The organism is Streptomyces sp. NPDC031418 (assembly GCF_055581605.1).
Map to the genome: position 1 here is coordinate 282,667 of NZ_JBVIJC010000001.1, position 91,618 is coordinate 374,284.

The following is a 91,618-nucleotide window of genomic DNA, read 5'->3' on the forward strand; positions in this document are numbered from 1 at the left end:
CCGCGCACCGGATCGCGACCCTCGCCGAACTGCCCGCGCTGGTCCGCGCGCATACCCGTTTTGGAGCCCCGTCCACCTTCGGGTAATGTTCTTCCTGCGCCGAGGGGAACGGGCCGAAAGGCCGGAACCCCGAGGAGCAAGCTAGAACGAGATCCCCGGTACAGGGGCTTGAGTTCCAGTGGCCTATGGTGTAATTGGCAGCACGACTGATTCTGGTTCAGTTAGTCTTGGTTCGAGTCCAGGTAGGCCAGCTCGCAGAGCTCATCTGCAAAGCCCCCGTTGTGTAGCGGCCTAGCACGCTGCCCTCTCAAGGCAGTAGCGCCGGTTCGAATCCGGTCGGGGGTACTGATCCTGATCCAGATCGGGATCGCTAGGGCCCCCGTTGTGTAGCGGCCTAGCACGCCGCCCTCTCAAGGCGGTAGCGCCGGTTCGAATCCGGTCGGGGGTACTGACTGGTCTAAACCATCATTGGTCTATGGTGTAATTGGCAGCACGACTGATTCTGGTTCAGTTAGTCTTGGTTCGAGTCCAGGTAGACCAGCTCGGACCTGCGGAAACGCAGAGTCCACGCCCCCGTTGTGTAGCGGCCTAGCACGCCGCCCTCTCAAGGCGGTAGCGCCGGTTCGAATCCGGTCGGGGGTACACACAGGCAAGGCCCTCCACTTCGGTGGGGGGCCTTCGCCGTGTCCGGGGCTCACTCGAAGCCGTACCTGCGCGCAGACTCCTCCTCCTGGGCCAGCCGGCGCAGCGCCTGGAGCATCGGCTCGGTCAGCACCGAACCGAGCACCGCCGTCTCCACCTTCTCCGCCTCCGACGGCTGCGTCTCCACGAAGTCCAGGTCGAGCCTGGCCATCTCGTGCATCAACTTGGCGTACGCCACCAGCAGTTCGCTCCCCCAGTCGTAACCGAGCCGGCGGAACGCGGCCACCGCCACCACCAGGGAGCGGTACGAGGGGGAGATCGTCGTCAGCAGTTTCGCGTTCGACCAGCCCAGCCGGTCCAGCAGCTCGTCCGCCTCCCGGTGCGCCGCCTGGACGAACACGTCGTCCTCGTCCGGCTCCGGCACCTGCGGAAGCGCCCACAGGGCCGCGCCCAGCCGGACCGTGCGGCCCAGGGCGTAGTCGTCGACGTGCCCCAGCACCTCCCGGACCGTGGCCACCGGGACCTTGCCGACCTGGATCATCGCGCGCACCAGCCGCAGCCGGCGCAGATGCTCGTCGCCGTACTCCGCCGTCGTCGTGTTGATCTGGCGGCCGGGCGGCAACAGGCCTTCGCGCAGGTAGTACTTGATCGTCGCGGTGGACACACCGCTGCGCCTGCTCAGTTCGGCGAGTCGCATCTCTTGCGCTCCTTCTTGGATAACGGCACTATCCAAACACGCGCTCTTGGATAGCGCCGCTCACCTATGAGGGGGAAATCATGGTGTCCCGTACGACCGCCGATGCGAAGGGCGAGATCGTCGTCCTGCTCATCGGCATGCGCATCAACCGCTTCTGGGCCGTACACCTGTGGCTCCCCGTGTTCTTCGGCATGCTCCGCATGCTGCGCGAGCTGGAGAAGGACCCGGCGCGGGGGCTGCTCACCCGGGTCCTGCTCACCGCGTCCCCGCGGACCTACTACGTGGTGCAGTACTGGGAGTCCAAGGAGAAGCTGTACGCCTACGCCACCGCGCCGGACGCCTTCCACCACAGGGCGTGGGCGACGCTCAACCGCAAGGAGCGCAAGGGGAAGCTGCGGGGGCAGGTCGGGATCTGGCACGAGACCTACGTCGTGCCGGAGGGGTCGTACGAGGCGATCTACGCGGACATGCCGGCCTTCGGGCTCGCCGCCGCGCACGGGCAGGTGCCGCTCGCCGCGCGGGGGCGGTACGCCAAGGACCGGCTCGCCTACCGGTCGGGCGCCGAGCAGGCCGCACGCCCCTGAGGGTGCGGCCCCGCGCCGGGGGAGAGGCTGCCGCGGCGTTGGGGCGGCCTCTCCCGCGGGGCGGGGCTTTCGTGCGTCAGCCGGAGCGGCGCAGGGCCTCCGAGAGGCGGCCTCGTGCGTCAGCCGGAGCGGCGCAGGGCCTCCGAGAGGCGGCCGGCCGCGTCGATGACCGCCTGGGCGTGCATACGGCCCGGGTGGCGGGTGAGGCGCTCGATCGGGCCGGAGACCGACACCGCGGCCACGACACGGTTGGAGGGGCCGCGCACGGGCGCCGAGACGGACGCCACGCCCGGCTCGCGCTCGCCGATGGACTGGGCCCAGCCGCGCCGCCGTACGCCCGACAGGGCCGTCGCCGTGAAGCGGGCGCCCTGAAGGCCCCGGTGCAGGCGCTCGGGCTCCTCCCAGGCCAGCAGGATCTGCGCGGAGGAGCCCGCCTTCATCGTGAGCGTCGAGCCGACCGGGACCGTGTCCCGCAGACCGGACAGCCGCTCCGCGGCGGCCACGCAGATGCGCATGTCACCCTGGCGCCGGTACAGCTGTGCACTCTCGCCGGTGACGTCGCGGAGGTGGGTGAGCACCGGGCCGGCCGTCGCCAGCAGGCGGTCCTCGCCCGCGGCCGCGGCCAGCTCGGACAGGCGCGGTCCGAGGATGAACCGGCCCTGCATGTCGCGTGCCACCATGCGGTGGTGTTCCAAAGCCACGGCCAGGCGGTGAGCCGTGGGTCGTGCCAGTCCGGTGGCCCCGACCAGACCCGCGAGGGTGGCCGGACCGGACTCCAGAGCGCTCAGGACGAGGGCCGCCTTGTCCAGAACGCCGACGCCGCTACTGTTGTCCATGCAACGATACTCACGTCTCACTCTGTGAAACGCAAGTTCAATTTTCCGTGGAACGCGCCACCCTGGAATCACACAGCGGCCCGCAGACCAACGGGCCTGGCGGTGGACGCCCGGAATCACGACTTCATGGGGCCCGCACACGGGCAGTCGCCGTCTCCTCACGATCTAGTTGGGCCGGTGGACGTGTGCCGGCCGGAGGGAAAGCGATGGGTAGGACACTCGCGGAGAAGGTCTGGGACGACCACGTCGTCCGGCGCGCCGAGGGCGAGCCCGACCTCCTCTACATCGATCTGCACCTGCTGCACGAGGTGACCAGCCCCCAGGCCTTCGACGGGCTGCGCAAGAGCGGCCGGCAGGTCCGCCGCCTCGACCTCACCATCGCGACCGAGGACCACAACACCCCGACCCTCGACATCGACAAGCCCATCGCCGACCCGGTCTCCCGCGCCCAGCTGGAGACGCTGCGCAAGAACTGCGCCGAGTTCGGGGTACGGCTGCACCCGCTCGGCGACATCGAGCAGGGCGTCGTCCACGTCGTCGGCCCGCAGCTGGGCCTGACCCAGCCGGGCACCACGGTGGTCTGCGGTGACTCCCACACCTCCACGCACGGTGCCTTCGGCGCGCTGGCGTTCGGCATCGGCACCTCGCAGGTCGAGCATGTGCTGGCCACCCAGACGCTGCCGATGGCCCGCCCGAAGACCATGGCGATCACCGTCGACGGCGAGCTGCCCGAGGGCGTCACCGCCAAGGACCTGATCCTGGCGATCATCGCGAAGATCGGCACGGGCGGCGGCCAGGGCTACATCCTGGAGTACCGCGGCTCCGCCATCGAGAAGCTCTCGATGGAGGCCCGGATGACCATCTGCAACATGTCGATCGAGGCCGGTGCCCGCGCGGGCATGATCGCCCCCGACGAGACCACCTTCGCCTACCTCAAGGGCCGCCCGCACGCCCCCGAGGGCGCCGACTGGGACGCCGCGGTGGAGTACTGGAAGACCCTGCGCACGGACGAGGACGCGGTCTTCGACGCCGAGGTGGTCATCGACGCCGCCGCGCTGTCCCCGTTCGTCACCTGGGGCACCAACCCCGGCCAGGGTGCGCCGCTTTCGGCGTCCGTCCCCGACCCGGCTTCGTACGAAGACGCTTCGGAGCGCCTCGCCGCCGAAAAGGCCCTGGAGTACATGGGGTTGGAGGCCGGCCAGCCGCTGCGCTCCATCAAGGTGGACACCGTCTTCGTAGGTTCCTGCACCAACGGCCGGATCGAGGACCTGCGCGCCGCGGCGGAGCTGCTGCGCGGCCGCAAAGTCGCCGACGGTGTACGGATGCTGGTCGTCCCGGGCTCCGCGCGGGTGGGTCTCCAGGCCGTCTCCGAGGGTCTGGACGTGGTCTTCAAGGAGGCCGGCGCCGAATGGCGGCACGCGGGCTGCTCGATGTGTCTCGGCATGAACCCCGACCAGCTGGCCCCGGGTGAGCGCTCCGCCTCCACCTCCAACCGCAACTTCGAGGGCCGGCAGGGCAAGGGCGGCCGTACCCACCTGGTGTCGCCGCAGGTCGCGGCCGCCACGGCGGTCCTGGGCCACCTGGCCTCGCCCGCCGACCTGTCCGACGCCGAGACCCGTACGCCCGCTGGAGTCTGATCAGTCATGGAAGCATTCACCACGCACACCGGCCGGGCCGTCCCGCTGCGCCGCAGCAACGTCGACACCGACCAGATCATCCCTGCTCACTGGCTCAAGAAGGTCACCCGGGACGGCTTCGAGGACGGGCTGTTCGAGGCCTGGCGCAAGGACCCGGAGTTCGTGCTCAACCGGTCCGAGCGGCAGGGTGCGACCGTGCTGGTCGCCGGCCCCGACTTCGGCACCGGTTCCTCCCGCGAGCACGCCGTGTGGGCGCTCCAGAACTACGGCTTCAAGGCCGTGATCTCCTCCCGTTTCGCCGACATCTTCCGCGGCAACTCGCTGAAGAACGGCCTGCTCACGGTCGTCCTGGACCAGAAGATCGTGGACGCGCTGTGGGAGCTGACCGAGCAGGACCCCACGGCTGAGGTCACTGTGGACCTTGAGGCGCGTGAGGTGCGGGCCGCGGGCATCACCGCCTCCTTCGAGCTGGACGAGAACTCCCGCTGGCGGCTGCTGAACGGCCTGGACGACATCTCCATCACCCTCCGGAACGAGGACGACATCGCCGCGTACGAGACCCGGCGGCCCTCCTACAAGCCGCGGACGCTCCAGGGCTGATCCCGCGCACGGGTGGTCGGGATCCGGCCACCCCAACACCCCCTCTGTACCCCCGATCGCCACGATTGGGGGTACAGCCATGTCTGCACCCGAACGGACCTGCGATCTTCTGACGCGTCCCACAACGTCCCACGTTAGGAAGGGAGTTGCGCGGGTACGTGAGTGCTGTGCGCGCGGTCTGCGCAAGTGCCTGGAAGGCCATTTGAGGCGGCAGTTGCCCCCTGGGCGGGCGACAACTCGCCCCAGATGGCACAATCTGTGCATGGAACACGACGGCCAACTCCAGCTCTATACGGCGGTCGCGAACCAGCTCAAGGAAGCGCACTCACGGGTGCGCGCACTGCAAGTCCCGGAGGGCGTACGGATGGCGCTGACCCGGAAGCTGCTGGTCATTACGGCCGCGGCCAAGCACGATCTCGCCGGTGCGGCAAGGCGGCTCGAGCAGTTCACCGCGGACCTCGACGAGGGTCGGATCCCCGAAGAGGACCGCTGAACAGCCCGGGGCGACCGAGTCCGTTGCGGCACAAGGGTGATAAGCCCGTTTCGTGTTTGATTTGCGGTATATATCTGCCTAACGTGCGAAAAAGCTTGAACACTTTCGTTCTGGCGAGGTCTCCGAAGGGGAAGACGTGAACAAGGCGCAGCTCGTAGAAGCGATTGCCGACAAGGTGGGTGGCCGCCAGCAGGCCGCCGACGCTGTCGATCATGTCCTGGACGCCATCGTCCGCGCGGTCGTCGCGGGCGAGCGGGTCTCGGTCACCGGCTTCGGCTCCTTCGAGAAGGTGGACCGTCCCGCTCGCTACGCCCGCAACCCTCAGACGGGCGAGCGGGTTCGGGTCAAGAAGACCTCCGTGCCGCGCTTCCGCGCCGGTCAGGGCTTCAAGGACCTGGTCAGCGGCTCGAAGAAGCTGCCGCGCGGTGGCGAGGTCTCGGTCAAGAAGGCCCCCAAGGGCAGCCTGACCGGCGGTGCCGCGGCGACGGTGAAGAAGGCCGCCGCGAAGAAGACGGCCAAGGCGGCCGCGAAGAAGACCACCACGGCCAAGAAGGCGACCCCGGCGAAGAAGACGACGACGGCCGCCGCGAAGAAGACCACGGCGAAGAAGGCGCCCGCGAAGAAGGCGACCACGGCCGCCGCGAAGACCACCGCGACGAAGGCCACCGCCAAGAAGACCACGGCGAAGAAGGCGCCCGCGAAGAAGGTCACCGCGAAGAAGGCGCCGGCCAAGAAGTCGACGGCGCGCAAGACGACCGCGAAGAAGACGACCGCCCGCAAGGCCACGTCGTAAGGTCACACGGTAGACCGCCAGGGCACTCACGCGCCGGGCCGGACTCCCCTGGGGAGTCCGGCCCGCGGCGTGTACGGGGCCAGTTGCCCGGTTACAGGGTCTGGAGGGTGACCAGGGTGATCCGCAGGGTCTCACCCGTCCCTTCCGTCTCCAGCCGCACCCGCTGCCCCGGCCGCAACAGCCTGAGGCCGCCCGCGTCGAACGCGGCCGTGTCGAAGGGGACCGGGGTGCCGTCGTCCAGAAGCACCTGCCCGCTGCGGGTCTCGGGGTCGTAGGTGTAGGCGGTGGCGTGCATGACGGTCAGCCTAGTGTCCGCCGCCGCGGAAGGCGCGAGGGGCCCGCGAGCCCGGGATCGGCAGGCCCGCCGACACCGCCGCCGTGTGCCGGCCCACCCCCAGGGCCAGTGCCGCCCGGAGATCCTCCCCGGTGTCCACGTCCTGCCGTACCGAATCGACGCCCGGCAGCACGAGTTCCGCCGCCCCCGAGATCCGGTGCCGGGCACGGGAATCCGGCCCGAACTCCGGCCGCAGTTCCCGCCCGGGCCCCGCGGCCAGCAAGGTCGTGCCCAGTTCGGCCGCATCCGGAAGAAAGGCCCGCGGGAATTCCGCCGCCGCGCCCAGGACGAGGGCCAGCTCCGCCGCCCGCAGCGCCGGCAGATCCGCGTTCAGGGCCGCGACCGGCACCCCCGGGCGGGACTCCCGCACCGCCGCCGCGCCGTGCGCCAGAGCGGCGTTCAGGCCCCGCCCGGGGCGGTCCGGGACGATCCGCGCGCCCAGCGCCGCCAGCTCCCGCGCGGCCAATTCGTCGTCCGTGACGACCGCCACATCCGCCACCGCCGGGCAGGACACCGCCGCGGCCACCGTGTCCTGCGCGAACGCAAGGGCCAGCCCGGGCCGCACCCCGTCGGCGGCGGTGTCCGAGAGCCTGCTCTTGGCCCGGGCGAGGGGCTTCAGAGGAATCACCAAGGTCCACTGCACCGCGTACCGTCCCTCTCTCGTCACGATCATTGTCCCCCGGGTCCTCGGGCAGCCCGACCGTCGGGGCGTACGGTGTTCTCGACAGACCGGCGGCCCGGCGCGACACTTGTGCGGCCCCCGCCGGGGTGGCAGCCCTAGAGGAAGGTGTCCTTGTGCCCCGCCGCAGAATCGGCTTCTGGTACCGCTTCGCCGCGGTGATCTGCAAACCGCCGCTGGTGGTTCTGATCAAGCGGGACTGGCGTGGAATGGAGCACATTCCGGCCGAGGGCGGATTTATCACCGCGGTGAACCACAATTCCCATGTGGACCCCTTCGCGTACGCCCATTATCAGTACAACACCGGACGGGTTCCGCGATTCCTGGCGAAGAGCGGACTTTTCAAGAAGGGATTCGTCGGCGCCGCGATGCGCGGCACCGGACAGATCCCCGTCTACCGTGAGTCCACGGACGCGCTGAGCGCCTTCCGGGCCGCGATCGACGCCGTGGAACGCGGTGAGTGCGTCGCCTTCTACCCCGAGGGAACCCTCACCCGCGACCCGGACGGCTGGCCCATGACCGGCAAGACCGGTGCCGCCCGCGTCGCCCTCCAGACCAGGTGCCCGGTCGTGCCCGTCGCCCAGTGGGGCGCCAACGAACTGCTGCCGCCGTACGCCAAGAAGCCGAACCTCTTCCCGCGCAAGACCCACCATGTGCTGGCGGGCCCGCCGGTGGACCTGTCGCGCTTCTACGGCAAGGAGATGACCCCGGAGGTCCTCAAGGAGGCCACCGAGGTCATCATGGCGGCCATCACCCGCCTGCTGGAGGAGATCCGCGGCGAGAAGGCGCCCGAGAGGCCCTACGACCCGCGCCGCGAACGGATCGAGCAGCGGCGCCGCACCCAGGCGCAGACGCGAGGCAAGGAACCGGAGGGCCAGGGCACGTGAGCAAGGCGGTAAAGGCGGCGGTCATGGGCACCGGCTCATGGGGCACCGCTTTCGGCATGGTCCTCGCCGACGCGGGCTGCGAGGTGACGGTGTGGGCCCGCCGCCCGGAGCTGGCCGAGGCGGTCAACTCCACCCGGACCAACCCCGACTACCTGCCCGGGGTCGAGCTCCCGGAGCGGCTGCGCGCCACCTCGGACGCGGCCGAGGCGCTGCGGGACGCGGACTTCACCGTCCTCGCCATCCCCTCCCAGACCCTGCGCGCCAACCTCGCCGAGTGGACCCCGATGCTCGCGCCGGACACCGTGCTCGTCTCCCTGATGAAGGGCGTCGAACTCGGCTCCACCATGCGGATGAGCGAGGTCGTCGAGGACGTCGCCAAGGTCGGCGCCGACCGCATCGCCGTGGTCACCGGGCCCAACCTGGCCCGCGAGATCGCCGCGCGGATGCCCGCCGCGGCCGTCGTCGCCTGCACCGACGAGCGGGTCGCGCAGCGCCTCCAGGCCGCCTGCCACACGCCGTACTTCCGGCCGTACACCAACACCGACGTCGTCGGCTGCGAACTCGGCGGCGCGGTCAAGAACGTCATCGGGCTCGCGGTCGGCATCGCCGACGGCATGGGCCTCGGCGACAACGCCAAGGGCTCCCTCATCACGCGCGGCCTCGCCGAGACCACCCGGCTCGGCAGCGCGCTCGGCGCCGACCCGATGACCTTCTCCGGCCTCGCGGGCCTCGGCGACCTGGTCGCCACCTGCTCCTCGCCGCTGTCCCGCAACCACACCTTCGGCGCCAACCTGGGCAAGGGCATGACCCTGGAGGAGACCATCGCGGTCACCCGGCAGACCGCCGAGGGCGTCAAGTCCTGCGAGTCCGTGCTGGATCTGGCCCGCCGGCACGACGTCGACATGCCCATCACCGAGACGGTCGTCGCGATCGTCCACGAGGGCAAGTCGCCGGTGGCCGCGGTGAAGGAGCTGATGTCGCGCAGCGCGAAGCCGGAACGACGCTGAGCGACCACCCGGGGGACGTGGCGCCACGGCGGCCGAGCGGGCGCTGACTCGGGGGATACCAACGGGTACTCTCAACGCGATATGAGCACCGAGAACCTCCCCCAGACCCCCGAGCAGCCGTCGCGCAAGCCGCGCGTGGCCGTCGTGTTCGGCGGCCGCAGCTCCGAACACGGCATCTCCGCGGTCACGGCCGGCGCCGTCCTCAAGGCCATCGACCGGAGCAAGTACGACGTCCTGCCGATCGGCATCACGCGGGAGGGCCGCTGGGTGCTCACCGCCGACGAGCCGGAGCGGATGGCCATCACCGACCGCCGCACCCCCGAGGTCGCGGACCTCGCCGAGTCGCACGAGGGCGGCGTGGTGCTCCCCGTCGACCCCGCGAACCGCGAGGTCGTCTACAGCGAGCCCGGTTCCGTGCCCAAGGCGCTCGGCGAGGTCGACGTGGTCTTCCCGGTGCTGCACGGCCCGTACGGCGAGGACGGCACCCTCCAGGGCCTCCTGGAGCTGTCCGGAGTGCCGTACGTCGGCTCCGGCGTGCTCGCCTCGGCCGTCGGCCAGGACAAGGAGTACATGAAGCGGGTCTTCACCTCCTTCGGGCTCAAGGTCGGCCCCTACGTGGTGATCCGCCCCCGGGAGTGGCAGCAGGACGAGTCCGCCGCCCGCAAGAAGATCGTCGACTTCGCCGGCGAGCACGGCTGGCCGCTGTTCGTGAAGCCCGCGCGCGCGGGCTCGTCCATCGGCATCACCAAGGTCGACGACCTGTCCGGCCTGGACGAGGCGATCGCCGAGGCGCAGGCGCACGATCCGAAGATCCTGGTCGAGGCCGCCGTACGGGGCCGTGAGATCGAGTGCGGCGTGCTGGAGTTCGAGGACGGGCCGCGCGCCTCCGTCCCGGCCGAGATCCCGCCGCCGGACGCGCACGCGTACTACGACTTCGAGGCCAAGTACATCGACTCCACCCCCGGTCTCGTGCCGGCGCCGCTCACCGAGGCGCAGACCGCCGAGGTGCAGGAACTCGCCGTGCAGGCCTTCGAGGCGGCCTCCTGCGAGGGTCTGGTCCGCGCGGACTTCTTCCTCACCGAGGACGGCGAGTTCGTCATCAACGAGATCAACACCCTGCCGGGCTTCACGCCGATCTCGATGTACCCGCAGATGTGGCAGGCCAGCGGGGTCTCCTACCCCGAGCTGATCGACCGCCTGGTGCAGGCGGCGCTGCGCCGCCCGACCGGTCTGCGCTGACCCTCAGCCGCGCATGGAGGCGATCCCCTCGGGGATCGCCTTCTTCACGGCCGGCGCCAGGTCCGTGAGGACGCCGGTGCCCTCCTGCTGCGCGGACATGCCCTGGGGCAGGCTCACCTGCACATAGGCCACGCGGCCCGCCGTGGTGAACCGCCAGGTGCCGTCGCTCTGCTTCTCCATCAGCCAGTCGACGCCGTCGACCCCGCCCGCGATCGCGTCCGGGTCGCCGCCTTCGGCCACCTTGGGGTCGATCATCTTCGGCGGCCGTACGACACCGCAGCGCAGTATGATCGCCGGGTTTCCCCAGCCCGCCGTGTAGGCGGACCGGGGTCCGGGGTCGTTCCGGCTTCTGCCGTCGAGCTGCTGCGGCAGCACCCGGTGCAGTTCCCGGCACACCGGCGCCGTCTTCGCGTCGGGGCGGGGAACCGTCACCGTCGTGCCGTCGTCTGCCGAGGAGCAGCCCGCGACCGCGACGAGCAGCGCGGGCGCGAGCACGCCGAGAGGCCGGTGACGGAAAATGTTCACCGGCCAAGCGTAGACGGGGGCTAGATATGCACGACCGGACAGGTCAGGGTGCGCGTGATGCCGTCCACTTGCTGGACCTTCGCGACCACCATGCGACCGAGGTCGTCGACGGTGTCGGCTTGTGCGCGCACGATGACGTCATACGGTCCCGTCACGTCCTCGGCCTGGATCACTCCAGGAATCTTGGTGATCGTGTCGGCGACGGTCGACGCTTTGCCGACCTCCGTCTGGATCAGGATGTACGCCTGTACCACGGAACCTCCAGGGCGGCCACGAGGATCATGTGGGGGAAAGGAACGCCACGGTATCGCGTCGCCGCGCCCCTCGGGGAGACCCGCGGGAACCGGGCTTGCGCGCCAGAGTGCAGGCACGACGGAAGTTGACGGTCGGATCGGCCTTCATCCACGGTCATTCCGACCGTATCGACGGTCATCTCGACCGTATCGGGGACACTGATGACGCGCGACTGGGCACGGCTAGGGAAGAAGGGGAGCCAAGGGACATGAAGGGCACTGTTGGTGAGCTCGGGGAGTTCGGGCTCATCAGGGAGCTCACCTCCCGTCTCACCACCACCCCGGCGGTCCGGATCGGGCCCGGCGACGACGCCGCGGTGGTCGCCGCACCCGACCGGCGGGTGGTGGCGAGCACGGACATCCTGCTGGAGGGCCGGCACTTCCGCCGTGACTGGTCCACGGCCTACGACGTCGGCCGCAAGGCCGCCGCACAGAACCTCGCGGACATCGCCGCCATGGGCGCCGTACCGACCGCGCTGCTGCTCGGCCTGGTGGTGCCGGCCGAACTCCCGGTGACCTGGCCGAGCGAGCTGATGGACGGCCTGCGCGACGAGTGCCAGGTCGCGGGCGCCTCGGTGGTCGGCGGAGACGTCGTACGCGGCGACACGATCATGGTGTCGATCACCGCGCTCGGCGATCTGCGCAACCAGGAGCCCGTCACCCGCGGCGGAGCCCAGCCCGGCGACCTGGTCGCCGTCACGGGCTGGCTGGGCTGGTCCGCGGCCGGCTACGCGGTGCTGTCCCGCGGCTTCCGCTCGCCGCGCGCCTTCGTGGAGGCCCACCGGCGCCCCGAGCCGCCGTACCACGCGGGTCCGGCCGCGGCGGCGCTCGGCGCGACCGCGATGTGCGACGTGAGCGACGGGCTGATCGCCGACCTCGGGCACATCGCCGAGGCCAGCAAGGTCCGGATCGACATCCGCTCCGGCGCGATCGACATCCCGACCCAGATGAACGACATCGGACAGGCCGTCGGCGTCGACCCGCTCCAGTGGGTGCTCACCGGCGGAGAGGACCACGCGATCGTGGCGACCTTCCCGCCGGACGCCAAGCTGCCGGCCCGCTGGAAGGTGATCGGTGAGGTCCTCAACCCCTCCGCGCTGCCCCAGGTGACCGTGGACGGGGCGCCCTGGACCAGCAAGGGCGGCTGGGACCACTTCGGGGACATCGAGTCATGAGCCTGCCCCGGGTGCTCACGGTGGCCGGCTCCGACTCCGGCGGCGGCGCCGGGGTCCAGGCCGACCTGAAGACGATGCTGGCGCTCGGCGTGCACGGGATGAGCGTGATCACGGCCGTGACCGCGCAGAACTCGCTAGGCGTCCAGGGCGCCTGGGAGCTGCCCGCCGAGGCCGTGCGGACCCAGTACCGCAGTGTCGTGGACGACATCGGCGTACAGGCCGTGAAGACCGGCATGCTGGCCTCGGCCGAACTGGTCGAGACGGTCGCCGAGTTGATCTCCGGCACGGACGCCCCGGCGGTGGTCGACCCGGTCGGCGTCTCCAAGCACGGCGACCCGCTGCTGGCCGCCGGCGCGCTGGACTCGGTGCGCGCCCGGCTGCTTCCGGCGGCGACGGTGGCCACCCCCAACCTCGACGAGGTGGCCCAACTCACCGGTGTGCGGGTGGAGTCCGAGGGCGACCTGCGGCGGGCGGCGGATGCCGTCCTGGCGTACGGTCCGCGCTGGGTGCTGATCAAGGGCGGCCATCTCGCCGGGGACGCCGTCGACCTGCTGACCGACGGCTCGGCCGAGCACTGGCTGCGCGCCCCGCGCCTCGACAACCGGCACACCCACGGCACGGGCTGCACCCTGGCGTCCGCGATCGCCTGCGGACTCGCGAAGGGCCTGAGCGTCCCGGACGCGGTCCAGGCCGCCAAGAGCTACGTCACGGGCGCCATCGCCGCCGGTTTCCCGCTGGGCACGGGCATCGGCCCGGTGCACCACGGCTGGGCCCTCGGCACGCCCCGCCCTCAGGCCGGGTAGTCCCCCAGCTCGATCGCGGTCGCCGCCTTCTCCGTCATCCGCTTGAAGAACCCGCCCAGCGGCCGCGAGCTCAGCAGCCGGTACATCCGGTCCCGGCTGCGGATCCGCCGCTCGGTGGGCGGCGCGAAGAACGGTCCCGCGTTGCCGGAGATCTTCTGGCAGCCCTTCGCGAAGTCCGTGATCCGGCGCTCGTACGCGGCGAACGCGGTGCGGTGGTCGCCGCCCGCCAGGGCGAGTTCACCGGCCAGCACATACGCGCCGACCATCGCCACCCCGGTGCCCATCCCGCCCATCGTCGCGCCGTACCCGGCGTCGCCCAGCAGCGCCACCCGCCCCCGGGTGAGCCGGTCGACATGGATCTGGGCGATCGCGTCGAAGTACAGGTCGTCGGCGTCCCGAAGCGCCCCGAGGACGTACGGCGCCTCCCAGCCCATTCCCGCGAACCGCTCGGTGAGGATCCGGCGCTGCGCGTCCAGGTCCCGGCGGTCGTACGCCAGCTGCTCGGACCGGAACACCAGCAGGGCTCCCGCGCGGTCCGGGTCGCCGTCGTAGTTGCTGATGCCGACGCAGCGGCCCGGCTCGCTGTACAGGCGGGCGGTGCGGTCCAGACCGAGGTGGTTGGGAAGGCTGAAGGCGGCCACGTAGTGATCGAAGAAGCGCAGATAGCGGGACTCGTCGCCGAAGACCAGACGGCGGGTGTTCGAGTGCAGGCCGTCGGCGCCGACGACCAGGTCGAAGCGGCGGGGCGCGCCCCGCTCGAAGGCCGCCTCGACGCCCTGTCCGGTGTCCGTCAGCGCGGTGACGGAGTCGTCGAAGACGTACTCCACCGTGTCCTTCGTACGCTCGTACATGATCCGCGCCAGATCGCCGCGGAAGATCTCCACATCGCCGCTCATCATCTCCGCGGGCAGGTCCACGCGCGGGCTGCCGTCGGCGGACACCACGGTCTGGCGGCCCATGTGGGTCTGGCGGGCGTGGATCTCGTCCCACAGGCCCATCGCGGTGAGGACCCTGCGGTGCACGCGTCCCCGGAAGTCCACGGCGAAGCCGCCGCCGCGCAGCTCGGGCGCCTTCTCCACGACGGTGACCCGGGCGCCGTGGCGGGCCAGGTTCAGGGCGAGGGCGGGGCCGGCGACGCTCGCGCCGGAGATCAGGACGGTCAGGTGGCTCAGATCGGCTGTCTTCGTCATGTGCCCTACGGTCCAGGGCCCCGCTGACCGTGCGCCTACCGTTCGCTGACCGCCGCTGACCGAAGCTTCCGGCCCTGCTCAAAGGCCTGCTCGAACTCCTTTGGGGACAGGCACGCACGCGTGTGCTCCGTCGTCGTCACGACATCGGGGTCGCCGAGCTGCGGCGTGCCCCTCAGGCCCGCGGCGGCGCCGAGGAGTTCGGCCGCCCGCTCCGGCCGCGGGGCCACGGCCGCGAGCGCGTCGGCGACATCGGCCAGCAGCAGCACCTCCGGCGACTCCAGGGCCTGGGCGTGGGCCTGGGCGAGCCACTCGCGGGCGGTGCCCAGGTCCCCCTCGGCGGCGGCCGTGCGCGCCAGCCCGATCATGATCCGCGCCGTCTCGCCGACGCTGAACCAGGTGGCCGCACAGGTGTGGAGGGCGTTCTCGTAGTGCACGCGCGCGCGTGCCGGGTCCCCGGTCAGCCGGGCCACATCGCCCAGGCCGCGCAGCGCCCCGGCCGCCTTGTCGGTCGCCCCGGCGGCGCGGGCCAGGTCGTACGAGCGCGTGAAGTGCGCGGCGGCCTCCTGCGCGGATCCCCGGCCCAGCAGGGTGATCGCACGGGTGCGCAGCAGATCGGCGGTCTCCTCGGGCGCGTCCAGCTCCCGGACGTGCACCAGGCCCTCGTCCAGCAGGGCCAGCGCCCGCGCGTACTCGCCGCGGCCGTACGCGAACCCGGCCAGCGGATCGAGGCAGTTGGCCAGTCCCCAGCGGTCCCCGGTCGCCCGGAAGCCCTCCCACGCGCGCGTGAAGGCCGCCTCCGCCGCCGCGGCCCGCCCCGCGAACAGCGCCTGGTAGGCGAGGCCGACGTCCAGCAGGGCCAGACTCCACGGCTCCTGCCCGATCTGCGCCCGCACCCGCGCGTCCGTGCTCAGCAGGGGGCCGCCGGTGAGGGACCACAGCACCACCGTGAACGGCAGCCGCAGCGGTCTGTCCAGCGTGGCCATGACGGCGGCCGCGCGCGCGACGAGAGCGGCGTCCTCGGGATCGTCGCCCTGCCCGGACACGGCGTTCATCACGCACAGGGCGTACTCCTCCGCCAGCCCGGGCGGCGGCTCGGCGCCGACCGCCGCGAGCAGCGCCCGGGCCCGCGGCACCCGGTCGCCGTGCAGGCCGCGCAGCCGCCGGAACCAGGTCAGGGCGGCCATCAGCCGCAGCGCGTCCCCGGGCGCGGTCGCGGTCAGATGGCGCAGCGCCGCGTCCAGGTTGTCCTGCTCGGCGGTCAGCCGGGCCAGCCAGGGCAGCTGCCCGCCGCCGCGCAGGGCCGGCTCCGCCCGCTCGGCCAGCCGCAGGAAGTACCCGGCGTGCGCCGCCCGCAGCGCCGCCGGCTCGGCCAGCGACTCGGCGGCGAAGGCGCGGATCGTCTCCAGCATCCGGTAGCGCCCGTCGGCCACCTCGACGAAGGACTTCTCCACCAGGGACGCCAGCGCGTCCTCCGGGTACGGCACCCCGCACACGGCCGCCACGGCGTCCAGCGTGGCGCCCCCGGCGAAGACGGTCAGCCGGCTCGCCAGCTCCCGCTCCGCCGTGTCCAGCAGCTCCCAGCTCCACTCCACCACCGCGCGCAGCGTGCGGTGCCGGGGCGCTTTGGCCCGGTCTCCTCGGGTGAGCAGCCGGAACCGGTCGTGCAGCCGGTCGGACAGCTCCTCGGCCGACAGCGTGCGCAGCCGTGCCGCCGCCAGCTCGATCGCCAGCGGCAGTCCGTCCAGCGCCCGGCAGATCTCCGCCGCGCGCGCGTGCCCGTCGAAGCCGGGGCGCACACTTCGCGCCCGGTCCAGCAGCAGCCGTACGGCGGACTCCTCCGGCAGCGGCGGCACGGGCACCAGGACCTCGCCCGTGATGGCCAGCGACTCCCGGCTGGTCGCCAGCACCCGGACGTCCGGGCAGGCGGCCAGCACCCGGGCGACCGTCCGTGCGGCGGCCTCGACCAGATGCTCGCAGTTGTCCAGCACCAGCAGAACGGCCCGGTCGGCCAGCGCGGCCAGCAGCCGGGCCGCCGCGTCCGTGGCCGGGTTGCGGAAGCCGTCCCGCACCCCGAGCGCCGCCAGCACCGCGTACGGGATCCGGGAGCCGTCGGCGAGCGGGGCCAGCTCCACCAGGCACACCTCGGTGCCGGTGCGGGACCGGGCCGCCTCCAGCGCCAGCCGGGTCTTGCCGACGCCCCCGGGGCCGGTGAGCGTCACCAGCCGGGAGCCGGCCAGCGCCTCCTCGACCCGGGCCAGCTCCGCCTCCCGGCCGACGAAACGGGTCAGCTGGGCCGGCAGCGTGGGCCGGACGGGGGCCTCGGGGCCGCCCCGGAGCAGCTCCCGGTGGAGCGCGGAAAGTTCGGCCGACGGATCCGTGCCCAGCTGGTCGGCGAGCGTGCGCCGCGCCTCCTCGTACACCGTGAGCGCCTCGGCGGGCCGCCCGGCGGCGTGCAGCGCCCGCATCAGCTGTCCGTACGGCCGCTCGGCCAGCGGATGCTCCGCGAGCAGCGCCCGCAGCTCCGGCACCAGCTCCGCCCCGCCGCCGAGCCCCAGCTCCGCCTCGATCCGGTCCTGTACGGCGGCCAGCCGCAGCTCCGCGAGCCGGGTCCGGTCGGCGTGCGCGTCCGGCAGGTCGGGCAGCGCCGGGCCGCGCCACAGCGCGAGCGCGTCCCGCAGCAGCGCCGCCGCGCGCGGGTGGTCGGCGGCGGCGAGCGCGGTACGGCCCTCGGCGGCGAGCCGGGCGAACCGGTGGGCGTCGACGGTGTCCGGATCCACGGTCCGGGGGCCGACGGCGAGGGTGTAACCGGCGGGGACCGCGTCGATGCGGGCGTGCGGGGCGAGCCGCCCGCGCAGCCGGGATATCTGCGACTGGAGCGCGTTCGCGGCACCGGCGGGCGGCTCGGCGCCGTACAGGCCGTCCAGCAGACGCTCCACGGAGACCGCGCGGCCGGCGTCCAGGAGCAGCAGGGTGAGCAGCGCGCGGGGGCGGGGGCCGCCGGGGGACAGAAGGGTGCCGTCGCCGGTGCGGATCTCCAGGGGGCCCAGAATGCCGAAGCGCATTCTGCGCATTGTTCCATCCACCGCGCGCGGGTACGGCAAAAAGCCGGCCCACCCGAAGGTGGACCGGCTCAGTGCAGCGGACCAGGCAGTGGCCGCGCGCTCAGCTGGTGCGTCAGCGCGAGACCTTGCCGGCCTTGATGCACGAGGTGCAGGCGTTCACGCGCTTCGGCGTCCCGCCGACCACGGTACGCACACGCTGGATGTTCGGGTTCCAGCGGCGGGACGTACGGCGGTGCGAGTGCGAGATGTTGTTGCCGAAGCCCGGCCCCTTGCCGCAGACGTCGCAGTTGGCAGCCACGGGTCACTCCAAAGACTTCAGATGCACTTACGGTTAATCCCGGCATGCCGGGATCGAGATCGTACGACCTGAGATCTGAGTGGCGGTGCCAGGGGAACAGCCCGATTGGATCGGGCAACCGGAGCAGCATACAACGGCCGCGCCAGCAGAACGAAACTACCATGGCGGATCGGTGCCCCGCTCCCGGCCCGCCTCGGCCGGACACCGGCCCGGGGTCTACGCTGCGTGCCACGTCCAGCCAGCTCAGGGAGGCGCAGGTGGCGCAGGTGCCGCAGACATTCCTCGATGCTCTCGCGGTGCGCACCTGGTGCGGTCTGGCGCTCCGGGCGCTCGGCCGGGCACGGGAGGAGATCGACGCGATCAACGTCTACCCCGTGGCCGACGGCGACACCGGGACCAACCTCTATCTGACGGTGGAGTCCGCCGCGACGGCCGTGGAGGCCGTGTTCGCCGGGTACGGGACCGGCTCCGCCGAGCCGTCCCTCGCGGACGCGGTACGGGCCATGGCGCACGGAGCGCTCATCGGCGCCCGGGGCAACTCCGGGACGATCCTCGCCCAGCTGCTGCGCGGCATGGCCCAGGTCCTCGCGGACGGCGGGGACCGTGACGTACCCCACATCGACGGTGCGGAGCTGCGGCTGGCCCTGCGCCGGGCCGCCGACTCCGCCCGGCAGGCCGTGGCCCATCCGGTCGAGGGCACCGTCCTCACCGTCGCCTCGGCCGCCGCGGACGCCGCCGACGGAGCCGAGGGCGACTGCGCGGCCGTCGCCCGGGCCGCCTACGCCGGGGCGCGGGCCGCCCTGGCGGCGACCCCCGGCCAGCTGGCCGTGCTGGAGCGGGCCCACGTGGTGGACGCGGGCGGCAGCGGACTGGTGACGGTGCTGGGGGCGCTGGTGGAGGCGGTCACCGGGGAGCCGGTCGCGCCGGAGACGGTGCGCGGGCACGCCGTGGCCCGGGGCGACACGGCGGACGCCGTCCACGCGCGCGCGTGCGCTCCCGGCCCCGGCGGGTGCCCCGAGGGCGCCGGAACCGGCGGCCCCGCCTTCGAGGTGATCTATCTCCTGGAGGCCGACGACGCGGCCGTGGCCCGGCTGCGCACGCGGCTCGACGCCCTCGGCGACTCCCTCGTGGTGGTCGGCGGCGACGGGCTGTGGAACGTGCATGTCCATGTGGACGACGCCGGTGCCGCCGTCGAGGCGGGTGTGGAGGCGGGCCGGCCGTACCGGATCCGGATCACCCACTTCGGGCTGGGCGACGTGCACACCGCAGGCCGGCCGCACCCGCGCGAGCGCGCCCAGCGGGCCGTCGTCGCCGTCGTCCCCGGCGAGGGCCTGGCCGGGCTGTACACCGAGGCCGGCGCGACCACCGTCCTGGCGCGCCCCGGGGAGCCGCCGGCCAGCGGGGAGCTGGTGGAGGCGGTACGGCGGGCCCACGCGCGCGAGGTGGTCCTGCTGCCCAACGACTCCGAACTGCGCCACACCGCCGCCGCAGCCGCCGAGCAGGCCCGCACCGAGGGCATCCGGGTGGCGCTGATCCCGACCCGCTCGGCGGTGCAGGGCATCGCCGCGCTCGCCGTGCACGAGCCGGAACGCCGCTTCGACGAGGACGTCGTCCAGATGACCTCGGCGGCGGGCGCCACCCGCTACGCCGAGATCACCGTGGCCGAACGCCAGTCCTGGACGACGGCCGGCATCTGCCAGGCCGGGGACGTCCTGGGCCTGATCGACGGCGATGTGGCGGTGATCGGCCCGGAGGTCGCCGCCACCGCCGAGACGGTCCTGGACCGCATGCTCCAGGCCGGCGGCGAGCTGGTCACCCTCGTCGTCGGCGACGGCGCCCCCGAGGCCGTCGCCGAGCGCCTCCAGACCCGGGTCCGGGAGTCCTACCTGGCCGTGGACACGGTGGTGTACCAGGGTGGCCGGCAGGGCGCGCTGCTGCTCATCGGGGTGGAGTGAGCAGGGGAGCGGCCCTCCGCTGAGCGGGGGCCCGGCTCAGCCCTCCGTCTCGGTCCGCGCCGCCTGGAGCAGCTGGGCGGCCTCCGCGCACCGGGCGCGGACCGTCTCGTCGGCCTGGTCCGGCCCGTCCGCCGCACCGGCGTCCGCGTAGGCCGCGAGCACGGCACGCGCGCGTGCCGCCGCTGCCGCCGGACGGCCCAGATCCGCTTCCAGCCAGCCCGCGCCCAGCTCCGCGCCGGTACGGCTGTGCAGGCCGGCCGCGCCGAGCGCGTCGAACACCGCCACGGCCCGCTCCATCTGCTCCAGCGCCGCCTCGAACACCTCCTGGATCACCGCGTCCTCGGCCTCCTCGCCCTCGCCGTCCGCCTCGGACGCCGAGCGGGCCAGCAGCTCCGCGAACTGCCGGTGGGTATCGCCCAGTTCGGCGCCGAGCTGGGCCCGGACGGCGGGGTCCGCCGTGGCCGCGAGCGCCGTCTCGCACTCCCGTACCGCGTCCGCCATCAGCGCCCGCGCACCCGCCGCACCCACGGCGCCGCGCAGCGCCAGCCAGGCGCGGGCCCGCAGCGAGCGGACCAGGAACTGGGGGTTGCCGAGCGCGCGCCACAGCTCGCCCGCGCGCCTGTAGGCCCGGTCCGCCTCCTCGGCGAGCCCGGCGTGGGCCAGCGAACCGGCGGCCAGATGGGCGAGCGTGGCGTGGTCCTGCTGCTCGGGCCAGTGCCGGGCGGTCTCGGCGGCCCGCAGCCACTGCCCGGCGGCCTCCCGGTGCTCGCCCAGCTCGGCCAGGCAGTCCCCGAGCCACCAGCGGGCCTGGACGACCGCGCCGTCGCCGTGCGTCTCGGCGCTCAGGTCGGCGAGCGCCGACTCCAGCACCTCGGCGGCCTCCGCGCACCGGCCCTGGCGCAGCAGGAAGCCGCCCAGCTGCTGCCGCGCCCAGGCACCCACCGTGCCGCTCGCACCGGCCTCGTCGGCCCAGTGCGCGGCCTCGAGGGCATGGTCCGCCGCCTCCTCGGCCGCGCCCCGGGAGCCGATCACCTCGGCGAGCTGGAGATGCAGCTGAGCCCGGCCGACCGGCTCCACATGCGCCCCGCCGTGCGCCAGGGCCGCCCGCAGCGCCCGCTCGGCCCCGGCGATGTCACCGGCCTGGTGGGCCAGCGCGGCGATCTGCACCTCGTACTCGACGGCGAACCAGGGCAGCCCGGCGCCCACATACACGTCGGCCGCCTCCCGGAACAGCCGTGCCGCCCGCCCGGCGTCGCCGGTCAGCCCGGCCAGCTCGGCGAGCATCGCCCGCGCCTCGCCGTCCCGGGCGACCAGCCGCACATCGTCCCCGGCCCGCCCGCCGACCAGCGCGAGCACCTCCCGCGCCGCGGCCTCGGCGGCGCCGGCGGCGGCCTCGACGGCACCGTTCGCGCCTCGCTCGGCGGCCTGGTGCACCCGGCGCATCAGCGTCCGGGCCCGGCTCATCAGCACCGCCGCGGTCTGGCGCACCCCGGTGGCCCCGTCGGCGTAGAGCGCCAGGACCTCGTCGTACAGACCGGAGACCGTTGTCAGGGCCGCGTCGACCTCGCCCTCCAGGGCCCGTACGTACGCGCCACGCGCGCGTGCCGCCAGCGCCTCACCGGGGTCGCCCGCCTCCGCGTACTCCGCGGCGGCCCGCTCGAACAGCCCGACGCCCTCGGGACCGCGGGCCATCGCCTCGTGGTCGGTCAGCTCCGCGCGGTCCCGCGCGGCCAGCTGCACACCCTCGGCGGCCCGCGCCACCGCCGCCCACGCCTCGAGCGCGTTCGGCTGCAAGGTGTCCGACATCCGCCGCGCCTCGGCCAGCAGGGCGGCCAGGTCGGCAGCCTCGGCGGGCGCCGGCCCGGCGGCCGGCGGCGCGACCACCGGCGCCGCGGCCGCCCGTGCCGTCCGCACGCCCAGCGGGAGCCGCTCCACCAGCGGACGCTGCGCCATACGCGCGCGTACCCGGTCGCCGACGGACGAGGTGCCGTTGCGGCGGTCGAACCGCTCCGCCAGCTCCAGCGCCTCCGCACGCGCGTGCGTGGCGAGTTCACCGGCGGTCCAGGTCCGCCCGGCCGGGCCCGGCACCCGCCGCGCGCCGAGCCCCAGCCCGGTCAGCCGCTCCATCAGCAGCGCCACCACGGCCAGGAACTCCATCCGGCTGCGCGGATGCCCGGTGTCCGTGAAGTACGCGGGCCGCTCGGCGAGCAGTTCCAGACCGCGCGCCTCGTTGCCGGTCAGCGCGCAGAACTCCACATGGTCCGCGTACGCGCCCCGCATGCTCTCCATCGCCCGGACCAGCCGGAAACCCCGCAGATGGTGCGCGCGGGCCTCGTCCAGGCGGCCCAGGCGCAGCAGCGGCGCCAGCGAGGAGGCGAGCACGGTGTGCGGCTCGTGCGCACAGGCGAACTCGCCGTCCAGCACCGGCTGCCACAGCCGCAGCGCCTCCTCGTCCCGGCCCCGCTCGGCCTGCCAGAAGCCCTGCCCGTGCAGCTCGCAGGCGTGACAGTCGGCCATCTGGTCCCGGTCGGCGGCCAGCCAGGCGGCGTACGCCCGCTCGGCCCGCGGCACATCCCCGAGATGCGCGGCCACACTGAACTCCGCGCTGCGCACGGCCCGTTCGGAGTACCCGGCGAGCCGGTAGCGGTGCTCCATCTCGCCGAGCCACTTCTCGACCGAGGCGAGCGGGATGTGCGGCTGGTCCAGCATGCCCGCCGACATCCACTTGAAGACCCAGTGCAGCGAATGCGTCTCGTACTCGTCGAAGTCCTCCGGCCGTTCGTCCCACATGCGCAGCAGCCGCGCGAACGGGACGAACATCTTCGCCTTCTCGGAGCTGTAGTTGTAGACCTTCAGCTGATGCCCGAGCGCCTCGATCACGGCGAGCGGCACATCCAGCCGCTCGGCCTCGGCGAGCAGCTCCTCCGCGCGCGCGTTGCGGGCCGGGCCCTCCGGCTGCTCGGAGTTCTCCGCCATCGCCCGGCGCAGCGCGTCGAAGTCCGCGATCTCACCCATCAGCTGCCGTTCTCCCCATGCGTGGCCCACTCCAGAAGGCCGATGAACGCCCGGTTGAGCAGCGCCGAGTCGGCCGACCGCAACGGCCGCTGCGCCCTCAGCAGCGCCTGCCCGTACAGCGACTCGGTCGCCGTGCCGATCAGCTCCGGGTCGCCGAGCGAACCGATCCTGCGCACCAGCGGGTTGAGGTGGTTGAGCACCAGCCGCGCGCGCGGTGCGCTGTCGCGCAGCGAGCCCAGGATGCCCGCCCACAGGTCGTCGGCCTGCTCCTCGGCCGCCGCGCGGGCCTGCTCGTGCCGGGCGGCCCGGTCGTCCAGATGCAGCGCGGGCACCGACAGCGGATGGAAGGCCCGCAGTACGACGTCACAGCCCAGCGGGTCGAGCCTGGCCCGCGCGGCCGCCAGGAACCCGGACAGCGCCAGCTCCTCGGCCGTGTCCACCAGGTCCAGATGCGCGGTCACGGTGTCCGCGTCCAGCTCGGCGACCACCGTCCCGGGCCGCACCCGGGGCAGCGCCTCGACCAGCTCGCTGTCGTACGTGTAGCCGCCGTTGACCACCCCGACCCCCTGCGCGGAGGCGATCGGCGCGACCTGCCGGAACTCCTCGACGGTCCGGGTGAAGTGCACCACCCGGTGCCGCTGGGCGAACTCCTCCAGGGACAGCTGGCCGTCCGTCGTCTCGAACGGCAGCCACGGGAGCATCGTGCGCAGCATGTCGCCGTCGTGCCGGGCGAGCGACTTCACGCCCAGGTGGTGCACGGAGAGGAACGCGGCCAGCCGCTCCGGGTCCCCGGCGGCGAGGCCGGTCAACCAGGACCGGATCCGCTCCCCGAGCGCCTCCCGCACGGCGGCCAGCGTCTCGTCCTCGTACAGCGCCTCGCGCGAGGCGGTCGGCCGCAGGCTGTCGGTGTCCAGCACACAGCGCACGAAGAACGCCCAGTCGGGCAGCAGCTGTTCGGCGCGCTCGGTGAGCAGCATGCCCTTCAGATGCACCCGGTGGGTCGCCCGCTGGGCCGGGCTCACGGCCGACGGCAGGACATACGCCACCCCGCGGACACCGGCCAGCGGCACGTCCAGGGAGACCGAGTCCAGCGGGGTGAACCCGAACAGCTCCTGGCAGTGCCGGGCGAGCGCCACCCGGCGTGCGGCGGGGCTGGGATAGGGCCGGTCCCAGGGCGCGGGCAGCTCGGTGACCGGCTGCCCGTCCACCTGGACGTCGTACGGCAGCAGCGAGCCGAAGTCCCGGGCCAGCCGGCGCACCCGCTCCGGGGCCAGCCACTCCGCGGCGCCGGCCCGCGCGGTCAGATACACCGTCGTGCCCGGCTCGGGCCGCTCGGCGTCCGGCAGGGTGTGCACGGTGTACGACCCGTCGTCCCGCGCCGTCCACTCCACCGGCGCTGCCCCGGGCGTCCGGGCGCTGCGGCTGACCACCCGGATCCGCTCGGCGACCAGGAAGCAGGCGAGCAGGCCGATGCCGAACTGGCCGAGGAAGCCCGAGCGGGCCTCCTGGAGCCCCTCGGCCCGCTTGGAGCTGCGGCCGATGGTGGCCAGCAGGCTGTGCACATCGGCCTCGGTGAGCCCGACACCGCTGTCCTCCACCCGCAGCGCGCCCTGCGCCGTGTGCAGCCGGACCAGCGCCGGCGCGTCCGGCTGCCCGTCCCGCCGGGCGGTGATCGCGTCCACGGCGTTCTGGAGCAGCTCGCGCAGGTAGACCTTGGGACTGGAGTACAGGTGATGGGAGAGCAGGTCCACCAGACCACGCAGGTCGACCTGGAACGTGTGGGGTGGGTGGGGTGACTGGGATGCCTGGGCTGGCTGTGGGGTCTGGGAGTCCATCGTCACTGCGCCGGGGGAGGAGCGCGTGCGGCGCGGGGTCGGGCGGTCCCGGCTGGGGCGGTGACCGCGAAGGATGGCCGGAGCGCGCCATCCTAGGCCTGGAGCACTCCACCTGACCAGGGGTTTCCTCAGGTTTCCGGCGGTGCGGGCGGAAAGCCGCGGGGCAGCGTGTACGGCATTGTCAGTGGCGTGGTGTGCAATGGATCTCGTGCCCGCACTGGAAGAACCACTGAAGAAGGTGCTCGGCCCCGCCACCGCCAAGGTGATGGCCGAGCATCTCGGCCTGCACACCGTCGGCGACCTCCTGCATCACTACCCGCGCAGATACGAGGAGCGCGGTCAGCTCACCCACCTCGCCGACCTCCCCATGGACGAGCACGTCACGGTGGTCGCCATGGTCGCCGACGCCCGCCTGCACTCCTTCGCCTCCGCCAAGGCGCCCCGCGGCAAGGGCCAGCGCCTGGAGGTGACCATCACCGACGGCAGCGGCCGGCTCCAGCTGGTCTTCTTCGGCAACGGCGTGCACAAGCCGCACAAGGAGCTGCTCCCGGGCACCCGCGCGATGTTCGCCGGCAAGGTCTCCGTCTTCAACCGCCGGCTCCAACTCGCCCATCCCGCCTATGAGTTGCTGCGCGGGGACGGCGAGGAAGCGGTCGAGACCTGGGCCGGCGCGCTGATCCCCATCTACCCGGCCACCGCCAAACTGGAGTCCTGGAAGATCGGCAAGGCGGTGCAGACGGTCCTGCCCAGCGCCCAGGAGGCACTCGACCCGCTGCCGCCCGCGCTGCGCGAGGGCCGCGGGCTGCTCCCGCTCCCCGAGGCCCTGCTCAAGATCCACCGCCCGCACACCAAGGCCGACATCGCCGACGCCCGCGCCCGCCTGAAGTGGGACGAGGCCTTCGTGCTCCAGGTCGCCCTGGCCCGCCGCCGGCACGCCGACACCCTGCTCCCGGCCGTCCCCCGCCGCCCCGGACCGGACGGCCTGCTCGCGGCCTTCGACGACCGCCTCCCCTTCACCCTCACCGAGGGCCAGCAGAAGGTCTCCCGCGAGATCTTCGCCGACCTCGCCACCGAACACCCCATGCACCGGCTCCTCCAGGGAGAGGTGGGTTCCGGCAAGGCCCAGCCGCTGGACTCGCTCGTGCTCACCCCGCGCGGGTTCCGGCGCATGGGCGAGCTGGAGGTGGGCGACGAGGTCGTCGTGCCGTCGGGCGAGACCGCGCCGGTCGACGGAATCTTCCCGCAGGGGGAGCGGGACGTGTGGCGCCTCGTGCTGTCCGACGGAAGCGCGGTGGAGTGCGACGACGAACACCTCTGGATCGTCGGCACGCGGCGCGGCCGGGACAGCGGCGAGCCTCCCGAGGTGCTGACCACCCGCGCCCTCAGGGACGACCTGCTGGAGGCGGACGGATCGCCGAAGTGGCACATCCCGCCGGCCACCCCCGTGGACCTCGGCGACGGCTCCCCGCTCCCCGCGGACCCCTACCGCTTCGGACTCGGCCTCGGCGACGGCTCCGTCCCGCCCGGCCCGCGGCCCGTTCCCGACGCCTTCCGGAACACCTCGGTCAAGAACCGCCTCGCCCTCCTCCAGGGGCTCATGGACAGCCAGGGCACCGTCGACCGGGACGGGACCGGCGCCTTTCTCGCCACCGACTCCCAGCCCCTGGCCGACGACGTGGCCTGGCTCGTGCGCTCCCTGGGCGGCCGGGCCCGGGTACTGGCGCGGCGGTCCGCGTTCCACGTCTCGGTGGAACTGCCCGAGGACCACCCCCCGTTCCGGCTCAGCCCCCACGCCGCCCGGCTGCGCCCGCACCCCCGGGGTGACGCCCTGAGCCGCGGCATCCGGGCCGTCGAGCACGTGGGGCGCAAACCGGTCCAGTGCATCAGCGTCCGCCATCCCAGCCACGCCTACGTCACCGACCACTTCACGGTGACCCACAACACGATGGTGGCCCTCCGAGCCATGCTCGCCGTGGTCGACGCCGGCGGCCAGGCGGCCATGCTCGCGCCCACCGAGGTCCTCGCCCAGCAGCACCACCGCTCCATCACCGAGATGATGGGCGACCTTGCCGAAGGGGGGATGCTGGGCGGCGCCGAGCGGGCCACCAAGGTCGTGCTGCTCACCGGATCGATGGGGACCGCCGCACGCCGGCGGGCAATGCTGGACCTGGCCACCGGCGAGGCCGGGATCGTCGTCGGCACCCACGCCCTGATCGAGGACAAGGTCCAGTTCCACGACCTCGGCCTGGTCGTCGTGGACGAACAGCACCGCTTCGGCGTCGAGCAGCGCGACGCCCTGCGCGGCAAGGGCAAACAGCCCCCGCACCTCCTCGTCATGACCGCCACCCCCATCCCGCGCACGGTCGCCATGACCGTCTTCGGCGACCTGGAGACCTCCGTCCTCGACCAGCTCCCGGCCGGCCGCTCCCCGATCGCCACCCATGTCGTACCGGCCGCCGACAAGCCCCACTTCCTCGCCCGCGCCTGGGAGCGCATCCGCGAGGAGGCCGCGGCCGGCCACCAGGCCTACGTGGTCTGCCCGCGCATCGGCGACGAGGAGGAGGACCCGAAGAAGGCCAAGCAGAAGTCCCCCGAGGACGAGGCCGAGAAGCGCCCGCCGCTCGCCGTCCTGGACGTCGCCGACCAGCTGCGCCGCGGTCCCCTCCAGGGCCTGACGGTGGAGGTCCTGCACGGCCGGATGCACCCCGACGACAAGGACGCCGTGATGCGCCGCTTCGCCGCCGGCGAGACGGACGTCCTGGTCGCCACCACCGTCATCGAGGTCGGTGTGAACGTCCCCAACGCCACCGCCATGGTGATCATGGACGCCGACCGCTTCGGCGTCTCCCAGCTCCACCAGCTGCGCGGCCGGGTGGGCCGTGGCTCGGCCCCCGGGCTGTGCCTCCTGGTCACCGAGATGCCCGAGGCCAGCCCCGCCCGCCAGCGCCTGGGCGCGGTCGCCGCCACCCTCGACGGCTTCGAACTCTCCCGGATCGACCTCGAACAGCGCCGCGAGGGCGACGTCCTCGGCCAGGCCCAGTCCGGCGCCCGCTCCAGCCTCCGCGTCCTCGCGGTCATCGAGGACGAGGAGGTCATCGCGGAGGCCAGGGAGGAGGCGACGGCCCTGGTGGCGAGCGACCCGGACCTGGAGCAGCTGCCGGGTCTGCGGACGGCGCTGGACGCCCTGCTGGACGAGGAGCGGGAGCAGTACCTGGAAAAGGGCTGAAGGAGACCTACCCAGGGGCGCGCCGAACCGCGCGACCAGCCACAATGAACGCAAAGCCGCTCACGAAGAAGGACCCCACATGACCCGCGTGATCGCCGGCCGGGCCGGCGGACGGCGCCTCTCGGTACCCCCCGGCACCGGGACCCGCCCCACCTCCGACCGGGCCCGTGAAGGTCTCTTCTCCACCTGGCAGTCCCTGCTGGGCGGCCCCCTGGACGGCGAACGGGTCCTCGACCTCTACGCCGGCTCGGGCGCCGTGGGCCTGGAAGCCCTCTCCCGGGGCGCGAGCCACACCCTCCTCGTCGAAGCCGACGCCCGCGCGGCGCGAGTCGTCCGGGAGAACGTGAAGAACCTGGGCCTTCCCGGCGCCGAGGTCAGAGCGGGCAAAGCGGAACAGGTCATCAGGGCGCCGGCCCCCGAAGACCCGTACGACCTGGTCTTTCTCGACCCGCCGTACGCCGTCACGGACGACGATCTTCGGGAGATTCTGCTCACACTCCACTCGGAGGGCTGGCTCGCTGAGCAAGCGCTCGTCACCGTGGAGCGCAGCACCAGAGGCGGTGAATTCCGGTGGCCGGACGGGTTCGAACCGATCCGGTCCCGCCGCTACGGCGAGGGAACGTTTTGGTACGGTCGCGCCGCCTCTACGTGCGAAGACGCACGATGACCGGACCGGAGAGCGAGGGATCACAAGTGCGCCGCGCCGTATGCCCCGGGTCGTTCGACCCGATCACCAACGGACACCTCGACATCATCGCCCGGGCCTCTCGGCTCTACGACGAGGTCTACGTCGCGGTGATGATCAACCAGTCCAAGAAGGGCCTCTTCGAGATCGAGGAGCGGATCGAGCTGATCCGCGAGGTCGCCGCCGACTACGCCAACGTCCGGGTCGAGTCCTTCCACGGCCTGCTGGTCGACTTCTGCAAGCAGCGCGACATCCCCGCCATCGTCAAGGGCCTGCGCGCCGTCAGCGACTTCGACTACGAACTCCAGATGGCCCAGATGAACAACGGCCTGACCGGCGTCGAAACGCTGTTCGTGCCCACCAACCCCACCTACAGCTTCCTGTCCTCCTCGCTCGTCAAGGAGGTCGCGGCCTGGGGCGGCGACGTCTCCCACCTGGTGCCGGCCCCGGTCCTCGAGGCCCTGAACACGCGCCTGCGCCGGGACTGATGGGGCTACAGTCGTCCCGTCCGTCTCCAACCCGGCTGTAGAGAGTGGCGAGCACAGGTGGACGTGCAGAAGAAGCTCGACGAGATCGTCTCCGCGGTCTCCGGCGCCCGGTCCATGCCCATGTCGGCGTCGTGCGTGATCAACCGCGCCGAGCTGCTCGCGATGCTGGAAGAGCTGCGCCAGGCGCTGCCCGGCTCCCTCGCGCAGGCGCAGGAGCTGATCGGCGACCGTGAACAGATGGTCGAGCAGGCCCGGCTGGAGGCCGAGCGGATCATCGAGAACGCGCACGCCGAGCGCGGCTCGCTGATCTCCGACACCGAGATCGCCCGCCGCTCCCAGGCCGAGGCCGACCGGATCCTCGCCGAGGCCCGCAAGGAGGCAGAGGAGGTCCGCGCGGAGGCCGACGACTATGTCGACTCCAAGCTCGCCAACTTCGAGGTCGTCCTCACCAAGACCCTCGGCTCGGTCGGCCGCGGCCGCGAGAAGCTGCTCGGCACCGGCCCCGGCGTGGACGAGAACGGCTACGAGGACGAGGACGCCCCCGAGCGCAGCCACGACCCGGAGACCCTGCGGCACAACGCCGACCAGTACGTCGACGCCAAGCTCGGCGCCTTCGAGGCGGTCCTCGCCAAGACCCTGGAGGCCGTCGGCCGCGGCCGGCAGAAGCTGCACGGCCGGATCGCCACGGACGACCTCGGCGCGCTCGCCGACGACACCACGACCTTCCAGCACTCCAGCGACGCCGACTACCTCGCCGACCTCGCGGCCCTCGCCGAGCAGGACACCCCGGCCGAGCGCCCCGAACGGCAACAGCAGCCGCAGCAGCCGTCGTACGACCCGCAGCCCGCCTACGCGTCGTACGAGCAGCAGCAGCCGGACCCCTACGGCGGCTTCCCGCAGCAGCCCGCCTACGGCCAGCAGGACCCCTACGGCTACCAGCAGGCCGACCCCTACGCCTACCAGGGCGGCTACGACCCCCAGCAGGCCGCCTACGCGCCCCAGCAGGCCCATGAGCCCCACCAGGCCCCGCAGCAGCCCCAAGCGGGCTACGCGGCCCTGGACGAGACCAGCCTCTTCGACACGAGCATGATCAGCGCGGAGCAGCTGCGCGCCTACGAGCAGGGGCGGGGTCTCTAGCCGGAGGGCGGCCGGCACCCGATTGGGCCCAGAGCGAAAGGTCCAGTATCCTGGCTGTTCGGTCGCGTGTACGTCCGCGATCAGCGCTGCCCGCAGACACCGGCGGGTGGCGTCCCTTCGAGTTCGAAGATCGAAAGCAGGAATGGCTCCCAACGCCCGCCTTGACCACCGCAACCCCCTCGTGATCGACACGCACGAGCTGGGCCGGCGTCCTGGCGCGCTGCAGCGCCTGACCCGCGAGATCGACGCTCCCCGGGACCTCGGGATCCAGGGAGTCGTCGGAGTGCCGGAAGGTGCCCCGATGGAGCTCGAACTCCGACTCGAGTCGGTCATGGAAGGGGTGCTTGTCACAGGCACCGCCCGTGCAGCGGCCGAGGGGGAGTGCGTAAGGTGTCTGGAGCCGGTCGAGCTGGAGCTCGATGCGGACTTCCAGGAGATGTTCTCGTACCCTGACGCCGACGACCGGGGCCGCGTGATCGCGGAACCGGGCGACGACGCCGAGGACGACGAGGACAGGCTCTTCATCGAGGACGGTCTGATCGACCTCGAACCTGTGCTGCGTGATGCGGTGGTGCTCGCACTGCCGATGCAGCCGGTGTGCCAGGAAGACTGCCCGGGTCTGTGCTCCGAGTGCGGAGCCCGGCTCGCGGACGACCCGGACCACCACCATGATGCCGTCGACATCCGTTGGGCGGCTTTGCAGGGACTCGCCGGTTCGAAGACGGACGGCGAGAAGGACGAGATGAGCGGCGCCGAAGCGGGCGTCGACGAGAAGCAGGAGAAGTAGCCGTGGCTGTTCCGAAGCGGAAGATGTCGCGCAGCAACACGCGCCACCGCCGGTCGCAGTGGAAGGCTGCGGTCCCCACCCTGGTTGCGTGCGAGCGCTGCCACGAGCCGAAGCAGCAGCACATCGCGTGCCCGTCTTGCGGCACCTACAACAAGCGCCAGGTCCTCGAAGTCTGAGCGGGCTGGTGAGAGGCACTGTGTCCACGGCGAAGAAGAACGCTCCCCGCGTCAGCGGGGATGGCCCGGTGGACAACCAGGCCTCGTCCCACACGCTTCTGGAAGGGCGGCTCGGCTACCAGGTCGAGTCCGCCCTTCTGGTGCGTGCGCTGACCCACCGTTCCTACGCGTACGAGAACGGCGGTCTGCCGACGAACGAGCGGCTGGAGTTCCTCGGTGACTCCGTCCTCGGTCTCGTCGTCACGGACACGCTGTACCGCACCCACCCCGACCTGCCCGAGGGCCAGCTGGCCAAGCTGCGGGCCGCGGTGGTCAACTCGCGTGCGCTGGCGGAGGTCGGCCGTGGCCTCGACCTGGGCTCCTTCATCCGGCTCGGCCGGGGCGAAGAGGGCACGGGCGGCCGGGACAAGGCATCCATTCTCGCCGACACCCTGGAAGCGGTGATCGGCGCGGTCTATCTCGACCAGGGCCTCGACGCGGCCTCCGAACTGGTGCACCGCCTGTTCGACCCGCTGATCGAGAAGTCCTCCAACCTCGGCGCAGGCCTGGACTGGAAGACATCCCTTCAGGAGCTGACCGCGACCGAGGGACTCGGCGTGCCCGAGTACCTGGTCACGGAGACCGGCCCCGACCACGAGAAGACCTTCACTGCTGCTGCCCGCGTCGGGGGCGTCTCGTACGGCACCGGCACCGGCCGCAGCAAGAAGGAGGCGGAGCAGCAGGCCGCCGAGTCCGCCTGGCGGTCCATCCGGGCCGCGGCGGACGAGCGAGCCAAGGCAGCGAAGGCGGCCGAGGAGGCCGCCCGGGACGACGCCTCGTCGTCCGCCACCGCCTGACCTGTTCCGAGCAGGTCCTGAGCAGTACCGAGCGCCCGCTCCGAGCCCCTGGCGGCACCGGAGCGGGCGCTCGGCTCATCCACCGGTTCGTCACGGGGGTTCACCGATGCCCGAGTTGCCCGAGGTCGAGGTCGTACGACGCGGACTGGAGCGGTGGGCCGCCCATCGCACGGTCGCCGAGGTCGAGGTGCTGCACCCGCGCGCCGTACGCCGCCACCTGGCCGGCCCGGACGACTTCGCGCACCGGCTCAAGGGACAGCACATCGGCGCTCCGCGCCGGCGCGGCAAGTACCTGTGGCTGCCGCTGGAGGAGACGAACCAGTCCGTTCTCGCCCATCTCGGCATGAGCGGCCAGCTGCTGGTGCAGCCGCACGACGCGCCGGACGAGAAGCACCTGCGGATCCGCATCCGGTTCGCCGACTCCCTCGGCACCGAGCTGCGCTTCGTGGACCAGCGCACCTTCGGCGGCCTCTCGCTGCACGACAACACCGAAGAAGGCCTGCCCGACGTCATCGCGCACATCGCCCGCGACCCCCTCGATCCGCTGTTCGACGACGACGCCTTCCACCAGGCGCTGCGCCGCAAGCGGACCACGGTCAAACGGGCCCTGCTGGACCAGTCGCTGATCAGCGGGGTCGGCAACATCTACGCGGACGAGGCGCTGTGGCGCGCCCGCATCCACTACGAGCGGCCCACCGCCCACTTCACCCGGCCGGTCACCGCCGAACTCCTCGGCCACATCAGGGACGTGATGAACGCGGCCCTCGCCGAGGGCGGCACCAGCTTCGACAGCCTGTACGTCAACGTCAACGGCGAGTCGGGCTACTTCGACCGCTCCCTGGACGCCTACGGCCGTGAGGGCCTGCCCTGCCGCCGCTGCGGTACGCCGATGCGCCGCCGCCCCTGGATGAACCGCTCCAGCTACTTCTGCCCCACCTGCCAGCGGCCCCCGCGCCCCCGCCCGGCCGCCCGGGGCTGAGGGGGACACACGGTATGGCACTGCCCGGGCACGAGGAGTTCTCGCTCGTTCTGCGCACGGACTTCCGCGACGACGCGGACTGGGCCGCGGTGTGCGCCGAGATCGAGGCGGCCGAGGAGTTCTCGACCTCCGTCCTGGTCGACGACCCGCGTTTCGCCGGGGTGAGCGTGCAGGCGCTGCTCGCCGAGGAGGCGGCCGCCGACGAGGGCGACAAGGTCTTCGAGGTGTTCCTCGCGGACTCGGTCACCATGGCCGACCCGGAGCACCGCCTGCTGGCCGTCGACCTCGCGGACGAGCCCGGCCGGACCTTCCGGGTCCCGGCGCGCTGGTTCCCCGACATCTCCGCCAACCTGATGATCGCCAACGTGGACTTCGCCGAGTTCGCGGACTCGGTCGACGGCTCGGGCACCTACCGCGGTTCCGGCGGCGAGTGATCTCCCGCTGCGGCTGCCGGCCGGCGTGGGACTACGCCTGCCGGCCGTCGTAGGCCTCGCGGGAGGCCAGTACCTCGTCCATGGCGCCCTCCACGCAGTGGATGAGCGCGAGCAGCCGCTCGGCGACCTGGCGGCCGAGGGGGGTGAGTTCGTAGTCCACCCGGGGCGGGTTGGTCGGCTGGGCCTCGCGGTGCACCAGGCCGTCGCGCTCCAGCGCGTGCAGCGTCTGGGACAGCATCTTCTCGCTCACCCCGTCAACGCGGCGGCGCAGTTCGTTGAAGCGCAGCGAACCCTCGTACAGCGCGCCGAGCGTCAGTGCGCCCCAGCGCCCCGTGACGTGCTCCAGCGTGCCGCGCGACGGGCAGGCCTTCGCGAAGACGTTGTAGGCGAGGTCCTCGTGATCCTCGGCGGTGGCCTCGGTGAGGGGTTCTTCGGTGCGGGCGCTCATATCACAAGCCTACGCGAGCGCAGCGCTAACCGCCAGGTTGCACTAACTAGAAGTTAGTGCTTTCCTTTGGTCATCGCTTGGAGCTGTCCACCCGAGGAGTTGGAATTCCCATGACCACCCCTGTCGTTGCCATCGCGTACCACTCCGGCTTCGGCCACACCACCGTCCTCGCCGAGGCCGTCCGGGCCGGCGCCGCCGAGGCGGGCGCCGAGGTGCACCTGGTCAAGGTGGACGAGATCACCGACGAGCAGTGGGCGGTCCTGGACCGCGCCGACGCGATCGTCTTCGGCTCGCCCACCTACATGGGCACCGCGTCCGGCGCCTTCCACGCCTTCGCCGAGACCACCTCCGGCCGCTGGTTCACCCGGGCCTGGCAGGACAAGCTGGCCGCCGGCTTCACCAACTCGGCCTCGAAGAGCGGCGACAAGCTGCACACCCTCCAGTTCTTCCAGACCCTGGCCGCCCAGCACGGCATGCACTGGGTCAACCTCGGCCTGCTCCCCGGCTGGAACAGCAGCGAAGCCTCCGAGAACGACCTCAACCGTCTCGGCTTCTTCAGCGGTGCCGCCGCGCAGAGCAACAACGACCAGGGTCCCGAGGGCGTCCACAAGGCCGACATAGCCACGGCCGAGCACCTGGGCCGCCGGGTCACCGAGACGGCCGCGGTCTTCGCGCGGGGCCGCGCGGCCGCGTAACGGGCGGGGCGGGATCAGTACCCGAAGTCCTGCGTCCACCACGGCCCGCCCGGGCCGAAGTGCACGCCGACACCGAGGGTCTTGAACTCGCAGTTCAGGATGTTGGCGCGGTGGCCGGAGCTGTTCATCCAGGCATCCATCACGGCCGCCGCGTCGGCCTGCCCGCGGGCGATGTTCTCGCCGCCCAGACCCGTGATGCCGGCCGCCGCGGCCCGGTCCCACGGCGTCCTGCCGTCCGGGTCGGTGTGGTCGAAGAAGTTCCGCGCGGCCATGTCGGCGCTGAACGCCTCCGCCAGCTTGGTCAGCGAGGAGTTCACCGCCAGCGCGCTGCACCCGGCCTTGGTCCGCTCCTCGTTGACCAGCTTGAACACCTCCGCCTCGGCGGCGGTCTGCGCCGAGACGGTCACCGGCACGGAGGTCACCGTGGGGGCCGAGGGAGCCGGGGTCGCCGTACGCGAGGGGGTGCTCCGCGGCCGGGTGGGAGCGGCCGTCGGCTTCGCGGAGGCCGTCGGCTTCTTCGAGGCCGTCGGCTTCTTCGAGGGCGTCGGCGAGGCCGGCCCGGACGCCGTCTTCGAGGGCGAGGCAGAGGGGGAAGCGGAGGGCGAAGCCGAAGGTGACGCCGAGGGGGAGGACGACGGAGAGGACGACGGGGAAGCGGACGGGCCGGTGGCCGAGGGGGAGGACGACGGGGACGCCTTGGCGCCGCCGCCCGACGCCGGGGCCGGGCCGGTCCCGCCGGCCGCGCTGCCCGAGGTGCCGCCCTGCTGGGTGGCCGTGTTGCCGGGCGAGGCGGCGGTTGGTATTCGGTCGCCGCCGGTGGCGTGGGTGCCACCGCCGAGCCGGTAGTTCTCCAGGCCGGGCATGAAGCCCGTGGCCGCCGCGGCCGTGCCGATGGCGAGGGCCGCCGTCGCGCCGAGCAGGCCCGCGCGCACCGGCCGCCCGGGACGCCGCGGGCGCCGGCCGTCGGCCGGGCCGCCGGGCGCTCCGGAGGCCGCCGCGGGCTCGTCGTCCGTCGCGAACAGATAGGCCGTGCTCCTGGCGGTGACCTCCGCGTAGCCCTCCGGGAGCAGGTACGGGGTGCTGTCCGCGGCCGGCTGCTCGGCCCCGGCCGACTGCTCAGCCCCGGCCGTGTGCTGCGGGTCGGCCGGGTGCTGCGGGTCGTCGCCTGCCGTGGTGGAGCGGTCCGGGTGCGTGGCCCCCGTGGCGGCGCGGCCGGCGGCGGAGCGTCGGTGGCGTCCCATGTCCTTGCCCTCTTCCTCGTGCTCGCGGGCGACCCGGTACCTGCGCGGCGAGTGGCTCCCCGGGACCCCCTCCGGACTCCCTCCGGTCCACCCGGCTCACTCGACCGAGTGAGTTTGCGTGTGCGACTCAATGGGTCCGGACGGTACCCCATGGCGCCGGGGGACGACGTGTCCCGGACGACACCGGGCGGTTAGGTTGCACCCATGAGCGAGGATGTACGACTGGTCGCCTGGGTGCGTGGACACGTGCAGGGCGTGGGATTTCGCTGGTTCACCCGGGCCAAGGCGCTGGAGATCGGCGGCCTGAGTGGTTTTGCTCTCAATTTGGCCGACGGCCGGGTCCAGGTGGTCGCCGAGGGCTCCCGGAAGGGCTGTGAGGGGCTGCTCGACTGGCTCCAGAGTGACGACACGCCCGGCCGCGTGGACGGCGTCACCGAGATCTGGGACACACCCCGCGGCGGCTACGACGGCTTCGCCGTGCGCTGATCCGGTACCGCGCGGCGGCGCCGCCCGGCGCGCGGCGGACCACCGGGGGCGCTCGCCGTCCGGGGAAACGACCTGGTGGTTGCCAAGAACGACGTGTCGTGGCAGGCTCCGCTGGTACAGCTGATCGTCACGCCCTCAGGGCCCCGGATGAGTCTCAGCGCCGCCGTTCTGAAGGCCGCGCCCCGGGTTTGCCCGTCAATACAGGGCGTGATCGTGTTGACCGTCAAACTTTTTGGTGAGACGCTGAAAGCCCCGCGCACCTTAGCTGTTTGGCATGGAGCAACAGCAGAGCAACACCCGGATGTGCCAAGCACCGCGGGTGCAAATCCCTCACGACCCACACCGCATCGGTCGGTCACTCAGTGTGGAGGACCATCCATCATGGCAAAGGCGCTTCTCGGTTACGTCGGCGGCTCCGACCCTCGACTCCTCGCCGAGATGCGACGGTTGCAGCAGCGCGTACAGGACCTGGAGTCCGAGCTGGTCCGGATCCAGGCGGAGAACGAAGCGCTGGCGGCTGCCGCCTCTCAGGAGAGGATCATGGAGAGCATCGACGCACACCAGGCGGAGCCTGCGCTCACCTGATCACTGCATCGCTCCACAACAGCAGTCGCTGTGGTCGGGCTGCCCGTATCAACCGCTCAGTTGATCGGACGACCGCAACCCGGTCGTCAGAGTTGACAAGGGACGCTTCGGCGTCCCTTCCTTCTTTCTTTCCCCCGCGCATCCTTTCACCCTCTTTAACGTACGGTGTGCCCTTCCTGTTCACTGGCGAAACCGCGCGGTTGCGAGGGTTCATGGAGTGAGATAGCGGCGGCGGGTAGAGTGCCCCGGCGTGCACCTCAAGGCCCTGACCCTCCGTGGCTTCAAGTCGTTCGCCTCGGCGACCACGCTCCGGTTCGAGCCCGGCATCACCTGCGTGGTCGGCCCGAACGGCTCGGGCAAGTCCAACGTCGTGGACGCGCTCAGCTGGGTCATGGGAGAGCAGGGCGCCAAGTCGCTGCGCGGCGGCAAGATGGAGGACGTCATCTTCGCCGGCACCACCGGCCGCCCCCCGCTGGGCCGGGCCGAGGTGTCGCTGACCATCGACAACTCCGACGGCGCGCTGCCCATCGAGTACGCCGAGGTCACCATCACGCGGATCATGTTCCGCAACGGCGGCAGCGAGTACCAGATCAACGGCGACACCTGCCGCCTGCTGGACATCCAGGAACTCCTCTCCGACTCCGGCATCGGCCGCGAGATGCATGTCATCGTCGGCCAGGGCCAGCTCGACTCCGTTCTGCACGCCGACCCGATGGGCCGCCGCGCCTTCATCGAGGAGGCCGCCGGCGTCCTCAAGCACCGCAAGCGCAAGGAGAAGGCGCTGCGCAAGCTGGACGCGATGCAGGCCAACCTCGCGCGCGTGCAGGACCTCACCGAGGAGCTGCGCCGCCAGCTCAAGCCGCTCGGCCGGCAGGCGGCGGTGGCCCGCCGGGCCGCCGTCATCCAGGCGGACCTGCGGGACGCCCGGCTCCGGCTGCTCGCCGACGACCTGGTACGACTGCGCGAGGCCCTGCAAGCCGAGATCGCCGACGAGGCGGCCCTGAAGGAGCGCAAGGAGACGGCCGAGCAGGAGCTGCGGAAGGCCGCGCAGCGCGAGGCCCGGCTGGAGGACGAGGTACGGCGGCTCACGCCCCGGCTGCAACGCGCCCAGCAGACCTGGTACGAGCTGTCCCGGCTGGCCGAACGCGTCCGGGGCACCGTCTCGCTGGCCGACGCCCGGGTGAAGAGCGCCACCTCCGCGCCCCTCGAGGAGCGGCGCGGCCGGGACCCCGAGGACCTGGAGCGCGAGGCCGCCCGGATCCGGGAACAGGAGGCGGAGCTGGCGGCGGCCCTGGAAGCGGCCCAGCGCGCGCTCGACGACACCGTCGCCCACCGCGCCGAACTGGAGCGCGAGCTGACCGTGGAGGAACGCCGCCTGAAGGACGTCGCCCGCGCCATCGCCGACCGCCGCGAGGGCTTGGCCCGGCTGTCCGGGCAGGTGAACGCGGCCCGCTCGCGTGCCGCCTCCGCCCAGGCCGAGATCGACCGGCTGGCCACCGCCCGCGACGAGGCACGGGAACGCGCGGTGCGCGCCCAGGAGGAGTACGAGGCCTTGCAGGCCGAGGTCGACGGTCTGGACGCCGACGACGCGGACCTGGCCGAGCGGCACGAGACGGCCAAGCGGCAGCTGACGGAGGCGGAAGCGGCGCTGAGCGCGGCCCGGGAGGCGGCCACCGCGGCCGAGCGCACCCGCGCCGCCACCCAGGCCCGCCACGAGGCCCTGGCGCTCGGCCTGCGCCGCAAGGACGGCACCGGCATACTGCTCGGCGCCCGCGACCGCCTCACCGGGATCCTCGGCCCGGCGGCGGAACTGCTGTCGGTCACCCCGGGCTACGAGGTCCCGCTGGCGGCGGCCTTCGGCGCGGCGGCGGACGCGATCGCGGTGGCGAACCCCGCAGCGGCGGCCGAGGCGATCCGTCTGCTGCGCAAGCAGGACGGGGGACGGGCGGCACTGCTGCTGGCGAACGCGGCTCCGCCGCGGGGCGCGACCAGCGACGACGAACCCGCGGCCGACCGACGGCCCGGCACCCCCCTCCTCGCGGCAGACCTGGTCCGCGGCCCCGCCGAACTGATGCCCGCCGTCCGCCGCCTCCTGCACGGCATCGTGGTCGTTGGCACCCTGGAAGACGCCGAGGACCTCGTCTACGCGCACCCCGAACTCACCGCCGTCACCGCCGAGGGCGACCTCCTCGGCGCCCACTTCGCACACGGCGGTTCCGCCGGGGCACCGAGCCTGCTGGAGGTGCAGGCTTCCGTGGACCAGGCCGCGGCCGAGCTGGCCGAGCTGGCGGTGCGGTGCGAGGAGCTGGCCCAGGAGCAGCGCACGGCGGCCGAACGGCGCGCCGAGGCCGCGGCCCTGGTGGAGGAGCTCGGCGAGCGGCGCCGTACCGCCGACCGGGAGAAGTCGGCCGTCGCCCAGCAGCTCGGCCGGCTCGCCGGACAGGCGCGCGCGGCCGCCGGGGAGGCCGAGCGGTCCACGGCCGCCGCCGCACGCGCGCAGGAGGCGCTGGAGGCGGCCGTCATGGAGGCCGAGGAACTGGCCGAACGGCTGGCCGTGGCCGAGGAGATGCCCGTCGAGGAGGAGCCGGACACCTCCGTGCGGGACCGGCTGGCCGCCGACGGGGCGAACGCGCGGCAGACCGAGATGGAGGCCCGGCTCCAGGTCCGTACCCACGAGGAGCGGGTCAAGGGGCTGGCCGGGCGGGCCGACTCGCTGGACCGGGCCGCCCGTGCGGAACGCGAGGCACGCGCGCGTGCGGAGCAGCGCCGGGCCCGGCTGCGGCACGAGGCGGCCGTCGGGGAGGCCGTCGCCTCCGGCGCCCGGCAGCTGCTCGCCCATGTCGAGGTGTCCCTCACCCGTGCCGAGCAGGAGCGCGCCGTCGCCGAGGCGGCCAAGGCCCGGCGCGAGCAGGAGCTGGCCGCCGCGCGCGCCGCCGGGCGCGAACTCAAGGCGGAACTCGACAAGTTGACGGATTCGGTGCACCGCGGTGAGGTACTCGGCGCCGAGAAGCGGCTGCGGATCGAGCAGCTGGAGACCAAGGCGCTGGAGGAGCTGGGTGTCGAGCCGGCGGGACTGGTGGCCGAGTACGGCCCGCACCAGCCTGTGCCGCCCTCGCCCCCCGCCGACGGCGAGCAGCTGCCCGACGACCCCGAGGACCCTCGCAACCAGCCGCGCCCCTTCGTCCGCGCCGAGCAGGAGAAACGGCTGCGGGCCGCCGAGCGGGCGTACCAGCAGCTGGGCAAGGTCAACCCGCTGGCGCTGGAGGAGTTCGCGGCGCTGGAGGAGCGGCACAAGTTCCTCAGCGAGCAGCTGGCCGACCTGAAGAAGACCCGCGCGGACCTGCTCCAGGTGGTGAAGGAGGTCGACGAGCGGGTCGAGCAGGTCTTCACGGAGGCCTACCGGGACACGGCCCGCGAGTTCGAGGGTGTCTTCAGCCGGCTCTTCCCGGGCGGCGAGGGCCGGCTCGTGCTCACCGACCCGGACAACATGCTCACCACGGGCGTGGATGTCGAGGCCCGGCCGCCGGGCAAGAAGGTCAAGCGGCTGTCGCTGCTGTCCGGTGGGGAGCGCTCGCTGACGGCCGTCGCGCTGCTGGTGTCGATCTTCAAGGCCCGGCCGAGCCCGTTCTATGTGATGGACGAGGTCGAGGCGGCGCTGGACGACACCAATCTCCAGCGGCTGATCCGGATCATGCAGGAGCTCCAGGAGGCCTCGCAGCTGATCGTGATCACCCACCAGAAGCGCACGATGGAGGTCGCCGACGCGCTCTACGGCGTGTCGATGCAGGGTGACGGTGTGTCAAAGGTCATCTCCCAGCGGCTCCGCTAGCCGCTTTTCAAGATCAATCCAAAGATCAGCTCACTCTGTGTTCACTTCTTGAACACAGAGCTACCGGACATATCTGAAAACTCACAGCCGTTGAACTATTGACTTCGAAACTTGAAGGCATAGTCTCTGCAACGTTGCTTTTACCTTCAGGTGTGAGCGGCGTGAACATATGCGCCACTGGAACCCAGAGATCCACACACCTGGAAGGGCTCGCCCCCACCCGCGGCAGCGTTGCCGTGGCCCGAGGAGATACACGTGACCAGCACAGCGCAGGCACCTCAGTCAGGAGCCAGGACGGCCCATCCCGAGCATCTCGGGCACGTCATCTTCATCGCGGCGGCGGCCGCCATGGGCGGTTTCCTCTTCGGCTACGACAGCTCCGTGATCAACGGCGCCGTCGAGGCCATCCGCGGGAAGTACGACATCGGCTCCGCGGCCCTCGCCCAGGTCATCGCCGTCGCCCTGATCGGCTGCGCCATCGGCGCCGCGACCGCCGGCCGCATCGCCGACCGCATCGGCCGCATCCGCTGTATGCAGATCGCCGCCGTCCTGTTCACGATCAGCGCCGTCGGCTCCGCACTGCCGTTCGCGCTGTGGGACCTCGCCCTCTGGCGGATCGTCGGCGGCTTCGCCATCGGCATGGCCTCCGTCATCGGCCCCGCCTACATCGCCGAGGTCGCCCCGCCCGCCTACCGCGGCCGTCTCGGCTCCTTCCAGCAGGCCGCGATCGTCGTCGGCATCGCCATCTCGCAGCTGGTCAACTGGGGCCTGCTCAACGCCGCCGGCGGTGACCAGCGCGGCCACCTGATGGGCCTGGAGGCCTGGCAGGTCATGCTCGGCGTGATGGTCGTCCCCGCCGTCCTCTACGGCATGCTGTCCTTCGCGATCCCCGAGTCCCCGCGCTTCCTGCTCTCCGTCGGCAAGCGCGAGCGCGCCAAGGAGATCCTCGCCGAGGTCGAGGGCAACGGCATCGACCTCGACGCCCGCGTCGCCGAGATCGAGCACGCGATGAAGAGCGAGCACAAGTCGACCTTCAAGGACCTGCTCGGCGGCGGCTTCTTCTTCAAGCCGATCGTCTGGATCGGTATCGGCCTGTCGGTCTTCCAGCAGTTCGTCGGCATCAACGTCGCGTTCTACTACTCCTCGACGCTGTGGCAGTCGGTCGGTGTCGACCCGACGGACTCGTTCTTCTACTCCTTCACGACGTCGATCATCAACATCGTCGGCACCGTGATCGCGATGATCTTCGTGGACCGCGTCGGCCGCAAGCCGCTCGCGCTCATCGGCTCGATCGGCATGGCCGTCGGCCTCGCGCTGGAGGCCTGGGCCTTCAGCTACGACCTGGTCGACGGCAAGCTGCCGAGCACCCAGGGCTGGACCGCGCTGATCGCCGCCCACGTGTTCGTCCTCTTCTTCGCCCTGTCCTGGGGTGTGGTCGTCTGGGTCATGCTCGGCGAGATGTTCCCGAACAGGATCCGCGCCGCCGCCCTGGGCGTGGCCGCCGCCGCGCAGTGGATCGCCAACTGGGCCATCACCGCGAGCTTCCCGTCGCTGGCCGACTGGAACCTCTCCGCGACCTACGTGATCTACACGGTCTTCGCCGCCCTCTCCATCCCGTTCGTCCTGAAGTTCGTCAAGGAGACGAAGGGCAAGTCGCTGGAGGAGATGGGCTGATCCGGCCCCCTCGAACTCGGGGAGAAGGGCCAAGTCCCCGCTGCCCCTCTCCTCGTACCCTCCGCCGCCCCCGCTCCGGCCACTGCCCGGACCGGGGGCGGCGGCATCGTACGGCAGCCTCCCGGCCTCGGCCACGCGGGCCTCCGGCGGTCCTGACCTCGCTTCGGGCCCGGCCCCCAGCCGCCCCGGCCCCCTGCCCCCGGGCCCGCCCGCTTGGCGCCAGGGGCCCTGCTCCCGCCCCGGCCCCCGCTTGGGCCCGACCCGAACCCGCCGCCATCTGGACCGCGACGTGGGCTCCCGCCCCTGCGATGGGAACAGCCCGAACCCTGCACCAGCACGCCTGCCGGCGCTGGGCACCACGGGGAGCGCCCGCCGCTAGGCCGCGCCCTCACCGAGCCGTCGGCTACGCATCCCGCCCGCCAGCCGGAGGGTGTCCAGCACTGCCATCCTCCCGGCGGCAGAGCCAAGGCGCCGGTGGTTGTGGACACCTCGGTCCCGGACCGGGCACCGAACCCGATCGCAGCCGGGCGGGCACGCCGCCAGGACCACGGCCACCCGGCCGCACCGCCCGGGCCCCCGCCACCCGGCCGCGCCGCCAAGACCACCCCCACCCGGCCGCGCCGTCAGGGCCCCCGCCATCCGGCCGCGTCGCCAGGACCACGGCCACCCGGCCGCACCGCCCGGCCCCCCGGCATCCGGCCGCGCCGCCTGGACCCCGCCATCCGGCCGCGTCGCCAGGACCACGGCCACCCGGCCGCACCGCCCGGGCCCCCGCCACCCGGCCGCGCCGTCAGGGCCCCCGCCATCCGGCCGCACCGCCCGGGCCCCCGCCATCCGGCCGCGCCGTCAGGGCCCCCGCCATCCGGCCGCGCCGTCAGGGCCCCCGCCATCCGGCCGCGCCGTCAGGGCCCCCGCCATCCGGCCGCGTCGCCTGGACCCCCGTCATCCGGCCGCGCCGCCAGGACCACGGCCACCCAGCCGCGCCGCCAGGACCGCCGCCAGGACCACGCCCACCCAGCCGCGCCCTCAGACCACGGCCACCCGGTCGCGCCACCGGGGACCACCGCCCCCCCGGCCCCGTCCTCACCGACCCCCCTGCCGTTCCAGCTCCGGCAGTACCCGTTCCGTGAACAGCGTGAGGCTGCGCCAGCCCTCGGCCAGGGGGATGCCGCCCGCCAGGGGGTGCAGGACCAGGGTGTCCAGGCCCGCTGCCAGGCACTGTTGTGGGGTGAGGATGCGGTACACGCCCTCCGCGCGCAGCTCCGGCACCGTCGTGGCGGTCGACCGGACCGCCGAGCGGATCCCGTCCGACTGCCAGGAGGCGTACGTCAGCGCCTCGTGCAGGAAGTGTTCGCCGTACTCGGCCCAGGCCCGGTCGGGATCCTCGGCGAGGTGCAGCAGCGGGGTCGCGGCGGCCGGCATCATCACCCAGCCCTCGGTGCCGTACTCGGCGAGCCGCTCCTTGTAGTACGCCTCCAGCTCCGGCAGATGCGCGCTGGGGAAGAACGGCAGCCCCAGCCGGGCCGCCCGCCGGGCCGCCGCCCGGGAGGACCCGCCGACCAGCAGCAGGGGGTGCGGATCGGTGCACGGGCGCGGGGTGAGCCGTACCGTACGGCCCCGATAGCCGAACTCCTCGCCGGACCACGCCTTCAGCAGCGTCTCCAGCAGCTCGTCCTGGAGCCGGCCGCGGCGCCGCCAGTCGACGCCGAACAGGGCGTACTCCTCGGGCCGGTAGCCGATCCCGGCCACCGTCACCAGCCGGCCGCCGCTCAGCAGGTCCAGTACGGCGATCTCCTCGGCCAGCCGCAGCGGATCGTGCAGCGGGCCGATCACCGCCGACACCGTCACCGCGATCCGGCGCGTCGCCCCGAACACCGCGCCCGCGAAGGCGAACGGCGACGGCAGCCAGTTGTCCTCCGCGCCATGGTGCTCCTCGGTCTGCACCATGCCGATCCCGTGCGCGTCGGCGTACGCGGCCATCTCCACGGCGGCCCGGTAGCGGGCGGAGAGAGCGGCAGGGGCGGCGCCGGGTGCGACGAGGTTGAAACGGACGACCGTGACGGGCATGGCAAATCCCCCTCCGGTGCGCTGCGGCAGGAGGGGGACGTTAGCTGACGAGGTGTCAGATAGCCAGGGGCGCGGAAGGTTCCGTCACGCGTCGGCGGTCACGGGCTCCGCGGCCGGCTCGGCGGCCTGCTCCGCGGCACCGTCCTCGACCGGGCGGACCGCCGGCTTCGGCAGGGCCAGGTACAGCAGGCCGGAGACGACGATCGTGGCGACCCAGCCCAGGCCGTACTCGCCGATCACGTTGTTGCCCGCGAGCGGGCCGGTGAACCAGTCCGAGGTGGTGAACATCAGACCGGCCAGCAGACCGATCGCCCAGGCGGCCACGGCCGCGGGGGAGAAGCCGCCCTTGTACCAGTAGGCGCTGGCACGCGTGGTGTCGGCCATGGCCCGGCCGTCGTACTCGGTGCGGCGCAGCATGTCCGCGCCGAACACGCCGACCCACGCGGAGAACGCGACCGCCAGCAGCGACAGGAAGGCGATGAACGACCCCATGAAGCTCGTCGCCACCAGCATCAGCACCCCGCCGAACAGCAGCGAGATCACGGCGTTCACCGAGACCGCCCAGTGCCGCGGCACCCTGAAGCCGAGGGTCTGCGCGGTGAAGCCCGCCGAGTACATGGACATCGAGTTGATCAGCAGCATGCCGATCAGCGCGATGAAGAGGTACGGCACCGCGATCCACGTCGGCAGGATCTCGCCGAGGAAGGAGACCGGGTCGGTCGCCGAGGCCAGGTCCGGCGTGGACACCGCCATCACCGCACCCATCAGCACCATGGGCAGGACGACGATGCCGGCGCCGCCCACCGCCGTACCGACGATCGCCTTCGAGGAGGCCGTACGCGGCAGGTAGCGGGTGAAGTCGGGGGCCGTCGGGATCCAGCTGACACCGCCCGCCGCGATCATGCCGATGCCCGTGATCACCGCCGCGGTGGAGCCCCCGCCCTGGTGCGTCACCTTCGACCAGTCCGTGTTCGCCGCCAGGTAGACCAGCACGAGCACCGAGAAGACGCCGAAGAGGTAGGTGGCGTACTTGTTGCACTTCTGCACGGCGTTGATGCCGAGACCCGAGATCGCGAAGGTCGCCACGACGAACGCCAGCAGCATCACCATGTCCAGCACGCTGTTCGCCTTGAGACCGAACAGGATGTCCAGGATGGTGAGCATCGCGTAGGCGCCGGTGACCGCGTTGATCGTCTCCCAGCCCCAGCGCGCGACCCAGATCAGCGAACCGGGCAGCAGATTGCCGCGCTGGCCGAACACCGCGCGCGACAGCGCCATACCGGGCGCGCCGCCCCGCTTGCCCGCGATGCCGATCAGCCCGACCAGGCCGTACGACACCACCGGCGCGGCCACGGCCACCACGAGCGCCTGCCAGATGTCCAGGTGGTACGCGACGACCAGGCTCGCGCCCATGGTCAGCAGCAGCACGCTGATGTTGGCGCCGACCCAGGTGGGGAACAGCTCACGGGTCCTGCCGGTGCGCTCGTGATCCGGGACCTGCTCGATGCCTCGGGTTTCGAGAGCGCCTTCGGTCTCGACGGTTTTGCTCATGAAAAAGGGGCCAGACGTGGGGGAACAGGGGACGACCCGGACTCTACGCGCGTCAACCGAGTCGCCACCATCGTACTTTGCTCCCACTCCTCGCCATACGTGGCCTTTGTCTCTCGGAGGAAGCCACAAACCCGGTCCCTCGGCACCCCATAGCCGATACTGGTCGGGTTATGGAAACCGTCATCCTTGCTGTAGTCATCGCCGTGGTCGTGCTCGGCGCGCTCGGCGGGCTGATCGTGGGCAGCCGGCGCCGGAAGCCGCTGCCCCCGCCGCCCCCGAAGACGCCCGACATCACCGCGCCCCCGGCCGAGCCGCACGTCGGCGACGAGGCCGAGACGCCGCGCGACGAACCGCGCCGGACGATCGAGGAGGTTGATCTCCCGGGCGGCCCCGCGCCGGTCGCCGTCGAGGAGCCGCCCGCCGGCCCCGCCGCCGTCGAGGTTCCCGAACTCGAGATCCCGGAGCCCACCGCGGGCCGGCTGGTCCGGCTCCGCGCCCGCCTGTCCCGCTCCCAGAACGCCCTCGGCAAGGGCCTGCTCACGCTGTTGTCGCGCGAGCACCTGGACGAGGACACCTGGGAGGAGATCGAGGACACGCTGCTCACCGCCGACGTCGGTGTGCAGCCCACCCAGGAGCTGGTCGAGCGGCTGCGTGAGCGCGTCAAGGTGCTCGGCACCCGCACCCCGCAGGAACTGCGCGGCCTGCTGCGCGAGGAACTGCTCAAGCTGGTCGGCACCGATGTCGACCGCACGGTGAAGACCGAGCCCGAGGATCGCAAGCCCGGCATCGTGATGGTCGTCGGCGTCAACGGCACCGGCAAGACCACCACCACCGGCAAGCTCGCCCGGGTGCTCGTCGCCGACGGCCGCACGGTCGTCCTCGGCGCCGCCGACACCTTCCGGGCCGCCGCCGCCGACCAGCTCCAGACCTGGGGCGAGCGCGTCGGCGCCCACACCGTGCGCGGCCCCGAGGCGGGCGACCCCGCCTCCGTCGCCTTCGACGCGGTCAAGGAAGGCAAGGAGATGGGGGTCGACGTCGTCCTCATCGACACCGCCGGCCGGCTGCACACCAAGACCGGCCTCATGGACGAGCTGGGCAAGGTCAAGCGGGTCGTGGAGAAGCACGCGCCGCTGGACGAGGTGCTGCTCGTCCTCGACGCCACCACCGGCCAGAACGGCCTGGTGCAGGCCCGGGTCTTCGCCGAGGTCGTGGACATCACCGGCATCGTGCTGACCAAGCTCGACGGCACCGCCAAGGGCGGCATCGTCGTCGCGGTCCAGCGCGAGCTGGGCGTGCCGGTCAAGCTGATCGGTCTCGGCGAGGGCGCGGACGACCTGGCGCCCTTCGAGCCGGAGGCGTTCGTGGACGCGCTGATCGGCGACTAGGGCTGCCGCAGGCGCACAGCGAGAAGCTCCCGCCCCCCAGGTGCAGTGGGGGACGGGAGCTTCGGCTTTCTCCGGCGGCGGTCAGGCCCTCTCCGGCGGCGGTCAGGCCCGCGCCCGCGAGCGGTGTGCCACATACGCCAGCGTGCCGAGCAGCAGCCGGGCCGCCGGGGGCCTGGTCGCCGAGTCCAGCGCGGGCGGGCGCAGCCAGCGCACCGGGCCGAGACCGCCCCGGTCGGACGGCGGCGCGGTGACGAACGCACCGGGGCCGAGGCCGCGCAGATCCAGGGCGCCGGGGTCGTCCCAGCCCATGCGGTAGAGCAGCCGGGGGAGTTCCGCGGCGGCGCCGGGGGCGACGAAGAAGTGGGCGCGGCCCTCCGGGGTGGCGGTCACCGGACCGAGCGGCAGACCCATCCGCTCCAGCCGGGCCAGGGCGCGGCGGCCGGCGGCCTCGGAGACCTCCAGGACGTCGAAGGCCTGGCCGACCGGCAGCATCACCGAGGCGCCCGGGAAGTCCGACCAGGCCTTGGTCACCTCGTCCAGCGTGGCCCCGGCCGGCACCTGGGGCGCGAAGTCCAGCGGATGCGCGCCCGGCGCCGGGCAGTCGGCCCGGCCGCACGAGCAGGCGCCCGCCGCGGCCCGCGCGCCCGGCACCACGTCCCAGCCCCACAGCCCGGTGAACTCGGCGACGGTGGTGCACTCCGACGAGCGGCCGCGCCGTCGCGTGCCGGAGCGGATCTCGCGGATGCCGCCGATCGTGAAGCCCATGCCCCCTCCAACGGGTCCAGCGCGCCGGTGGTTACGACACGGAACGAGACGAAAGCGGAACGTAACGCTACGGCTGCGCCTTCCCGTGCGGCCCGAAGGCCAAGCCCGCGTGACCGCGCAGTTGGGGCGGCGCCTGGAAGCGTGGAAAGTGGTGCACCGGGCGTTGCGCGCCCCTGCGTGCTTCACTCCGCCCACTTCCGTTCGTCCTATGTCAAGTGAATCGCGAGCGGCCGATCGTGAGTTCATTCGAAGGGGTGGCGAATGGTGGCGTTTCCCGGATCCCCGTGGCTGCACCGGTGATCGTAGGATTACTGTGAGTGTGCGAGCCCTGGGGCACATGCCCGCGCGGGTATGCCGGAGGCAACTCGTCAACCCGTTCGAAGGGTGAGAACCGGCAGACGGGAAGCCGTATCAACGGGCATTCTGATAGGGCTTGGCGCGAGGCGGTCTCCCTCCAGGGCGACCGAGGATCGCAATCAGGGATGGGGGCCTTCCGGTGGGCGGCAACGGCGGTAGCGGGACGAACGCTGACAAGCGCCCCAACGAGCTGCTCGGCTCGTGGTTCGTGCGCAGCGGCTGGTCCAAGGGCGAGCTGGCACGGCAGGTGAACCGCCGGGCGCGCCAGTTGGGCGCCAACCACATCTCCACCGACACCTCGCGCGTGCGCCGCTGGCTGGACGGGGAGAACCCGCGCGAGCCGATCCCGCGCATCCTCTCGGAGCTGTTCTCCGAGCGCTTCGGCTGCGTGGTCTCCATCGAGGACCTCGGCCTGCGCGCCGCCCGGCCGTCACCCTCCGCGTCCGGCGTCGACCTGCCCTGGACCGCCCCGCAGACGGTCGCGCTGCTCAGCGAGTTCTCGCGCAGCGACCTGATGCTCGCCCGCCGCGGCTTCCTCGGCACCTCGCTCGCGCTGTCCGCCGGCCCCACCCTGATCGAGCCCATGCAGCGCTGGCTCGTCCCCGCGCCCGCCGTGCCGATCACCACCGAACCCGAGGCCGCGTTCGACGCGCGCAGGCCCGGCCGGCTGTCGAGGCCCGAGCTGGACCTGCTGGAGTCCACCACCCGGATGTTCCGCCAGTGGGACGCCCAGTGCGGCGGCGGACTGCGCCGCAAGGCGGTCGTCGGCCAGCTGCACGAGGTCACCGACCTGCTCCAGGAACCCCAGCCCGAGGCCACCACCCGCAAGCTCTTCAAGATCGCCGCCGAGCTGGCCGAACTGGCCGGCTGGATGTCGTACGACGTCGGACTCCAGCCCACCGCCCAGAAGTACTTCGTCCTCGCCCTGCACGCGGCCAAGGAGGCCGGCGACAAGCCCCTCGGCTCCTACATCCTCTCCAGCATGAGCCGCCAGATGATCCACCTCGGCCGGCCCGACGACGCCCTGGAACTGATCCACCTCGCCCAGTACGGCAGCCGCGACTGCGCGAGCCCGCGCACCCAGTCCATGCTGTATGCGATGGAGGCCCGCGCCTACGCCAACATGGGCCAGCCCGGGAAGACCAAGCGCGCGGTCCGCATGGCCGAGGACACCTTCGCCGAGGCCGACGAGTGGGACGAGCCGGACCCCGACTGGATCCGCTTCTTCTCCGAGGCCGAGCTGTACGGCGAGAACTCCCACTCCTTCCGCGACCTCGCCTATGTCGCCGGCCGCAGCCCCGCCTACGCCTCCCTCGCCGAGCCGCTCATGAAGCGGGCCGTGGAGCTGTTCGCCAAGGACACGGAGCACCAGCGGTCGTACGCCCTCAACCTGATCGGCATGGCCACCGTGCACCTGCTCCAGCGCGAGCCCGAGCAGAGCACCGCCTACGCCTCCCAGGCCATGGACATCGCCAAGAAGGTCCGCTCCGAGCGTGTGAACACTCGTATCCGAAAGACGGTCGACACGGCCGTACGCGACCACGGCGATCTCGCCGCCGTCATCGACCTCACCGAACAGCTCGCCGTCGATCTCCCCGAGAACGCAGAGGCCGTCTGACCGGCCCGAGCACCCATGCCCCGGCCGCGGCCGGTCCTCCCGAACTGCCCGACTCGGCTCCCCCATGCCAGGTCATCGAGAGGCCGCCCGCGGCCGGCCTGTCTTCCCCGAGCGCACTCGGGGGAAGGTTGCGCCACGATAACGATCGGCGCCGCACAGATCAGGCAGTTCATGGACGCGTAACACGCACGCAGCCTTCGTCACCCCGGCGAAACAGCGAGGGGCGCCCACCGAAACCGCGCTGCGCCAATCTCATGGCGCATAACCGGCCCACCCCTCACTGACCGGACCGCACAGGCACCGCCCGCACGGGGCCGTACACACCGACGAGGAGACGCCGATGGCACCAGCCATCATGCTTGCGGCGGACGCACCCAAGCTGTCGTCCGCGAACACAGGCTTCATGCTCATCTGTTCCGCCCTTGTACTGCTCATGACGCCGGGCCTGGCCTTCTTCTACGGAGGCATGGTCCGGGTCAAGAGCACCCTGAACATGCTGATGATGAGCTTCATCAGCCTGGGGATCGTCACCATCCTCTGGGTGCTCTACGGCTTCTCCCTCGCCTTCGGCACGCACAACGGGTTCATCGGCTGGAACACCGACTGGTTCGGCCTCAGCAACATCGGCCTGACGCAGCTCTGGGACGGATACACCATCCCGATCTTCGTCTTCATGGTCTTCCAGCTGATGTTCGCGATCATCACCCCGGCCCTGATAAGCGGCGCCCTCGCGGACCGCGTCAAGTTCTCCGCCTGGTCGCTCTTCATCGCCCTGTGGCTCACGATCGTCTACGTCCCGGTCGCCCACTGGGTCTGGGGCGCCGACGGCTGGGCCTACAAGCTCGGCGTGATCGACTTCGCCGGTGGTACGGCGGTCCACATCAACGCGGGCGCGGCGGGCCTCGGCGTCATCCTCGTCATCGGCAAGCGCGTCGGCTTCAAGAAGGACCCGATGCGTCCGCACAGCCTCCCGCTGGTCATGCTCGGCGCCGGTCTGCTCTGGTTCGGCTGGTTCGGCTTCAACGCCGGCTCCTGGCTCGGCAACGACGACGGCGTGGGCGCCCTGATGTTCGTCAACACGCAGGTCGCCACCGCCGCCGCCATGCTCGCCTGGCTCGCCTACGAGAAGATCCGCCACGGCGCGTTCACCACCCTCGGTGCCGCCTCCGGCGCGGTCGCCGGCCTGGTCGCCATCACCCCCTCGGGCGGCGCCGTCTCCCCGCTCGGCGCGATCGCCGTCGGCGCCATCGCCGGTGTCGCCTGCGCCGCGGCCGTGGGCCTGAAGTTCAAGTTCGGCTACGACGACTCCCTCGACGTCGTCGGCGTCCACATGGTCGGCGGCATCCTCGGCTCCCTGCTGATCGGCCTCTTCGCCACCGGCAAGGGCCAGTCGCAGGTCAAGGGCCTCTTCTACGGCGGCGGCATGCACCAGTTCTGGATCCAGTGCGCCGGTGTCGGTGCGGTCCTCGGCTACTCGCTGGTCGTCTCCGCGGTCCTCGCCTTCCTCCTCGACAAGACCATCGGCATGCGGGTCACCGAGGACGAGGAGATCTCCGGCATCGACCAGGCCGAGCACGCCGAGACCGCATACGACTTCAGCGGCGCCGGCGGCGGTGTCATCGGCTCCTCCGTCTCCTCCCCGGCCCTGGCCGCCGCCGCGCAGAGCAAGAAGGTGGACGCATGAAGCTCATCACCGCCGTCGTGAAGCCGCACCGGCTGGACGAGATCAAGGAGGCCCTTCAGGCCTTCGGCGTCCACGGGCTGACGGTCACCGAGGCCAGCGGTTACGGTCGACAGCGGGGACACACCGAGGTCTACCGCGGTGCCGAGTACACCGTCGACCTGGTGCCCAAGATCCGCATAGAGGTACTGGCCGAGGACGACGACGCCGAACAGCTCGTCGAGGTCATCGTCAAGGCCGCCCGCACCGGCAAGATCGGTGACGGCAAGGTGTGGTCCCTGCCGGTCGAGACGGCCGTACGGGTCCGCACCGGCGAGCGCGGCCCGGACGCGCTCTGACACGACGGTCGCTCCGCCAGGACGGTCGCTCCGCCAGGACGGTCGATCCGACGGACGGTCGCTCCGACAGAACAGTGAAGACGGGAGTCGCTGGGTGACGGGTACGGAAGTGCGCACGGAAGCGGAAGACCCGGGGCCCAGCGGCTACGCGGCGGCCCGGCTGCGTCTCCTCACCGAGGAGGCGCGGTCCGGGCCGCCGCGCCGTGCCGCCCTCGCCGAGCTGACCGACGAGTGGCTCGCCGGGCTGTTCACCGCGGCCGCCCGGGACGTCCAGGGCGCCTCCCTGGTCGCCGTCGGCGGATACGGCCGCGGCGAGCTGTCCCCGCGCAGCGACCTCGACCTCCTGCTGCTGCACGACGGCTCCGACCCGGGCGCCGTCGCCGCCCTCGCCGACCGGCTCTGGTACCCCGTCTGGGACCTCGGGCTCGCCCTCGACCACTCCGTGCGCACTCCCGCCGAGGCCCGCAGGACCGCCGGGGAGGACCTCAAGGTCCAGCTCGGCCTCCTGGACGCCCGCCACCTCGCCGGAGACGCCGGCCTGACCTCCCAGCTGCGCACCGCCGTCCTCGCCGACTGGCGCAACCAGGCCCCCAGGCGCCTCCCCGAACTCCAGCAGCTGTGCGCCGAACGCGCCGAGCGCCAGGGCGAACTCCAGTACCTGCTGGAACCCGACCTCAAGGAGGCCCGCGGCGGACTGCGCGACGCCACGGCGCTGCGTGCCGTCGCCGCCTCCTGGCTCGCCGACGCCCCCCGCGAGGGCCTCGCCGACGCCCGCCGCCGGCTGCTCGACGTCCGGGACGCGCTGCACCTGACGACGGGTCGCGCCACCGACCGGCTGTCCCTCCAGGAACAGGATCAGGTGGCGGCCGAGCTGGGCCTGCTCGACGCCGACACGCTGCTGCGGCAGGTGTACGAGGCGGCGCGGGTCATCTCGTACGCCAGCGATGTCACCTGGCGCGAGGTGGGGCGCGTCCTGCGTTCACGCGCCGTGCGCCCGCGGCTGCGCGCCATGCTCGGCGGCGGCAAACCGGTCGCGGAACGCTCCCCCCTGGCCGAGGGCGTGGTGGAACAGGACGGCGAGGTGGTGCTCGCCCGCGCCGCGCGCCCCGAACGCGACCCCGTACTCCCGTTGCGCGCCGCGGCCGCCGCCGCGCAGGCCGGACTCCCGCTCTCCCTGCACGCCGTACGGCGCATGGCCGCCACCGTCCGCCCCCTGCCCACGCCCTGGCCCGCCGAGGCCCGCGAACAACTCGTCACCCTGCTCGGCTCCGGCCGCCCCACCGTCCCGGTCTGGGAGGCGCTGGAGGCCGAGGGACTGATCACCGGGCTGCTCCCCGACTGGGAGCGGGTCCGCTGCCGCCCGCAGCGCAACGCGGTGCACATCTGGACCGTCGACCGGCACCTGATCGAGACCGCCGTCCGCGCCTCCGCGTTCACCCGCCGCGTCAGCCGCCCCGACCTGCTGCTCGTCGCCGCCCTGCTGCACGACATCGGCAAGGGCTGGCCCGGCGACCACTCGGTGGCCGGCGAGATCATCGCCAAGGACGTCGCCACGCGGATCGGCTTCGACCGCGCCGACGTCTCCGTCCTCGCCACCCTCGTCCGCCACCACCTCCTGCTGGTCGAGACGGCCACCCGCCGCGACCTGGACGACCCCGCCACCGTCCGCTCGGTCGCCGAGGCGGTCGGCACCCAGAGCACCCTGGAGCTGCTGCACGCCCTCACCGAGTCGGACGCCCTCGCCACCGGCCCCGCCGCCTGGTCCGCCTGGCGCGGCTCCCTCGTCGCCGACCTCGTACGACGGGTCTCCGCGGTGCTCTCCGGCGACGCCCCGGCCGAACCCGAGCCCGCCGCGCCCACCGCCGAACAGGAGCGCCTCGCCATCGAGGCGCACCGCACCGGCGGCCCGGTCCTCGCCCTGCGCGCGCAGCCCGAGCCGGTCACCGCCGAGGACGGCTCCGGCGAACCCCTTGGCGTCGAGCTGCTCATCGCCGTACCCGACCAGCCCGCCGTGCTCCCCGCGGTCGCCGGCGTCCTCGCCGTGCACCGCCTCACGGTCCGTACGGCGGAACTGCGCACCCTGCGCCTGCCGGACGACGTGGACGACGGCGCGGTGCTCCTGCTCAACTGGCGGGTCGCCGCCGAGTACGGCTCCCTGCCCCAGGCCGCCCGGCTCCGCTCCGACCTGGTCCGCGCCCTGGACGGCAGCCTGGACATCGCCGGCCGGCTCGCCGAACGCGACGCGGCCTATCCGAGGCGCCGGGGCTGGATCGCCCCGCCACCGCGGGTGACCGTCGCCCCGGCGGCCTCCCACCACGCCACGGTGATCGAGGTACGGGCCCAGGACGCGCCGGGCCTGCTGCACCGGATCGGCACGGCCCTGGAGAAGGCGGGCGTGCGGGTGCGGAGCATGCACGTGTCGACCCTGGGCGCCAACGCCGTGGACGCCTTCTACGTCACGACCGGCGTCGGGGACCCGCTCCCGGCGGACGACGCGGGATCGCTGGCGCGGGTGCTGGAGGAGACGCTGCGGGGGTGACCTTGCGGCCGTGGGGAGTGTCCCGCCCGCCGGAACCGGCGTGCGGGGACTGTTGCCCCGCCGGGCCAGATACCCTGGAGGGCAGCCCTGTCCACCTCCGACCCCGAGGACCGACGCCACCGTGTTCGATACCCTCTCCGACCGCCTCAGCGCGACATTCAAAAACCTCCGCGGCAAGGGGCGCCTCAGCGAGGCGGACATCGACGCCACGGCCCGTGAGATCCGCATCGCGCTTCTCGAAGCCGACGTGGCCCTGCCGGTCGTCCGGACGTTCATCAAGAACGTCAAGGAGCGTGCGCTCGGCGCCGAGGTCTCGCGTGCGCTGAACCCCGCGCAGCAGGTCCTGAAAATCGTCAACGACGAGCTGGTCACCATCCTCGGCGGCGAGACCCGCCGGCTCCGCTTCGCCAAGCAGCCCCCCACCGTGATCATGCTGGCGGGTCTCCAGGGTGCCGGTAAGACCACCCTCGCGGGCAAGCTCGGCCGGTGGCTCAAGGAGCAGGGTCACTCCCCGCTGCTGGTCGCCTGTGACCTCCAGCGCCCCAACGCCGTGAACCAGCTCAGCGTCGTCGCCGAGCGCGCCGGTGTCGCCGTCTACGCGCCCGAGCCGGGCAACGGCGTCGGTGACCCGGTCAAGGTCGCCAAGGACTCGATCGACTTCGCGAAGTCCAAGGTCCACGACATCGTGATCGTGGACACCGCCGGCCGCCTGGGCATCGACCAGGAGATGATGCAGCAGGCCGCGGACATCCGCGACGCGGTCGGCCCCGACGAGATCCTTTTCGTCGTCGACGCGATGATCGGTCAGGACGCGGTCAACACCGCCGAGGCCTTCCGCGACGGCGTCGGCTTCGACGGTGTGGTCCTCTCCAAGCTCGACGGTGACGCCCGTGGTGGTGCCGCCCTGTCGATCCGGCAGATCACCGGCAAGCCGATCATGTTCGCGTCGAACGGCGAGAAGCTGGACGACTTCGACGCCTTCCACCCGGACCGGATGGCCTCCCGCATCCTCGACATGGGTGACCTGCTCACCCTGATCGAGCAGGCGGAGAAGACCTTCAGCCAGGAAGAGGCCGCCAAGATGGCCTCGAAGCTGGCGTCCAAGAAGGGCCAGGACTTCACCCTGGACGACTTCCTGGCCCAGATGGAGCAGGTCAGGAAGATGGGCAGCATCAGCAAGCTGCTCGGGATGCTGCCCGGCATGGGGCAGATCAAGGACCAGATCCAGAACATCGACGAGCGGGACGTCGACCGCACGGCCGCGATCATCAAGTCGATGACCCCGGCCGAGCGCCAGGACCCGACGATCATCAACGGCTCCCGCCGCGCCCGTATCGCCAAGGGTTCCGGTGTCGAGGTCAGCGCGGTGAAGAACCTGGTCGAGCGGTTCTTCGACGCTCGCAAGATGATGTCCCGGATGGCCCAGGGCGGTATGCCGGGCATGCCGGGGATCCCGGGCATGGGCGGCGGCCCCGGCCGGCAGAAGAAGCAGCAGAAGAAGGCCAAGGGCAAGCAGCGCTCCGGCAACCCGATGAAGCGCCGGCAGCAGGAGCTGGAGGAGGCCCAGCGCCGCGAGGCTGCCGCGCAGGGCGGTGGCGCCTTCGGGCTGCCGCAGCAGGGCGGCCAGGAGTTCGAGCTTCCGGACGAGTTCAAGAAGTTCATGGGCTGAGCCGGGACCGCGGGATTCCCCCGCGGTCACGGCTGCGCGTGCCGGGGGTTGGTCGGTGTCGTAACGTCCGCATATGACCAACCCCGCGCCGCCACGCACGTCGCCCGACCAGCCCTGGCGTACCGAGGGTGCGCCCGACGAGCCGCCGCCGCAGTCGCCCGGCGGGCGGAGGATGCGCGGCGGCTGGTGGCGGCTGGCGCTCACCGCGCTGGTGGTGTTTCTGATCGCCAACGTGGTGCTGTCGTACTTCGATCAGGCGACCGAGCCGACGATCTCGTACACCGAGTTCACCAAGCAGGTGAACGACGGCAATGTCGCCAAGATCTACGCCAAGGGCGACTCCATCCAGGGCCAGCTCAAGAAGGAGCAGAAGCGGCCCGACGGCGGTGGCACGTACACCAAGTTCGACACCGAGCGCCCGTCGTTCGCGCACGACGACCTGTGGGCCAGTCTGACCAAGCACGGCGTCATCGTCACGGCGCAGCCGGTTGTGCAGCACCGGAGTTTCCTGGCCAATCTGCTGATCTCGCTGGCGCCGATGCTGGTCATCGTCGCCTTGTGGATCTTCATTGCGCGGCGGATGAGCGCGGGGCTCGGTGGTGCGGGCGGCATGCTGGGGCGCAAGGCGCCGCCGAGGCCGGTCGAGCTGGAGCCCGGCAAGAAGCGCACCACCTTCGCCGATGTGGCCGGTATCGACGAGGTCGCGGGCGAGCTGAACGACGTCGTGGACTTTCTGAAGAACCCGGACGCCTACCGTCGGATGGGTGCGAAGATGCCGCGCGGTGTGCTGCTCGCGGGTCCGCCGGGGACGGGCAAGACGCTGCTGGCGCGGGCGGTCGCCGGTGAGGCGGGGGTGCCGTTCTTCTCCGCTTCCGCCTCGGAGTTCATCGAGATGATCGTCGGTGTGGGTGCCTCCCGGGTGCGGGAGCTGTTCGCCGAGGCCCGCAAGCTGGCCCCGTCGATCATCTTCATCGACGAGATCGACACCATCGGCCGGGCCCGTGGCGGTGGCGCGTCGATGGGCGGGCACGACGAGCGTGAGCAGACGCTGAACCAGATCCTCACCGAGATGGACGGCTTCTCCGGTTCGGAGGGCGTGGTCGTCATCGCGGCGACCAACCGTGCGGACGTCCTGGACCCGGCCCTGACCCGGCCCGGCCGGTTCGACCGGATCGTCCAGGTCGCTCCGCCCGACCGCGGCGGCCGTGAGGCCATCCTGGAGATCCACACCCGGGACATTCCGCTCGCCGAGGGCGTCGACCTCGCCCGGGTCGCCCGGACGACGCCGGGGATGACCGGTGCGGAACTGGCCAACCTCGCCAACGAGGCCGCGCTGCTCGCGGTGAAGCGCAGGCAGCGGGCGGTGACCCAGGCCGACCTGTCGGAGGCGCTGGAGAAGATCCAGCTGGGGGCGGAGCGGTCGCTGGTGATGCCCGAGGAGGAGCGCCGGCGGACCGCGTACCACGAGAGCGGGCATGCGTTGCTGGGCATGCTCCAGCCGGGTGCCGACCCGGTTCGCAAGATCACCATCGTGCCGCGCGGCCGGGCGCTCGGTGTCACCCTGTCGACGCCGGACGCGGACAAGTACGCGTACACCGAGGAGTACCTGCGCGGCCGGATCATCGGCGCGCTCGGCGGGATGGCCGCCGAGCACGTGGTGTACGACGTGATCACGACGGGTTCGGAGAGTGACCTGGAGCAGGTCACCGGCATCGCGCGCGGGATGGTGTCGCGCTGGGGGATGAGCGAGGAGGTGGGCCGGCTCTCGGCGCTGCCCAACGACGCCCAGCAGGCCTATGGGCTCGCCGCCGCTCCGCAGACTCTCGATGTCATCGACGCCGAGATGCGGCGGATCGTGGACGAGTGCTACGAGGAGGCCTGTCGCAAGCTCCGTGAGCACCGTGGGCAGCTGGACGCCCTCGCGCAGGCGTTGCTGGAGAACGAGACGCTGGAGGAGGCGGAGGCGTACCGGATCGCCGGGATCACCCGGCTGACCAAGGACGGGGAAGGGGCCGAGGGGGCGTGAGGGGTCAGGGCACGCGGGCGATGACGTAGCGGAAGACGTTGTCCATCCATACGGTCCCGTCCGGGCGCCGGTAGGGATGCAGGGCCTCCGTCAGCTCCTTGTCCACCTGCTTGGCGTCGGTGGCCGCGATCGCCGCGTCGAACAGTCCGGTCGACAGCAGTCCGCGTACGGCGCTGTCCGCATCGGCGTACCCGAACGGGCAGGCCACCCGTCCCGAGCCGTCGGGCCGCAGCCCGGCCCGCTGGGCGACCTCCTCCAGGTCGTCCCGGCGGGCGGGCCGCCAGCTGTCCGCGCCGCGCAGCGGATCGGCCAGCTTTCCGGCCACCCGCAGCACCGAGGAGGTGGCGCACCGCTCCGGCGGTCCCCAGCCGGCCAGCACCACGGCGGCTCCGGGTGCGGCCGCCGGCAGTGCCTCGGCCAGCAGGCCGCCGAGGCCTTCGGTGTCGCCCGCGCGGCAGCCGATCGGTTCGAAGACCGTCACCAGGGTGTACCGGGCCGGCTCCGGGTCGGCCGGGTCCCCGGCGGGGTCCTGGAGCAGGCGTACGGCCGTACGCGCGCGTGTGCCGCGCGGGTCGCGCGGTCCCTCGGGCAGCAGGCGTTCGCGTGCGAGGGCGAGGCGCTCGGGGGAGGGGTCGGCGCCGGTGACGGCGGTGGCGCCTCTGGACGCGGCCAGCAGCAGCGCCAGCCCGGAGCCGCAGCGCAGGCCCAGCAGCCGGGTGGCGGGGCCCACTTCCAGTCGCTGGTACACGGCTTCGTAGAGCGGGACCAGCATGCGCTCCTGTATCTCGGACCAGTCACGCGCGCGTGCGTACCGGTCGACGCGGGGGGTGGAGTCCGCGTGCGCCTGATGCTGCCGCACGAGCGTAGGTGTCATAGGTAAGCGCCCCAATCCGCCGACAGTTCGCCGTTGTGCCCGGTCGCGTGGCCCCCGTACCGTGCGCGCGCACTTTCCACGTATGCCAGGTAACTGCGGGCTCGCGGCCCCGTCCAGGGGTCGTAGGGCTCGGCTTGGTGGCCGGTGGCCGGTGTGGCGAGATTTCATGTCCCGGCAATACGGACGGCCGTACGGTGTCCGCTCCGGGTAGGGAAGGGGCGGCGCAGGGGGGGTGCGGGGGTGCGCGGTAACGTCACGACCGTCACGGACGCTGACCAGGACGAGGCCCGCGCGGAGAGCGGCCGAATCGCCTCTTGCGCATCCGTCGGCCCGGGCGACATCCGGCATTACGGGATGCGTCGTAGCGCGGCCTACGCACCGGCTTGGTAGGAGCTGTGCGGCTTCTCCGTGGATCGGCGCACCCGCCCTCGTCCGGACGCATCAGTGCCAACTGACGGGTACGTGCAAATTATTTGGGATGCCCCGGAATAGGAACACAGCGGCACCCCCGCTCGTTGTCATTACGTGAGCACGACACAGACACCCCCTGTTCTCGCCGCAGAGCTGGCGCAGGCGTGGGCCGACATCCAGCGGTACCACCCCGAGCTGCCTGACCTCGCCGCGCCAGAGTCCCTGATCGGAGAGTCGTCGTCCGCGTGCGGGCACGAGCTCTCCTTCGAGCGACTGCTCCATGAGGCAGTCCATGGCATCGCCGCCGCCCGTGGGATCCGCGACACCTCCCGGGCCGGCCGCTACCACAACCGCCGATTCCTGGCCATCGCCGAGGAGCTGGGCCTGGACCATCCCGAGGAACCGCATCCGAGCAGCGGCTTCTCCCTGGTCACGCTCAACCCCGAGGCGAAGCGGCGCTACCGCCCGACGATGGAGCGCCTCCAGCGCGCCCTGAAGGCGCACACCGTGGCCACCTCGTCCGACACCTCCCGCACCTTCCGCGGTCCGGCCGCCCGGCACGGCTCCTCCGGCGGCGGGGTCCGGGTCAAGGCGGTCTGCGACTGCGGCCGCAATGTCCGCGTGGTCCCCTCGGTGCTGGCCCAGGCCCCCATCGTCTGCGGCGGCTGCGGCAAGCCCTTCAGGATCCCGGAGGTCGTGGGAGCGGCGTGACCCGGGCCGCGGTACCGGCATCTCGTGGGTGCCGGTGACGGCCCGGACCGCAGTCGCACGGCACGGGGGCAGTGCACCCGACGTGACCTCACCTCCACGCCGGGTGCCGGTCAAGCATGCCCGGCACACCCCGCGGCCGGGAGCGACCCGCCGGGTGTGGCACAATGGCTAGCTGTACTCGACAGTCGCATAGGACCCCTCTCTCCTCCGGCTGACGCGTCCATCGGGCATTCGGGTACCGCAACCCCACGCGGCAGCTCGCCGTGCCCAACCACGTCAATTCCAGGAGAACCCACTCCCGTGGCAGTCAAGATCAAGCTGAAGCGTCTGGGCAAGATCCGTTCGCCTCACTACCGCATCGTCGTCGCCGACTCCCGTACCCGCCGTGACGGCCGGGCCATCGAGGAGATCGGCAAGTACCACCCGACCTACAACCCGTCGGTCATCGAGGTGGACGCCGATCGTGTGGCGTACTGGCTGGGTGTCGGCGCGCAGCCGACCGAGCCCGTCCTCGCCATCCTGAAGAAGACCGGCGACTGGCAGAAGTTCAAGGGCGAGCCGGCTCCCGCGCCGCTGCTCGTCGCCGAGCCGAAGCCGGCCCGTCCGTCGTTCGAGGCGCTCGGCGGTGACGACGAGGGCAAGGGTGAGGCGATCACCCAGAAGAAGAAGGCTGAGAAGAAGGACGAGGCGGCTGCCGAGTCCGAGTCGACCGAGGCCTGAGCACCATGCTCGAAGAGGCGCTTGAGCACCTCGTGAAGGGCATCGTCGACAACCCTGACGATGTGCAGGTCGCCTCGCGCAACCTGCGCCGCGGACGCGTGCTCGAGGTCCGGGTCCACCCGGACGACCTCGGCAAGGTGATCGGCCGCAACGGCCGTACCGCGCGCGCTCTGCGTACCGTCGTGGGCGCCATCGGCGGCCGCGGTGTCCGCGTCGACCTCGTCGACGTGGACCACGTCCGCTGACGCTTCATCGCAACCGGCTCGGGCCGGGGACCGGTCCATTGGGCCGTCCCCGGCCCGCAGTCGTATGAGCCTTCCGGCTCTCGTCGTTCCGACAGGAGATCAAGCACAGTGCAGCTGGTAGTCGCACGGATCGGCCGCGCCCACGGCATCAAGGGCGAAGTCACCGTGGAGGTACGCACCGACGAGCCCGAGCTGCGGCTCGCGCCGGGCGCCGTCCTGGCCACCGACCCGGCCTCCGCCGGCCCCCTCACCATCGAGACGGGCCGCGTGCACAGCGGCCGGCTCCTCCTGCGCTTCGAGGGCGTCACCGACCGCAACGCGGCCGAGGCCCTGCGCAACACCCTGCTCATCGCCGAGATCGACCCGGAAGAGCTGCCCGAGGGCGAGGACGAGTACTACGACCACCAGCTCATCGACCTCGACGTGGTCACCGAGGACGGGACCGAGGTCGGCCGGATCACCGAGATCTCGCATCTGCCCTCCCAGGACCTGTTCATCGTGGAGCGCGCCGACGGCAGCGAGGTGCTGATCCCCTTCGTGGAGGAGATCGTCACCGAGATCGACCTGGAGGAGCAGCGGGCCGTCATCGCGCCTCCGCCGGGTCTGATCGACGACCGCGCCGAGATCGCCTCGTCCCGGGAAGAGCCGACGGAGGACGGCGCATGAGGCTCGACGTCGTCACGATCTTCCCGGAGTACCTGGAGCCGCTGAACGTCTCCCTGGTCGGCAAGGCCCGCGCGCGTGGGCAGCTCGACGTCCAGGTGCACGACCTGCGCGCGTGGACGTACGACCGGCACAACACGGTGGACGACACGCCGTACGGCGGTGGCCCCGGCATGGTCATGAAGACCGAGCCCTGGGGCGACGCCCTGGACACCGTCCTCGCCGACGGCTACGAGAGCGGCGCCCAGGCGCCCGCGCTGATCGTGCCCACCCCCAGCGGCCGCCCGTTCACCCAGGAACTCGCCGTCGAACTCTCCGAGCGGCCCTGGCTGATCTTCACGCCGGCCCGCTACGAGGGCATCGACCGCCGGGTCATGGACGAGTACGCCACCCGGATGCCCGTCCACGAGGTCTCCATCGGCGACTACGTCCTCGCCGGTGGCGAGGCGGCCGTCCTGGTCATCACCGAGGCCGTGGCCCGGCTGCTGCCCGGTGTCCTCGGCAACGCCGAGTCCCACCGTGACGACTCCTTCGCGCCCGGCGCCATGGCCAACCTGCTGGAAGGCCCCGTCTACACCAAGCCGCCGGTGTGGCGCGGCCGGGACATCCCGGACGTGCTGCTCAGCGGCCACCACGGCAAGATCGCCCGCTGGCGCCGGGACGAGGCCCTGCGGCGTACGACACTGCACCGCCCCGACCTGATCGAGGCCTGCGACCCCAAGGCCTTCGACAAGAAGGACCGGGAGATGCTGTCGATCCTGGGCTGGGAACCGGACCCGGAGGGTCACCCGCACGGCCGATTTTGGCGCCGGGCCGGGGGCGTGGAAGAATAGACCGCTGTTGTGCGTCCGTCCGGTGTGCGCCCCTGCCACAGGGGGACACGACGTCCGCCCCGACCCGCACGACAGTCCTTCTTGGAACCACTAGTTTCCGTTGATGACCTGTGGCATCAGCGAAGAAAGCAGACCAAATGTCTCACCTGCTCGACACCGTCGACGCCGCGTCGCTGCGCAGCGACATCCCGGCCTTCCGCCCGGGTGACACCGTCAACGTCCACGTCCGCGTCATCGAGGGCAACCGCTCCCGTGTGCAGCAGTTCAAGGGCGTTGTGATCCGTCGCCAGGGCTCCGGTGTCCGCGAGACCTTCACGGTCCGCAAGGTCTCGTTCTCCGTCGGCGTCGAGCGCACCTTCCCGGTGCACACCCCGATCGTCGAGAAGATCGAGCTGGTCACCCGTGGTGACGTGCGCCGCGCCAAGCTGTACTACCTCCGTGAGCTGCGCGGCAAGGCCGCGAAGATCAAGGAGAAGCGCGAGAGCTGAGCACTCTCCGCTGCTCGCGAGCCGCAGGCGAGCGAGCCGGCGCCACGGCGTCACAGCGGGGCGGGATAGCATCTCGCCCCGATGGACACCGAAGCACAGCCGACCGAACGCGACCGCTCCTCCCACCCGGAGTCCCCGGGGCCGGAGGGACGGTCGCGTTTCGCGTTGGTGGCGCGGCTCGCCGACTGGCTGCCGGGCGGCCGGATCACCCTCACCCTTCTCGTCTGCCTGGTGTTCCTGCTCGCCCTCAACGCCTTCGTGGTGCAACCGTTCCAGATCCCGAGCGGATCGATGGAACAGGGATTGAGGATCGGGGACCGCGTTCTCGTAAACAAGTTGGCGTACCGTTTCGGTGCCCGGCCGCGCCGCGGTGACGTGGTTGTGTTCGACGGCACGGGGTATTTCGGGGACGCCGACTACATCAAGCGCGTGGTCGGTGTGGGGGGAGACCATGTGGTCTGCTGCGACAAGAAGGGGAGGATCGAGGTGAACGGCCGGGCGGTCGACGAGACGGCGTTCCTCTATCCCGGGGACCGCCCCTCCGAGGTGGCCTTCGACATCCGGGTGCCCGCCGGCACCCTCTTCGTCCTCGGCGACCACCGCAGCGACTCCAGCGACTCCCGGGACCACCTGGGCTCACCCGGCGGCGGCATGATCCCCGTCGGTGACGTCATCGGCCGCGCCGACTGGATCCTCTGGCCGTACGCCCATATGACCCACCTGAGCCGGCCGTCCGCCTACGCGCGCGTGCCCGCGATCGCGGCGGAGGGCGCCCATGGGTAACCGCGGCAAACCGCGCGGGGTGCCCGAGACCCCCGCGGACGACCTGCTGCCCACCGGGGTCCGGCGCACCTCCGCGCCCGGTGGCGGCCGCACGCGCGCGGAGCGCCGCAAACTCCAGCGCAAGGTCAAGCGCAAGCGGCGGCGTTCGGCCGTCCGGGAGATCCCGCTCCTGGTCGGCGTCGCCGTGCTGATAGCGCTGGTCCTGAAGACCTTCCTGGTCCAGGCGTTCGTGATCCCGTCCGGCTCGATGGAGCAGACGATCCGGATCGGCGACCGGGTCCTGGTCGACAAGTTCACCCCGTGGTTCGGCTCCGAGCCGCAGCGCGGGGACGTCGTCGTCTTCCACGACCCGGGCGGCTGGCTGGCGGACGAACAGACCCGGAAGACGTCCGACCCGGTCGTCCTCAAGCAGCTCAAGGAGGGCCTCTCCTTCATCGGCCTGCTTCCGTCCGACAATGAGAAAGACCTGATCAAACGGGTCATCGGCGTCGGTGGCGATCATGTGAAGTGCTGTGACGCGCAGGGCCGGGTGACGGTCAACGGCGTCCCGCTCAGCGAGGCCGACTACCTCTACCCGGGCACGTCCCCCGCCGCCACCCCCTTCGACATCACCGTGCCCCCGGGCCGGCTGTGGGTGATGGGCGACCACCGCGACGACTCCGCGGACTCCCGCGCCCACCAGAACACCCCGTACGGCGGCACGGTCTCCCTGGACTCCGTGGTGGGCCGTGCCATGGTCATCGGCTGGCCGATCGGTCACTGGACGAGCCTGGACGAACCTAAAACCTTCGCAAGCGTCGGCGACTCCCGCTCCGGTGCGGCCGCGGCCTCCCGGCTGTCGCATAGGGTTGCTTCCGAGAATCCGAACGGAATGACCCAACTCCCGACCCCTGCGGAACTCCCGCTCGTTATGGGAGTGGTGGGCCTGCGTCGTATGTGGTGCGGGCGGCGGCACAGAGTAAGGAGTTGGCGTGGGGGATGTGGCGGTTGGCGCACGGTCGGGACACGACGGCGAGGAGCACCGCGGGCACCCCGTGGAAGCGAACGCCCCCGCACCGGACGGCGCCATGACCTCCGGGAATGACATGGCAGCGGACGACGGCACCCCCGGGGACGAGCAGCCGCCCCGCACCCAGGACGCGGGCTCCGGCTCCGGTTCCGGATCCGACGCGGAAGACACCGCGCCCCGGCCCAGGAAGCCCCGCTCCTTCTGGAAGGAGCTGCCGATCCTGATCGGTATCGCGCTGGTCCTGGCGCTGCTGATCAAGACCTTCCTGGTGCAGGCGTTCTCGATCCCCTCCGACTCGATGCAGAACACCCTCCAGGAGGGTGACCGGGTCCTGGTCGACAAGCTCACCCCGTGGTTCGGCTCCGAGCCCGAGCGCGGCGAGGTCGTCGTCTTCCACGACCCGGACAACTGGCTGGCGGGCGAGCCGACACCGAACCCCAACGCGGTGCAGAAGGTGCTCAGCTGGATCGGCCTGATGCCGTCGGCGGAGGAGAAGGACCTGATCAAGCGGGTGATCGGGGTCGGCGGCGACACCATCCAGTGCAAGGGCTCCGGCCCGCTGCTGGTCAACGGCAAGGCGCTGAACGAGCCGTATGTGTACCCCGGCAACACGCCGTGCAGCGTGGACGACCAGGGCGGCCAGTTCAAGGTGAAGGTGCCCAAGGGCTACATCTGGGTGATGGGCGACCACCGCCAGAACTCCCGTGACTCCCGCTACAACCAGTCCGACCGGAACCACGGCATGGTCCCCGTCGGCAAGGTCGTGGGCCGCGCGATCGTCAAGGCCTGGCCGGTCAACCGCTGGGGCACCCTGCCGATTCCGGACACCTTCGACCAGCCCGGCCTGGACCGGCAGTCCTCGGCGGCGGCCTCCCTGACGGTGGCTCCGGAGGGCCTGGCCGTCGCGGCGGTCGTGCCGGTGGCGGTGTGGCGCCGTCGCAGGAGCCGGTCGCAGGAGGAGCGCGTCTGACGCCGGACGCCGCCGCAGGAGTGCGCTGACGCCACACGCTGCGGCGGGGACCTGTCCGACAGCATCCGGAGCCGCCCCGGCCGGGGCGGCTCCGGCTTTTCCGCCGGGGGTGGGCAAGGCTCAGTACCGCCGGGTAGGGTCCCGGTCCATGGGTGGCGAGAGCACGACGCGTACGGCCCCGCGCAGCGGCGGCACAGGCACGGCAGGGCCCGGCGGCAGCCGGCTGGGGCAGCGGCTGTCCGGGCTGGTCGTGGCCCTCGGCCTCGTCCTGTTCCTCGGCGGCTTCGGCTGGGCGGCGGTCACCTACCGGCCGTACACCGTGCCCACCAGCTCCATGACGCCCACGATCGACGCCGGTGACCGGGTGCTGGCCCAGCGCGTCGACGGCGCCGACGTCAAGCGCGGGGACGTGGTCGTCTTCGAGGACAAGAGCTGGGTGACCAACGCCAAGGTGGTCAAGCGGGTCGTGGCCGTCGGCGGGGACACCGTCTCCTGCTGCACCGACGGAAAGCTGACCGTCAACGGCAAGCAGATCGACGAGCCCTATCTGCCCGAGGGCTCCCTCGCCGAGATCAAGAACTTCCCGACGGTCACCGTCCCCGCGGGCCGGCTCTTCCTGCTCGGCGACGAACGCCAGGGCTCCCTGGACTCCACCGCCCACCTCACCGACGCGGCCAAGGGCACGGTTGCCCGGGACGCCGTGACCGCCCGCGTGGACGCCGTCGTATGGCCCTGGAAGGGCATGCTCAAGCGGCCCACCGGTTTCACGGCGCTCGGCACCCTCTCACAGCCCGGCCCGCTGCGCACCATCGAGCTGCTGATCGTCGCCGGTGCGGTCCTGGTCCTGGCCGGGGGTGCGTACGGCCCGATCGCCAAGCTCTTCGGCCGCTCCCGGCGCACTCCCGCCCACCCGGAGGCGGCCGGTGCCCGCTGAGCCGCGGAAGGTGGCCCGGGTGGTCCTGCTCGATCCCGAGGACCGCATCCTGCTGCTGCACGGCCATGAGCCCGACGACCCCGCCGACGACTGGTGGTTCACCCCCGGGGGCGGTCTGGAGGGCGCCGAGACGCGGGAGGAGGCCGCCCGCCGGGAGCTCGCCGAGGAGACCGGCATCACGGACGTCGAGCTGGGACCCGTGCTGTGGCAGCGCCGCTGCTCCTTCCCGTTCGCTGGCCGCCGCTGGGACCAGGACGAGTGGTACTACCTGGCCCGTACGGCGCAGACGGTGACCGGGGCGACGGAGCTGACGGAGCTGGAGCGGCGCAGCGTGGCCGGAGCGCGGTGGTGGACGTGTCAGGAACTGGCCCGGGCGCATGAGACGGTGTATCCGACCAGACTCGCCGAGCTGCTGCGCACGCTGCTCGACGAAGGTCCCCCGGCCGGTCCCGTGACCCTCGATCCGGAAATCGTCTGAGGGCTCGCGCGGCTGGCGCACAATGGTGGGATCGCACGGCTGAAGGGGAACATGCCATGAGCGCCGAGGACCTCGAGAAGTACGAGACCGAGATGGAGCTGAAGCTCTACCGGGAGTACCGCGATGTCGTCGGTCTGTTCAAATACGTGATCGAGACCGAGCGGCGCTTCTATCTCACCAACGACTACGAGATGCAGGTGCACTCCGTCCAGGGTGAGGTCTTCTTCGAGGTGTCCATGGCCGACGCCTGGGTCTGGGACATGTACCGGCCGGCTCGCTTCGTGAAGCAGGTCCGGGTCCTGACGTTCAAGGACGTGAACATCGAGGAGCTGAACAAGAGCGACCTCGAGTTGCCCGGCGGGTGAGGTGACCCGCGGCTGACGGACTCCGGCGGCTGACGGACTCGGGCAGGTGACGGGCTCCGGCGGGTGACGGGGTTATCCACAATCGCCGGGCCGTCCACCAAGATCAACATCTTGGGTCCGGCTGCGTGATCGTTGGCGCCGGAGGTGGTGCCGACATGAGCAAGGCACGCAGTGGACTCGGCAGGTACGGCGAGGATCTGGCCGCCCGGCGGCTGACCGAGGCCGGGATGAGGATCCTGGAGCGCAACTGGCGCTGCGGTCGTTCCGGAGAGATCGACATCGTCGCGCTGGACGGCGATGTCCTGGTCGTCTGCGAGGTGAAGACCCGCAGGGACGGCGCCTTCCAGCATCCGATGGCCGCCGTCACCCCGCAGAAGGCGGGCCGGCTGCTCGGCCTGGCCCAGCACTGGATCCAGGCCCACGGAGGGGCTCCGCCCGGAGGCGTCCGCATCGACCTGGTCGGCGTGCTCCTGCCCCGCCGGGGCGCCCCGAGTGTCGAGCACGCCCGGGGGGTGGCCTGAATGGGATTCGCCCGTACGTGCTCGGTAGCCCTGGTGGGCGTGGAAGGCGTGGTCGTCGAGGTCCAGGCCGACCTCGAACCCGGCGTCGCGGCCTTCACCCTGGTGGGCCTCCCGGACAAGAGCCTGACGGAGAGCAGGGACCGGGTCCGGGCGGCGGTGGTGAACTCGGGCGGCGAATGGCCGCAGAAGAAGCTCACCGTGGGACTCAGCCCGGCATCGGTGCCCAAGGCCGGCTCCGGCTTCGACCTGGCCGTGGCCTGCGCCGTGCTCGGAGCCGCCGAGCGGATCGATCCCCGGGTCCTCGCCGACATCGTCATGATCGGAGAGCTGGGGCTGGACGGCCGGGTCCGCCCGGTGCGTGGGATCCTGCCCGCGGTGCTGGCCGCGGCCGACGCCGGGTACGAACAGGTGGTCGTGCCGGAATGCGCCGCGGCGGAGGCCTCGCTGGTCCCCGGTGTCTCGGTGCTGGGCGTGCGCAGCCTGCGCCAGCTCATCGCGGTCCTGGCCGACGAACCCGTCCCCGAGGAGGAACCGGACCAGCAGGGCCGCCCGGACCCGCTCCTGGCCGGTCTGCGCGTACCGGGTACGAGCGCCGCCACCGGCATGCACAGCATCGGCGCCACCCAGCACGAACACGACCACGACCTCGCGGACGTGGTGGGCCAGACATCGGCCCGCACGGCCGTGGAGGTGGCCGCCGCCGGGGGACACCATCTGTTCCTGGAAGGGCCGCCCGGCGCGGGCAAGACCATGCTCGCCGAACGGCTTCCCGCCGTGCTTCCCCGGCTCACCAGGGAGGAGTCGCTGGAGGTGACGGCCGTGCACTCGGTGGCCGGGCTGCTGCCGCCGGGCAAGCCGCTCATCGACATCGCCCCCTACTGCGCCCCGCACCACTCGGCGACCATGCAGTCCCTCGTCGGCGGCGGCCCCGGCATCCCGCGCCCCGGAGCGGTGTCCCTCGCCCATCGCGGGGTGCTCTTTCTGGACGAGGCACCCGAGTTCCACAGCCAGACCCTGGACGCCCTGCGCCAGCCCCTGGAGTCCGGCCATGTGGTCATCGCACGCAGCGCCGGTGTCGTCCGGTTCCCGGCACGCTTCCTGATGGTGCTGGCGGCCAACCCCTGCCCCTGTGGCCGCTTCTCCGTGCGCGACTCCCTGTGCGAGTGCCCGCCGTCGGCCATCCGCCGCTACCAGGCCCGGCTCTCCGGGCCGCTGCTGGACCGGGTGGACCTGCGCGTCGAGGTCGATCCGGTCAGCCGGGCCCAGCTCACCGCACCGGGCGCCCGGGGCGAGACCACCGCCACCGTGGCCGACCGGGTGCGGCAGGCCCGGGAGCGGACCGCGGCCCGGCTCGCCGGAACCCCCTGGCGCAGGAACAGCGAAGTGCCCGGCCGGGAGCTGCGCAGCCGCTATCACGCCGTGGCCGGCGCCATGGACGAGGCCGAGCGCAACCTGGAGCGGGGCGTGCTCACCGCGCGCGGCATCGACCGGGTGCTGCGCGTCGCCTGGACCGTCGCCGACCTCGTCGGACACGACCGCCCGGACGCGGCCGACGTCGCCCTCGCCCTGCAACTGCGCACCGGAGTCCCCCGGGGCGTGCCGATGGCCATCGGGGCGCTGACATGACCGGAGAGGACGGCCCCGACGCCGAACTGCTCGGGCGGGTCTTCCTCGGGCGGGTGATCGAGCCGGGGGACGAGGCCGGCGGGCGGTGGGTGCGGGAGTTCGGGGTCGGGGAGGTGGTGCGGCGGCTGCGCGGGGACGGCGAGCCGTTGCCCGGGGTGAGCGCCGTGCGGTGGGAGGGGCTGGTCGCGCGGGCCCGGCGGGCCGAGCCCGAGCGGGATCTCGCCCAGGCCCGGCGGGCGGGGGCACGGTTCCTGCGCCCGGGGGACACCGAGTGGCCCGGGCAGCTCGACGACCTCGGCGACGCCCGGCCCCTCGGTCTCTGGGTGCGGGGCCGCCCCAGCCTGCGGTTATGGGCGCTGCGCTCGGTCGCGGTGGTGGGCGCCCGCGCCTGCACCGAGTACGGCAGCCACACCGCCGCCGGCCTCGCCGCGGGCCTCGCCGAGCGGGGCTGGGTGGTGGTGTCGGGCGGCGCCTACGGGATCGACGGCGCCGCCCACCGCGGTGCCCTCGCCGTCGGCGGCGCCACCGTCGCCGTCCTGGCCAGCGGCGTCGACCGGCCCTACCCCCGCGGCCACACCGCGCTCATCGACCGCATCGGGGAACAGGGGCTGGTGATCGGCGAGTTGCCCCCGGGCGACCACCCGACACCGAGCCGGTTCATCCTGCGCAACCGGGTGATCGCGGCCCTCACCAGAGGCACCGTCGTCGTGGAGGCGGCCTGCCGCAGCGGCTCCCTGGCCACCGCGCGGGCCGCACAGCGGCTCGGCAGATTCACCATGGGCGTGCCCGGCCCGGTCACCAGCGCACTCTCCGCCGGGGTGCACGAACTGCTGCGCGGTGAGGCCACCCTCGTCACCGACGCCGCGGAAGTGGTCGAACTCGTGGGCGATATCGGAGAGCTGGCCCCGGCCCGGCGGGGCCCGGTGCTCCCCCGTGACCTGCTGGAACCGGCCGCCCGGAGCGTCCTCGCCGCCCTGCCGGGCGACCGGCCGGCCCCCGCCGCGGAGATCGCGCTCGGTGCCCGCACCACGCCGGACGACACGATCGCCCGGCTGTACGAACTCCGAGCACTGGGGTACGTCGAACGACATGGCGACGGCTGGAAGTTGACACGCCAGGCGGTGATGTCCGTCCGGGCCGCCCACGAAAGTCGCTGACCGAGGGTGTTCGGCCGTCCGGGGGAACCCCCGACGCCCTTGGGGTTTCCCGGAGTTGGGGTCCGCGCCGGTCACACCGAGCGAGGCGCGTGCCGCGCTCGCGGAGCCCCCGTGAGCGCCCCGTGCGCGGGTGGAGCCTCGCTGTTCGCACACCGCGACTCCTCAGTCACGCTACGCTCACAAAGGCGGCGGCGCAGAACGCGCCAACTCCACACCAGACCGGCAGGTCACCCAGGCAGCCCACTTCGACCCACGGCACCGCACCGTACGACACGACATCCCAGCCCCTCCCACACCGCAGCACTTCGCGGCAGTTCACAGCACTTCACGGCAGAACGGCACAAGGCGACGAATGCCCCAGCACACCTCCGGGTCCGACCGGGCGGCGCTCCCCCCAGCCGCCCGCGAGGGTGGCAGCGTGCGGCCGCCCGCTCCCTCGACGCTCGACGAGCTGTGGCGGTCGTACAAGGCGACGGGGGACGACCGGCTGCGGGAGCAGCTGATCCTGCACTACTCGCCGCTCGTGAAATACGTCGCGGGCCGGGTCAGCGTCGGGCTGCCGCCCAATGTGGAGCAGGCCGACTTCGTCTCCTCGGGGGTGTTCGGGCTGATCGACGCCATCGAGAAGTTCGACATCGACCGGGAGATCAAGTTCGAGACGTACGCGATCACCCGGATCCGCGGCGCGATGATCGACGAGCTGCGGGCGCTGGACTGGATCCCCCGGTCGGTGCGGCAGAAGGCGCGCAACGTCGAGCGGGCCTACGCGACCCTCGAAGCCCGGCTGCGGCGCACCCCGAGCGAGTGCGAGGTCGCCGCCGAGCTGGGCATGGAGGTCGACGAACTGCACGCGGTGTTCAGCCAGTTGTCGCTGGCCAACGTGGTCGCCCTGGAGGAGCTGCTGCACGTCGGCGGCGAGGGCGGGGACCGGCTCAGCCTCATGGACACGCTGGAGGACACCGCCGCGGACAACCCGGTGGAGGTGGCCGAGGACCGGGAGCTGCGCCGGTTTCTCGCGCGGGCCATCAACACCCTGCCCGAGCGGGAGAAGACCGTGGTGACGCTGTACTACTACGAGGGGCTCACCCTCGCCGAGATCGGCAATGTGCTCGGGGTCACCGAGAGCCGGGTCAGCCAGATCCACACCAAGTCGGTGCTCCAGCTGCGGGCCAAGCTGGCGAGCTTCGGGCGCTGAGTCGCTCCCGTTCGGCGGGGCTCGTCCGTAAAGTGTTGCCGTGCCAAGGATTCGAGCGGCCTCCGTGGCCGAGCACCGGTCGATGCAGCGAGCCGCCCTGCTGGACGCGGCTCGGTCCCTGCTGTCCGAGGGCGGGACGGAGGCGCTGACCTTCCCCGCACTGGCCGAGCGCACCGGGCTGGCGCGGTCGTCGGTGTACGAGTACTTCCGGTCGCGGGCGGCCGTGGTCGAGGAGCTGTGCGAGGTCGACTTCCCGCTGTGGGCGGCCGAGGTCGAGGCGGCCATGGAGCGGGCCGGGACGCCCGAGGCCAAGGTCGAGGCGTATGTGCGGCAGCAGCTGGCGCTGGTCGGGGACCGGCGGCACCGGGCGGTCGTCGCCATCTCGGCGAGCGAGCTGGACGCCGGGGCGCGGGAGAAGATCCGGGCGGCCCACGGCGGGCTGGTCGCGATGATCGTCGAGGCGCTCGGCGAGATGGGGCACGGTCAGCCCCGGCTGGCGGCGATGCTGGTGCAGGGCGTGGTGGATGCCGCCGTGCGGCGGATCGAGCTGGGCGCGGCCGAGGAGCCCGCCCAGGTGACGGAGGCCGCGGTGGCCATGGCGCTGCGGGGCGTACGAGGCTGACCCCCTCTGGCCCCGGCTCCCGGCCGCCTCCACAGTGCCTGCGCCGCGCCCGGGACGGGTAGGCGACCGGCGTCGGGCGGGAGCTGGGGCGTGGGGTGTCCAGTGTTGCGGGGCCTCGTCTCCGGGGTTGCCCCTGCTGCGGGGCCGGGGCTACGGGGCCTGCGGTACGCCCAGGACCGGCAGCAGTCTCGACGGGCCTCGGGGCAGGAGCCACGGGGGGAGCAGGGACAGGGGGTTCAGGTAGGTCCTGTCCCGCAGCAGACCCCAGTGCAGGCAGGAGCGCGGGCCGCAGTGCGGGGTCGGGCGGTCCAGCGTCGCCACGGTCTCGCCCGGTGTCACCTCCTCTCCCGCGCGGACCGACGGGATCACCGGCTCGTACGTCGTCCGCAGGTCCGTCCCGTCCAGTTCCAGGGTGAGCACCCCCCTGCCCGCCACCCGCCCGGCGAAGGACACCCGGCCCGGCGCGACGGCGCGGACCGGGGCGCCGGGAGGGGCGGCGAGATCCACACCGCGGTGGCCGGGGCCGTAGACCGTGGCAGGCGGCTCCCAGCCGCGGATCACCGCCGGGCGGCCGCCCGGCGGCCCCACCGGCCAGATCCGGGCGACAGCCGGCACCGGCGGGCCGGGCGGCGGGCCCGGCGGCGGGGGGCCCGCCCGGACCACGGCGGTCAGGGCCGCCGCCGGCAGCGCGGCCGGCAGCACCAGGAGCAGCAGGGCCGTACCCGCGGTCAGGTGTCGCGTCGCTCGTCGCATGCGATCCACCCTTCCGCAGGCCTGTGATCACGGCCGGAGTCTGTGGACCACCCCGCCGTTGTGGACAGCGGCGTCACCCGCGGGCCCGCCGGTCCCGTACACTTCTTCTGGCGATCCGGGTCACCGGGTCGACTTCGCACGCCCCGACACCGATCGGTCAACGATCTGTGTCAGCGCCCCTCGGTCCTCTGTGGCAACGGCGCATCGCGGGCGTCAGGCGCGACCGCCGTCCGGCGGACGCGGCACAACCGAGAAACCAAGGAGAAACGGCCATGGCCGTCGTCACGATGCGGGAGCTGCTGGAGAGCGGCGTCCACTTCGGTCACCAGACCCGTCGCTGGAACCCGAAGATGAAGCGCTTCATCTTCACCGAGCGCAACGGCATCTACATCATCGACCTGCTCCAGTCGCTGTCGTACATCGACCGCGCCTACGAGTTCGTCAAGGAGACCGTCGCCCACGGCGGCACGGTCATGTTCGTCGGCACCAAGAAGCAGGCGCAGGAGGCCATCGCCGAGCAGGCCACCCGCGTCGGCATGCCCTACGTCAACCAGCGCTGGCTGGGCGGCATGCTCACCAACTTCTCGACCGTCTACAAGCGTCTGCAGCGCCTCAAGGAGCTCGAGCAGATCGACTTCGAGGACGTCGCGTCCTCCGGTCTGACGAAGAAGGAGCTGCTGGTCCTCTCGCGCGAGAAGGCCAAGCTCGAGAAGACCCTCGGTGGTATCCGCGAGATGCAGAAGGTGCCGAGCGCCGTCTGGATCGTGGACACCAAGAAGGAGCACATCGCCGTCGGCGAGGCCCGGAAGCTCAACATCCCGGTCGTCGCGATCCTCGACACCAACTGTGACCCGGACGAGGTCGACTACAAGATCCCGGGCAACGACGACGCGATCCGTTCCGTCACCCTGCTCACCCGCGTGATCGCCGACGCCGTCGCCGAGGGCCTCATCGCCCGCTCCGGCGTCGCCACCGGCGACAAGGGCGAGAAGGCCGCGGGCGAGCCGCTCGCCGAGTGGGAGCGCGACCTGCTCGAGGGCGAGAAGAAGGCCGACGAGGCGGAGCAGCCGGCCGAGGCCGCTGCCGAGGCGCCGGCCGAGGCCCCCGCCGAGGCTCCCGCCGCCGAGGCCGAGCAGGCCTGACACAGGCGTCGACGGCGGGGGCGGTACTGACAGCGCCTCCGGCGCGGTGAAGTCCGCCCCCGCTGTTCACCCGTAGGTCAGCACGACGTATGCGCGCCGCGTTCACATGTGGAGCGACACCGTGCTGGACCGTGCTGATCTGAAGATCTTCCAGACTTCGAGAAAGACTCACAGACTCATGGCGAACTACACCGCCGCCGACGTCAAGAAGCTCCGTGAGCTGACCGGCGCCGGCATGATGGACTGCAAGAAGGCGCTGGACGAGGCCGAGGGCAACGTCGAGAAGGCCGTCGAGGCGCTGCGCATCAAGGGCCAGAAGGGCGTCGCCAAGCGCGAGGGCCGCTCCGCCGAGAACGGCGCCGTGGTCTCCATCATCGCCGACGACAACTCCTCCGGCGTCATCGTCGAGCTGAAGTGCGAGACGGACTTCGTCGCCAAGGGTGACAAGTTCCAGGCCGTCGCCAACAAGATCGCGGAGCACGTCGCCGCGACCTCCCCGGCCGACATCGAGGCCCTGCTCGCCTCCGAGATCGAGCCCGGCAAGACCGTCCAGGCGTTCGTGGACGAGGCCAACGCCAACCTCGGCGAGAAGATCGTCCTGGACCGCTTCGCGCAGTTCGCCGACGGCTTCGTGCTCGCGTACATGCACCGCACCATGCCCGACCTGCCCCCGCAGATCGGTGTCCTGGTCGAGCTGGACAAGCCGAACGCCGAGGTCGCCAAGGGCATCGCCCAGCACATCGCCGCCTTCGCGCCGAAGTACCTCTCCAAGGAGGACGTCCCGGCCGAGGTCGTCGAGTCCGAGCGTCGCATCGCCGAGGAGACCACCCGCGCCGAGGGCAAGCCCGAGGCCGCGCTCCCGAAGATCGTCGAGGGTCGCCTCAACGGCTTCTTCAAGGACGCCACGCTGCTGGGCCAGCCGTACGCGCTGGACAACAAGAAGTCGGTCCAGAAGGTGCTGGACGAGGCCGGTGTCACCCTGAAGCGCTTCTCGCGCATCAAGGTCGGCATCTGAGTCCGTACCGCGATCGACGCGCGACCCGAGGGGAATTCTCGGTAGGGTCGACAGCAGTCGTCCGCGCACACCGCCATACCCGGGCACGTGGCGGACGGCAGCAGATCTGACGAGGAGGCCATTGCCGCGCATGGGAGCGAAAAGCGACCCCATCGGCAATGGCCTTCTTCGTATGTGCAACACGTGAAAGAGGCGGGATCTCCCATGACCACCAAGGCCCAGAAGAGCGACGACGGCAAAGTGCGCGGCCGGTACCTGCTGAAGCTGTCCGGAGAGGCCTTCTCCGGTGGCGGCGGCCTGGGCGTGGACCCCGACGTGGTGCACAAGATCGCCCGCGAGATCGCGGCCGTCGTCCGGGACGGCGCGCAGATCGCGGTCGTCATCGGCGGCGGCAACTTCTTCCGCGGCGCCGAACTCCAGCAGCGCGGCATGGACCGCGCCCGCTCCGACTACATGGGCATGCTCGGCACCGTGATGAACTGCCTCGCCCTCCAGGACTTCCTGGAGAAGGAGGGCATCGACAGCCGGGTGCAGACCGCCATCACCATGGGCCAGGTCGCCGAGCCGTACATCCCGCTGCGCGCCGTGCGCCACCTGGAGAAGGGCCGCGTGGTCATCTTCGGCGCCGGTATGGGCATGCCGTACTTCTCCACCGACACCACCGCCGCCCAGCGCGCCCTGGAGATCGACGCCGAGGCGCTGCTCATGGGCAAGAACGGCGTGGACGGGGTGTACGACTCCGACCCCAAGACCAACCCGGACGCCGTCAAATTCGACGCGCTCGGCTACGGCGAGGTCATCACCCGCGACCTGAAGGTCGCCGACGCCACCGCCATCACGCTCTGCCGCGACAACAAGCTTCCGATCCTCGTCTTCGAGCTGCTCGCCGAGGGCAATATCGCTCGGGCCGTCAAGGGTGAGAAGATCGGCACGCTGGTCGGCGACCAGGGCAACCGGGACTGACCCGGTATCCGTCCGGCCGGTGATGTACGGCCCCGCAGGGGCCGGGCCCCGGCCGGGGGATGGACAATGTCCTGCCGGTGGGGAACCGTGCAGGAAGAAGACGCGACGCAGCCGGCCGCCGACCGACTCAAGGAACCGCAGCCGGGCCTTACTCAAGACACGCAGGAGCAAGTGGTGATCGAAGAGACCCTCCTCGAGGCCGAGGAGAAGATGGAGAAGGCCGTCGTGGTCGCCAAGGAGGACTTCGCCGCGATCCGCACCGGCCGTGCGCACCCGGCGATGTTCAACAAGATCGTGGCCGACTACTACGGTGCCCCGACGCCGATCAACCAGCTGGCCTCGTTCTCCGTGCCGGAGCCGCGCATGGCGGTCGTCACCCCGTTCGACAAGAGCGCGCTGCGCAACATCGAGCAGGCGATCCGCGACTCCGACCTGGGCGTCAACCCCAGCAACGACGGCAACATCATCCGGGTGGTGTTCCCCGAGCTGACCGAGGAGCGCCGCCGCGACTACATCAAGGTCGCCAAGGGCAAGGCCGAGGACGCCAAGGTCTCGATCCGTTCCGTGCGCCGCAAGGCCAAGGACGCCATCGACAAGCTCGTCAAGGACGGCGAGGTCGGCGAGGACGACGGGCGTCGTGCGGAGAAGGAGCTGGACGACACCACGGCGAAGTACGTCGCCCAGGTGGACGAGCTTCTGAAGCACAAGGAAGCGGAGCTGCTCGAAGTCTGATGAGCGACTCTTCCTGGGGAGCGCCGCCACCCGCGGGGCAGGCCGGGTACTCCGCGGGGCAGGCCGGGTACTGGGGAGCCACCGACGGTGGGCCCGCCCAGCCCGTCCCGCCTGTCCGCGGGGCCGCCCCGGCGGGTCCCGCGTACGATGCGCCTCAGGCGCAGCAGACTCGCCCCATGCCCATCGTGCCCGACGGCCCCGCGTACGGCGGAGACCAGGACGATCACCGGGGTGCCGCTCGGCCGAGCGGCCCCCTGTCCGGGGAGATCCCGGCCGAGAACCAGAATCCGGAGCCCATGTCCGACGCCCCGCAGCCGGCCCCCGCGCCGCAGAAGAAGAGCGCGGGCCGTGATCTGAGCGCGGCCATAGGAGTCGGCGTCGGGCTCGGTGTGGTGATCATCGCCTCGCTGTTCATCAAGAAGGCCGTGTTCGTCGGGGTGGTCGCGGTCGCCGTGGTCGTCGGCCTGTGGGAGCTGACGAGCAGGCTCCAGGAGCGCAAGGGCATCAGGGCGCCGCTGGTGCCGCTCGCCGTCGGCGGCGCGGCGATGGTGGTCGCCGGGTATGTGCGCGGTGCCGAGGGCGCGTGGGTCGCCATGGCCCTGACGGCGCTCGCGGCCCTGGTCTGGCGGATGACGGAACCTCCCGAGGGGTACCTCAGGGACGTCACGGCCGGTGTCTTCGCGGCGTTCTACGTGCCGTTCCTGGCCACGTTCGTCGCGATGATGCTGACCGCCGAGGACGGCCCCTGGCGCGTCCTCACCTTCCTGCTGCTGACCGTGGTCAGCGACACCGGTGCCTACGCCGTCGGCTGGCGTTTCGGCAAGCACAAGCTCGCTCCGCGCATCAGCCCCGGCAAGACCCGCGAGGGCCTGGTCGGCGCGGTGCTGTTCGCGATGGTCGCGGGGGCGCTGTGCATGCAGTTCCTGATCGACGGCGGCAGCTGGTGGCAGGGGCTGCTGCTGGGCCTCGCGGTCGCGGCCAGCGCCACGCTGGGCGACCTCGGCGAATCCATGATCAAGCGGGACCTGGGCATCAAGGACATGGGCACCCTGCTCCCCGGGCACGGCGGCATCATGGACCGCCTCGACTCCCTGCTGCCCACGGCGCCGGTGGTCTGGCTGCTGATGGTCGCGTTCGTCGGCTCCGGGTGAGCGACGGCGTCGTACGGCTCCCGGGCCCCCGCCCCGCGTGTTTGCACGCAAGGCGGGGGCCCGTCCCATATGGCCCCAAACCCATCCAAGTGGGACGATTCTGCACGTAGACAGACCCTCTCCCGCACCGAAGGAGGGCGCCATGTCCGCCTTCCACGAAGAGATCGACATCGAGCGGTCGCCCGGTGATGTCTGGGCGTATGTCAGTGACCCCGTCCACCTGCCGGAGTGGCAGGAGAGCGCGGTCTCCGTCGAGGAACTGGACGACGGTCCCTTCGGCGTCGGCTCCCGCTTCCGCGTCACCCGGCACGTCGGCGGCCGGGACATGCCGATGACCATGGAGTGCACCGAGTTCGAGCCGCCGCACTCCTGGACCGCCCGGGGCATCGACGGACACATCCGCGGCCAGGTCCACGGCGAGGTCACCGCACTGCCCGACGGCAGCACCCGGGTCACCATGGACCTCGACTTCGAGGGCCACGGCATAGGCAAGGTCCTGCTGCCTCTCGTCGTACGGCCCCAGGTTCGCAAGGAACTCCCGCACAACGAGCACCTCCTCAAGGAACGCCTGGAACACGCCACCCCGGGCGTCCTGTAAGCGCCCTTGCCCCTGACCTACCGGACCACCCGGATGAGGTCGCCCTCGAAGTCGAACGCATCCTCAGCCAGTCCCACGATCTCTCCCTAACGGAACCCGCATCCGGCGCCTACGTCCACCATCGGCTGGTAGCGCTGGGGGAGTGGTGGTCTGACCTGAGTACCCTCAGCTGCATGGCGCCGAATGCACACGAAGCGAAGATGGCGCACCCGCGTATGGCAGCGGGTGCGCTTTTCTTTGATGCCGCCGGGCGGATCCTCATGGTGGAGCCCTCCTACAAGGACTACTGGGAGATCCCCGGCGGGTACGTCGAGGCCGGCGAGTCCCCGCTGCACGCCGCCATCCGCGAGGTCCAGGAGGAGCTGGGGATCACCCCGCCCATCGGGCGCCTGCTCGCGGTCGACTGGGCTCCCAGCGAGGCCGAGGGCGACAAGGTGCTGTACCTGTTCGACGGCGGTCAGCTCACCCAGAACGACCTGGCTGCGATCACCTTGCAGCCGGAGGAGTTGAAGAGCTTCGCGTTCGTGTCTCCGGAACAGATCACCGAGCGTACGATCCCGCGCCTGGCACGACGCATCCTCGCAGCCACACAGGCTCGGAACGAAGCTGCCCCGGTCTACCTCGAACACGGGCAGAAGCCTGTCAGCGAGGCGGCATGACGACGCCACGGACCATGAGCCGAGAGGAAGGCATCCTGCTGGTGCAACGGCTCATGGACGCCGACTACGCCGACGAGACGGAAGCCGACCAGCTCATCGCAGCACTGAAACGCGGCCTCGGCTGCCCGCACATCAGTGACTACGTCTTCTGGGACTTCGATCAGCAGCTGACGGCTCAGAAAGTCGTGGACCGAGCCCTGGCCTACGAGCCGTTCGCTCTGTGATCAGAGCGCGGCAAGACTTTCCCTTACTTCATCAAGGCCCGCGCACGGCGCGGGCACGCGCCGCCTCTGCGGCGCGGCCTGCCTGCTGTCTGCGCCCCGGCTGGCCGCGCCCGGCGGCGCGCTGCGTGCATGCGGGGAAGGGCGGGACGTTATCCGCGGGCACAAGATGATGCCTCCGGCGGGGGATCGGCCGGCACCGAGATGGAGGGGGCGCCGTTCCCGACTGCGGGCACATCGTGGTGAGCGTGGGGACGCTCCCATCCCGTCCACCATCGGCCCAGGCAGAGCCGAGCAGCCGCGGCCCATGGCGTCCAGGTCGTTCGTACAGTGGCGCGCTCCACCTGGACGCCATGGACCACCGCCCGCTCCACATTCGTGTGGGTCGGCGGCGGACGGGATGGGAGCTGGGGCTAACAACGGCTAACACAATGAGCTGAGTTGTCGGTGGGTGATCAGGCAGCAGGCGAGTTTGAGGAACGCTTCGTGGATGTCGGCTCGGCGTTCCCAGCGGATCCTCAGGCGCCGGAAGCCGTGCAGCCACGCGAAACTCCGCTCGATTACCCACTGGTAGGTGCCCAGTCCTGTGCCGTGTCGTGTTCCGCGGCGGGCGATGGCCGGCACGATGCCGCGGTCGCGGACCTGCTCGCGGTAGATGTCGTGGTCGTAGCCGCGGTCGGCGAAGAGCGAGTCGGGTTTGCGGCGGGGCCGTCCGATACGGCCGCGGACGGGCGGGATCGCGTCGAGCAGGGGCAGGAGCTGGGTGACGTCGTTGCGGTTGCCACCGGTCAGCAGGACGGCGAGCGGGGTGCCGTGCCCGTCGGTGTTCAGGTGGTGCTTCGAGCCGGCCCGGCCTCGGTCGACCGGCGAGGGGCCCGTGTGGCTCCCCCTTTTAGGGCCTGACGTGGGAGGAGTCGACCACGCAGCGGGACCAGTCCAGCCGAGAGGCTGCGTTCAGTTCGGCCAGCAGGACCTCGTGCAGTCGTTGCCAGACGCCAGCCTCGTTCCAGTCCCGCAAGCGTCGCCAGCAGGTCATGCCCGAGCCGAAGCCCAGCTCCTTCGAGAGGTACTCCCACTGGATGCCGGTATGGAGCACATACAGGATCCCGCACAGCACCTCCCGGTCCGGTAAGGCCTTGCGGCCCGGGTACCGGAAGCGCCGATCGCGCTGCGGCAGCAGCGGCTCCAGGCGATCCCACAGTTCATCCGACACGATCCACGGCGATGTCCCCACACCGGACCGAACGCTCAACTCCAGCTCCAGAAACGGCCATCAACGCCGATCCACCTCACTGTGTTAGCCGTTGCAAAGTGGTGGGCTGAGCAGGGTGCTATGTCAATCGGCCGGTTGAGCCACAGCAACTCAAACTACCTTCAATTCGGGGCAAAGTTTGACGAGCTGTTCAGACATAAACCTGATGTCTTGACGAATGTTGCGGTAGTCAAACCTCAAATACTGGAGACGCGCCACGCGTGCCACAACCTCAGGGAGGATCGTCTCGTCTAGGCGCTCAGCCCCCGAGAGGAGTACCGGAATCACAATCTTTTCGTTCTTGAACGCTTCCTCGATCTCTCTCGAAACCCAATCCCCTTTCGTCTCGGGAATGAATCCAGTTGCCCAATCCTCATCCACGATGACGAGTAGCACTTCGCAGGCGGCGACACACTCAAGTATCGAATCAGAATAGTCTGACCCGGGAGCTATGGACCTAGCTGCGCGAAAGACTTCATGTTCCCCGAAGTGGCTGGACAGTAGCTCGTCAAGTAAGGCGGCAGCGTAAGCGCCTCCCTTTTTGCGGTAGTTGATGAAGATTCGCGCCATTTTACCTCTCTTTGCGCTCGAACGACACGCTCGCTTTTCCTTGAAGATCCCCCTGCATCGCTTCTGCCCCCTAGGCTAATCGACTTAAAAGCGGAATGCCCGCACCGGAGTTGAGAACCTGAGGTCACACCCGCTGGGTGGCGAAGGGAGAACTTATGGCTGAAGCATCTCGTACTAAGCGCCAGCAAACCGGCAAGAGTGTCACAGAGTCGTCGATACCGTCACAAAACTTAGATGATCTGGTATCGAGCTCGGACCTGCTGGATATGGCGAAATGGCATATCGACAGATACGACCGACTGCGCAGCTCTACTTCGGTCCGGGCTTCAGTAATGCTGAGCGCAAATGCGATCCTAGCGAGCGGCTCGCTGATTCTGGTGAATTATCATCTCCAAACCGCCAGAGATTCGCGCCTGTTCTGGATAGAGGCCGTGTTTTGCGTGCTGGCCGTATTGACGCTTTCGCTCATCCTTCGAAGTCTCTGGAGTTCCATCAATGCCATCGCGGCACGGAAGACAACGCGCGTTCTGCACTCTACTGAGATACCTTCCAGATTCCTATTTAACTGGGGAGACACGCTCAAATCGGTAGATGGTCATAGCGACTTCTCCAGAAAGGTCAGAGATCTCACCTTGGATTCAATGCTAGGCCATGCCACGGCAGAGCTTTGGACGGACATCTTGCAGCACTCTCAACGGCATCGACATCTCAGATCTGCCATCAATACATTCCGGTACTGCGTCATGGCCCTGCTCGGCTTGGCGGCTTTCACGTTCGCTGTATCGCTTAGATGATCACCGGCACCCGCATCTTCGGGGAGAGGTAGCTGTGTGCTACGCCCAACGCTGAGGTCGTCCGCACGGGAAAGGCCGGGACTCGGTCGAGTAGCGGTTCTGCAGGGGTGGCCCGCTGGTCAGACCGTGGGCTGGCCGCGAGCTCCTGGGCCGTCCCTGGGCCGTCCAAGGCCGCTCAACACTGACCAGCGGCAACCAGCAGTGACAGAGGTCCTACCCGACGACCCCAGGTCACGCCCATCCGTCTGCGACACTGATAGAGCCATGCCTAAGCCCGGAGAACTCACTTTCGTCGCCCCCCGCGGAGCCAAGAAGCCGCCGCGGCATCTCGCCGACCTCACGCCCGCCCAGCGCAAGGATGCCGTGGCCGAGATCGGTGAGAAGCCGTTCCGTGCCAAGCAGCTCTCGCAGCACTACTTCGCGCGGTACGCGCACGACCCGGAGCAGTGGACCGACATCCCGGCCGGATCGCGCGGCAAGCTTCAGGAAGCGCTGTTCCCGGAGCTGATGACCGTCGTACGGCATCTGTCGACCGACCAGGGGACCACCCGCAAGACGCTGTGGCGGCTGTTCGACGGGACGCTCGTCGAGTCGGTGCTGATGCGCTACCCGGACCGGGTGACCATGTGCATCAGCTCGCAGGCGGGGTGCGGGATGAACTGCCCCTTCTGTGCGACGGGGCAGGCGGGGCTGGACCGGAATCTGTCCACCGCGGAGATCGTCCACCAGATCGTCGACGGTATGCGGGCGCTGCGGGACGGCGAGGTGCCCGGCGGTCCCGCGCGGCTGTCCAACATCGTCTTCATGGGGATGGGCGAGCCGCTCGCCAACTACAACCGGGTGGTCGGCGCCATTCGCGCGCTCACCGATCCGGCGCCGGACGGCCTCGGGCTGTCGCAGCGCGGGATCACCGTCTCCACCGTGGGGCTCGTGCCGGCCATCCACCGGTTCGCCGACGAGGGCTTCAAGTGCCGGCTCGCGATCTCCCTGCACGCCCCCGACGACGAGCTGCGCGACACCCTGGTCCCCGTGAACACGCGGTGGAAGGTGCGCGAGGTGCTGGACGCCGGGTTCGAGTACGTCGAGAAGAGCGGCCGCCGGCTGTCCATCGAGTACGCCCTCATCCGTGACATCAACGACCAGGCGTGGCGGGGAGACCGGCTGGGGCGGCTGCTCCGGGGCAAGCCGGTGCACGTCAACCTCATCCCGCTGAACCCGACCCCGGGCAGCAAGTGGACCGCCTCGCGGCCCGAGGACGAGAAGGCGTTCGTGGAGGCGATCGCCGCACACGGGGTGCCGGTGACCGTCCGGGACACCCGTGGACAGGAGATCGACGGAGCCTGTGGTCAGCTCGCCGCCACCGAGCGGTAATCTGACCGGGTCCACATATCTTCATATTCCGACAGGGGAGCGCCACAGCGCTGAGAGTGCGGCGGACAGGGCCGCAGACCCTCTGAACCTCGCCCAGGTCATTCTGGGTAGGAAGTTCGGTCATCACTCAAGCTGTTGCGCCCTGCCCGGGCCTCCCTCGCGGAGCCCGGGCAGGGCCGCGTCTCTTCCTGGCCAACCCCCAGGAGGACATCCGGTGCAGAACAAGACCTTCGTGGCCGTCGCGGTCGGGCTCGGCCTGATCACGCTGTCCGCGTGCGGTTCCGGCGGCGGCGGCAAGCCGTCCGCCGCCGATTCCAGGACCGTGACGCTCGTCAGCCACAACTCGTGGGCCATCTCCAAGAGCGTCCTCGCCGACTTCGAGAAGAAGACCGGGTACAAGGTCCGCAACCTCCAGGACGGCGACGCCGGGCAGGCCGTCAACAAGGCCATCCTGACCAAGGACAACCCGCAGGGCGACGTCTTCTTCGGCGTCGACAACACCCTGCTGTCCCGCGCCCTGGACAACGGCCTCTTCCAGCCGTACACCGCCAAGGGCCTGGACAAGGTCGGCACCCGGTACCAGCTCGACCGGGGCCGGAACCGGGTCACGCCCGTCGACTACGGCGACATCTGCGTCAACTACGACAAGGCCTACTTCAGCAAGCACAGGCTGACCCCGCCGCAGACCTTCGCCGACCTGGCCAAACCGCAGTACAAGAACCTCCTCGTCACCGAGAACGCGGCCACCTCCTCGCCCGGCCTCGGCTTCCTGCTCGGCAGCGCCGGGCAGTTCGGAGACAACGGCTGGCAGGGCTACTGGAAGAAGCTCAAGGCCAACGGCGTCAAGGTCGTCGACGGCTGGGACCAGGCCTACTACCAGGAGTTCTCCGGCTCCTCCGAGGGCAGGAAGGCGGGCGGTGACCGGCCGCTGGTCGTGTCCTACGCCTCCTCGCCGCCCGCCGAGGTCATCTACGCCAAGAAGCGGCCCGGCACCGCCCCGACGGGGGTGGCGTACGGCACCTGCTTCCGGCAGATCGAGTTCGCCGGCCTGCTCAGCAACGCCAGGAACCCCAAGGGCGCCAAGGCGTTCATCGACTTCCTGGTCTCCAAGGAGTTCCAGGAGGACATGCCGCTGAACATGTTCGTCTACCCGGTGGTGCAGGGCGCGAAGGTGCCCGCCGAGTTCACCGAGTACGGCAGGGCCGCCGACCACCCCGAGACCATGACCCCCGGCAAGATCGCCGCCAACCGTGACCAGTGGGTCAAGCAGTGGACCTCGCTCGTACTGAAGTAGCGGCGTCCCGGCGCGGGAACGCGGCGCGGCTCGGGCTCGTGGCCCTGCCCGTCGCGTTCTTCGCGCTGTTCTTCGCCTGGCCGGTGGCCGCGATCGTCGCGCGCGGGCTGAAGGTCGACGGGGTGTGGCGGCTCGGGCGGATCGCGGACGTCGTCACCGAGCCGGACATCCGGCAGGTGCTGTGGTTCACCACCTGGCAGGCGCTCGCCTCCGCCGCGCTCACCCTGCTGCTCGCGCTGCCCGCCGCCTATGTCTTCGCCCGCCTGGACTTCCCGGGCAAGCGGCTGCTGCGGGCCGTCGCCACCGTGCCGTTCGTGCTGCCGACGGTCGTCGCCGGCAGCGCCTTCCTGGCCGTGCTCGGGCACGGCGGGCTGCTCGACCAGCTGTGGGGCGTACGGCTGGACACCACGGTCTGGGCGATCCTGCTCGCCCATGTCTTCTTCAACTACGCGGTGGTCGTCCGTACCGTCGGCGGGCTGTGGGCCCAGCTCGACCCCCGGCAGACGGAAGCCGCGCGGATGCTCGGCGCCTCCCCGTGGCAGGCCTGGCGGAAGGTGACGCTGCCCGCGCTGGCGCCCGCCGTGGCCGCCGCCGGGCTGATGGTGTTCCTGTTCTGCTTCACCTCCTTCGGCATCGTGCAGATCCTCGGCGGCCCCACCTTCTCCACCCTGGAGGTGGAGATCTACCGGCAGACCTCGGAGACCTTCGACCTGTCCACGGCCGCCGTCCTCACCCTGGTGCAGTTCGCCGCCGTCGGCGCGATCCTCGCCGTGCACGCCTGGACGGTACGGCGCCGGGAGAGCGCCCTGCGGCTGGTCGACCCGTCGGTGACCGCGCGCCGGCCGCGCGGCGCCGGACAGTGGGCCCTGCTCGGCGGGGTGCTGCTGACCATCGGCCTGCTCCTGGTGCTGCCGCTCGCCGTGCTGGTCCGCCGCTCGCTGGACGCGCCCGGCTTCGGCTACTACCGGGCACTGACCGACGCCGACAGCGGTACGTTCCTGGTGGCGCCGGTGCAGGCGGTGTGGACCTCGCTCCAGTACGCCTGCGCCGCCACCGCCATCGCCGTGCTGATCGGCGGGCTCGCCGCGGCCGCGCTGGCCCGCCGGGACGCCGGACGGCTGCTGCGGGGTTTCGACGCGCTGCTGATGCTGCCGCTCGGTGTCTCCGCCGTGACCGTCGGCTTCGGCTTCCTGATCGCCCTGGACAAGCCGCCGCTGGACCTCAGGCAGTCCTGGATCCTCGTCCCGCTCGCGCAGGCGCTGGTCGGCGCCCCCTTCGTCGTACGGACCATGCTGCCCGTGCTGCGCGCGGTGGACGCACGGCTCCGGGAGGCGGCCGCCGTGCTCGGTGCCTCGCCGTGGCGGGTGTGGCGCGAGGTCGACCTGCCGCTGGTGCGGCGGGCGCTGCTGGTCGCCGCCGGGTTCGCGTTCGCCGTCTCGCTCGGCGAGTTCGGTGCGACCGTGTTCATCGCCCGGCCCGACAACCCGACGCTCCCGGTGGCCGTGGCCCGGCTGCTCAGCCGCCCCGGCGATCTCAACTACGGCCAGGCGATGGCCCTTTCGACCATTCTGATGGTGGTGTGCGCCGCCGCGCTGCTCCTGCTGGAACGGCTGCGCACCGACCGGACGGGGGAGTTCTAGATGCTGCTGAGCCTGGAGGCCGCGACCGTCCGCTTCGGCGGCCGGGCCGTGCTCGACGCGGTCGACCTGGAGGTCGCCGAGCACGAGGTGGTGTGCGTGCTCGGGCCCAGCGGCAGCGGAAAGTCCACCCTGCTGCGGGCGGTGGCCGGGCTCCAGCCGCTGGACTTTGGACGGGTGCTGCTCGACGGACGGGACCGGACGGCGTCCCCCGCGCACAAGCGGGGCATCGGCCTGATGTTCCAGGACCACCAGCTCTTCCCGCAGCGGGACGTCGGCGGCAATGTCGCCTTCGGGCTGCGGATGCGCGGCATGGCGCGGGCCGAACGGGACGCCGAGGTGGGTCAGTTGCTGGAGCTGGTCGGGCTGCCCGGGGCCGCCCGGCGGGCCGTGGCCGGGCTCTCCGGCGGCGAGCAGCAGCGCGTCGCCCTCGCCCGCGCGCTCGCGCCCCGGCCCCGGCTGCTGATGCTGGACGAGCCGCTCGGTCAGCTCGACCGCTCGCTGCGCGAACGCCTGGTGGTCGAACTGCGCGAGCTGTTCGGCCGGTTGGGTACGACCGTGCTCGCCGTCACCCACGACCAGGGCGAGGCGTTCGCGCTGGCCGACCGGGTGGTGGTGATGCGGGACGGGCGGATCGCCCAGTCCGGCACCCCGCTTGAGGTGTGGCAGCGGCCCGCGGACGCGTTCGTGGCCCGCTTCCTCGGCTTCGACAACGTGGTCCCGGCGACCGTCGTGGGGACGGCCGCCGACAGCCCGTGGGGCAAGGTGCCGGTGCCCGACGGCTCGCCGCAGGGGGCGCGCACGCTGCTCGTCCGGCCCGCCGGGGTCCGGCTGGTCGCCGCCGACCAGGGGCTGCCGTGCACGGTGAGCGCCCGCACCTTCAAGGGCACGCATGTCGCCGTCCATCTCCAGCCCGCGGACGGACCGCGCATGGAGGCGGCCTGCGCGCTGCGCGACGCGCCGGAGACCGGGGACACGGTGGGTGTCGAGTTCGACGCGGCCGACATCGTCGTACTGGACTGACCGGCGCGGCTGAATCCATGGGGGCGGCCGCCGGGCGCGGCCGAATCCATGGGGGCCTGCCGCCGGGCGCGGCCGAATTCATGGGGTCCGGCCGGTGGGCGCGGCTTAGGGTGAGGCCATGACTTTGCTCGCACATGACCGCTACTGCGATGAAATCGCCCTCCAGACCGAGCAGTTGAGGGCCGTGGTGACCTCCGGGGCCGATCTGTCGGCGACCGTGCCGACCTGCCCGGACTGGTCGCTGGAAGAGCTGGTACGCCATATGGGCGGCGCCCTGCGCTGGGTGGACGCGCTGGTGCGCGCCCGGGCGCAGGAGAACATCCCCTGGGACCAGGTGCCGCTCGGTGCCGGGCCGGAGGAGCGGGGGGACGCGGTCGCCCTGGACAAGTGGCTGGCGGAGAGCGGCGAGCGGGTCGTCGCGGCGCTGCGCGAGGCCGGCCCCGACGCGGCGGTGTGGAGCTGGAAGGGCGAGCCGACCGCCGGGTTCTGGGCCCGCCGGATGACCCATGAGATCACCGTGCACCGCGCGGACGCGGTCCTCGCCGCCGGGCAGGGCTACACGGTGGCGCCGGAGACCGCGGCCGACGCGATCGACGAGTGGCTCGGCATCATCGGCTTCATCCAGCAGCACCGGGGCGATGACAAGCGCTTCCGGCTGGAGGGGCCCATGCGCTCCATCCATCTGCACGCCACCGACGCCGGCCCGGAGCTGAACGCCGAGTGGCTGCTGGAGTTCGGCGCGGAGGGCGTGCGCTGGCGCCGCGGCCACGAGAAGGCGACGGCCGCGCTGCGCGGACCGCTCACCTCGGTCATGCTCGCCTTCTACCGGCGGCTGCCGCTGGACACCCCCGGCCTGGAGGTGCTGGGCGAGCGCGAGGTGCTGGAGTCCTGGCTGGGCTGGACCACCTTCGGCTGAGCATCGCGGCGGTGGGGCCCGCCCCCGGACTTCCGGTGTCCTCGGGGGCGGGCCGGACGCTCAGCCGTTGCCGCGTGCTCCGCGGCGGCGCAGGCCGAAGAAGACCGCACAGCCGCCGACGACGACCAGCGCGGCCGCGATTCCGGCGATCAGCGGCATGTTGGAGTCGGCGCCGGTCTCGGCGAGGTTCGAGCTGCCGGCCGCCGGGGACGGCGCGTTGCTCGGGGCGCCCGCCGGGGCCGGGCTGGACACCGACGCCGACGAGGTCGGGGTCGGCGTCGCGGACTCGGCAGGCGCGGACGCGGACGCGGACAGGGAGGGCGCCGGGGCCGAGGGGGCCGGGGCCGAGGGGGTGGGAGCCGAGGGGGTCGGCGTCGCGGTGTCGGTCGTACAGGCGGCGGCCGGGGTGGTGAGCTGCCCCGCCAGGTCCTGGTCGACCGGGCCGGCCGTGACATGGACGCGGTAGGTGTTCTTCGGCTGCCAGTTCTCCGTGAAGGTGACGGAGGTGCCCGCGGCCGATCCCTTCACCTGCTGCTGACCGATCTGCTTCTCGACTCCGCCGGCGTTCTCGCGGAACAGCGTGACGGTTGCCGGGGTGGCGCCCTTGTCCGTGTCGGTGACGACGATGACGCCCTTGCCGTCGGCGCACTTGGCCTCGGCCTTGAAATCCGAGATGTCGCACGCGAGTGCCTGGCCGGCGATGCCGAGGGCGAGCGCGGCCGTCGCGGAGGCGACACCCAGCACGCGCACGGAACGGCGTGCGCTGCGGAGAGTTATGGACACGTTTGTCCTTTACAGAGCATATGTGCGGGGGGTTTCGGGGAGGCTCACTGGTCTATAAGCGCCCCGCGAGCAGTGTCAACGCATATGCCTGTGACGGGAGTTGGCTTTACCTGCTTATTAATCGCTCATGTGTTTGCTCTCGGTCGCGTTGCGTGCGTGATGCGTGTGTGGTGGGTGCGGCTGGGCGGGCGCGGGGTGCGCCCGCCCGTGCCGGGCATGCCGGGGCGGGGTCAGCTCTGGACGGCGGCCGGGTCCATCCAGATGACCTCCCAGGTGTGGCCGTCGAGGTCGTCGAAGGCGCGGCCGTACATGAAGCCGTGGTCCTGGGTCTCGCCGCTCGGGGTGCCGCCCGCGGCGAGCGCCTTGTCGACCAGCTCGTCGACCTTCTCGCGGCTCTCGGCGCTGAGGGCGACCAGCACCTCGCTGGTCGTCGTGGCGTCGGCGATCTCCTTCTTGGTGAAGGTCGCGTAGAACGGCTTGGTGAGCAGCATCGCGACGATGGTGTCGCTGATCACCACCGAGGCCGCCTTCTCGTCGCTGAACTGCGGGTTGATCGTGTAGCCCAGCTCCGTGAAGAACTTCTTCGAGGCGTCGAGGTCGTTCACGGGCAGGTTTACGAAGATCATCTGCTGGTACATGGTGGGCCCTTCCCCATCGGTGTCGATCGTTTCGCCTGGGTAGACCGGCGGCCCGCGCCGAACTCATCGGCGGGGCCGGAAATTTCTTCGATCTTTTTTACGGCGGTCCGCCGGCGCGCCGCTCAGCCGGCCACCGGCAGCGCCGCCAGCGCGGCGATCAGCAGGGTGAGCGGCCCGAACAGGGCCAGCAGGGCGGCGGCGCGAAGGGCCGCCGCGGCGCGCAGCATCGTCGCCGGTGCGCCGAGCCGGAGCAGGGCGGCGGTGGTGTCGGCGCGGCTCTGCCGGGCTTCCACGGCCGCGGTGAGCAGGGTGGCGACCGTGCAGCCGGTGACCAGGAGCCCGCCGAGGGTGGTCAGCGGGCCGAAGGAGGGCAGGGGGCGGTCGTACAGGGTGGTCATGGCGTAGCCGGTGGCCGCGACCGCGCAGACGACGCCGAGGGGGCGGCCGATCCGGGTGGCCTCCGTCATCAGCACCCGGCCGGCGAGGAGGCGCAGGGCGCCGGGCCGGACGGACTGGAGGAGACGGCCGCAGAGGTGGGTGAGGCCGGGGGCGGCCAGCACCAGACCGGTGGCGGTGAGGAGGCGGCTGAGCAGGACGACGAGGCCGGAGTGGGGGGCGTAGGGGTGGAGGGCCAGGCCGGTGGCGAGCAGCGCGATGCCCCAGGGGAGACCGGTGGGGTTCTGGGCGTCGGGGGTGGGGGGCGTTGGGGCGGTTAGGCTGGCCGCCGCCTGGTAGGGGGGCATGGCGCTGCCAGGGTCCGCAGCTTCCGCCCCAGCTGCGGGACTGTCCGCCGGGTGCGTGGGTGACGGGGGGCTGTCCGAACCCGTTCGTACCGTCACGGTGGCCGAGCCGGCCGTGGAATGCGCCTGGGCGTAGGTGCGGCTGGCATTGCTGGCGCGCGGCCCGGCGGCGGGGCCGGTTGCGGGGTCCGGGTGGGCCGGGGTGTCGTCCGGGCCCGCGGCTCCCGTCTCGGTGGTGGGGCCGGGCGCGGGGTGCGCGTGGGGCTCGGTACGGTCCGGTGACTCAGGGTGGTCCGGGCCCGATCGCGCCGTACCGGCGGCGGGCATGGCCGCGGGATGCCTGCGCGGCGGGGCAGCGTCCGTGTCCGCACCTTCCGGCTGACCGGCGTGATCGGTCACGAACCCCGTGCGGGCCGGGGCGTCGGCCGAGTCCGTCTCTGCCCACCGGGCCACGGAATCGCCGTGGGCCGGAGAGCCGTC

The 91,618-nt window shown here is 71.7% G+C and carries 86 protein-coding genes, 5 tRNA genes and 1 pseudogene (1 of these 92 cut by a window edge); 69 read left to right on the forward strand and 23 right to left on the reverse strand.

The window, feature by feature from the left end:
- From ACZ5CZ_RS01235 to ACZ5CZ_RS01260, 6 genes are all read left to right on the forward strand, one after another.
- Positions 1-86, forward strand: partial view of an HAD family hydrolase gene (locus ACZ5CZ_RS01235; RefSeq protein ID WP_468938124.1) — the 3' portion only. It extends 646 nt beyond the left edge of the window; the window shows 86 of its 732 coding nt (coding positions 647-732); its start codon lies off the left edge, out of view; it ends in the stop codon at positions 84-86.
- 93 nt (positions 87-179) lie between these two features.
- Positions 180-251 (forward strand) — tRNA-Gln (locus ACZ5CZ_RS01240).
- A 21-nt stretch (positions 252-272) separates the two neighbouring features.
- A tRNA-Glu gene (locus ACZ5CZ_RS01245) sits at positions 273-345 on the forward strand.
- A 30-nt stretch (positions 346-375) separates the two neighbouring features.
- Positions 376-448 (forward strand) — tRNA-Glu (locus tag ACZ5CZ_RS01250).
- A gap of 21 nt (positions 449-469) precedes the next feature.
- A tRNA-Gln gene (locus ACZ5CZ_RS01255) sits at positions 470-541 on the forward strand.
- Positions 542-569: 28 nt separating this feature from the next.
- Positions 570-642, forward strand: a tRNA-Glu gene (locus ACZ5CZ_RS01260).
- A gap of 52 nt (positions 643-694) precedes the next feature.
- Here ACZ5CZ_RS01260 and ACZ5CZ_RS01265 read toward each other — a convergent pair.
- Positions 695-1,339 (reverse strand): MerR family transcriptional regulator, encoded by a 645-nt coding sequence (locus tag ACZ5CZ_RS01265; RefSeq protein ID WP_385839760.1) that lies wholly within the window; start codon positions 1,337-1,339, stop codon positions 695-697.
- 80 nt (positions 1,340-1,419) lie between these two features.
- On the opposite strand from ACZ5CZ_RS01265, the gene ACZ5CZ_RS01270 reads away from it, so the two are divergent.
- A complete protein-coding gene (locus ACZ5CZ_RS01270) occupies positions 1,420-1,923 on the forward strand; it encodes a DUF4188 domain-containing protein (protein ID WP_385839759.1) in 504 nt (167 codons plus the stop codon).
- 119 nt (positions 1,924-2,042) lie between these two features.
- Here the strand turns inward: ACZ5CZ_RS01270 and ndgR are convergent, their stop codons facing one another.
- Entirely contained in the window at positions 2,043-2,759 is a 717-nt protein-coding gene (gene ndgR, locus ACZ5CZ_RS01275) for an IclR family transcriptional regulator NdgR (protein WP_067301246.1), read from the reverse strand.
- A gap of 206 nt (positions 2,760-2,965) precedes the next feature.
- On the opposite strand from ndgR, the gene leuC reads away from it, so the two are divergent.
- The 4 genes from leuC to ACZ5CZ_RS01295 all read left to right on the forward strand — a co-directional run bounded on the left by leuC (position 2,966) and on the right by ACZ5CZ_RS01295 (position 6,282).
- Positions 2,966-4,396: a 3-isopropylmalate dehydratase large subunit gene (gene leuC / locus ACZ5CZ_RS01280; RefSeq protein WP_468938130.1), complete on the forward strand. Its 1,431-nt coding sequence runs from the start codon at positions 2,966-2,968 to the stop codon at positions 4,394-4,396.
- A 6-nt stretch (positions 4,397-4,402) separates the two neighbouring features.
- A complete protein-coding gene (gene leuD, locus ACZ5CZ_RS01285) occupies positions 4,403-4,996 on the forward strand; it encodes a 3-isopropylmalate dehydratase small subunit (protein ID WP_385839757.1) in 594 nt (197 codons plus the stop codon).
- 262 nt (positions 4,997-5,258) lie between these two features.
- Positions 5,259-5,489: an SCO5555 family protein gene (locus ACZ5CZ_RS01290; RefSeq protein ID WP_385839756.1), complete on the forward strand. Its 231-nt coding sequence runs from the start codon at positions 5,259-5,261 to the stop codon at positions 5,487-5,489.
- 136 nt (positions 5,490-5,625) lie between these two features.
- A complete protein-coding gene (locus ACZ5CZ_RS01295) occupies positions 5,626-6,282 on the forward strand; it encodes an HU family DNA-binding protein (protein WP_385839755.1) in 657 nt (218 codons plus the stop codon).
- 91 nt (positions 6,283-6,373) lie between these two features.
- On the opposite strand, the gene ACZ5CZ_RS01300 is transcribed toward ACZ5CZ_RS01295, so the two are convergent.
- On the reverse strand, positions 6,374-6,577 hold the full coding sequence (locus ACZ5CZ_RS01300) for a hypothetical protein (protein WP_385839754.1): 204 nt from the start codon (positions 6,575-6,577) through the stop codon (positions 6,374-6,376).
- 10 nt (positions 6,578-6,587) lie between these two features.
- Positions 6,588-7,259, reverse strand: a complete 672-nt coding sequence (gene cofC, locus ACZ5CZ_RS01305; RefSeq protein WP_385840301.1) for a 2-phospho-L-lactate guanylyltransferase — start codon at positions 7,257-7,259, stop codon at positions 6,588-6,590.
- Between the two features lie 152 nt (positions 7,260-7,411).
- Here cofC and ACZ5CZ_RS01310 point away from each other — a divergent pair, with 152 nt between their 5' ends.
- The 3 genes from ACZ5CZ_RS01310 (at position 7,412) to ACZ5CZ_RS01320 (ending at position 10,428) form a co-directional block, all read left to right on the forward strand.
- Complete coding sequence (locus ACZ5CZ_RS01310; RefSeq protein ID WP_385839753.1) at positions 7,412-8,182, forward strand: lysophospholipid acyltransferase family protein; 771 nt, start codon at positions 7,412-7,414, stop codon at positions 8,180-8,182.
- Positions 8,179-9,189, forward strand: coding sequence for an NAD(P)H-dependent glycerol-3-phosphate dehydrogenase (locus ACZ5CZ_RS01315; protein WP_385839752.1), 1,011 nt, complete (start codon positions 8,179-8,181; stop codon positions 9,187-9,189). The genes ACZ5CZ_RS01310 and ACZ5CZ_RS01315 overlap by 4 nt, the downstream gene beginning before the upstream one ends.
- Before the next feature lie 81 nt (positions 9,190-9,270).
- The gene (locus tag ACZ5CZ_RS01320; protein ID WP_385839751.1) at positions 9,271-10,428 is read left to right on the forward strand and encodes a D-alanine--D-alanine ligase family protein; all 1,158 of its coding nucleotides are present in this window, start codon (positions 9,271-9,273) and stop codon (positions 10,426-10,428) included.
- Between the two features lie 3 nt (positions 10,429-10,431).
- Here ACZ5CZ_RS01320 and ACZ5CZ_RS01325 read toward each other — a convergent pair whose 3' ends face one another.
- Positions 10,432-10,953: a DUF3515 domain-containing protein gene (locus ACZ5CZ_RS01325; protein ID WP_385839750.1), complete on the reverse strand. Its 522-nt coding sequence runs from the start codon at positions 10,951-10,953 to the stop codon at positions 10,432-10,434.
- Positions 10,954-10,973: 20 nt separating this feature from the next.
- Positions 10,974-11,207: an Lrp/AsnC family transcriptional regulator gene (locus ACZ5CZ_RS01330; RefSeq protein ID WP_385839749.1), complete on the reverse strand. Its 234-nt coding sequence runs from the start codon at positions 11,205-11,207 to the stop codon at positions 10,974-10,976.
- A 248-nt stretch (positions 11,208-11,455) separates the two neighbouring features.
- On the opposite strand from ACZ5CZ_RS01330, the gene ACZ5CZ_RS01335 reads away from it, so the two are divergent.
- On the forward strand, positions 11,456-12,421 hold the full coding sequence (locus tag ACZ5CZ_RS01335) for a thiamine-phosphate kinase (protein WP_385839748.1): 966 nt from the start codon (positions 11,456-11,458) through the stop codon (positions 12,419-12,421).
- Positions 12,418-13,224, forward strand: a complete 807-nt coding sequence (gene thiD, locus ACZ5CZ_RS01340) for a bifunctional hydroxymethylpyrimidine kinase/phosphomethylpyrimidine kinase (protein ID WP_468938139.1) — start codon at positions 12,418-12,420, stop codon at positions 13,222-13,224. The genes ACZ5CZ_RS01335 and thiD overlap by 4 nt, the downstream gene beginning before the upstream one ends.
- Here thiD and ACZ5CZ_RS01345 read toward each other — a convergent pair.
- From ACZ5CZ_RS01345 to rpmB, 3 genes are all read right to left on the reverse strand, one after another.
- Positions 13,212-14,414 (reverse strand): FAD-dependent monooxygenase, encoded by a 1,203-nt coding sequence (locus ACZ5CZ_RS01345; protein WP_385839746.1) that lies wholly within the window; start codon positions 14,412-14,414, stop codon positions 13,212-13,214. The two genes, thiD and ACZ5CZ_RS01345, sit on opposite strands and share 13 nt — an antisense overlap.
- Before the next feature lie 35 nt (positions 14,415-14,449).
- The gene (locus tag ACZ5CZ_RS01350) at positions 14,450-17,476 is read right to left on the reverse strand and encodes an AfsR/SARP family transcriptional regulator (RefSeq protein ID WP_468938144.1); all 3,027 of its coding nucleotides are present in this window, start codon (positions 17,474-17,476) and stop codon (positions 14,450-14,452) included.
- Between the two features lie 112 nt (positions 17,477-17,588).
- Positions 17,589-17,774 carry a 50S ribosomal protein L28 gene (gene rpmB / locus ACZ5CZ_RS01355; protein WP_003993230.1) on the reverse strand — a complete coding sequence of 62 codons (186 nt, stop codon included), beginning with the start codon at positions 17,772-17,774 and terminating at the stop codon, positions 17,589-17,591.
- A gap of 257 nt (positions 17,775-18,031) precedes the next feature.
- Between rpmB and ACZ5CZ_RS01360 the strand changes: the two genes are divergently transcribed.
- Positions 18,032-19,729: a DAK2 domain-containing protein gene (locus ACZ5CZ_RS01360; RefSeq protein WP_468938146.1), complete on the forward strand. Its 1,698-nt coding sequence runs from the start codon at positions 18,032-18,034 to the stop codon at positions 19,727-19,729.
- A 36-nt stretch (positions 19,730-19,765) separates the two neighbouring features.
- Here ACZ5CZ_RS01360 and ACZ5CZ_RS01365 read toward each other — a convergent pair whose 3' ends face one another.
- Positions 19,766-22,744 (reverse strand): tetratricopeptide repeat protein, encoded by a 2,979-nt coding sequence (locus tag ACZ5CZ_RS01365; RefSeq protein WP_468938149.1) that lies wholly within the window; start codon positions 22,742-22,744, stop codon positions 19,766-19,768.
- Positions 22,744-24,579 carry an HSP90 family protein gene (locus ACZ5CZ_RS01370; RefSeq protein ID WP_468938151.1) on the reverse strand — a complete coding sequence of 612 codons (1,836 nt, stop codon included), beginning with the start codon at positions 24,577-24,579 and terminating at the stop codon, positions 22,744-22,746. The genes ACZ5CZ_RS01365 and ACZ5CZ_RS01370 overlap by 1 nt, the downstream gene beginning before the upstream one ends.
- 199 nt (positions 24,580-24,778) lie before the next feature.
- Between ACZ5CZ_RS01370 and ACZ5CZ_RS01375 the strand changes: the two genes are divergently transcribed.
- From ACZ5CZ_RS01375 to ACZ5CZ_RS01415, 9 genes are all read left to right on the forward strand, one after another.
- A complete protein-coding gene (locus tag ACZ5CZ_RS01375) occupies positions 24,779-27,805 on the forward strand; it encodes a helicase-related protein (protein WP_468938154.1) in 3,027 nt (1,008 codons plus the stop codon).
- A gap of 79 nt (positions 27,806-27,884) precedes the next feature.
- Entirely contained in the window at positions 27,885-28,472 is a 588-nt protein-coding gene (rsmD, locus tag ACZ5CZ_RS01380; RefSeq protein WP_385839739.1) for a 16S rRNA (guanine(966)-N(2))-methyltransferase RsmD, read from the forward strand.
- Positions 28,473-28,498: 26 nt separating this feature from the next.
- The gene (coaD, locus tag ACZ5CZ_RS01385; protein ID WP_385839738.1) at positions 28,499-28,978 is read left to right on the forward strand and encodes a pantetheine-phosphate adenylyltransferase; all 480 of its coding nucleotides are present in this window, start codon (positions 28,499-28,501) and stop codon (positions 28,976-28,978) included.
- A 57-nt stretch (positions 28,979-29,035) separates the two neighbouring features.
- Complete coding sequence (locus tag ACZ5CZ_RS01390; protein WP_468938159.1) at positions 29,036-30,115, forward strand: ATP synthase F0 subunit B; 1,080 nt, start codon at positions 29,036-29,038, stop codon at positions 30,113-30,115.
- Between the two features lie 142 nt (positions 30,116-30,257).
- Positions 30,258-30,902 (forward strand): YceD family protein, encoded by a 645-nt coding sequence (locus ACZ5CZ_RS01395; protein ID WP_385839736.1) that lies wholly within the window; start codon positions 30,258-30,260, stop codon positions 30,900-30,902.
- Positions 30,903-30,904: 2 nt separating this feature from the next.
- Complete coding sequence (rpmF, locus tag ACZ5CZ_RS01400; RefSeq protein ID WP_003951102.1) at positions 30,905-31,078, forward strand: 50S ribosomal protein L32; 174 nt, start codon at positions 30,905-30,907, stop codon at positions 31,076-31,078.
- A gap of 8 nt (positions 31,079-31,086) precedes the next feature.
- On the forward strand, positions 31,087-31,914 hold the full coding sequence (gene rnc / locus ACZ5CZ_RS01405) for a ribonuclease III (protein WP_385839735.1): 828 nt from the start codon (positions 31,087-31,089) through the stop codon (positions 31,912-31,914).
- Positions 31,915-32,020: 106 nt separating this feature from the next.
- On the forward strand, positions 32,021-32,893 hold the full coding sequence (gene mutM, locus ACZ5CZ_RS01410) for a bifunctional DNA-formamidopyrimidine glycosylase/DNA-(apurinic or apyrimidinic site) lyase (protein WP_467546942.1): 873 nt from the start codon (positions 32,021-32,023) through the stop codon (positions 32,891-32,893).
- Positions 32,894-32,907: 14 nt separating this feature from the next.
- A complete protein-coding gene (locus ACZ5CZ_RS01415; RefSeq protein WP_468938162.1) occupies positions 32,908-33,327 on the forward strand; it encodes a DUF6924 domain-containing protein in 420 nt (139 codons plus the stop codon).
- Positions 33,328-33,358: 31 nt separating this feature from the next.
- On the opposite strand, the gene ACZ5CZ_RS01420 is transcribed toward ACZ5CZ_RS01415, so the two are convergent.
- The gene (locus ACZ5CZ_RS01420) at positions 33,359-33,775 is read right to left on the reverse strand and encodes a winged helix-turn-helix transcriptional regulator (protein ID WP_385839732.1); all 417 of its coding nucleotides are present in this window, start codon (positions 33,773-33,775) and stop codon (positions 33,359-33,361) included.
- A 110-nt stretch (positions 33,776-33,885) separates the two neighbouring features.
- On the opposite strand from ACZ5CZ_RS01420, the gene ACZ5CZ_RS01425 reads away from it, so the two are divergent.
- Positions 33,886-34,470 carry a flavodoxin family protein gene (locus ACZ5CZ_RS01425; protein ID WP_468938165.1) on the forward strand — a complete coding sequence of 195 codons (585 nt, stop codon included), beginning with the start codon at positions 33,886-33,888 and terminating at the stop codon, positions 34,468-34,470.
- Between the two features lie 14 nt (positions 34,471-34,484).
- Here the strand turns inward: ACZ5CZ_RS01425 and ACZ5CZ_RS01430 are convergent, their stop codons facing one another.
- The gene (locus tag ACZ5CZ_RS01430) at positions 34,485-35,711 is read right to left on the reverse strand and encodes a CAP domain-containing protein (protein ID WP_468938168.1); all 1,227 of its coding nucleotides are present in this window, start codon (positions 35,709-35,711) and stop codon (positions 34,485-34,487) included.
- 204 nt (positions 35,712-35,915) lie between these two features.
- On the opposite strand from ACZ5CZ_RS01430, the gene ACZ5CZ_RS01435 reads away from it, so the two are divergent.
- The 4 genes from ACZ5CZ_RS01435 (at position 35,916) to ACZ5CZ_RS01450 (ending at position 42,285) form a co-directional block, all read left to right on the forward strand.
- Positions 35,916-36,197, forward strand: a complete 282-nt coding sequence (locus ACZ5CZ_RS01435; RefSeq protein WP_467546949.1) for an acylphosphatase — start codon at positions 35,916-35,918, stop codon at positions 36,195-36,197.
- A 381-nt stretch (positions 36,198-36,578) separates the two neighbouring features.
- Positions 36,579-36,782, forward strand: coding sequence for a hypothetical protein (locus tag ACZ5CZ_RS01440; protein WP_385839728.1), 204 nt, complete (start codon positions 36,579-36,581; stop codon positions 36,780-36,782).
- A 250-nt stretch (positions 36,783-37,032) separates the two neighbouring features.
- Positions 37,033-40,611: a chromosome segregation protein SMC gene (smc, locus tag ACZ5CZ_RS01445; RefSeq protein WP_468938172.1), complete on the forward strand. Its 3,579-nt coding sequence runs from the start codon at positions 37,033-37,035 to the stop codon at positions 40,609-40,611.
- A 255-nt stretch (positions 40,612-40,866) separates the two neighbouring features.
- Entirely contained in the window at positions 40,867-42,285 is a 1,419-nt protein-coding gene (locus ACZ5CZ_RS01450) for a sugar porter family MFS transporter (RefSeq protein ID WP_385839725.1), read from the forward strand.
- Between the two features lie 1,083 nt (positions 42,286-43,368).
- Here the strand turns inward: ACZ5CZ_RS01450 and ACZ5CZ_RS01455 are convergent.
- On the reverse strand, positions 43,369-44,352 hold the full coding sequence (locus ACZ5CZ_RS01455) for an LLM class flavin-dependent oxidoreductase (protein WP_385839724.1): 984 nt from the start codon (positions 44,350-44,352) through the stop codon (positions 43,369-43,371).
- 84 nt (positions 44,353-44,436) lie between these two features.
- Positions 44,437-45,903 carry a cytosine permease gene (locus ACZ5CZ_RS01460; protein WP_468938175.1) on the reverse strand — a complete coding sequence of 489 codons (1,467 nt, stop codon included), beginning with the start codon at positions 45,901-45,903 and terminating at the stop codon, positions 44,437-44,439.
- Between the two features lie 170 nt (positions 45,904-46,073).
- Between ACZ5CZ_RS01460 and ftsY the strand changes: the two genes are divergently transcribed.
- Positions 46,074-47,288, forward strand: a complete 1,215-nt coding sequence (ftsY, locus tag ACZ5CZ_RS01465) for a signal recognition particle-docking protein FtsY (RefSeq protein ID WP_385839721.1) — start codon at positions 46,074-46,076, stop codon at positions 47,286-47,288.
- Positions 47,289-47,390: 102 nt separating this feature from the next.
- On the opposite strand, the gene ACZ5CZ_RS01470 is transcribed toward ftsY, so the two are convergent.
- A complete protein-coding gene (locus ACZ5CZ_RS01470; protein ID WP_468938179.1) occupies positions 47,391-48,053 on the reverse strand; it encodes a bifunctional DNA primase/polymerase in 663 nt (220 codons plus the stop codon).
- Positions 48,054-48,549: 496 nt separating this feature from the next.
- Here ACZ5CZ_RS01470 and nsdA point away from each other — a divergent pair, with 496 nt between their 5' ends.
- From nsdA to ftsH, 6 genes are all read left to right on the forward strand, one after another.
- Entirely contained in the window at positions 48,550-50,028 is a 1,479-nt protein-coding gene (gene nsdA, locus ACZ5CZ_RS01475; RefSeq protein WP_385839719.1) for a transcriptional repressor NsdA, read from the forward strand.
- Positions 50,029-50,368: 340 nt separating this feature from the next.
- Positions 50,369-51,712 (forward strand): ammonium transporter, encoded by a 1,344-nt coding sequence (locus tag ACZ5CZ_RS01480; RefSeq protein ID WP_385839718.1) that lies wholly within the window; start codon positions 50,369-50,371, stop codon positions 51,710-51,712.
- Positions 51,709-52,047 carry a P-II family nitrogen regulator gene (locus ACZ5CZ_RS01485; RefSeq protein WP_100828472.1) on the forward strand — a complete coding sequence of 113 codons (339 nt, stop codon included), beginning with the start codon at positions 51,709-51,711 and terminating at the stop codon, positions 52,045-52,047. The genes ACZ5CZ_RS01480 and ACZ5CZ_RS01485 overlap by 4 nt, the downstream gene beginning before the upstream one ends.
- 94 nt (positions 52,048-52,141) lie before the next feature.
- Positions 52,142-54,586 (forward strand): [protein-PII] uridylyltransferase, encoded by a 2,445-nt coding sequence (locus ACZ5CZ_RS01490; protein ID WP_468938182.1) that lies wholly within the window; start codon positions 52,142-52,144, stop codon positions 54,584-54,586.
- A 121-nt stretch (positions 54,587-54,707) separates the two neighbouring features.
- On the forward strand, positions 54,708-56,255 hold the full coding sequence (gene ffh / locus ACZ5CZ_RS01495; protein ID WP_385839715.1) for a signal recognition particle protein: 1,548 nt from the start codon (positions 54,708-54,710) through the stop codon (positions 56,253-56,255).
- A 73-nt stretch (positions 56,256-56,328) separates the two neighbouring features.
- Positions 56,329-58,281 carry an ATP-dependent zinc metalloprotease FtsH gene (gene ftsH / locus ACZ5CZ_RS01500; RefSeq protein WP_468938185.1) on the forward strand — a complete coding sequence of 651 codons (1,953 nt, stop codon included), beginning with the start codon at positions 56,329-56,331 and terminating at the stop codon, positions 58,279-58,281.
- Positions 58,282-58,285: 4 nt separating this feature from the next.
- On the opposite strand, the gene ACZ5CZ_RS01505 is transcribed toward ftsH, so the two are convergent.
- Positions 58,286-59,155: an SAM-dependent methyltransferase gene (locus tag ACZ5CZ_RS01505; RefSeq protein WP_468938188.1), complete on the reverse strand. Its 870-nt coding sequence runs from the start codon at positions 59,153-59,155 to the stop codon at positions 58,286-58,288.
- 525 nt (positions 59,156-59,680) lie between these two features.
- Here ACZ5CZ_RS01505 and ACZ5CZ_RS01510 point away from each other — a divergent pair.
- The 17 genes from ACZ5CZ_RS01510 (at position 59,681) to ACZ5CZ_RS01590 (ending at position 72,886) form a co-directional block, all read left to right on the forward strand.
- On the forward strand, positions 59,681-60,277 hold the full coding sequence (locus tag ACZ5CZ_RS01510) for a hypothetical protein (RefSeq protein ID WP_385839711.1): 597 nt from the start codon (positions 59,681-59,683) through the stop codon (positions 60,275-60,277).
- Positions 60,278-60,577: 300 nt separating this feature from the next.
- Positions 60,578-60,997 (forward strand): 30S ribosomal protein S16, encoded by a 420-nt coding sequence (rpsP, locus tag ACZ5CZ_RS01515; RefSeq protein ID WP_023546467.1) that lies wholly within the window; start codon positions 60,578-60,580, stop codon positions 60,995-60,997.
- Positions 60,998-61,002: 5 nt separating this feature from the next.
- Positions 61,003-61,242 (forward strand): RNA-binding protein, encoded by a 240-nt coding sequence (locus ACZ5CZ_RS01520; RefSeq protein WP_003973401.1) that lies wholly within the window; start codon positions 61,003-61,005, stop codon positions 61,240-61,242.
- 108 nt (positions 61,243-61,350) lie between these two features.
- The gene (gene rimM, locus ACZ5CZ_RS01525; protein WP_385839710.1) at positions 61,351-61,908 is read left to right on the forward strand and encodes a ribosome maturation factor RimM; all 558 of its coding nucleotides are present in this window, start codon (positions 61,351-61,353) and stop codon (positions 61,906-61,908) included.
- Positions 61,905-62,738, forward strand: a complete 834-nt coding sequence (gene trmD, locus ACZ5CZ_RS01530) for a tRNA (guanosine(37)-N1)-methyltransferase TrmD (RefSeq protein WP_468938191.1) — start codon at positions 61,905-61,907, stop codon at positions 62,736-62,738. Before rimM ends, trmD begins: the two co-directional genes overlap by 4 nt.
- 137 nt (positions 62,739-62,875) lie before the next feature.
- Positions 62,876-63,226, forward strand: coding sequence for a 50S ribosomal protein L19 (gene rplS, locus ACZ5CZ_RS01535; RefSeq protein WP_070022289.1), 351 nt, complete (start codon positions 62,876-62,878; stop codon positions 63,224-63,226).
- Positions 63,227-63,307: 81 nt separating this feature from the next.
- Entirely contained in the window at positions 63,308-64,009 is a 702-nt protein-coding gene (gene lepB / locus ACZ5CZ_RS01540; protein ID WP_385839707.1) for a signal peptidase I, read from the forward strand.
- Positions 64,002-65,093 carry a signal peptidase I gene (gene lepB, locus ACZ5CZ_RS01545; protein ID WP_468938196.1) on the forward strand — a complete coding sequence of 364 codons (1,092 nt, stop codon included), beginning with the start codon at positions 64,002-64,004 and terminating at the stop codon, positions 65,091-65,093. Before lepB (ACZ5CZ_RS01540) ends, lepB (ACZ5CZ_RS01545) begins: the two co-directional genes overlap by 8 nt.
- Complete coding sequence (lepB, locus tag ACZ5CZ_RS01550; RefSeq protein WP_468938198.1) at positions 64,981-65,988, forward strand: signal peptidase I; 1,008 nt, start codon at positions 64,981-64,983, stop codon at positions 65,986-65,988. The genes lepB (ACZ5CZ_RS01545) and lepB (ACZ5CZ_RS01550) overlap by 113 nt, the downstream gene beginning before the upstream one ends.
- 148 nt (positions 65,989-66,136) lie before the next feature.
- The gene (lepB, locus tag ACZ5CZ_RS01555) at positions 66,137-66,922 is read left to right on the forward strand and encodes a signal peptidase I (protein ID WP_468938201.1); all 786 of its coding nucleotides are present in this window, start codon (positions 66,137-66,139) and stop codon (positions 66,920-66,922) included.
- On the forward strand, positions 66,912-67,400 hold the full coding sequence (locus ACZ5CZ_RS01560) for an NUDIX hydrolase (protein WP_385839703.1): 489 nt from the start codon (positions 66,912-66,914) through the stop codon (positions 67,398-67,400). Before lepB (ACZ5CZ_RS01555) ends, ACZ5CZ_RS01560 begins: the two co-directional genes overlap by 11 nt.
- A gap of 56 nt (positions 67,401-67,456) precedes the next feature.
- Complete coding sequence (locus ACZ5CZ_RS01565; RefSeq protein ID WP_003965949.1) at positions 67,457-67,765, forward strand: DUF2469 domain-containing protein; 309 nt, start codon at positions 67,457-67,459, stop codon at positions 67,763-67,765.
- Between the two features lie 155 nt (positions 67,766-67,920).
- Positions 67,921-68,286 (forward strand): YraN family protein, encoded by a 366-nt coding sequence (locus ACZ5CZ_RS01570; protein WP_385839701.1) that lies wholly within the window; start codon positions 67,921-67,923, stop codon positions 68,284-68,286.
- Positions 68,287-69,912: a YifB family Mg chelatase-like AAA ATPase gene (locus ACZ5CZ_RS01575; RefSeq protein WP_468938205.1), complete on the forward strand. Its 1,626-nt coding sequence runs from the start codon at positions 68,287-68,289 to the stop codon at positions 69,910-69,912.
- Positions 69,909-71,069, forward strand: a complete 1,161-nt coding sequence (gene dprA / locus ACZ5CZ_RS01580) for a DNA-processing protein DprA (protein ID WP_468938207.1) — start codon at positions 69,909-69,911, stop codon at positions 71,067-71,069. The genes ACZ5CZ_RS01575 and dprA overlap by 4 nt, the downstream gene beginning before the upstream one ends.
- Before the next feature lie 352 nt (positions 71,070-71,421).
- Entirely contained in the window at positions 71,422-72,264 is an 843-nt protein-coding gene (gene whiG, locus ACZ5CZ_RS01585; RefSeq protein ID WP_385839698.1) for an RNA polymerase sigma factor WhiG, read from the forward strand.
- Between the two features lie 64 nt (positions 72,265-72,328).
- Complete coding sequence (locus tag ACZ5CZ_RS01590) at positions 72,329-72,886, forward strand: TetR/AcrR family transcriptional regulator (RefSeq protein ID WP_385840299.1); 558 nt, start codon at positions 72,329-72,331, stop codon at positions 72,884-72,886.
- A 150-nt stretch (positions 72,887-73,036) separates the two neighbouring features.
- Here the strand turns inward: ACZ5CZ_RS01590 and ACZ5CZ_RS01595 are convergent, their stop codons facing one another.
- The gene (locus tag ACZ5CZ_RS01595; RefSeq protein ID WP_468938209.1) at positions 73,037-73,639 is read right to left on the reverse strand and encodes a peptidoglycan DD-metalloendopeptidase family protein; all 603 of its coding nucleotides are present in this window, start codon (positions 73,637-73,639) and stop codon (positions 73,037-73,039) included.
- A gap of 272 nt (positions 73,640-73,911) precedes the next feature.
- On the opposite strand from ACZ5CZ_RS01595, the gene rpsB reads away from it, so the two are divergent.
- The 8 genes from rpsB (at position 73,912) to ACZ5CZ_RS01635 (ending at position 80,123) form a co-directional block, all read left to right on the forward strand.
- Complete coding sequence (rpsB, locus tag ACZ5CZ_RS01600; RefSeq protein WP_385839695.1) at positions 73,912-74,781, forward strand: 30S ribosomal protein S2; 870 nt, start codon at positions 73,912-73,914, stop codon at positions 74,779-74,781.
- Positions 74,782-74,959: 178 nt separating this feature from the next.
- On the forward strand, positions 74,960-75,796 hold the full coding sequence (gene tsf, locus ACZ5CZ_RS01605; RefSeq protein ID WP_385839694.1) for a translation elongation factor Ts: 837 nt from the start codon (positions 74,960-74,962) through the stop codon (positions 75,794-75,796).
- A gap of 204 nt (positions 75,797-76,000) precedes the next feature.
- A complete protein-coding gene (pyrH, locus tag ACZ5CZ_RS01610) occupies positions 76,001-76,759 on the forward strand; it encodes a UMP kinase (protein ID WP_450784329.1) in 759 nt (252 codons plus the stop codon).
- A 174-nt stretch (positions 76,760-76,933) separates the two neighbouring features.
- Positions 76,934-77,491: a ribosome recycling factor gene (gene frr, locus ACZ5CZ_RS01615; protein ID WP_385839692.1), complete on the forward strand. Its 558-nt coding sequence runs from the start codon at positions 76,934-76,936 to the stop codon at positions 77,489-77,491.
- Positions 77,491-78,642, forward strand: coding sequence for a phosphatidate cytidylyltransferase (locus ACZ5CZ_RS01620; RefSeq protein ID WP_468938216.1), 1,152 nt, complete (start codon positions 77,491-77,493; stop codon positions 78,640-78,642). Before frr ends, ACZ5CZ_RS01620 begins: the two co-directional genes overlap by 1 nt.
- Before the next feature lie 142 nt (positions 78,643-78,784).
- Positions 78,785-79,240 (forward strand): SRPBCC family protein, encoded by a 456-nt coding sequence (locus tag ACZ5CZ_RS01625; RefSeq protein ID WP_468938218.1) that lies wholly within the window; start codon positions 78,785-78,787, stop codon positions 79,238-79,240.
- A gap of 173 nt (positions 79,241-79,413) precedes the next feature.
- A complete protein-coding gene (locus ACZ5CZ_RS01630; protein ID WP_468938221.1) occupies positions 79,414-79,899 on the forward strand; it encodes an NUDIX domain-containing protein in 486 nt (161 codons plus the stop codon).
- A 14-nt stretch (positions 79,900-79,913) separates the two neighbouring features.
- Entirely contained in the window at positions 79,914-80,123 is a 210-nt protein-coding gene (locus tag ACZ5CZ_RS01635) for an e9imm peptide (protein ID WP_468938224.1), read from the forward strand.
- A gap of 420 nt (positions 80,124-80,543) precedes the next feature.
- Here ACZ5CZ_RS01635 and ACZ5CZ_RS01640 read toward each other — a convergent pair.
- Positions 80,544-81,354, reverse strand: a protein-coding gene (locus tag ACZ5CZ_RS01640; protein WP_468938407.1) for an IS5 family transposase whose coding sequence is annotated in 2 segments (ribosomal slippage) — positions 80,544-81,017 and positions 81,019-81,354 — 810 coding nt in all. Because the reading frame shifts where the segments join, the coding sequence is not laid out codon by codon here.
- 129 nt (positions 81,355-81,483) lie between these two features.
- Positions 81,484-81,942, reverse strand: a complete 459-nt coding sequence (locus ACZ5CZ_RS01645) for a TIR domain-containing protein (RefSeq protein ID WP_468938227.1) — start codon at positions 81,940-81,942, stop codon at positions 81,484-81,486.
- A gap of 155 nt (positions 81,943-82,097) precedes the next feature.
- On the opposite strand from ACZ5CZ_RS01645, the gene ACZ5CZ_RS01650 reads away from it, so the two are divergent.
- The 6 genes from ACZ5CZ_RS01650 (at position 82,098) to ACZ5CZ_RS01675 (ending at position 88,977) form a co-directional block, all read left to right on the forward strand.
- Positions 82,098-82,736, forward strand: a complete 639-nt coding sequence (locus tag ACZ5CZ_RS01650) for a Pycsar system effector family protein (protein WP_468938230.1) — start codon at positions 82,098-82,100, stop codon at positions 82,734-82,736.
- 264 nt (positions 82,737-83,000) lie between these two features.
- Positions 83,001-84,107, forward strand: a complete 1,107-nt coding sequence (rlmN, locus tag ACZ5CZ_RS01655; protein ID WP_385839689.1) for a dual-specificity RNA methyltransferase RlmN — start codon at positions 83,001-83,003, stop codon at positions 84,105-84,107.
- A 214-nt stretch (positions 84,108-84,321) separates the two neighbouring features.
- Positions 84,322-85,401, forward strand: coding sequence for a thiamine ABC transporter substrate-binding protein (locus ACZ5CZ_RS01660; RefSeq protein ID WP_468938235.1), 1,080 nt, complete (start codon positions 84,322-84,324; stop codon positions 85,399-85,401).
- 38 nt (positions 85,402-85,439) lie between these two features.
- The gene (locus ACZ5CZ_RS01665) at positions 85,440-87,041 is read left to right on the forward strand and encodes an ABC transporter permease (protein WP_468938238.1); all 1,602 of its coding nucleotides are present in this window, start codon (positions 85,440-85,442) and stop codon (positions 87,039-87,041) included.
- Positions 87,042-88,061, forward strand: coding sequence for an ABC transporter ATP-binding protein (locus ACZ5CZ_RS01670; RefSeq protein WP_468938240.1), 1,020 nt, complete (start codon positions 87,042-87,044; stop codon positions 88,059-88,061).
- Between the two features lie 118 nt (positions 88,062-88,179).
- Positions 88,180-88,977, forward strand: a complete 798-nt coding sequence (locus ACZ5CZ_RS01675; protein WP_468938243.1) for a maleylpyruvate isomerase family mycothiol-dependent enzyme — start codon at positions 88,180-88,182, stop codon at positions 88,975-88,977.
- Positions 88,978-89,037: 60 nt separating this feature from the next.
- Here the strand turns inward: ACZ5CZ_RS01675 and ACZ5CZ_RS01680 are convergent, their stop codons facing one another.
- The 3 genes and pseudogenes from ACZ5CZ_RS01680 to ACZ5CZ_RS01690 all read right to left on the reverse strand — a co-directional run.
- The gene (locus tag ACZ5CZ_RS01680) at positions 89,038-89,760 is read right to left on the reverse strand and encodes an LAETG motif-containing sortase-dependent surface protein (protein WP_468938245.1); all 723 of its coding nucleotides are present in this window, start codon (positions 89,758-89,760) and stop codon (positions 89,038-89,040) included.
- A gap of 230 nt (positions 89,761-89,990) precedes the next feature.
- A complete protein-coding gene (locus ACZ5CZ_RS01685; protein ID WP_468938248.1) occupies positions 89,991-90,398 on the reverse strand; it encodes a VOC family protein in 408 nt (135 codons plus the stop codon).
- A gap of 122 nt (positions 90,399-90,520) precedes the next feature.
- Positions 90,521-91,183: pseudogene (locus ACZ5CZ_RS01690) on the reverse strand (hypothetical protein); the annotation flags it as partial.
- Positions 91,184-91,618: the final 435 nt, after the last annotated feature.

Bases quoted from the DNA above. Each gene is read 5' to 3' on its own strand.
- ACZ5CZ_RS01265 (WP_385839760.1), bottom strand. From the start codon at position 1,339: ATGCGACTCGCCGAACTGAGCAGGCGCAGCGGTGTGTCCACCGCGACG.
- ACZ5CZ_RS01270 (WP_385839759.1), top strand. From the start codon at position 1,420: ATGGTGTCCCGTACGACCGCCGATGCGAAGGGCGAGATCGTCGTCCTG.
- ndgR (WP_067301246.1), bottom strand. From the start codon at position 2,759: ATGGACAACAGTAGCGGCGTCGGCGTTCTGGACAAGGCGGCCCTCGTC.
- leuC (WP_468938130.1), top strand. From the start codon at position 2,966: ATGGGTAGGACACTCGCGGAGAAGGTCTGGGACGACCACGTCGTCCGG.
- leuD (WP_385839757.1), top strand. From the start codon at position 4,403: ATGGAAGCATTCACCACGCACACCGGCCGGGCCGTCCCGCTGCGCCGC.
- ACZ5CZ_RS01290 (WP_385839756.1), top strand. From the start codon at position 5,259: ATGGAACACGACGGCCAACTCCAGCTCTATACGGCGGTCGCGAACCAG.
- ACZ5CZ_RS01300 (WP_385839754.1), bottom strand. From the start codon at position 6,577: ATGCACGCCACCGCCTACACCTACGACCCCGAGACCCGCAGCGGGCAG.
- ACZ5CZ_RS01320 (WP_385839751.1), top strand. From the start codon at position 9,271: ATGAGCACCGAGAACCTCCCCCAGACCCCCGAGCAGCCGTCGCGCAAG.
- ACZ5CZ_RS01335 (WP_385839748.1), top strand. From the start codon at position 11,456: ATGAAGGGCACTGTTGGTGAGCTCGGGGAGTTCGGGCTCATCAGGGAG.
- thiD (WP_468938139.1), top strand. From the start codon at position 12,418: ATGAGCCTGCCCCGGGTGCTCACGGTGGCCGGCTCCGACTCCGGCGGC.
- ACZ5CZ_RS01345 (WP_385839746.1), bottom strand. From the start codon at position 14,414: ATGACGAAGACAGCCGATCTGAGCCACCTGACCGTCCTGATCTCCGGC.
- ACZ5CZ_RS01350 (WP_468938144.1), bottom strand. From the start codon at position 17,476: ATGCGCTTCGGCATTCTGGGCCCCCTGGAGATCCGCACCGGCGACGGC.
- ACZ5CZ_RS01365 (WP_468938149.1), bottom strand. From the start codon at position 22,744: ATGGGTGAGATCGCGGACTTCGACGCGCTGCGCCGGGCGATGGCGGAG.
- ACZ5CZ_RS01370 (WP_468938151.1), bottom strand. From the start codon at position 24,579: ATGGACTCCCAGACCCCACAGCCAGCCCAGGCATCCCAGTCACCCCAC.
- ACZ5CZ_RS01375 (WP_468938154.1), top strand. From the start codon at position 24,779: ATGGATCTCGTGCCCGCACTGGAAGAACCACTGAAGAAGGTGCTCGGC.
- rsmD (WP_385839739.1), top strand. From the start codon at position 27,885: ATGACCCGCGTGATCGCCGGCCGGGCCGGCGGACGGCGCCTCTCGGTA.
- ACZ5CZ_RS01395 (WP_385839736.1), top strand. From the start codon at position 30,258: ATGGCTCCCAACGCCCGCCTTGACCACCGCAACCCCCTCGTGATCGAC.
- mutM (WP_467546942.1), top strand. From the start codon at position 32,021: ATGCCCGAGTTGCCCGAGGTCGAGGTCGTACGACGCGGACTGGAGCGG.
- ACZ5CZ_RS01415 (WP_468938162.1), top strand. From the start codon at position 32,908: ATGGCACTGCCCGGGCACGAGGAGTTCTCGCTCGTTCTGCGCACGGAC.
- ACZ5CZ_RS01420 (WP_385839732.1), bottom strand. From the start codon at position 33,775: ATGAGCGCCCGCACCGAAGAACCCCTCACCGAGGCCACCGCCGAGGAT.
- ACZ5CZ_RS01425 (WP_468938165.1), top strand. From the start codon at position 33,886: ATGACCACCCCTGTCGTTGCCATCGCGTACCACTCCGGCTTCGGCCAC.
- ACZ5CZ_RS01430 (WP_468938168.1), bottom strand. From the start codon at position 35,711: ATGGGACGCCACCGACGCTCCGCCGCCGGCCGCGCCGCCACGGGGGCC.
- ACZ5CZ_RS01435 (WP_467546949.1), top strand. From the start codon at position 35,916: ATGAGCGAGGATGTACGACTGGTCGCCTGGGTGCGTGGACACGTGCAG.
- ACZ5CZ_RS01440 (WP_385839728.1), top strand. From the start codon at position 36,579: ATGGCAAAGGCGCTTCTCGGTTACGTCGGCGGCTCCGACCCTCGACTC.
- ACZ5CZ_RS01455 (WP_385839724.1), bottom strand. From the start codon at position 44,352: ATGCCCGTCACGGTCGTCCGTTTCAACCTCGTCGCACCCGGCGCCGCC.
- ACZ5CZ_RS01460 (WP_468938175.1), bottom strand. From the start codon at position 45,903: ATGAGCAAAACCGTCGAGACCGAAGGCGCTCTCGAAACCCGAGGCATC.
- ftsY (WP_385839721.1), top strand. From the start codon at position 46,074: ATGGAAACCGTCATCCTTGCTGTAGTCATCGCCGTGGTCGTGCTCGGC.
- ACZ5CZ_RS01470 (WP_468938179.1), bottom strand. From the start codon at position 48,053: ATGGGCTTCACGATCGGCGGCATCCGCGAGATCCGCTCCGGCACGCGA.
- ACZ5CZ_RS01480 (WP_385839718.1), top strand. From the start codon at position 50,369: ATGGCACCAGCCATCATGCTTGCGGCGGACGCACCCAAGCTGTCGTCC.
- ACZ5CZ_RS01485 (WP_100828472.1), top strand. From the start codon at position 51,709: ATGAAGCTCATCACCGCCGTCGTGAAGCCGCACCGGCTGGACGAGATC.
- ftsH (WP_468938185.1), top strand. From the start codon at position 56,329: ATGACCAACCCCGCGCCGCCACGCACGTCGCCCGACCAGCCCTGGCGT.
- ACZ5CZ_RS01505 (WP_468938188.1), bottom strand. From the start codon at position 59,155: ATGACACCTACGCTCGTGCGGCAGCATCAGGCGCACGCGGACTCCACC.
- ACZ5CZ_RS01520 (WP_003973401.1), top strand. From the start codon at position 61,003: ATGCTCGAAGAGGCGCTTGAGCACCTCGTGAAGGGCATCGTCGACAAC.
- trmD (WP_468938191.1), top strand. From the start codon at position 61,905: ATGAGGCTCGACGTCGTCACGATCTTCCCGGAGTACCTGGAGCCGCTG.
- rplS (WP_070022289.1), top strand. From the start codon at position 62,876: ATGTCTCACCTGCTCGACACCGTCGACGCCGCGTCGCTGCGCAGCGAC.
- lepB (WP_385839707.1), top strand. From the start codon at position 63,308: ATGGACACCGAAGCACAGCCGACCGAACGCGACCGCTCCTCCCACCCG.
- lepB (WP_468938196.1), top strand. From the start codon at position 64,002: ATGGGTAACCGCGGCAAACCGCGCGGGGTGCCCGAGACCCCCGCGGAC.
- lepB (WP_468938201.1), top strand. From the start codon at position 66,137: ATGGGTGGCGAGAGCACGACGCGTACGGCCCCGCGCAGCGGCGGCACA.
- ACZ5CZ_RS01565 (WP_003965949.1), top strand. From the start codon at position 67,457: ATGAGCGCCGAGGACCTCGAGAAGTACGAGACCGAGATGGAGCTGAAG.
- ACZ5CZ_RS01570 (WP_385839701.1), top strand. From the start codon at position 67,921: ATGAGCAAGGCACGCAGTGGACTCGGCAGGTACGGCGAGGATCTGGCC.
- ACZ5CZ_RS01575 (WP_468938205.1), top strand. From the start codon at position 68,287: ATGGGATTCGCCCGTACGTGCTCGGTAGCCCTGGTGGGCGTGGAAGGC.
- dprA (WP_468938207.1), top strand. From the start codon at position 69,909: ATGACCGGAGAGGACGGCCCCGACGCCGAACTGCTCGGGCGGGTCTTC.
- whiG (WP_385839698.1), top strand. From the start codon at position 71,422: ATGCCCCAGCACACCTCCGGGTCCGACCGGGCGGCGCTCCCCCCAGCC.
- ACZ5CZ_RS01595 (WP_468938209.1), bottom strand. From the start codon at position 73,639: ATGCGACGAGCGACGCGACACCTGACCGCGGGTACGGCCCTGCTGCTC.
- rpsB (WP_385839695.1), top strand. From the start codon at position 73,912: ATGGCCGTCGTCACGATGCGGGAGCTGCTGGAGAGCGGCGTCCACTTC.
- tsf (WP_385839694.1), top strand. From the start codon at position 74,960: ATGGCGAACTACACCGCCGCCGACGTCAAGAAGCTCCGTGAGCTGACC.
- pyrH (WP_450784329.1), top strand. From the start codon at position 76,001: ATGACCACCAAGGCCCAGAAGAGCGACGACGGCAAAGTGCGCGGCCGG.
- ACZ5CZ_RS01620 (WP_468938216.1), top strand. From the start codon at position 77,491: ATGAGCGACTCTTCCTGGGGAGCGCCGCCACCCGCGGGGCAGGCCGGG.
- ACZ5CZ_RS01625 (WP_468938218.1), top strand. From the start codon at position 78,785: ATGTCCGCCTTCCACGAAGAGATCGACATCGAGCGGTCGCCCGGTGAT.
- ACZ5CZ_RS01630 (WP_468938221.1), top strand. From the start codon at position 79,414: ATGGCGCCGAATGCACACGAAGCGAAGATGGCGCACCCGCGTATGGCA.
- ACZ5CZ_RS01635 (WP_468938224.1), top strand. From the start codon at position 79,914: ATGAGCCGAGAGGAAGGCATCCTGCTGGTGCAACGGCTCATGGACGCC.
- ACZ5CZ_RS01645 (WP_468938227.1), bottom strand. From the start codon at position 81,942: ATGGCGCGAATCTTCATCAACTACCGCAAAAAGGGAGGCGCTTACGCT.
- ACZ5CZ_RS01650 (WP_468938230.1), top strand. From the start codon at position 82,098: ATGGCTGAAGCATCTCGTACTAAGCGCCAGCAAACCGGCAAGAGTGTC.
- rlmN (WP_385839689.1), top strand. From the start codon at position 83,001: ATGCCTAAGCCCGGAGAACTCACTTTCGTCGCCCCCCGCGGAGCCAAG.
- ACZ5CZ_RS01670 (WP_468938240.1), top strand. From the start codon at position 87,042: ATGCTGCTGAGCCTGGAGGCCGCGACCGTCCGCTTCGGCGGCCGGGCC.
- ACZ5CZ_RS01675 (WP_468938243.1), top strand. From the start codon at position 88,180: ATGACTTTGCTCGCACATGACCGCTACTGCGATGAAATCGCCCTCCAG.
- ACZ5CZ_RS01685 (WP_468938248.1), bottom strand. From the start codon at position 90,398: ATGTACCAGCAGATGATCTTCGTAAACCTGCCCGTGAACGACCTCGAC.